A 102,033-nucleotide genomic window follows, 5' to 3' on the forward strand; every position below is an offset into this window, starting at 1 on the left:
TACATGCACCACCGAATTCAAGTTAAAGCCGAATCACATAGCAGGGGTTTTCAGGCCGTTTCGACGGCCTTTTTTTTCGCCCCAGGATTTATAAAGTTCATATGCATTTATAGAATAAACAAATGAAAAAATAAGATTTATAGATATATAAATCACCTGATATGGTCTGTCCCATCTTGGCGCCATCGCCACACAGCGAACCGCCGACACTTGCTCAAGGAATACCTGCATGCTGGTCGTAACACTTGGAGGCAGTCCCAGCCAGCGTTCCCGCTCCGGGGTCTTGCTGGAAAAAACCCGTCAGTGGCTGCAAGACAAAGGCGTGGAAGTGGTGAGTTATCAGATACGGGACTTCCCGGCCGAAGACTTGCTGCATGCGCGCTTCGACAGCCCTAAGGTCATCGACCTGCTGCAACAGGTCGCCAACGCCGACGGCCTGGTCATTGCCACGCCGGTGTACAAAGCCTCGTTCTCCGGCGCGCTGAAAACCGTGCTGGATCTGCTGCCCGAACGCGCCCTGGCCCACAAGATCGTATTGCCCATGGCCACGGGCGGCAGCATCGCGCACATGCTGGCGGTGGACTACGCACTGAAGCCCGTGCTGTCGGCCCTCAAGGCCCAGGAATTGCTCCACGGCATTTTTGCCGAGGACAGCCAGATCGCTTATGCCGAAGGCAGCGCCCAGGCGCAGCTGGTGCCCGTGCTTGAACAGCGTTTGCACGAGGCCCTGGAGACGTTCTATAGCGCCATGGCCCGTCGCCCCAAACCGCTGGACCCCAATGTGTTGAATGAACGTTTGTTGAGTGCTCGCTGGAGCATTTAAGCCTCACCGGATTTTGTAGTACTCACCTTACTCAGCCGCCAACGGCCAAGCAGGTGCAGCCAACCCCCTCATCGCATTTTTGGAGAGAGCGCCATGCGCACTGTCATCTTGCGTCGTGGTCTGGTCGCACTGTTTGTTGCGGCTGTGTCCTTCGGCGCCATGGTTCAAGCCCAAGCCGCCGAAACCCTGCGGATCGGCTATCAGAAGTACGGCACGCTGGTGCTGCTCAAAGCCAAGGGCACTCTGGAAAAACGCCTGGCCGCCCAAGGCGTGCAGGTGCAATGGACTGAATTCCCCGGTGGCCCGCAACTGCTCGAAGGCCTGAACGTCGGCTCCATCGACTTCGGCGTTACCGGCGAAACCCCGCCGGTCTTCGCTCAGGCGGCCGGTGCCGATCTGCTCTACGTGGCTTACGAGCCGCCGGCGCCGACCAGCGAAGCGATCCTGGTGCCGAAAGACTCGCCGATCAAATCCGTGGCCGAGCTCAAGGGCAAGAAAATCGTGCTCAATAAAGGCTCCAACGTGCACTACCTGCTGGTGCGTGCGCTGGAAGATGCCGGCCTGAAATACACCGACGTGCAGACCGTGTTCCTGCCGCCCGCCGATGCCCGCGCCGCGTTCGAGCGTGGCAGCGTCGACGCCTGGGTGATCTGGGACCCGTACCAGGCTGCCGCCGAGAAACAACTGCAGGCACGCACCCTGCGGGACGGCACCGGCATCGCCGACAACCACCAGTTCTACCTGGCCACCAAGCCGTACGCCACGCAGCACCCTGAAGTGATCAAGGCGCTGGTGGAAGAAGTGCGCGCAGTGGGCGAATGGTCCAAGGCCAACCCGCAGGAAGTCACCGAGCAAGTCGCACCGCTGCTTGGCCTGCCGGCTGACATCACCCTGACCTCGGTGAAGCGCCAGGGCTACGGCGCGCTGTTCCTGACCCCGGACGTGGTCGCCGCCCAGCAGAAAATCGCCGACAGCTTCTACCAGCTCAAACTGATCCCCAAACCCTTGAACATCAAGGACGTGATCTGGACGCCACCCGCCGCCGTTGCCACAGCGCCGTAATCCGATTTCTTCAGGAGACAACTCCATGAGCCTCAATATTTTCTGGTTCCTGCCTACCCACGGCGACGGCCATTACCTTGGCACCGCCGAAGGCGCTCGCGCCGTCGATCACGGTTATCTGCAGCAAGTGGCCCAGGCCGCTGACCGGCTGGGTTTTGGCGGTGTGCTGATTCCCACCGGCCGCTCCTGCGAAGACTCGTGGCTGGTGGCCGCCTCACTGATCCCGGTGACCCAGCGCTTGAAATTCCTTGTGGCTCTGCGCCCCGGGATCATTTCCCCGACGGTGGCTGCACGTCAGGCCGCGACTCTGGATCGCCTGTCCGGCGGTCGTGCGCTGTTCAACCTGGTCACCGGCGGTGATCCGGAAGAACTGGCCGGCGACGGCTTGTTCCTCAGCCACGAAGAGCGCTACCAGGCCTCGGTGGAATTCACGCGCATCTGGCGCCGCGTGCTCGAAGGCGAAACCGTGGACTACGACGGCGAGCACATCAGCGTTAAAGGTGCCAAATTGCTCTACCCGCCGATCCAGCAACCGCGTCCGCCGCTGTACTTCGGCGGTTCTTCCGAAGCGGCCCAGGACCTGGCAGCCGAACAGGTTGAAATGGTCCTGACCTGGGGCGAACCACCGGCGGCGGTCGCGGAAAAAATCGAACAGGTGCGCGCCAAGGCCGCGAAGCTCGGGCGCACCGTGCGCTTTGGCATTCGCCTGCATGTGATCGTGCGCGAGACCAACGACGAAGCATGGAAAGCCGCGGACAAACTGATCTCCCATGTGGATGACGAGACCATCGCCCGTGCCCAGGCTTCTCTCGCACGCTTCGACTCCGTGGGTCAGCAGCGCATGGCCGCCTTGCACGGCGGCAACCGCGACAACCTCGAAGTCAGTCCCAACCTGTGGGCCGGCGTTGGCCTGGTACGTGGCGGCGCAGGCACCGCGCTGGTGGGCGATGGCCCGACCGTCGCGGCACGCGTCAATGAATACGCTGCGCTGGGCATCGACACGTTCATCTTCTCCGGTTATCCACACCTGGAAGAGTCGTATCGGGTTGCCGAACTGCTGTTCCCGCACTTGGATATCGAACGTCCCGAGCTGCCGAAAAGCGCCGGTTACGTCAGCCCGTTCGGCGAGATGGTCGCCAACGACATCCTTCCCAAAGCTGCGTCGCAGAGCTGAGGCGTAGTCATGAACTATGAAAAATTAAGCCATCGTGTCGCGCCTTGGGTGCTACCGATTCTGTTGCTGGCGGTGTGGCAGCTGTCGGTATCGGCGGGCTGGTTGTCGACGCGCATTCTGCCGGCGCCGAGCGCTGTGATCGAAGCCGGGGTCAACCTGGTGCGCACCGGTGAAATCTGGAAACACCTGGCCATCAGCGGCTGGCGTGCCGGCCTGGGTTTTGTGATCGGTGGCAGCATCGGTCTGGCCCTGGGCTTTATCACCGGCCTGTCGAAATGGGGCGAGCGCCTGCTGGACAGCTCGGTGCAGATGATCCGCAACGTGCCGCACCTGGCACTGATTCCGCTGGTGATCCTGTGGTTCGGCATTGACGAGACCGCGAAGATTTTCCTGGTCGCCCTCGGCACGCTGTTCCCGATTTACCTGAACACCTATCACGGCATCCGCAACGTCGACCCGGCGCTGGTGGAAATGTCGCGCAGCTACGGCTTGTCCGGCTTCAGCCTGTTCCGTCAGGTGATCCTGCCGGGCGCGCTGCCGTCGATCCTGGTGGGGGTGCGCTTTGCCCTGGGCTTTATGTGGTTGACGCTGATCGTGGCGGAAACCATCTCGGCCAGCTCCGGCATCGGTTACCTGGCGATGAATGCGCGTGAATTTCTGCAAACCGACGTGGTGGTGTTGGCCATCGTCATGTACGCCATCCTCGGCAAGCTGGCCGACCTGGCCGCGCGTGGCCTGGAGCGTGTGTGGCTGCGCTGGCACCCGGCCTATCAAGTGAATAAAGGAGGTGCGGCATGACGGCTCAACAACCTCCGCGCCTGCTCAAGGGCATCCCGCTGGCGGTGCGCAAATTGCGCAAGGCCTTTGGTGCGCGGGAAGTACTTAAAGAGATTGATCTGCACATTCCCGCTGGCCAGTTCGTGGCGGTGGTGGGGCGCAGCGGCTGCGGCAAAAGTACCTTGCTGCGCTTGCTGGCTGGCCTGGACAAAGCCAGCGGCGGTGAGCTGCTGGCGGGCTCCGCGCCACTCGGCGATGCAATTGAAGACACGCGGTTGATGTTCCAGGAAGCGCGCCTGCTGCCGTGGAAAAAAATCATCGACAACGTGGGTCTGGGTCTGAAGGGCAACTGGCGTCCCAAGGCGCTTGAAGCGCTGGAAGCGGTTGGCCTGGCCGAGCGTGCCAACGAGTGGCCGGCGGCCTTGTCCGGTGGCCAGAAGCAGCGTGTGGCGCTGGCCCGCGCGTTGATTCACCAGCCGCGCCTGCTGCTGCTGGATGAGCCGCTGGGTGCGCTGGATGCCCTGACCCGTATCGAGATGCAGCAACTGATCGAAAACCTGTGGCAGAAGCACGGCTTCACCGTGTTGCTGGTGACCCACGACGTCAGCGAAGCCGTGGCGATTGCCGACCGGGTGATTCTGATCGAGGACGGCGAGATCGGTCTCGACCTGATCGTCGACCTGCCGCGCCCACGCGCCCGGGGCTCACATCGCCTGGCGGCGCTGGAAGCCGAAGTGCTCAACCGTGTGCTGTCGTTGCCCGGCACGCCGCCGGAACCCGAACCTGTTTCACCGCTGCCTACGCAATTGCGTTGGGCCCAATAACTCATAGAGGAAAACCATCATGACTATCAAAGCCATCAACGTACGTAACCAGTTCAAAGGCACTATCAAGGAAATCGTCGAAGGCGACGTACTGTCGGAAATCGACGTGCAGACGGCGTCCGGTATCGTGACCTCCGTGATCACTACCCGCTCGGTCAAAGAGCTGGAGTTGGTGATTGGCAGCGAAGTGATTGCTTTTGTTAAGTCCACCGAGGTGTCGATCGCTAAGTTGTGATTGTCGTCGCTCTGGAGGCCGCCTTCGCGAGCAAGCCCGCTCCCACATTTGAATGCATTCCAGCGTTGGAACTCGGTCAAGTGTGGGAGCGGGCTCGCTCGCGAAGAGGCCGGCCCAGTCACCACGAGCCTTACCGCTTGGGTAAATACGCCGGCAAATAAAGCCCGACATACGCATCAAACACCCGCATTCCTTCCTCGGCCATGCGCGGCGTAATCTGCCCGTGCTGATGCACCGAGCGCGCGTAAACGCGGTCGCTCAGTTCCAGCGCCAGGGCAAACACATCCACATCGGTGGGCAACGTCGGCACTTGGAAGTGACGATTGAACACCTCCAGCATCAAATCCCCCAATTCCAGATCATGCTGACGGTCCGCCTGGGTCACTTCGGTCAGCCCGTGCTGGGCCAGGATCAATTGGCGTGCGGCGGCGTCACGGTCGTAGATGCTGAGCATGCGTTGCTCGACGATGCAGGACAGGTCACGCCAGTGCTTGAGTGGCTCGTGCTCGATGGGCGCCTGGATCGCCGCCCGGAACGCCGCGTGCACATCGGCCGTCAGGGCTTCCAGCAACGCCGGCACGCTGGCAAAGAAGTGGTACACCGACGAGGGTGGAATCTGCGCGCGCTCGGCCACGCTGTAGATCGACAGACTGGCCACGCCTTGGGTCGCCAGCAAGGTGCGGGCGGCGTCGAGGATCGCATCGATCCGGGCCTGGCTGCGGGCGCGGGGTTTGCGAGGAGGGGCGGGGCGGGTAGTCATGGAAGTCTCCTACAAGGCAGAGCGCATTGTACGCAGAGCCAGTGGATGATCCATACCTGGGATGAGGTGGGGGCTGGGGATCAGTCTTGTTGTGGCGAGCAGGCTTGCCCTGCGCTGGGCTGCGAAGCAGCCCCAATAGAAACGCCGAGTTCCTTCAGCAAGAACTCGGCGTCCGGTTTTAGGGCCGCTTCGCAGCCCAACGCAGGGCAAGCCTGCTCGCCACAGAAAGCTTGCCCACCGCAACCGCTTACACGGTATGCAAGTACCAGTTGTACTCAAGGTCGGAGATGGAGTGTTCAAACTCCTCCAGCTCACTTTCCTTACAGGCAACGAAGATATCGATGTACTTGGGATCGATGTACTTGGCCATCACCTCGCTGTCGTCCAACTCGCGCAGGGCATCGCGCAGGTTGTTCGGCAGGCTTTGTTCGTTCTGCTCGTAGCTGTTGCCTTCCACGGGTGCGCTCGGTTCGATCTTGTTGGTCAGACCGTGGTGCACGCCTGCCAGGACCGAAGCCATCAGCAGGTAAGGGTTGGCGTCGGCGCCGGCCACGCGGTGTTCGATACGTACGGCATCGGACGAGCCGGTCGGTACGCGGATCGCCACGGTGCGGTTATCCAGGCCCCAGCACGGCGAGTTCGGCACGTAGAACTGTGCGCCGAAACGACGGTAGGAGTTGACGTTGGGGCACAGGAACGCCATTTGGGCGGGTAGGGTCTCGAGCACACCGCCGATCGCGTGACGCAATGCGGCGTTCTGCTCGGGATCCTCGCTGGCAAAGATGTTCTTGCCGTCCTTGTCCAGGATCGAAATGTGTACGTGTAAGCCGTTGCCTGCCTGGCCCGGGTAAGGCTTGGCCATGAAGGTGGTGTCCATCTCATGGTCGTAGGCGATGTTCTTGATCAGGCGCTTGAGCAGAACTGCGTAGTCGCAAGCCTTGATCGGGTCGGCCACGTGGTGCAGGTTCACTTCGAACTGCGCCGGGGCACTTTCCTTGACGATGGCGTCGGCAGGGATGCCTTGCTCTTTGGCCCCTTCCAGAATGTCCTGGAGGCAGTCGACGTATTCGTCGAGGTCGTCGATCAGGTAGACCTGGGTCGAGTGCGGGCGTTTGCCGGAGATCGGCGAGCGAGGTGGTTGGGGGCGGCCGTTCACGTTCTCCTGGTCGATCAGGTAGAACTCAAGCTCGAAGGCGGCGCAGATGGTCAGACCGAGGTCGTCGAATTTGCTGACAACTTGGCGGAGTACTTCGCGAGGATCAGCGAAGAAAGGTTCACCTTCAAGTTCGTGCATGGTCATCAGCAGTTGCGCGGTGGGGCGCTTTTGCCAGGGTTCATTGCACAGGGTGTCGGGGATCGGATAACAGATTCGGTCAGCATCACCGATGTCCAGACCCAGGCCGGTGCTTTCCACCGTCGAGCCGTTGATATCCAGGGCAAATAAAGAGGCAGGCAGGTTAATGCCCTTCTCGTAAACCTTGTGGAGGCTGGTGCGTTCGATGCGCTTGCCGCGCACCACACCATTCATATCCGCAATTAGAAGGTCTACGTACAGAACCTCAGGATGATCCTTAAGGAACGCGTTCGCTTCGTTAAGCTGAACGGCACGCGGGGGTACCGACATGATGCAACACCTTTGTTGTTAAAAATATCAATCATTGATCTTTTCTGGTTTCAGTCAACCCGAACGGCATGCCGAAGTCAAGCGAGGCCTTTTTTGCCCTAAAAAAGCGCCATGAGGCCTTTTTTGGGGCTTTTTGGGGCGGTTTTTTGGGTTTGGAGGGCTTGGGACTAGCAGGCTTGAGCGGGCCGTGTTGTATTTTTTACGGGGGTGTTGTGTAAAAAAATGAACAAGGCTAAGCTCGATTCAAACCCATAACAGCAATAATACCGGGGTGCTTCATGTCTCGCCTGCCGTTAATCGGCGTCACCGCCTGCTCCAAACAGGTCGGTCTGCATGCTTATCACATCAGTGGCGACAAATACGTCCGTGCAGTGGCCACCGCTGCCAAGGGCTTGCCATTGATCATTCCATCCTTGGGCGATCTGCTCGACCCGGCCAATATTTTTGACGGCCTGGATGGCATTCTATTTACCGGCTCTCCTTCCAATATCGAACCCTTTCATTACGACGGTCCGGCCAGCGCGCCCGGGACTGCTCATGATTCTGCACGCGACCAGACCACCTTGCCGTTGCTGCGTGCCGCGATTGCGGCAGGCGTGCCGGTGCTGGGCATCTGCCGTGGGTTCCAGGAAATGAACGTGGCGTTTGGCGGCAGCCTGCACCAGAAGGTTCATGAAGTGCCGGGCATGATGGATCACCGCGAAGACGACACTCAGCCGCTGGACGTTCAGTACGGCCCGGCGCACGCCGTGGCGATCTCCCCGAATGGGGTATTGGCAAGCCTGGGTTTGCCGCAGACGATCCAGGTCAACTCGATTCACAGCCAGGGCGTTGACCGCCTGGCGCCCGGTTTGCAGGTCGAAGCCACCGCGCCTGATGGGTTGATCGAAGCTTTTTCTTACACCGCGGGCAAGGCTTTTGCTTTAGGAGTGCAATGGCACCCCGAATGGCAGGTAAGCTCTAACCCGCACTACCTCGCGATCTTCCAGGCCTTTGGTTCGGCCTGTCGACAGCGGGCGATGCAACGCGACGCGGATGCTGCGTCAACTTACGCCTGACCTTTAATGGATGTCAGGAAACACAGCCCAGAGGCATTTATGAGTAACAACCTCGACCAGCTCACCGATTGGTTGAAAGACCACAAGATCACAGAAGTCGAATGCATGATTGGCGACCTCACCGGCATCACCCGGGGCAAGATCTCGCCGACCAACAAGTTCATCGCCGAAAAAGGCATGCGCCTGCCCGAGAGCGTTCTGTTGCAGACCGTGACCGGCGACTATGTCGAGGACGACATCTATTACGAATTGCTCGACCCGGCCGACATCGACATGATCTGCCGCCCGGACCAGAACGCCGTATTCCTGGTGCCCTGGGCCATCGAGCCCACCGCCCAGGTGATTCACGACACCTACGACAAGCAAGGCAACCCGATCGAGCTGTCGCCGCGCAACGTGCTCAAGAAAGTCCTCAAGTTGTACTCCGACAGAGGCTGGCAGCCCATCGTGGCGCCGGAGATGGAGTTCTACCTGACCAAACGCTGCGAAGACCCGGACTTCCCGCTGCAACCGCCGATCGGCCGTTCCGGGCGCCCGGAGACCGGTCGCCAATCCTTCTCTATAGAAGCGGCCAACGAATTCGACCCATTGTTCGAAGACGTCTACGACTGGTGCGAGCTGCAGGAGCTGGACCTCGACACGCTGATCCACGAGGACGGCACGGCGCAGATGGAAATCAACTTCCGTCACGGCGATGCCCTGTCCCTGGCCGACCAGATCCTGGTGTTCAAGCGCACCATGCGTGAAGCCGCGCTCAAGCACAACGTGGCCGCCACCTTCATGGCCAAGCCGATGACCGGTGAGCCCGGCAGCGCGATGCACTTGCACCAGAGCATCATCGACATCGCCACCGGCAAGAACGTCTTCTCCAATGAAGACGGGACCATGAGCCAGCTGTTCCTTAACCACATTGGCGGCCTGCAAAAATTCATCCCTGAATTGCTGCCGCTGTTTGCGCCCAACGTGAACTCGTTCCGCCGCTTCCTGCCCGACACCTCGGCGCCGGTCAACGTGGAGTGGGGCGAAGAGAACCGCACCGTGGGCTTGCGCGTGCCGGATGCCGGCCCGCAGAACCGTCGCGTCGAAAACCGCCTGCCCGGCGCCGACGCCAACCCGTACCTGGCGATTGCCGCCAGCCTGTTGTGCGGCTACATCGGCATGGTCGAAGGCCATAACCCGAGCGCGCCTGTGGTGGGTCGTGGCTACGAGCGGCGCAACCTGCGCCTGCCGTTGACCATCGAAGACGCCCTGGAACGCATGGAAAACAGCAAGACCATCGAGAAATACCTGGGTCAAAAATTCATCACAGGCTACGTCGCGGTCAAGCGGGCCGAGCATGAAAACTTCAAGCGCGTGATCAGTTCATGGGAGCGGGAATTCCTGCTCTTCGCCGTCTGATGCGCCGGGCGCGCCGCAGGATTGGCGCGCCCTCACCTGAAAAAGTCTAGGAGATTGGTATGTCCAGCAACAACCCGCAAACCCGTGAATGGCAAGCCTTGAGCAACGATCACCACCTGGCGCCGTTCAGTGACTTCAAGCAATTGAAAGTGAAAGGCCCACGGATCATCACCAAAGCCCACGGCGTTTACCTGTGGGACAGCGAAGGCAACAAGATCCTCGACGGCATGGCCGGCCTGTGGTGCGTGGCGATCGGTTACGGTCGCGATGAACTGGCTGACGCCGCCGCCAAGCAAATGAAAGAACTGCCGTACTACAACCTGTTCTTCCAGACCGCTCACCCGCCGGTGCTGGAGCTGGCCAAGGTGATTTCGGACATTGCGCCGGCCGGCATGAACCACGTGTTCTTTACCGGCTCCGGCTCCGAAGGCAACGACACCATGTTGCGCATGGTCCGCCACTACTGGGCGGTCAAAGGCCAGCCGAACAAGAAAACCATCATCAGCCGCAAGAATGGCTACCACGGCTCTACCGTGGCCGGCGCCAGCCTGGGCGGCATGACCTACATGCATGAACAGGGCGACTTGCCGATCCCGGGCATCACCCACATCGCCCAGCCTTACTGGTATGGCGAAGGCGGCGACATGAGCCCGGAAGAGTTCGGGGTGTGGGCCGCCAACCAGTTGGAAGAGAAGATTCTGGAAGTGGGCGTGGACAACGTCGGTGCCTTTATTGCCGAGCCGATCCAGGGCGCCGGTGGCGTGATCGTGCCGCCAGCAACCTACTGGCCGCGCATCAAGGAAATCCTCGCCAAGTACGACATCCTGTTTGTTGCTGACGAAGTGATCTGCGGTTTCGGCCGTACCGGTGAGTGGTTCGGCAGCGACTTCTACGACCTCAAGCCGCACATGATGACCATCGCCAAGGGCCTGACCTCGGGTTACATCCCCATGGGCGGCCTGATCGTGCACGACGACGTGGTCGCCGTGCTCAATGAAGGCGGCGATTTCAACCACGGTTTCACCTATTCCGGTCACCCGGTAGCGGCAGCTGTGGCGCTGGAAAACATCCGCATCCTGCGCGATGAAAAAATCGTTAATCGTGTGCACGAAGAAACGGCACCGTATTTGCAGAAACGACTGAGGGAACTGGCTGATCACCCGTTGGTGGGTGAAGTTCGCGGAGTCGGCATGCTCGGGGCGATTGAGCTGGTGCAGGACAAGGCCACGCGCAAACGTTACGAAGGCCGTGGCGTGGGCATGATCTGCCGCACGTTCTGCTTCGATAACGGCCTGATCATGCGCGCCGTGGGCGACACCATGATCATTTCGCCGTCGCTGGTGATCAGCAAGGCGGAAATCGACGAACTGGTCACCAAGGCTCGCCAGTGCCTGGACCTGACTTTGGCGGCATTGCAGGGCTAAGTGCTAGGCTCAGGGCGCAGCGGCTTCGGGCGCTGCGTCCGGGCAGTTACAAAAACGCAGTAATAAGGGTGCTTTGGTTGAAAGCCGGCCCCTGAACTTGCCAGACTGTCGCCCTGTTTTGTTGCCCTTTGGAAGGGCCGCTGAACGTGTAAAAAATGTGGCCCAAAAAAGAAAAATTGGAGCATCACCAAATGAAGGCATTAGGTTTGAAGAACGCTGGCAAGACCCTCCTCGCCTTGTCCCTGTTGGGCGCAATGGCGGGCGCGGCCCAGGCAGACGATAAAGTGCTGCACGTCTATAACTGGTCCGACTACATTGCACCGGACACCATCGCCAACTTTGAAAAAGAGTCGGGCATTAAAGTGGTGTACGACGTTTTCGACAGCAACGAGACGCTGGAAGCCAAGTTGTTGGCAGGCAAGTCCGGTTACGACATTGTCGTACCGTCGAACAACTTCCTCGCCAAGCAGATCAAGGCCGGTGTCTATCAGGAGCTGGACAAGTCCAAGCTGTCCAACTACGACAACCTGAACAAATCCCTGCTCAAGGCCGTGTCGGTCAGCGACCCGGACAACAAGCACGCCTTCCCGTACATGTGGGGCTCGATCGGTATCGGCTACAACCCGGAGAAGGTCAAGGCTGCACTGGGCATCGACAAGATCGAATCCTGGGACACCATCCTCAAGCCGGAGAACCTCGCCAAGCTGAAAGGCTGCGGCGTGAGCTTCCTGGATTCGCCAACCGAAATGCTGCCGGTGGCGCTGCATTACCTGGGCCTGCCGACCGACACCCAGAAAAAGGCCGACCTCAAGCAAGCCGAGGACCTGTTCCTCAAGCTGCGCCCATCGATTGGCTACTTCCACTCGTCCAAGTACATCTCGGACCTGGCCAACGGCAACATCTGCGTAGCCGTGGGCTACTCGGGTGACATCCAGCAGGCCAAATCCCGCGCGGCTGAAGCCGGTGGCAAGGTCAAGGTGGCCTACGACATTCCGAAAGAAGGCGCCGGCAGTTTCTATGACATGGTCGCCATCCCTAAAGATGCCGAAAACGTCGACGCTGCTTACAAGTTCATGAACTACCTGCTGGAGCCGAAAGTCATGGCTGCCATCACCAACAGCGTACGTTTCCCGAACGGTAACGAGAAAGCGACCCCACTGGTCGACAAAGACATCACCAGCGACCCGGGCATCTACCCGTCCGCCGATGTGCAAGCCAAGCTCTACGCCATTGCTGACTTGCCGGCTGCAACTCAGCGTGAAATGACCCGCAGCTGGACCAAAATCAAATCGGGTAAATAAGCCTTAAACCCTGTGGGAGGGGGCTTGTGTGGGAGCGGGCTTGCTCGCGAAAGCGGTGTATCAGTTGATACACCTGCTGGCTGACACACCGCCTTCGCGAGCAAGCCCGCTCCCACCTAGACCGACTCCCACAAATTAAATGACAGAAAGTTTTGCCGGATCGGTTTATCGAGGGTAAGTTGCGCGCCGGTTTTGTTGCCGGGCAACAACTTTAAGGCCCAACTATTTAAGAGGACCTCCACTTGCCAATTTCTTTATTTCGCAAAGCCGTGCTGGTGGGTGCAGGTATCACGCTGGCTGTCAGCGTGCAGGCCGCGCCGACTGTGCATATTTATAACTGGTCGGACTACATCGGCCCCGACACCCTGGCCAACTTCGAAAAGGCCAGCGGCATCAAACCCGTGTATGACGTGTTTGATTCCAATGAAACCCTGGAAGGCAAGTTGCTCGCCGGGCGTACCGGTTACGACGTGGTCGTGCCGTCGAACCACTTCCTCGGCAAGCAGATCAAGGCCGGGGCGTTCCAGAAGCTCGACAAGTCATTGCTGAGCAATTATGCAAACCTCGACCCGGCGCTGCTCAAGCGTCTGGAAAAGAACGATCCGGGTAACCAGTACGCCGTGCCGTATCTGTGGGGCACCAACGGCATCGGTTACAACGTCGACAAAGTCAAAGAAGTACTGGGCGTCGACCATATCGATTCCTGGGCCGTGCTGTTCGAGCCGGAGAACATGAAGAAGCTGGCCACCTGTGGCGTCTCGTTCATGGACTCGGCCGATGAAATGCTGCCGGCGGTGCTCAACTACATGGGCCTGAACCCCAACAGTACCAACCCGGCCGACTATAAAAAGGCCGAAGAGAAACTGCTGAAAGTGCGTCCTTACGTGACTTACTTCCACTCGTCCAAGTACATCTCGGACCTGGCCAACGGCAACATCTGCGTGGCGGCAGGCTTCTCCGGTGATGTGTTCCAGGCCAAGGCCCGCGCGGCCGAGGCGGGCAAGGGCGTGAAAATCGCCTACGCGATTCCGAAAGAAGGCGGCAACCTGTGGTTTGACGTGCTGGCGATTCCGGCGGACGCGACCAACGTTAAAGAGGCCCACGCCTACATCAACTATTTACTGCAACCTGAGGTGATCGCTCAGGTCAGTGATTACGTCGGCTACGCCAACCCTAACCCCGGGGCGGACAAACTGATGGAGCAATCGATACGCACCGACGCAGCGGTTTACCCACCGCAGGCGGTTCTCGACCGTACATTTGTCAACTTCGAGTTACCCCCGAACGTGCAGCGTTTAATGACCCGTAGCTGGACCAAGGTCAAGACGGGCAAGTAAGGCTTAAAGCTCAAACTATCCAAGGTTTCGCCCGTATTGGGCGAACCTCAAATTTTGTTGGGAGTTTCGTAAATGGCAGTTGCCTCCGGCGCCTATAAGAAAGCCCTCGAGGGCGACCAGACACCGAAAAAGGTGTTGGTCAAAATCGACCGGGTCACGAAGAAGTTCGACGAGACGATTGCCGTGGACGATGTGTCCCTGGAAATCAAGAAAGGCGAGATCTTCGCCTTGCTCGGCGGTTCGGGTTCGGGCAAATCCACCTTGCTGCGCATGCTCGCAGGCTTCGAGCGCCCAACCGAAGGTCGCATTTACCTCGACGGTGTGGACATCACCGACATGCCGCCGTACGAGCGGCCGATCAACATGATGTTCCAGTCCTACGCCTTGTTCCCGCACATGACGGTCGCGCAGAACATCGCGTTCGGCCTGCAGCAGGACAAGATCCCCAAGGCTGAAGTCGACGCCCGCGTGGCCGAGATGCTCAAGCTGGTGCAGATGAGCCAGTACGCCAAGCGCAAGCCGCATCAACTGTCGGGTGGTCAGCGTCAGCGTGTGGCACTGGCCCGCTCGCTGGCCAAGCGCCCGAAACTGCTGCTGCTCGATGAGCCGATGGGCGCCCTCGACAAGAAGCTGCGTTCGCAGATGCAACTGGAGCTGGTGGAGATCATCGAGCGCGTGGGCGTGACCTGCGTGATGGTGACCCACGACCAGGAAGAGGCCATGACCATGGCCGAACGCATTGCGATCATGCACCTGGGCTGGATCGCGCAGATCGGCAGCCCGATCGACATTTACGAAACGCCAACCAGCCGCCTGGTGTGCGAGTTCATCGGCAACGTAAACATCTTCGACACCCAAGTGGTGGACGACGCCGAAGGCCACGCGGTGCTCAAGTGCCCGGACCTGGACCGCGACATCTACGTGGGTTACGGCATCGCGACTGCCGTGGAAGACAAGTCGGTGACCTACGCCATCCGCCCTGAAAAGCTGCTGGTGACCACCCAAATGCCGACCTGCGAACACAACTGGTCCAGCGGCAAGGTGCACGACATCGCCTACCTGGGCGGCCACTCGGTGTTCTACGTCGAGCTGCCGAGCGGCAAGCTGGTGCAGTCCTTCGTCGCCAACGCCGAGCGCCGTGGTCAGCGCCCAACCTGGGGTGACCAGGTGTACGTGTGGTGGGAAGACGACAGCGGCGTGGTGCTTCGCTCATGAATATGAAGAAGTTCAAACGCCAGCTGCAACGAATAACACCCGGTGGCCGGCATGTGGTCATCGGGATCCCTTTCCTCTGGCTGTTCCTGTTTTTCGCGCTGCCGTTCTTCATCGTCTTGAAGATCAGCTTTGCCGAAGCCGACGTAGCGATCCCGCCTTACACCGAGATCTACACCTTCGTTGAACAAAAGCTGCAACTGGTGCTCAACCTGGGCAACTACGCGATGCTCGGCGACGACGAGTTGTACATCGCCGCGTACCTGGGCTCGCTGAAGATGGCGTTTTTCAGCACGATTTTGTGCCTGTTGATCGGCTATCCGATGGCCTACGCCATTGCCAGCGCACGCAAAGAGATGCAGACCGTGCTGGTGCTGCTGATCATGATGCCGACCTGGACCGCGATTCTGATCCGCGTGTATGCGTGGATGGGCATCCTCAGCAACAACGGCTTGCTCAACGGCTTCCTGATGTCCATGGGGCTGATCAACGAACCGCTGCAGATCCTCAACACCAACATCGCGGTGTACATCGGCGTGGTCTATTCGTACCTGCCGTTCATGATCCTGCCGCTGTACGCCAACCTCGTCAAACACGACCAGAGCCTGCTGGAAGCCGCGTCCGACCTGGGCTCGAGCACCTTCAACAGCTTCTGGAAAATCACCGTGCCGCTGTCCAAGAACGGCATCATCGCCGGCTGCATGCTGGTGTTCATTCCGGTGGTGGGCGAGTTCGTGATCCCGGAACTGCTCGGCGGCCCGGAAACCCTGATGATCGGTAAAGTGCTGTGGCAAGAATTCTTCAACAACCGTGACTGGCCGGTGGCGTCTGCCCTGGCGGTGGTGATGCTGGCGATCCTGATCGTGCCGATCATCCTGTTTAACCGCAGCCAAGCCAAAGAGATGGAGGGCAAGATATGAAGCGCTTCAGTTTCTCGAGTTTCATGCTGGTGGCGGGGTTGCTGTTCATCTACCTGCCGATGCTGATCCTGGTGATCTACTCGTTCAACGAATCCAAGCTGGTGACGGTATGGGGCGGTTGGTCGATCAAGTGGTACGTGGGCCTGCTGGACAACACCCAGTTGATGGGCTCGGTGGCACGCTCCCTGGAAATCGCCTGCTATACGGCGGTGGCCGCCGTGGCGCTGGGTACGTTGGCGGCGTTCGTGCTGACGCGCATCAGCCACTTCAAGGGCCGCACGCTGTTTGGCGGCCTGGTGACGGCGCCGCTGGTCATGCCCGAGGTGATCACCGGTCTGTCGCTGTTGCTGCTGTTCGTGGCCATGGCGCAGATGATCGGCTGGCCTCAGGAGCGTGGCATCGTGACTATCTGGATCGCCCACACCACGTTCTGTGCGGCGTATGTGGCGGTGGTGGTGTCGGCGCGCTTGCGTGAGCTGGACCTGTCGATTGAAGAGGCGGCGATGGACCTGGGGGCGCGGCCCTGGAAGGTGTTCTTTCTGATCACCATCCCGATGATCGCGCCCTCGTTGGCGGCGGGCGGCATGATGTCGTTCGCGCTGTCGCTGGATGACCTGGTACTGGCCAGCTTCGTGTCTGGCCCCGGTTCGACCACCTTGCCGATGGAAGTGTTCTCGGCCGTGCGTCTTGGGGTTAAACCCGAGATCAATGCCGTGGCCAGCCTGATTCTGTTGGCGGTGTCGCTGGTGACCTTCCTGGTGTGGTTCTTCAGCCGCCGTGCCGAAGAGCACCGCAAGAAAGCCATTCAGCAAGCGATTGAAGAAGCGGCAGCGGATGGCTGGCAGCAGCCAGACAAGCGCCGGGCGCCTGCACCGGTCTAACTGGCGCAGTGGAGTAAAAAATGTGGGAGCTGGCTTGCCTGCGATAGCGGTGTGTCAGTCGACAGATGAGTCGACTGACAGGGCCTCATCGCAGGCAAGCCAGCTCCCACAGTCGTTTTGCAGTGTTTGTAAAATTGGGTTTCAGGCAACCCACGGCGACTTACGAATCACCTCGACAAAGTTCATCGGCTTGAACCCCGGCTCCTGATCCACCAGCACGTCGGTCTTCACGTTGCCGAACGTGGTCTGCGGGCGATGGCGCAAGCCGTCGGCAAACGCGCAGATAATGCACTCCTTGAACCCTTCACCGCGTGGATGCGCATGCACCACGGCTTCGCGCTGCACGCTGGAAAACGCGGCGTAGTCCATGCCCAATACGTCCATCTCGACACCGGCAGTCACCAGCGCCACGGTCGGGCGCAGGTGCTGCGGCACGCCCGGCGTGGTGTGCAGGGCGATGGACAGCCACACCTGCTCGATATCGTCATCGCTCAGCCCGTACGGCTTGAGAAACGCGGCGGCGGCGTTGGCGCCGTCCACTTCGAAACGCTCGTTGTCGCTGCGATGGCCTTCAACCAGGCCCAGGTCATGGAACAGGGCACCGACGTAAAGCAGCTCCGGGTTGTAGGCCAGCTGCTTGCGCTCACCGCTCAAGGCGCCGAACAGGAATACGCGGCGAGAGTGGTGGTAGAGCAGGTCGGATTCGACGTCGCGGATGTATTCGGTGGTGGCCTTGGCCAAGGCGCTGTCCGGGATCTGGATGCCGGCGATGGTGGTGCTCATGGTCGTTCTCCTCAACAAAGCGCCGGGGGTGGCGCCGATGAGTCCAGTCTGGTCGCGCCTGCGCGAGGGGGCTATCGCGGTGAGGATGCGATGTCGGCCAAAGTGGTGCTACATCGTGCCAAGGCTGTACACGGTCAACTGTGGGAGCTGGCTTGCCTGCGATGCTGGCGACTCGGTCTGTCAGTTAGACTGAGGTGCTGCCATCGCAGGCAAGCCAGCTCCCACAGAGGTTTTGCATTTATTCAGTTAGAAAAGGTGTTTGCAGCATGGGCAAAACCGTCGCCATCCTGATCTTTCCCGGCGTCCAGTCACTGGACGTGACCGGCCCCATGGATGTGTTCTGCGAGGCCAACCGTTTTCTGCCGCCGCAAGACCACTACCAGCTTGAAGTGCTCGGCCTGGGCCACGGCACCCTGGCCGCCTCCAATGGCTTGTCGCTGCAGGCCCACCGGCATTACAGCGAAGCCGTGCAAGGCTACGACTTGCTGCTGGTCGCCGGTGGCCCGCAATTGCCCTTCGAGGATTTCGGCGCGCAGTTTGATGACTGGCTACGCGCCGCCGCCGCCCGGGCGCAGCGTTTCGGCTCGATCTGCAACGGCGCCTTCATGCTGGCGCGAGCCGGATTGCTGGACGGCAAAACCGTCACCACCCACTGGAACGATGCCGCCGACCTGGCGCGCCTGTGCCCCTCGGCCCAAGTCGACGCCGACCGCCTCTACGTGCAGGACGGCAACCTCTACACCTCAGCCGGGGTCACGGCCGGCATCGATTTGTCGCTGTTTCTGCTGGCCCAGGACCACGGTCCGGAAGTCGCGCTGAGCGTGGCCAAACGCCTGGTGGTGTTTACTCAGCGCTCGGGCGGGCAGTCGCAGTTCAGTCCATTCCTGACGCCCCACGCCGAAAGCACTTCGGCGGTGGCGTTGGTGCAGTTGTACGTGCTGGCGAACCTGACCGGTGATTTGACCATCGCCGACCTGGCCAAGGCGGCCAATATGAGCGCGCGCAATTTCTCGCGGGTGTTTGCCCGTGAGGCGCGCATCACCCCGGCCGAGTTCGTCGAGCGGGCACGGGTGGATGCGGCGCGGGTGATGCTCGAAAGCAGCCCTGCGCCGCTGAAGACCGTGGCCTATCAATGCGGGTTTCGCGACGCCCAGCACATGCGCAGCGTGTTCAACCGCCGGCTGGGCGTGACGCCGCAGCAGTTCCGACTTAACTTTGCGGCGCCGGTTTGAGTGTGTCGTAGGCTGGCGCAGGCTTGTGTGGGAGCTGGCTTGCCTGCGATAGCATCACCGCCGTCTATCAGTAACACCGAGCGGCTTGCATCGCAGGCAAGCCAGCGCCCACAAAAACCAGCCCACAGTGATCGGTATTACCGCGCTGGCAACAGCTTCAACGTACCCCGGGTATTCGCCGTCACTTCCTCATCGCTGAAATGCGCCTGTTCGTAGCCGCCTTCGATGTAGGTTTGCGCCTGGTCGTCATAGTGCGAGTCAAACGGCACGCCGCTTTGCCCCAACGGGTTGATGGTCAGGGCGTGAGCCGGGTCGGCGAAGTCGATCAGGCGCCGGGTCGATGGGCCGTACGTCACTGGCCAGGGTGCCGGGCCAATCATGGCGGACTGGTTGTTCGGCACTTCGTGGGTGCCGGGTGCGGGGAACGGGCCGACGTTGAAGATTTTATCCAACGGTTTTTGCTGCCCCAGCGGGTGGCCCTGGGTCAGGGTATGCGCCTTGCCCCATTGCCACTGTGTTGGGTCATCGCCGAAAGTGGCCTTGAGGTGCGCCAGGCTGTTGTCCCAGGCGAGCTTGACGGTGTCCGCACGCGAGCCGTTCCACCATGGCGAGTCCGGCGAGGCGGCCAGGCGTGGCAATGCCGCATCGATCACGCGCGTAGTGAGCAGGGTCTTGAACATGCCGTCGCCGAGTTTCGGGTGAAACGCCGCGTCCGTGAGGTTGAACAGGAACTGGTTGAACAGCGTGGCGCTGGTGGACTCCAGCGGGTAATCACCTTTCCAGGCGGCCAGTTGCTCCACCAGTTGCAACTGCGCCGGGTCTTTGACCACCTCACGCAGCACCGGCAAAAGTGGCGCCAGCAAGCGTGGGCCATAGGCGGTGGTGGTGCCCAGTTGCAAGGCCTGGCTGTTGGTCACGTCCCATTTCACGCTCTTGTCGCTCAACTGCGTGTTCAACTGCTGGCCACGGTCGGCCAGGTTGTAATAACCGGGAATCTCCATACCGGTGGGCGACACTGGCTGGGCATTGGCCGACACCACATAACCGCGCGCCGGGTTTTCCTCCTGCGGGTTGGCGCTGAACGGGTAAAAGCCCAGCTTGTCGGCCTGGGCGGTGCTGCCGTCGAGGATATACCCGGCATTCACGCCAGCCGGGCGCACCGGCAGTTGCGCCGCCGCCCACCAGCCGATATCGCCTTTGGCGTTGGCCCACACGATATTCAGGCCGGGTGCAGAAACCAGCGCCGCCGCCGCGCGCGCCTTGGCCAGCGTGTCGGCGCGGTTGAGTTGGTAGAAGCCTTCGAGGATCGGGTTTTCGGTGTCCAGGAATGCCCACCACATGGCAATCGGCGTCTTGCCGGCATTTTCGCCGAGCACGTCATTGATGATCGGGCCGTGGGGCGACTGGCGCAGGGTGAGGGTCACCGGTGCCTCGCCCTTCACCGCAATCTGCTGCTCGCTGCTGGTCATGTTGACCCATTGGCCGTGATACCAGACTTGATTGGGGTTGTCCGGGTTGACCTTTTCGGCGATCAGGTCGAGGTCATCGTTCTGGAACATGGTCAGGCTCCAGCCGAAATCCAGGTTGTGGCCCAGGAACGCCACCGGCACCAGCGCGTTGTGATAACCGTACAGCTCAAAGCCCGGCGCCGACAGCTGCGCCTCGTACCACACCGACGGCACCGAGAAACGAATATGCGGGTCACCCGCCAGCAAGGGCTTGCCACTTTTGGTGCGGCTGCCACTGATGGCCCAGGCGTTGCTGCCTTCGAACTGTGGCAGGCCATTGTCGGCCAGGGCCTGCTCGCTCAACGAGGCGATTGCGCCGAGGGTTTTCCAGTCGCTGGCGGCAAGGTTGAGCGCGCCTTTGGGCTGCCAGTCCAGGTCGAAGACTTTCAGGTAATCGCTGCCCAACTGGTCGCGTACGTAAGTCAGCAGCGGCTCGGTACGAAACGCGGCGGCAAAGCTGTAGGCCATGTACCCGGCAACGCTGATGGTGTCCTCGGCAGTGAACGGCCGCTTGGCGATGCCCAGCACGTCGAACTCCATCGGACTGGCGTGGCTGTCCTGATACTGGTTGATGCCGTCCAGGTAGGCTTGCAAGGCCTTCCATGCCTTCGAGTCGTGGTCGATGTGCTCCACGTAACTCAATGCGCGTTCGCGAATACGCAGGCTGCGGAACAACTTGTCGGTGTCCAGCAGCTTGGGCCCGAGCACCTCGGCCAGTTCGCCACGGGCCAGGCGCCGCATGATCTCCATCTGGAACAGCCGGTCCTGCGCATGCACGTAACCCAGGGCGCGGTAGAGGTCGGTTTCGTTCTCGGCGCGAATGTGCGGCACCCCCCGGTCGTCGTAGCGCACGGTGACTGTGCTTTGCAGGTTGGCCAGCGTTTCGGTGCCCTGGCGGGTGGGTTGCTTGCTGTAGACATACACGCCAGCGCCGGCCATGAGGGCGGCAATCAGCAGAGCGAGCACGGTCAGGCTGCGTTTCATGGACGGTCCTTGGTCATTCACCTTTCAAGTCAGCGGAGTCTAATAGGTTTTTGACGAGTGCTGAGGGAAATGCTGATGTGCCTTGCCGACAGCCGAGGTTCAAGTGGAGAACACCCCATAGGCAGTATTATCCCACCTGTCATCTTTGAGCTTTTTGTCATGACTTGCGCCACGCAACCACTGTCAGACTCCAGCCGCCCCGAGGCTACCTACGCGTGCTGCCTGGAGGCGCCATCGCTGATCGGGCGCTTTTTGCAGCACCCGCCAGTGGGCTTTGACGTGCACCTGTCCGAACAGGGCCTTCCGTACTTCTTCACCCCCTTCGACCTGCTGACCACCGCCGACGACGCGTTCGTGAAGCGTGTGCGCAGCTGGCCTGGTTATACGCTCTGGAATGCGTGGCTGCGGATCGACAGCTGCTTTGTCGGCACCACGGTCAGCGAATACTCGCCGTTCCCCCAGGCCGTTTCGCCTCAGGCTCTGGCGCAGTGGCTGCAACATGAGTGCGCACCCCAGCGCAGACTCACCGTCATCAAAGACGTGCCCTGCGACTCGCCGCTGCTCAGCGACGCGGACAACCGCTATGCGCAAGCGCTGATCGATGACTGCACCCGACGCGGCTTCATCAGCCTGGAAGGCCAGGCGCTGGCGTATGTACCGATCAACTTCAGCACGGTCGACGAATACCTCGCGCGCTTGTCCCACAGCCGTCGGCGCAATATCCGCCGCAAATTGCGCAGCCGTGAGGCGATGCACGTGGAAATCCTGGAAACCGGCGATGAGCGTTTCGACGATGACGCCTGGCTCGCGCAGTTGTACGCGCTGTACCGGGCCGTCTACGACCAGAGCGAGATCCATTTTGACCTGCTCACGCCGGAGTTCTTCCGTGGCGTGCTCCGGGACGCCAGCAGCAACGGGCGGGTGTTCTGTTACTGGCACTGCGACGAACTGATCGGCTACAACCTGTGCTACGTGGAGGGCGACAAGCTGCTCGACAAGTACATCGGCCTCAACTACCCGCAAGCGCTGGAATTCAACCTGTACTTTGTCAGCTGGTTTGTGAACCTGGAGTACGCGGTGGCCAATGGGCTGAAGTTTTACGTGGCCGGCTGGACCGACCCACAGGTCAAGGCCAGCCTCGGCGCCGACTTCACCTTCACCCGCCACCTGGTCTGGGTGCGTAACCCGCTGTTGCGCAAACTGGGCAATCGGTTCCGCCATCACTTTGAAAGCGATGCTCAGTGGCAACAGGAGCACACTTCATGAGCCAGGATCGACCGCAGCTGATTCTGGATTTCGACGGCGCCGTCAGTGACATTCCCGGCGCACTGACCCTGCCACTGCAGGCCTGGCAGGAAAAAATCCGCTTCGGCTGCCGTTGGGCGCAGTTCCGGGAGCTGGAGACGGCCCTGCACGCACAGATGCCCGGCGACTATGGCTGTGTGTTTACCGGCAGCGGCGACTATCACCACCTCAGCCAGTTGTTGCTGAACCGACTGCCCAGCCAGCAGAAGTTCCAGCTGATCATCTGCGACAACCACCCGGACAACATGCGCTACCCGTTCGGCATTCACTGCGGTTCGTGGGTTTACTGGGCCAGCCGGTTGCCGCAGGTCGAGCACGTGCATGTGCTGGGTATCGGCTCGCAGGATATCGGCCTGGGCCATGCCTGGGAGAATCACTGGTCGCCTCTGCTCAAGCGCAAATTGACCTACTGGAATATCAACGTCGACACGCGCTGGATGAACTGGGTCGGCGCCGGTCGCAGCAATCGCGCGTTCAGTCATCCGGATGAATTGATGCGCGCGTTCCTGGCGCAGTTTGACCGTTCGCTGCCGGTGTACCTGTCGATCGACAAAGACGTGTTGAGCCCCGAGGTGGTCAACACCAATTGGGATCAGGGTGAGTTTCTGGAGCAGCACTTGAACGAGCTGGTCGACGCTTGCGAGGGCCAGATCATCGGCGCGGACATTACCGGCGATGTGTCGGCCTATCACTATGAAAGCAAGTTCAAGCGCTGGCTGAGCGCCTCCGATGGTCAGGAAGCGTTGCCTGAGGCGCAGGTGCAGATCTGGCAACAACAGCAGAACGCGTTGAACAGCCGGTTGGTGGCGCGCATCAATCAAGGCTGGCGACGATAGCCTTCAGCTGGGTCAGTATCTTTTCGAAGTGTGCGTCGGTCAGCCAATGGCTGTTGCTGATCGACAGCGTGCGCGTGGCGAACGCCTGGGCTTGAGTGATATCGCTGCCAGGCTGCAACAGCGCAGCGACGGCCGGATACTCCGGCAATGTGTGGATAAACAGGCGGGTCACGCCCAGCCCCGAGGTCCACAGCTGCGCCATCGCTGCATCACGCGCTGGCGCAGAGGGCATTATCACCATCAGAAACGGCCAGGTGCCTTGCTGTCCGGGCCTGTCCATCACCACCGAGACGCCGGGCAAGGCATTCAAGCGTGCTGCGCGGCGCAAGGCTCGAGTGCGGCCTTGCTGCAGATACGCCGGCAAGCGGGCCAGCGCCGCGGCGCCGACCTTCTGGCGATAGCCGCCAAGGCCGTGCAACGGGATGTCGTGAACCGAAAAGTCGTCGCCCACGGCCGCCACTTCATCACCCTGGTCCAGCGCCGCGCGCAGGGCCTTGCCATACACGTAATACAAACCGCGCGGCTGATAGGCCAGGGCGTAACCCCACAGTTCAGCGGTGCGTTGCAGCTCCCAGCGCAGGCTGAATGGCAGGTCCTGCCGGCATTGCCGGTGCAGCGCCTGATGCAGCACCGGGTCGCGGCTGAACAGCACGCCACCTTCGGCGGTCGTCAGGCCTTTGCCCAGCGCCATGCTGAAAAAGCCCACGTCGCCTTTGAGCCCGACGCTGTGGCCACCGTCGAGCGCGCCCATGGCTTGCGCAGCGTCCTCGATGACCGCCGCGCCGACAGCCCCGGCAATGCGCTTGGCGGTATCGACATCGGCTACACGTCCTGCCAAGTGAGTGACCACCACGGCCAGGGTGTTCTCGTCGCACAACTGCGTCAGTTGCTGTTCATCCAGGTCAATGCTGTCGGGCTGTAGATCGCAAGGCACCACACGCAATGGCGGGCAGTAATAGGCGGCCAGCGCCACCAGCGGGCAGGTGTAGGCGGGCACGATAAGTTGGGTGCGGCCGGGCATGCGTTGCTGCAAGACGCGCAGCGCGATGATCAGCGCCGCCGTGCCGGAGCAGGGCAGTGCTGGCAGTGGGATAGAGAATTGGCGGGCCAGCAATTCGGCCAGGTTGCCCGAGCGTGCGAGTAAATCTTGCCAGCGCAAAGGAAGCCCCGCAGTTGGCGGGATTTCCCAATGGCGGCTCATCACGCCGGGGCCTGCGACGGCTCGACCTCAAGCTGCTTGCTCTCTTTGTCTTCGCTGCGCGCCAGGCAGAGAATGCCCGCAATAATCAACGCGCCGCCAATGATTTTAGGCAGGGTCAGGGTGTCATCGAACAGCCACACGGAGATCAGCGTCACGCTGATCAGCTCCAGGTGGGAGGCGGCAAACGCCGGGCCCACCGGTGCGTATTTAAGCAGCGTCATCCAGGTAAAGAACGCGCCGATATAGCCGACGAAGGCGCCGTAGATCCACGGCGCGCCGAACACGCGAATCAGCCAGGCTGTATCCATCGTCAGGGGCTCGGCATGCACCGAGGCGAATTTGAAGCTGACCTGCGCCAAGGTGTCGAAAATGATCAGCGCGAGAAAACCCAGGATATAGAAACGTTTCATCATTCAAACCCTACGACAGTCACGCCACAGGCGATCAGCATGATGCCGATCAGGCGCCATTTGCTCAGGCGCTCTTTGAACAGAAAACGCCCGGCAATCATGATCACGACAATATTGATCGAACCCAGCATCACACCCACCGACAGCGGCACGAGTGTCAGGAACGCCAGCCACAACACGAATTCGAAGACATAACAGATCACGCCGAGCCAGATCCACGGACGCTTGAGCATGTGCTTCCAGTGAGCCAGCCCGTCATGTTCGGCGCTGGCCGAGGCGGCGGCTTTAAAGGCCAGTTGGCCGGACGTGTCAACGATGACGTTGAGCATCCAGAGGATGATGGTTAACTGGCTCATGTATTCCTATGCTTACAAACTCTGCGAAATCCTACGATACAACAGGCTGTTGATCGGGTGATTGGAGTTTGCCAGTTGAACAGCCTGTGTTCAGTTTGGGGTAGGGCCGCGTTGCATGACGTGCTAGCCGTGACTGACTATGAGGTTTGGGCCCAGTACGGCGTCTTAGGGATTCTGGAGGAGGTAGGCGGGCGCGGTAGAGTACAAGTCCCAGGACTGGGCCTTGTACTCTTGCGCAGTGATAACTGGTAACCCAAGGGGCCGAGTTGTTTTCTTCAGTGTTAATGGGCGTTATTGAAGATTGAATTCCGCCAGAGTGTTTTTTATTTTTTCGCGAAGTTGCAGCTCATCCAGTTCGTACTCATCGCGGTCACTCTCTGGGTTGTAGCAATCAGCCAATGAAAAAATGGTGGATGATGCCTCGTCGACTTTCTCTCCGTCAGTCGTTAGTAGACCCGCATCTCGCTCTCCTTTCCACATCGTCATGTATGAGGCGGCGAAGGTATTTGCATCTATTGCCGAGTTGACAAAATGCTTGGCGAATTCAATTAAGCTTTTGCTCATCTCAAATTTCCTTTCTCAACATAGTTTATAAATTGTTGGGTGCCTGGCTCAATTTTCCATCCAGATAAAAAATTACCATTTTTATCAAGTATTACGACATTATTAGTTTTAGGGTTGAAATATACCGATGAGCCTTCTGCTAGTAGATAAGTCCCTTTTGGGACGGTTTCCTGGTCCTCCAGATGCCTGTTAATGGCGTCCCTGAATTTGGTCAAGGTAGCACTGTTCTTCCTAGTATCATCAATGCCAAAGTCAGACGCGTGTTTTAGATACTTTTTGTCCAGCTGTTTTCGGGTGAAACGGCCTGCGTCGAGCGATTCACTGAATACGAGATATACAGGCGCAATACCCGATCCCGCAGGAAACACATAAATTGCATCTCGTATATCCAGCGGGTCAACCGCTGGCAGCACTTCGGTCGTCGCCGTGATCGGTGTCAACGTAACGCCTGAATAGACAGGCACATCCATTGGTTGGGCGGGGGATGTGGTCGAGCTGTTGCCGGGTGCCGCAATGGGAAACACCAGTGTTCGAGGTGGTGTGTCGGCTGAGGTGAAGGTGTAGGCGTTAAGCGAAGGGTCCAGTGTCAGCGCTCTTACGGGCACCTTTGCTGCAGCTCGATCGCCGACAGGGGGTGCGATCAGGGAATACTGGGTGCGGTCTCCGTAAATACGATACGGCATATCCACAGTCCCGCCAGCGGCGGCGATTTCCGGTAAGTTGCCCGGCAGTTGCGGTGCCAATCCTGCGGCGGGAATGCTCATTGCCGTTGGGTAAAGGTCGCTGTTACCCAGTGCCGGTGAATACAGCAGTAAGCCAATGCCCACTCCCGTTGCCCGGTCCAGTGCGGTCGCGGCAAGCCCTCTCAGGGCCTGGATCGCCGCTTGAATGGCTGTATCCAGCGTTAGCGAAGAGCCAGCAGTCAATGCAATTGAGCCTGCTGTGGTACTGAGTTGCGCACCTACTGGCAGCGCGGAAACCCTGAACGTGTTTGCCGCCCGGAGGGTCTGTGCCTGTGCTAAAAGTTGAGCTTGCTCGGCAGCTTCAGCAGCCTTGGCTTGTTCGACTTGAGCTGTCAGCCACGCGATCTGTTGCGTCAGGTACGTGATTTCATCATTCAGGAGTTTGGCAGCATAGGCGGCGTGTAAGGAGTTTTGCCAATTTTGGAAGTTTTTGTCTGGGTTGGCAAAAATCATGCTGTCGGAGATAGCTATTCTCATGAAGTCGCTGACGCGCCGGCTAAAGAAGTTGGAGCGGTAATAGCTGTTTGCAGTGGCTATCTGCGTTGTTATCGCTGCTGATTTTTCAGCAAGCAGTGTTTCTCTGATTGATCGTTCCTGATTTAACGCCTCGATAGCCGTTAAGGCAGTATTCGCCATCTTTTCCCTGATGGCAGCAAGACTGTTATCTATGGATGTGGCCAGAGCCCCCAGTTTGGTTGAATAGAGGGTTTCTTGATTTCTTACTGCGGCCGCTACGAGCGGTGGAAACTTTTCCAGAATGTAGTTACGGGTTGCGGAGCCGATTCTTCGTGCTTCTCGGCTGCCTGAGAAATCGTCATATCCTCCTCCGTTATTTGGGCCAAATGTTTGCTCTCTATAAGCAGTTATTCTTGTTTCTCCTAGGAAAACAGTATCTCCAGGTTTATATGGCATTGATGCATTCCCTCATTTGACGTGCCAGCACGAGCCATTCCATGCTCGTGTGTATAAAGTTAGTTGTTCGCTCTTTAAGAGATGAGCATCTGCACTGTAGTGCAGCCAAGTTTTGAATGCGTCGAGTAATTGTGTGGAGGCGTTTCTATTAACTTTCGTGCGTAGGCCGAGGCGGGGAAGAGGGTTAGTGGATGAATGACCGGTCGCGTTAAGTCTTAGGGGGCAGATGGCGCCGAACGCCACTCGCAATAGCAGCCCACCGCCAACGTATGGGTGGCATCGACCTCGCGGCCGGCCTCAAGGGCTTGCAGGATCGGCTCGATGAAGCTGTTGCTGGAATTGCACGTGAGCCCTTCGCTGTACGGCCCGAAATACGCAAGTTTGCCGCTTCGGTCCCAGATTCCGACGGCAGGTGTGGCCGGTATCTGCTCGGCACCGGACAGGGCATTGAGGGGTTTCATCTTGCGCAGGTTGTCGGGCAGTTGGCCGTGGCTGCCGGCCTTTTGCAGGGCGTAGAACTCGACGCCTTGGGGCGCGTAGTGCTCGATCAACTCGCCCAGGTGTTGCTGGTTGCCAACGTTGCACGGGCAGGCCGGGTCCCAGAAGTGCACCAGGCGAATCGGGCCTGGGCCGGCAAGTTCGGCGGGCAGGCGCAGTGCGTCGCCGGAAAACACCGCCGTGTGCTCACTGAATGCGCGCAGGTAGCGACCCTGGAACCAGTCATACGCCGCCCACAGCACGCCGGCGCAGATGACCAGGATCAGGCTGGCGAACAAGGCGGAACGGTAGGGCTGTCGCATTCAGATCAATCCTCGAAGGTCGCGTAGCTTGCCATGCTTGTCCTGACAGATGAATATCGCAGCTCGATATTCATCTTCACCGTCAGTCTGGAACCCTTTATGCCTGTGAGCTTTGACCCCGATCATCTGCGCGAAAGCTTGCGGCCACTTGTGGATGCGCAACCGCTCAGCGCCGAGGCGCGGGTCTACCAGCGCTTCTACGGGCTGGACCTGGCCGCGCGCAAAGTACCGGCGGTGAGCCGCCTGTGGCGTTTCGATGTGGATGGCTTCCACGTGGTGGCGCAGGTGTGGTGGCCACCTCAGCCCGTGGCAACCATGTTCGTGTTCCACGGCTTCTACGACCATATGGGTCTGTACCGTCATGTGGTGGACTGGGCGCTGGACCAAGGCTGTGTGGTGATTGCCTGCGATCTGCCCGGCCATGGCCTGTCCAGCGGTGCACGCGCCAGCATCGATGATTTTGCGGTGTACCAAGACGTGGTGCAGGCGCTGTTTGCCCAGGCCACGGCGCTGCAATTGCCCCAGCCCTGGCATCTGTTCGGGCAAAGCACCGGCGGCGCAGTGGTGGTGGACCATGTGCTCCATCACGGCGCCGACAGCCCGGCGCAGGGCAAGACCTTCCTGCTGTCACCCTTGGTGCGCCCGCGTGCGTGGGGTTGGTCGCAGGTCAGCTATTACCTGCTGCGGCCCTTCGTCAAAGGCATTGCGCGGCGGTTCAGCGAGAACACCAACGACCCTGCGTTCAAGCCGTTCCTGGAAGCTGACCCGCTGCAGCCGCGCCACTTGCCGACCGCCTGGGTGGGCGCGCTGGCACGCTGGATCAAGCGCATCGAAGCCGCACCGCGCAGCCCACGGCGGCCGGTGATTGTGCAGGGTGAGGAAGACATGACGGTGGACTGGCAGCACAACTTGCAGGTGCTGCGGGGCAAGTTTGATCAGCCTGAAGTGTTGATGATCCCGCGTGGCAGGCATCATTTGGCGAATGAGATTGCGCCGATTCGCGAGCAATACTTCAGCTTTCTCACGGACCGCCTGAAGTAACACAATCCAAATGTGGGAGCGGGCTTGCCCGCGATAGCGATCTGCCAGTTAGCCTTTGAGGTGCTGTCCCACCGCTACCGCAGGCAAGCCAGCCCCCACAGTTTTTACTGCGACAGGCTTGAGGTGCTCTGGCCTACTGCAAGCCCTGCGCGAATGGCTGCCAACGCCGCCTTGTAATACGCCCGACCTTCCGGCGACTCGGCAAACGTGGCGAATTCTTCCAGTTCCGGGTCAGATAAATCCCGATAGACGTACAGCAACGTGTTGTTCAGGTCATTGCCGATCTGCTGCATCAGCCGCTCACGCTGCCCATTCAACATGCCCTGAGCCTGCCCACCGCCCAACAGGCCCGGAATCATCTGGCTCAAGCTGTCGGCGGCCACACCGGCAATCGCCAGGCTGACTTCCGCACCGGCTTCACGGGCAGGCAGCGCCTGGGCCAAGTGGCCGATGATCAGGCTGCGAGTGGCATCGGCCTCGATGTGCGGCAGACCTTGGGCGTTTTTCGCCAACTGGTCGCGGCGCGTGGCCAGCAACTCGGCGGCGACAATCTTGCGGCCCAGCGGCGATTGGAAAAACGCCAGGGCGGGTTTCGGGTCCGCCAGGTTCTTGCGCAATTGCGCCTCGGCACGCTGGTCCACGGCCTGGGCGGCAAAGCGTTTATTGCTGTTATCGACCAGCGCCTGGTACACCGCCGGCGGCAGGCTGTTGCGGTAGCGTTGCTGAGCGGCACTCAGAGCGTCATTGAAATGCGCACGCTGTTCGGCCCAGCCGGCGACCTTGTACAACTGGTCATGGCCGTCTGCCCAAGCGGGCAAAACGCAGAACATCAGCACGGAAAAAAACAAACGACGCATATGGACTCCTGTCAGTCGGCCACTATTGTCCGTGTCGGGCGTAGGATTTGTCGAGAAATCCTATCGGTCACCTGACTAAAGTGTATTCAGACGCTCGGCGGCTCTGTCGGATTCACAGGCGTATGGATACTATGCGCGCCATGCAAATACCCCTCGATCATCCCCTGCTGCAACGCATTGTCGACGACCTGGCTGAAAAAGGCTGGTCGCAGCAGAACGGCTTCCTGCCCCAGGCTCTGACCCTGGAACTGGCGGCTGAGTGCCGTAAACGTGCGGCTGAGGGGGAATTGGCACCCGCAGCCGTAGGACGCGGGCCGGCCCAGGAGATTCGCGAGGGTATTCGCGGTGACCGTATCCAGTGGTTGGAAGAGGGTGATGCAGCGGTCTGCGAGACCTACATGGGCGTGATGGACAGCCTGCGGTCGGCCATGAACCGCGGGCTGTTCCTGGGCCTGGAAGATTTCGAAAGCCACTTTGCGATGTACCCCCCGGGTGCGTTTTACCTCAAGCACCTGGACCGCTTTCGCGATGATGACCGGCGCATGGTCTCGGCGGTGGTCTACTTGAACGACGCCTGGCTGCCCGAACATGGCGGCCAGCTGCGCATGTACCTCAAGGGCGGCGTCGAATACGACGTGGTGCCCACCGGCGGTAGCCTGGTGGTGTTCCTGTCCGGGGAGGTGCCCCACGAAGTCCTGCCCGCCACGCGCGAACGCCTGTCCCTGACCGGCTGGTTTCGCCGGCGGGGTAACGAGCCGTTTTAAACATGGAAAAGATTCTGATCAGTCGCTGCCTGCTCGGGCACAAAGTGCGCTACGACGGCGGCGCCAGTGGCCCGTTCGATCAATTGGCTGCGTGGCAGGCTGAAGGCCGTGTGGTGGCGATCTGCCCGGAGGTCTCGGGCGGTTTGCCGACGCCCCGGCCCTCTGCCGAAATCCCGGGCGGGCAGGGCATCGATGTGTGGGAGGGCCGTGCCCGGGTGCTGACCGCTGAAGGTGAAGACTTCAGCGCCGCCTTTCTCGATGGCGCCCGCCAAGCCCTGGCGCTGGTGCAACGCCACAATATCCGTGTCGCCATTCTCAAGGCCAATAGCCCGTCCTGCGGCAACGTGCTGACCTATGACGGCACGTTCACTGGGGTTAAGGTCAGCGGCGAGGGCGTGACGGCGGCGTTGCTCAAGCGCCACGGGGTGTTGGTGTTCAGTGAGCTGGAGTTGCCTGAGGCGGCTGCGGCCTTGGCCCACCTCTAAACACTCCCCTGAATCAACATGTGGGAGCGGGCTTGCTCGCGAAGGCGGTGCGTCAGTCACCGTTTCTGGTACTGACACTCCGTCTTCGCGGGCAAGCCCGCTCCCACAATTGATCTAGGGTGTCTTGAGGACCGGTGTGTCGCCTTCAAACCACTTCTGCGTCAGCGCCTTCAAGCGACCATCCGCCTTCACCTGCTGCAACGCCTTGTCCAGGCTGTTTTTGAACGCCGGGTTGCCCTTTTGGAAGGGAATGGCCAGCTCAGGTGTTTCCTTGTAGGGATCGCTGAAATCGAAACGATCCTGCAGCTCGGCAGTCATAGCGATATGGTTGATGGCTACGTCGTACTTGCCGGTTTCAACGCCTGGCAGCATGTCGGCGTCATCGGTGGTGATGAATGAGGGGCGCACATCCATTTCCTTCGCCAGCTGCTCGCCCAGTTCCACTTCAAAGCCGGTGAGCTTGTCGCCTTCCTTGAAGTTGAACGGCGGCGTGTTGGCCTCCAGGGCGATGCGCAGTTCGCCACGATCAAACACATCATCAATCAATTCGGCGTGAGCCAAAGGGCTCAGAAGGGGCAGCAAAAGTACAAGGCCAGGCGAAAAGCGCATGGTCGCTCCTGATGAATTCGTCTACGCGAGGGGCCGTTCAGCATCGCTTTGCTATGGTGTTGAGTGCCTTGGACAGCAATTTGTCGCGAAGTTGTCATAACCCTACAGATTTCATAGAAAAACTGGAGAAGCGAATGAAAGCCTTTTTGTCCCGTGCCACCCTGGCCAGCGTTCTGCTGGGTGCTTCGATGTTGGCTACCGCTGCTGACGGTATCCCACGCAGCGCGCCGCCTGAAGGCGCCAAAGTCTTTATCGTGTCGCCAAAAGACGGCGCCACTGTCGATAAAACCTTCACCGTCAAATTCGGCATGGAAGGCCTGAAACTGGCCCCGGCCACCAGCCAGGACCCAGGCACTGGCCACCACCACCTGCTGATCGACCAGAAAGAGCTGCCTGACGCCAGCGTGCCGATCCCGGCCACCGACACCGTGATCCACTACGGCAAGGCCCAGACCGAAACCGAGCTGACCCTCACCCCTGGCAAGCACACCTTGCAGCTGGTAGCCGGTGACAAACTGCACATGCAGTTCAACCCGACTGTAGCCTCGAAAGTCATCACGGTTAACGTCAAGTAAGATTTGTTCAGATGTGAAAAAGGGAGCCCCGAGGGGCTCCCTTTTTTGTGCTGCGTTGAAACCTTAGAACAACACGCGGCTACGAATCGTGCCGTTGATGTGCTGCAGCTTCTCTTGCGCCAGGTCCGAGTACTCAGCGTCGACGTCGATGACCACGTAGCCGACTTTCTCGTTGGTCTGCAGGAACTGACCGGAGATGTTGATGCCGTTTTCTGCGAAGACCTTGTTGATCTCCATCATCACGCCAGGGATGTTCTGGTGGATGTGCAGCAGACGGTGCTTGCCAGGGTGAGCCGGCAGCGCCACTTCCGGGAAGTTGACCGAGGACACCGAGGTACCGTTGTCGCTGTACTTGACCAGTTTCTCCGACACTTCCAGGCCGATGTTGGCTTGGGCTTCAGCGGTGGAACCGCCGATGTGCGGGGTCAGGATCACGTTGTCCAGGCCACGCAGCGGGCTTTCGAAGATGTCGTCGTTGGAGCGTGGCTCCACCGGGAACACGTCGATCGCGGCGCCGATCAGGTGCTTGTCCTTGATCGCGTCAGCCAGGGCGTCCAGCTCAACCACGGTGCCGCGTGCAGCGTTGATCAGGATGCCGCCTTTCTTGATGGCGCGGATTTCCTTCTCGCCGATCATCCACTGGGTCTCAGCGGTTTCCGGTACGTGCAGGGTGACGATGTCGGACATGCCCAGCAGCTCGGTCAGGCTCGACACTTGAGTGGCGTTGCCCAGCGGCAGCTTGGTCAGGGTGTCGTAGAAGAACACCTGCATGCCCAGGCCTTCGGCCAGAACCGACAACTGTGTGCCGATCGAGCCATAGCCGACGATACCCAGCTTCTTGCCGCGGATTTCGAAGGAGTTGGCCGCGCTTTTGATCCAGCCGCCACGGTGGCAGGAAGCGTTCTTCTCAGGGATGCCGCGCAGCAACAGGATGGCCTCGGCCAATACCAGCTCCGCAACGGAACGGGTGTTGGAGTACGGTGCGTTGAACACCGCGATGCCGCGCTCGCGCGCTGCGTTGAGGTCGACCTGGTTGGTGCCGATGCAGAAACAGCCGACAGCCACGAGTTTCTTGGCGTGGTCGAAGATCTCTTCGGTCAGCTGAGTGCGGGAGCGAATGCCGATAAAGTGCGCGTCGGCGATCTTTTCCTTTAACTGGGCTTCCGGCAGAGAACTGGTGATGTACTCAATGCTGGAGTACCCAGCGGCCTTCAGTACGTCGACAGCCGATGGGTGGACGCCTTCCAGAAGAAGGAACTTGATCTTGCTCTTATCGAGAGAAGTCTTGCTCATCTGCGTAAACCTGTATCCCGGAGAAAAATGGCAGGGAATCGAGCAGCGCAAGCTGACCCGGACGGCAGGAAAGCCGTCACCGCAGAAACGCCCTTGGGCTCTGTCCTGCGGGGGCGGTATGCTAGCATACGTGCCCCGCTAAACACCCATTCCTGCGACGTGAAGCGTTCTCAGGATGACCATGAATTGTTCGAGAGTTCTGTCGATGACCCATCCTGCCCTGATTGATGAGCTGAAGACCCTGGTTGAGCCTGGCAAAGTGCTGACCGATGCAGACTCCCTGGAGGCTTACGGCAAGGATTGGACCAAGCACTTCGCACCCGCACCTAGCGCCATTGTTTTCCCCAAGACTACCGAGCAAGTGCAAGCCATCGTGCGTTGGGCCAACGAACACAAGGTTGCGCTGGTGCCTTCCGGCGGCCGCACTGGCCTGTCGGCTGCGGCGGTGGCGGCGAATGGCGAAGTGGTGGTGTCGTTCGACTACATGAACCAGATTCTCGACGTGAACCTCACCGACCGCACCGCCGTGTGTCAGCCGGGTGTGGTCACCAAGCAATTGCAGAACGTCGCTGAAGAAAAAGGTCTTTATTACCCGGTGGATTTCGCGTCGTCCGGTTCGAGCCAGATTGGCGGCAATATCGGCACCAATGCCGGCGGGATCAAGGTCATTCGCTACGGCATGACCCGTAACTGGGTGGCCGGCATGAAAGTGGTCACCGGCAAGGGTGATGTGCTGGAACTGAACCGCGACCTGATCAAGAACGCCACCGGCTACGACATGCGCCAGCTGTTCATCGGCGCTGAAGGCACTTTGGGCTTTGTGGTCGAAGCCACCATGCGCCTGGACCGTGCGCCGAAAAACCTCACCGCCATGGTGCTCGGTACCACGGATTTCGACTCGATCATGCCGGTGCTGCACGCGTTCCAGAGCAAGCTGGACTTGACCGCCTTCGAATTCTTCTCCGACAAAGCCTTGGCCAAGGTTATGGGCCGTGGCGACGTGCCGGCACCGTTCGAAACCGACTGCCCGTTCTACGCGCTGCTGGAATTCGAAGCCACCACCGAAGAAGTCGCCAACCACGCCCTGGAAACCTTTGAGCATTGCGTCGAGCAAGGCTGGGTACTGGACGGCGTGATGAGCCAGAGCGAAACCCAACTGCACAACCTGTGGAAGCTGCGCGAGTACATCTCCGAGACCATTTCCCACTGGACGCCCTACAAGAACGACATCTCGGTGACTGTCTCCAAAGTGCCGGCGTTTTTGAAAGAAATCGACGCGATCGTCGGCGAACACTATCCCGACTTCGAAATCGTCTGGTTCGGCCATATTGGCGACGGCAACCTGCACCTGAACATCCTCAAGCCGGAAAACCTGAGCAAGGACGAGTTCTTCGCCAAGTGCGCCACCGTCAACAAGTGGGTGTTCGAAACCGTCGAGAAGTACAACGGCTCGATCTCCGCCGAACACGGCGTGGGCATGACCAAGCGTGATTACCTGACATACAGCCGCTCGCCGGTTGAAATCGAATACATGAAGGCAGTCAAAGCGGTGTTCGACCCTAACGGGATCATGAACCCTGGCAAGATCTTCGCTGTTTAATCGCCCCTGTAGGAGTCGTTTCATGAGCTACCAGCACAAGTACGTCGACGGCACCAACATCCACTTTCCCCTGGGCAAAGTGGTGTGCATCGGGCGTAACTACGCCGAACATGCCAAGGAACTGGACAACCCAGTGCCCACCGAACCGTTGCTGTTCATCAAGCCGGGTAGCTGCGTGGTCGCGCTGGAAGGCGGTTTCGCCATCCCGACCGACCGCGGTTCGGTGCACTACGAGGCGGAAATCGCGGTGTTGATCGGCAAGCCCCTGTCGAACAAACCCAGCCGTGAAGAAGTACTCGACGCCATTTCCGGCTTCGCGCCGGCCCTGGATTTGACCTTGCGCGACAAACAGGCCGAGCTGAAAGCCAAAGGCCTGCCCTGGGAAATCGCCAAGTCGTTCGATGGCGCGGCAGTGATTGCCCCGTTCGTGGTCGGCAGCAGCTTTGCGGACGTGACCGATATCGGTATTCGCCTGACCATCAACGGCGAAGTGCGCCAGGACGGCAACAGCTCGCAGATGCTTAACCCGATCATCCCGATGATCCAGCACATGGCTGGCTGCTTCTCGCTGCAGGCCGGTGACGTGATTCTCACCGGCACGCCGGCCGGTGTGGGGCCGCTGAATGTGGGGGATGATCTGGTGCTGGAGTTGACGGGTGTGAGCCGTTTCGAAAGCAGCGTTCGCTAAAGACGGCATGCCTTCAAATGTGGGAGCTGGCTTGCCTGCGATAGCATCACCTCAGTGTCACTGACACACCGAGGTGCCTGCATCGCAGGCAAGCCAGCTCCCACATTGGTATGAGTGGTCTGAAACATCTGGCTTTTGCATTTTTTTCACACACCATCCGGATAATCCACAGCCTCCTGCGCGCGGGCCCGCTGATCCTGTGCTATCACCTAACGCTGACTTTCCGGAAAAGCGCTCAATGGCCGTGACTTTGCCCTCCGCTGCACCCAAGCCCCGTTCCCGTTTTGCCCTGCGCTGGTATTCCTGGCTGTTCCTCGCTGGGGCGATTGTGTATGGCGTTGCCTGGCTCATGCATTGGGATGATCGTGGCGTACTGTGGGTGGCGGAACGCTTTGAAACGCCGGCTGAGCAGCAGGCCAGCGTCTGGCTGCCGGACTACCATGCGGTCATCGACGGCAAGTTGCTGCCCGGCATGGAGAAGGATGAGGCTTCGGATCTTTCCTACAATCCGCAGACCAAAACCCTGTTTTCCGTGATGGGCAAAAACCCGTTCCTGGTTGAGTTGAGCCTGCAAGGCGATGTGCTGCGCAAGATGCCACTCAACGGCTGGAACAACCCGGAAGGCCTGACGATGATGGAGAACGGCTTGATGGCCATTGTCGATGAGCGCATGCACACGCTCACCGTGGTGAAAGTCGATGCCGGCACCCAGCAACTGAATATCGCTGACTTCAGGAGCTACGACCTGGGCCCGTCCAAGGATCAGAACAAAGCCTTCGAAGGCATCACCTGGGACAAGCGCAATCAACAGCTCGTGCTGGGCGAGGAGCGCCCACCGGCGCTGTTCACCTGGAAAAGCGATGGCACCACGCTGACGGGCGACAAGCAAAAACTCGCCAGCACCGAGCTGGACATGCGCAACCTTTCGGCCCTTGCCGTCGATCCGCGTACCGGCCACTTGCTGGCATTGTCAGCCGACTCCCACCTGTTGCTGGAGCTGGATGAAAAGGGCGAGCAAGTCAGCTTCATGACCTTGCTCGGCGGCTTCAACGGCCTCAAGCGCACCATTCCACGTGCCGAAGGCGTGACCATGGACGAGAGCGGCACGTTGTACATGGTCAGTGAGCCGAACCTGTTCTACCGTTTCGAGAAACAGAAATAACCCACGATTACGTCGGACATTTCCCCAATAGCGGCATTCGCCAGACATCCGGCAGCGTTTAAGTTTAAATTCAGACAGGCGTGATATTTATTCGCCACTTTTTGACTTCGAGCTGCCCTGATGCGTCGATTCGCCCGCCCCAAACCCGCGTTTTTTACTGTGCTGCTGATCGCCCTGGTGGCCGCCGGTGTGGTTGCACAGCAATTGCGTCTGTTCGAGCGCGCATGGTTTAACTGGCAGGCCTGGCGCCAGCCCGCCGATGAGCGCTCCATCGGCCTGGCCGATTATCGCGTCAGCCTGGAAGCCAAGGTGATCGAAGGCCTCGACGATGATGTCTCAGCCCTCACCTATGACCCGGTGCGCAAAAGCCTGTTTACCGTCACCAATAAAAACGCCGAGCTGGTTGAACTGTCCCTGGAGGGCAAGATTTTGCGGCGCATTCCACTGGTGGGCTTTGGCGATGCCGAAGCGGTGGAGTTCATCAGCGACAACATCTACGTGATCAGCGATGAGCGTCAGCAGCGGCTGATCAAAGTGCACGTGAACGACGACACCCAGTTCCTCGACGCCGCCGATGCGGAGCAGATGACATTGGGCGTACACATGGGCGGCAACAAGGGGTTCGAGGGCCTGGCTTACGACTCGGTCGGCAAGCGCCTGTTTGTGGCCAAGGAACGAGACCCGATGCTGATTTACGAGGTGCACGGGTTCCCTCATTTCAAGCCGGAAAAAACCTACTCGGTGCACGTCATCAACAACCCCAAGCGCGATGCCGGACTGTTTGTGCGCGATTTGTCGAGCTTGCAATACGATGAGCGCAGCGGCCATCTGCTGGCGCTGTCGGATGAATCGTTTCTGGTGCTGGAGCTGGACATCGACGGTCGCCCGCTAAGCAGCCTTTCTCTGCTCAACGGGCGCCATGGCCTGCAAAAACGTGTGCCTCAGGCCGAGGGCATCGCCATGGACGACCAAGGCAGCTTGTACCTGGTCAGCGAGCCCAACCTGTTTTACGTGTTCAAGAAACCCTGATCAAAACATCCACTGCACACCCAGCGAATAGCCGGTCTGGCTGCCTTCGGCATGCCCCAGGCGGCTGTTTACCTCGGCGTAAACGCCCAGCTGCGGGGTGATCGCCAGCTGGCTGCCGACTTGGGCGCGGCCAAAGCTTTTGTCCACGGCACCCAGTTTGGCGGTGCGCGCCCGGCCGTCGGCGTGGGCGGTCAGTTGCAGGTCGTCGAGACGCCCGTCAGCCAATTCCTTGACCCAGGCGATGTCGCCGTAAGGCAGCAGGCTCAAGCCATAGGGCAGGGCGACTGCACCGCGTACGCGCCAACCGAGGCTGGCTTCCAGAGAGTCGAAGGATTGCTCCTGATACTCAAGCGCCGTGCGCAGGTTCTGTTTCTCGTGGAATTTATCGATGCGCGCGTGACTGTAATCCAGACCGGCAAACGGCCCACTCTTGACCGTGCCGAAGTCGAAGTCGTAGCCGCCCAGGACGCGCGCGCCCAAGGACAGAGCGTCGGTGTTGCCGCTCAGTTGCTGATTGAGCAAGATCGGGCCGCCATTGGCCTGGATCAACAGGTTGCGCTTGGAATCAAAGCGTGTACGACCGACGCTCAGGTCGCCGGCCAGCCAGCTCGGCCCGCCGTCGTTGAGCAAGGCGTAGACCGCCGCCTGCCAGGTGTCGCTGTCGAGTTTGCCGCGGTGTTCGAGGGTGTCGCGCCCGTTGAGGTAGCTCAGGCTGGCGCCGATGTTCAAGCTGGACGTGAGTTGGTAGTCGCCCAGCGCATGCACGCCCAGGCGCCGCGCCTCGGGGTTGAGCGGGCTGTCGAAGCCGCTGTCCGGGCTGTATTCGCCGTCCACGCCAATTTCGCCATCAAAACTGCCCGCCTCGCGGCTGGCGGACTGCAAGGTCAGCCAGCGCCGATCATGCAGCCGCACCATGGTCTGGTGCTGGCGCTGCAAGTTGTCCTGCATGTTGCGCGCAACGGCGCCGCCCGAGGCGGTCGAGGCCATCAGGTCGGCGTTGGTCAACTCCAGTACCAGGCGGCTGAGCAGGCGCGAATAGTCGCGCAGGCGCTGGTCGATGCGCGCCTGGCCGAAGGCATCGGTGAGCACGGCTTTGTTGTCCTCGGCCGGGTCATGCCAGGTGGAGCCACCCGGAATTTTCGGGTTGTTGGTCTGGGTGTAGCCGTCCAGGTCGCCCAGCTCCCAGTTGGTGGCTTCGATATACAGAATCGGGATGTTCAGCGGCTCGAACGGCTCGCCATCGCTGCAACAGCCGGTGCCCTTGGGGTATTGCGGGTCCAGGCCAGGGTTGGTGAGCAGTGGGATGTTCAATTCCTTGGCGATCTGGAATGTGTGCTCGCGCAGCGAGGCCAGAGCGGGGTTGGCCGCGCTGTTCTGGCCAGCGTGGGCGTACATCATGTCGCCGGTGATCAGGCTGTCGAGGTTGATCATCGCCAGCATGTTCGCGCGCTGGCTGGCGCTGAGTGAGTCGACAAACGCCTTGGAGCCGCGCAGGCCTTCTTCTTCCGCGCCGAAGCCGACGATTTGCAGACCGTTTTCCAGTTGTAGGCCGCCGAGGTTCTTCGCCACTTCGGTCAGCACGCTGGCGCCGGAGCCATTGTCGTCCAGGCCTTGCAGGGTCGGGCGGCCGAAGTAGGTGTCAAAATGCGCGCCAATCACCACGTATTGCGCCGTAGTGCCGGCGGCGTAGGCCACCACGTTTTGCGAGGCGCGAGTGCCGTTGTTCCAGGTGAAGTTCTGGCGACTGAGGCTGTAGGCCGAGCCCATCTGGCTTTGCATCCAATCTGCTGCGCCGGCGAAATTGGCGGTGCCGCGATACCGGCCGGGGTAATCGTTGATCAGCTTTTCCAGGGTGGTGTTGGCGTGCTGGCCGTAATCGTAGGCCTGGGTATGTGTCGACAGCAGGCTGCCGACCACGCTGATCGCGAGGGCTAGGGGCTTTATCACAAGGTCGTCCTTGAGGTGATGGGGAAGGTCAAGCCCAGACCCATTGCACAATGCGCGCCTCATTCCTTGAGCGACTGCAAAGTGGCGCATTGTTAAACGCGTGGGTCGCCTGGCTGTAATTTGTAACGGATTTGATACTGAGGAAGGTACGACATGCGGTGAGGTGGCGCACGATTTTGGCGAGGGGATGCAGCGAAAAGTAGCGTTTTTGTTACATAAATATCGAGGTCAGCACATAGCAAATGTGGAAGCGGGCTTGCTCGCGAAGACGGTGTGTCAGGCAACTGATCCAGCGACTGACATACCGCATTCGCGAGCAAGCCCGCTCCCGCACAAACCCGGCTCCCACAGGGGGATACGCGGTTTTTTAAGCTTTGAGGGTTTTCACGCCTTCAGAGGTGCCCAGCAGCAATACGTCCGCCGGACGCGCGGCGAACAACCCATTGGTCACCACGCCGACGATCGCATTGATCTGCGTCTCCAGCTGCACCGGGTTGGTGATCTGCATGTTGAACACATCAATGATGATGTTGCCGTTGTCGGTCAACACGCCTTCGCGGTACACCGGGTCGCCGCCCAGCTTGACCAGCTCGCGGGCCACGTGGCTGCGGGCCATCGGGATCACTTCCACCGGCAGCGGGAATGCGCCGAGTACCGGCACCAGCTTGCTGGCGTCGGCGATGCAGATGAAGGTCTTGGCCACGGCCGCGACGATCTTCTCGCGGGTCAGGGCAGCGCCGCCGCCTTTGATCAGGTTCAGGTGTTCGTCGCTTTCATCGGCACCGTCGACATAGAACTCCAGGTCGCTCACGGTGTTGAGCTCGTACACCGGAATGCCATGGCCCTTGAGGCGCGCGGCGGTGGCTTCGGAGCTGGCCACGGCGCCGTCAAACGCGCCTTTGTGCTGGGCCAGCGCATCGATAAAGCAGTTGGCGGTGGAGCCGGTGCCGACACCGACGATGCTCTTGTCGTCGAGTTTAGGAAGGATTAAATCGACGGCGGCCTGGGCCACTGCCTGTTTGAGTTGATCCTGGGTCATGCGGGCTCCGGAACGGGCGGGGAGTTATCGAGGGCGGCGAGTATAACCCAACAAAACCTCGGGATTCGTGTGGTCGCCCGGCCAAAAGCCGGGTTAGACTCCTTGGCCCTGCCCAACCTGCTCAGTGATTCCCGCCGATGCTTGAACAGTACGTCAAAAAGATCCTCACCTCGCGCGTCTACGACGTTGCCGTAGAAACCCCTTTGCAGACCGCCCGCCAGCTCTCCGAGCGGCTGGGCAACAAGGTCTGGCTCAAGCGTGAAGACTTGCAGCCGGTGTTCTCGTTCAAGATTCGCGGCGCCTACAACAAGTTGACCCAACTGAGCAGCGAGGAACGTGCGCGCGGCGTGGTCACCGCGTCTGCCGGCAACCACGCCCAGGGCCTGGCCCTGGCGGCCAAGGTGCTGGGGGTCAAGGCCACCATCGTGATGCCCAAGACCACCCCGGAAATCAAAGTTGAAGGCGTGCGTTCGCGTGGCGGCAAAGTGGTGCTGCACGGCGATTCCTTCCCGGAAGCCCTGGCCTACTCGCTCAAACTGGTCGACGAAAAAGGCTACGTCTACATTCACCCCTACGATGATCCGCACACCATTGCCGGGCAGGGCACCGTGGCGATGGAGATTCTGCGTCAGCACCCTGGGCCGCTGGACGCGATTTTCGTACCGGTGGGCGGCGGCGGGCTGATCGCCGGTATTGCGGCGTACGTGAAATACCTGCGCCCTGAAATCAAGATCATCGGTGTCGAGCCGGATGACTCCAACTGCCTGCAGGCCGCCATGGCGGCGGGCGAGCGTGTGGTGCTGCCAACCGTCGGCATCTTCGCCGATGGCGTGGCGGTGGCGCAGATCGGCCAGCACACCTTCGACATCTGCAAAGACTATGTGGACGAAGTGATCACCGTCAGCACCGATGAAATCTGCGCGGCGATCAAGGACATCTACGACGACACGCGCTCCATCACCGAGCCTGCTGGCGCGCTTGGCGTGGCGGGTATCAAGAAATACGTGGAAACGCGGGGCATCACCGGGCAAACCCTGGTGGCCATCGACTCCGGCGCCAACGTCAACTTCGACCGCCTGCGCCACGTGGCCGAACGCGCCGAGCTGGGTGAAGGCCGCGAAGCCATCATCGCGGTGACTATTCCCGAGCAACCGGGCAGCTTCAAGGCGTTCTGCGAGGCCGTGGGCAAGCGCCAGATCACCGAATTCAACTACCGCTACCACTCCGGCCGCGAGGCGCACATCTTCGTCGGCGTGCAGACGCACCCGGAAAACGACCCGCGCAGCGCGCTGATTGCCAGCCTCACCAGTCAGGGTTTCCCGGTGCTGGACCTGACCGAGAACGAACTGGCCAAGTTGCACATCCGCCACATGGTCGGCGGGCACGCGGCCAAAGTCAGCGATGAGCTGGTGTTCCGTTTCGAGTTCCCGGAGCGTCCGGGCGCGCTGTTCAACTTTCTTAACAAACTGGGCGGGCGCTGGAACATCTCGATGTTCCACTACCGCAACCACGGCGCGGCCGATGGCCGTGTGGTCGCAGGCCTGCAAGTGCCGGCGGACGAGCGCCATTTGGTGCCGGCGGCCTTGGCGCAAATCGGCTACCCGTACTGGGATGAAAGCGAAAACCCGGCCTACCAGCTGTTCCTCGGTTAAGCGACTACGCTGACTGAGCGGCCTTCAAGGAATCAAGACCATGGAAACGCTGACCACCCTCAAGGTGATCCACATCACCGCCACTGTGTTACTGCTGCTCAGCGGCCTGGGCCTTGCGGTACTGGCCTGGCGCAAACGCAGCGTCGGTCCGACCGCTACCGTGCAACGTCCGTGGGCGTTTGTGTGGTTGCTGATGGGGGTGTGCATGGTCAGCATGCCGTTTACCGGCTGGTGGCTGGTGCATATGACCGGCTGGCCGCTGGGGCAAACCTGGATTCTGGGTTCCAGCATCCTCTACACCGTGGCGGCGCTGGCCTGGTTCTGGCTGGTGGCGCGGCTTAATCGCCTGCGTAAAGGCGAGGGCGGTAGCCTGAATTTCACGTTGGTGCTGGCGGTGGTCAGCCTGGTGGGGTTTGTGGCGATTGCCGGGTTGATGGGTGCCAAGCCGGTTTAAGGCTTTAAACCGCGTCGGCTGCATCGGGGGCAAGCCCCCTCCCACATTTAACCGAGTAGATCCTTTGGAATGCGGTCGAGTGTGGGAGGGGGCTTGCCCCCGATAGGGCCATCAGCTACGCAGGGTAATCACCGGCCAGCCTCGCTTCTGGGCTTCAGTCCGCAAATTCGGGTCCGGATCCACCGCCACCGGGTGGGTCACTTGCTCCAGCAACGGCAAATCGTTCATCGAGTCGCTGTAGAAGTAGCTGTCTTCCAGGCTGTACCCGGTTTCTTCCAGCCAACGATTCAGGCGCGTCACCTTGCCTTCACGGAAGCACGGCACATCGGTGCTGCGCCCGGTGTAGCGGCCATTTTCCATCTCGCATTCAGTGGCGATCAGGGTTTCAACGCCCAGGCGTGCGGCAATCGGCGCGGTGACGAAGCGGTTGGTGGCGGTGATGATCACCAGCTTATCGCCCGCAGCGCGGTGTTTGGCCAGCAGTTCCACGGCCTTGGGCAGCATGATCGGCTCGATGCAATCGCGCATGTAGTCGTTGTGCCACTCGTTCAACTGGGCCATCTCGGTGCGGCCGAGGATTTCCAGGCAGAAGTTCAGGTACTCGGCGTTATCCAGCGTGCCGGCCAGGTAGTCCTGGTAGAACTCGTCGTTGCGGGCCTTGTAGGCCACCGCGTCGAGAATCCCGCGTTCGCAGAGGTAATCGCCCCAGGCGTGATCGCTGTCACCGCCCAAAAGCGTGTTGTCCAAGTCGAATAAAGCCAGGCGCATTGCAGTTACTCGCTGAAAAGTCTGTAAAAAGGCGTCCAGAATACGGTCTTTTCACAAGAGTGCACATAAGGTAAGAAGCCTCGTTGCCGCTGGAACAACCTTTGTGGAACAATGCGGCGACATGCGTTTGCGAGGTTGTTGCCGTGATCGACCCCGATGGTTTCCGTCCTAATGTCGGGATTATTCTTACGAATGATGCCGGACAGGTGCTATGGGCTCGCCGAATCAACCAAGATGCCTGGCAGTTTCCTCAAGGTGGAATCAACCCCGACGAAACCCCTGAAGACGCCTTGTACCGTGAGTTGAACGAAGAAGTCGGCCTTGAGCGCGAAGATGTGCAAATTCTGGCCTGTACCCGTGGCTGGTTGCGCTATCGTTTGCCGCAACGCCTGGTGCGTACCCACAGCCAACCGCTGTGCATCGGCCAGAAGCAGAAATGGTTTCTCCTGCGCCTGATCTCCAACGAGCAGCGGGTGCGGATGGATTTGACCGGTAAACCGGAGTTCGATGGCTGGCGTTGGGTCAGCTATTGGTACCCGTTGGGCCAGGTCGTGACATTCAAGCGCGAGGTTTATCGTCGCGCTCTCAAAGAGCTTGCCCCGCGCCTTTTAGCGCGCGACTGACGACGGAGTTCGACCCCGAGCCATGCTCAATACGCTGCGCAAGATCGTCCAGGAAGTTAACTCCGCCAAGGATCTCAAGGCGGCGTTGGGGATTATTGTGTTGCGCGTCAAGGAAGCCATGGGCAGCCAGGTCTGCTCGGTTTACCTGCTGGACCCCGAGACCAACCGTTTTGTGCTGATGGCCACCGAGGGCCTGAACAAGCGCTCCATCGGCAAGGTCAGCATGGCGCCCAATGAAGGTCTGGTGGGCTTGGTGGGGACGCGTGAAGAACCCCTGAACCTCGAAAACGCGGCCGATCACCCGCGTTACCGCTACTTTGCCGAAACCGGCGAAGAGCGCTACGCCTCGTTCCTCGGCGCACCGATCATTCACCACCGCCGCGTTGTCGGCGTGTTGGTCATCCAGCAAAAAGAACGCCGCCAGTTCGACGAAGGTGAAGAAGCCTTCCTCGTGACCATGAGCGCGCAGCTCGCCGGGGTTATTGCCCACGCCGAGGCGACGGGCTCGATTCGCGGCCTGGGCCGTCAGGGCAAGGGCATCCAGGAAGCCAAGTTCGTCGGCGTGCCGGGTTCGCCGGGTGCTGCCGTCGGTACGGCGGTGGTCATGCTGCCACCGGCCGACCTCGATGTGGTGCCGGACAAGACCGTCCACGACATCGACGCCGAAATCAAACTGTTCAAGACCGCCCTGGAAGGCGTGCGCGCCGACATGCGCAACCTGTCGACCAAGCTGGCCACGCAACTGCGTCCCGAAGAGCGCGCGCTGTTCGACGTGTACCAGATGATGCTCGACGACGCGTCGCTGGGTAATGAAGTCAAAACCGTGATCAAGACCGGCCAGTGGGCCCAGGGCGCGCTGCGCCAAGTGGTCACCGATCACGTCAACCGTTTCGAGTTGATGGACGACGCCTACCTGCGCGAGCGTGCCTCGGATGTGCGTGACCTTGGTCGCCGTCTGTTGGCCTACCTGCAGGAAGACCGCACCACCAACCTGGTCTACCCCGACAACACCATCCTGATCAGTGAAGAGCTGACCGCCACCATGCTTGGCGAAGTGCCGGAAGGCAAACTGGTGGGCCTGGTTTCGGTTCTGGGTTCGGGTAACTCCCACGTCGCGATCCTGGCCCGGGCCATGGGTATTCCGACGGTCATGGGCCTGGTGGACCTGCCGTATTCCAAGGTCGACGGCATCGACATGATCGTCGATGGCCATCGCGGCGAAGTCTTCACTAACCCCAGCGAGCTTTTGCGCAAGCAATACGCCGAGGTGGTGGAAGAAGAGAAACAACTGGCGCTGGGCCTGGATTCACTGCGCGAACTGCCGTGCGTGACCCTCGACGGCCACCGCGTGCCGCTGCTGGTCAACACCGGCCTGCTCGCCGATGTGGCCCGCGCGCAACAGCGCGGCGCCGAAGGGGTAGGGCTGTACCGCACCGAAGTGCCGTTCATGATCAACCAACGGTTCCCGAGCGAGAAGGAGCAGCTGGCGATTTATCGCGAGCAACTGCAAGCCTTCCACCCGTTGCCGGTGACGATGCGCAGCCTGGACATCGGCGGCGATAAGTCACTGTCCTACTTCCCGATCAAGGAGGACAACCCCTTCCTTGGCTGGCGCGGCATTCGAGTAACCCTCGATCACCCTGAAATCTTCCTCGTGCAGACCCGCGCCATGCTCAAGGCCAGCGAAGGCCTGAACAACCTGCGCATTCTGTTGCCGATGATCTCCGGTACCCATGAGCTGGAAGAGGCTCTGCATTTGATTCACCGCGCCTGGGGCGAAGTCCGCGACGAAGGCGCCGACGTGCCGATGCCGCCGATTGGCGTGATGATCGAAATTCCAGCGGCGGTGTACCAGGCTAAAGAGCTGGCGCGGCAGGTGGACTTCCTTTCGGTCGGCTCCAACGACTTGACCCAATACCTGCTGGCCGTGGACCGCAACAACCCGCGGGTGGCCGACCTCTACGACTACCTGCACCCAGCCGTGCTGCAAGCCCTGCAACACGTGGTGCGCGACGCCCATGCCGAAGGCAAGCCGGTGAGCATCTGCGGTGAAATGGCCGGCGACCCGGCCGCAGCGGTGCTGTTGATGGCGATGGGCTTTGACAGCCTGTCGATGAACGCCACCAACTTGCCGAAGGTGAAGTGGATGCTGCGCCAGGTGAACCTGAACATGGCCAAGGAATTGCTGGCCGAGCTGATGACCATCGACAACCCGCAGGTTATCCACAGCTCGCTGCAGTTGGCGCTGAAGAACCTGGGGCTGACGCGGATGATCAACCCGGCTTCTGCAAAAAACCTCTAAACCGAGGGGCCGCCATCGCGGGCAAGCCCGGCTCCCACAGGGGAATGCATTCCACACTGTGGGAGCTGGCTTGCCTGCGATGAGGCCGGCCCAAGCGCCGCTAAATCCTGAGTTCTACCTCGCCCAGCCGACCACCCAGCGGCCCAAAGCTGCGCTCGACCATCTGCCGCGTCCCGTCGGCATTCACAATCAATGCCGTGCTCGCCCGCGTCCCATAACTGGGGCTGGCGATGAACACGCTCGACAGCAGACTTTCGGTCGCCAACCCCACGCCGGTGTCCGGCAAGTCCGCAAACGGCGCGGTCTGCGGGTCGCTCAAGATGTCCAGCAAAGCCTCCGGCTGCGGGTTTTCCAGTAACTCGCTAAACGCCGCCTTGGCCTTGAGCAGCTTCGGCCATGGCGTATCCAGCCCGGCGTTGGACAACCCATAAACCCCGGCCTTCAGTTGTGTCGGTGCAGTCTCATTGGCGTTGTAATGCCACAGTTCGTTCTGCGTGCCCACTAACAGGTTAAATCCGGCATATTCAATCGAACGGCCGTTAACGTCGGCTAAGTAGTCGTCAATTGACAGCGAACCGGCGAGGAATCGCGCCACAAGCTCCCCGCGCGACTTACGTGACGGCGGCTGGTGCGGGTCGCGGATATTGGTCAGGGCCGCAAAACGCCCCTCGGCGTTCACCCCAAGCCAGGTGCCACCTGCTTCCTGGTCGCGGCCGGCGTAAATGTGCGGCGCATCCGGCCATTGGGCCAGCGGCAGGCTGGGGCGGGCGTAGAACTCATCACGGTTGGCCGCGACGATCAGCGGCTGGGCGTGGCCCGGCCGCCAGGCGAAAACTATCAGGCACATCAGGCGATCCCTTTTGTGTTTTCCCTCACTCTACCCACACAACGGCGGGCGTTCCATCGTATCGAAGTTGGGCCGCACGCCTTCCATCCGTTAACATGCGTGGCTATTGGGCGCGTGTGAACTTCTTAATTTGAAATAGCGGCTGTAACGCAGGCTTAATCGCACACCGGCATGGTCCGGTGCGTCATGACTAATGATTTAACGAGGAGTCGCAATGCTGCCTTACCCGCAGATCAACCCGGTGGCCGTGGCTATCGGTCCGCTGCAAATCCATTGGTACGGGTTGATGTACCTGATCGGCATCGGCGGTGCCTGGCTGCTGGCCTCCCGGCGCCTGAACCGTTTCGACCCGACCTGGACCAAGGAGAAGCTCTCCGACATGGTGTTCTGGATGTCGATGGGCGTAATTGTCGGCGGGCGGCTCGGGTATGTGCTGTTTTACGACCTGCCAGCCTATATCGCCAACCCGACGCTGATTTTCGAAGTGTGGAAGGGCGGCATGGCATTCCACGGTGGGTTTGTCGGCGTGATGATCGCCGCGTGGTGGTTTGGCCGCCGCAACGGCAAGTCGTTCTTCCAGCTGATGGACTTCGTCGCGCCGTTCGTGCCGATTGGCCTGGGTGCCGGGCGGATCGGTAACTTCATCAACGCCGAGCTGTGGGGCAAGCCGACCGACGTGCCGTGGGCCATGGTGTTCCCGCCATTCAGCGACCCGGCGCAGTTGCCGCGCCATCCGTCGCAGCTCTACCAGTTCGCCCTGGAAGGTGTGGCACTGTTCCTGATTCTGTACATCTTCTCGCGCAAGCCACGCCCAACCATGGCCGTGTCGGGGATGTTCGCGCTGTTCTACGGGATCTTCCGCTTTATCGTCGAGTTCGTGCGCGTGCCGGATGCACAGCTGGGCTACCTGGCGTGGGGCTGGTTGACCATGGGTCAGATCCTCAGCATGCCGATGATTCTGGCGGGCCTGGGCCTGCTGTGGTGGGCTTACAACCGTCCGCAGGGCATCAAGAACGCCGCGCTTTAAATTCGAATGCCGAGGCTTTTGCGTAGCCTCGGCTTCAACGATACGGGTAAAAACATGAAGCAATATCTCGAACTACTGAACGACGTCGTGACCAATGGTTTGACCAAGGGCGATCGCACCGGCACCGGCACCAAGGCTGTGTTCGCCCGTCAGTATCGGCATAACTTGGCCGACGGCTTCCCGCTGCTGACCACCAAGAAGCTTCATTTCAAGAGCATCGCCAACGAACTGATCTGGATGTTGAGTGGCAACACCAACATCAAGTGGCTCAACGAAAACGGCGTGAAAATCTGGGACGAATGGGCCACCGAAGACGGCGACCTGGGCCCGGTGTACGGCGAGCAGTGGACCGCCTGGCCGACCAAGGACGGCGGCAAGATCAACCAGATCGACTACATGGTCGACACGTTGAAGAACAACCCCAACAGCCGTCGCATCCTGTTCCACGGCTGGAACGTCGAGTACCTGCCGGACGAAACCAAGAGCCCGCAGGAAAACGCGCGCAACGGCAAGCAAGCGCTGCCGCCGTGCCACCTGCTGTACCAGGCGTTTGTGCATGACGGCCATCTGTCGATGCAGTTGTACATCCGCAGCTCCGACGTTTTTCTCGGCCTGCCGTACAACACTGCCGCGCTGGCGTTGCTCACCCACATGCTGGCCCAGCAATGCGACCTGATCCCGCACGAGATCATCGTCACCACTGGCGACACCCACGCGTACAGCAACCACATGGAACAGATCCGCACTCAGCTGGCACGCACGCCGAAAAAGCTGCCGGAACTGGTGATCAAGCGCAAACCTGCGTCGATCTACGACTATAAGTTCGAAGACTTTGAAATCGTCGGCTACGACGCGGACCCAAGCATCAAGGCTGACGTCGCTATTTAAAGACCGCCCTGGTCTTAAAGGATGGGCTTGTATGGGAGGGGGCTTGCCCCCGATAGCAGTGGTTCAGTCACCCGGTTAGTCACTGACAGACTGCCATCGGGGGCAAGCCCCCTCCCACATTAGAACCCTGTTCGCTAGAGTTAATGGCCGTGGCTTCTGCCCACATGCGAAGGCTCAGCCTCGCTGGCCGCCACACTGCCGCTGACCTCCAGCCGCTGCAAAATCGCGCATTGATCCATTCCCGGCCCACCGCCGCAGCGTTGGCGCAGGTCCAGCAATTGCTCCTGTAACGCCAGCAGCCCATCGATCCGCGCTTTCACGTGGTGGATATGCTCATCAATCAACGCATTCACGCTTTCGCATTGGTCCTGAGGACTGTCGCGTAGGCCGAGCAGGCTGCGGATTTCTTCGAGGGTCATGTCCAGGCTGCGGCAGTTGCGGATAAAGATCAGCCGCTCGGTGTGCGCCTGGGTGTACACGCGGTAGTTGGCATCGGTACGCGCCGGGGGCGGCAGCAGGCCTTCCTTCTCGTAATAACGGATGGTTTCCACCTGACAGTCGGTCAGTTTGGCCAATTCACCGATCTTCATCGCAGCAATCTCCAAATGGGTGCTTGACCCTATAGTGGCTACAGGGTCTTTACTTGGCAACAGGCACCTTTACGGACGCGACAGAATGAGCGACTCCATCCACACCCCCAAAAAGCATGATCACAAGCACGATCACGATCACGATCATGACCATGACCATGACCATGACCATGACCATGACCATGACCATGACCATGACCATGACCATGACCATGACCATGACCACGACCACGGCGCCAAACTGACGCCGGTCAAAAAGCACGACCACGCCAGCCACGGCGACACTTGCTGCTCCAGCAAGGCAGCGCCCGCCGTGGTCACATTGAGCGAAGCGCCGACCGCCGGCTCGCGCCTGAGCACCTTTCGCATCGAAGCCATGGACTGCCCCACCGAGCAGACGCTGATCCAGAACAAACTGGGCAAGCTCGCTGGCGTGCAGCAGCTGGAATTCAACCTGATCAACCGTATCCTCGGCGTCACCCATGACCTGCCGAGCACTGCGCCGATCATCGACGCGATCAAATCCATCGGCATGCAGGCCGACCCGATCGAAGAAGGCGCCCCCGCCGCCGCACCGCCGGCCAAGAAACACTGGTGGCCGCTGGCGCTGTCCGGCGTTGGTGCGCTGGGCGCTGAAGTGCTGCATTTCACCGGCGTAGCCCCGACGTGGGTGATTGCACTGGTGGCACTGGTGTCGATCCTCAGCGGCGGCCTCACCACCTACAAAAAAGGCTGGATCGCGCTCAAGAACCTCAATCTGAACATCAACGCGCTGATGAGCATCGCAGTCACCGGCGCGATCCTGATCGGCCAATGGCCGGAAGCGGCGATGGTGATGTTCCTGTTCACCGTCGCCGAGTTGATCGAAGCCAAGTCCCTGGACCGCGCACGCAATGCCATCAGTGGCTTGATGCAGATGACCCCGGAACAAGCCACGGTGCAGCAAGCCGACGGTGGGTGGGTTGAACAAGAAGTAAAAAGCATCGAACTTGGCGCCATCGTGCGGGTTAAGCCCGGCGAGCGCATCGGCCTGGACGGTGAAGTCACCGCTGGCCAATCCACCATCGACCAAGCGCCGATCACCGGCGAAAGCCTGCCGATTGAAAAGGGCGTGGGCGATAAAGTCTTCGCCGGCACCATCAACCAGGCCGGTTCGCTGGAATACAAAGTCACCGCCGCCGCTAACAATTCAACGCTGGCGCGCATCATTCACGCCGTGGAACAGGCCCAAGGCGCTCGGGCGCCCACCCAGCGCTTTGTCGACACCTTCGCCAAGGTTTACACCCCGGCGGTGTTCTTGTTTGCCCTGGGTGTGGCGATTATCCCGCCGCTGTTCATGGCGGGCGTCTGGTTCGACTGGATCTACCGCGCCCTGGTGCTGTTGGTAGTCGCGTGCCCCTGTGCGTTGGTGATCTCCACCCCGGTGACCATCGTCAGCGGCCTGGCCGCGGCAGCGCGTAAAGGCATCCTGATCAAAGGCGGCGTGTACCTGGAGGGCGGTTACAAGCTCGACTACCTGGCCCTCGACAAAACCGGCACGATCACCCACGGCAAGCCGGTGCAAACCGATTACCTGGCGCTGTTTCCCAATCTCGAAGACAGTGCGCCGGCCCTGGCTGCCAGCCTGGCCGGTCGCTCCGACCACCCTGTGTCGCTGGCCATCGCCAATGCGGCTGTGGATAAAAACCTGCAGAGCCACGTTGTGGATAACTTCGAGGCCCTGGCCGGGCGTGGTGTGCGCGGCGATATCAACGGCGAAACCTATCACTTGGGTAACCACCGCCTGGTGGAAGACCTTGGCCTGTGTTCACCCGAGCTTGAAGAAAAGCTCTTCGCGCTGGAGAAACAAGGCAAGTCCGTGGTGTTGCTGCTCGACAAGTCCGGCCCGCTGGCATTGTTCGCCGTGGCCGACACGGTCAAGGACAGCAGCCGCGAAGCCATCCAGCAACTGCACGACCTGGGCATCAAGACCCTGATGCTCACGGGCGACAACACCCACACCGCCCAGGCGATTGCGGCCCAGGTCGGCATCGACCAGGCCCAGGGCGACCTGTTGCCCACCGACAAACTGCAAGCCATCGAAACCCTCTACGGCCAAGGCCACCGCGTGGGCATGGTTGGCGACGGCATCAACGATGCCCCGGCGCTGGCCCGCGCCGAGATCGGTTTTGCCATGGCCGCCGCCGGTACCGACACCGCCATCGAGACCGCCGACGTGGCCTTGATGGACGATGATTTGCGCAAGATCCCGGCTTTCATTCGGCTCTCCCGGCAAACGTCGAGTATCCTCAAGCAGAACATCGCCCTGGCGCTGGTGATCAAGGCGATCTTCCTCGCAGTCACCTTCCTCGGCATGGCGACCATGTGGATGGCGGTGTTCGCCGACATGGGCGTCAGCCTGCTGGTGGTGTTCAATGGCCTGCGCCTGTTGCGCAAATAATTGATGTGAGGGTGGTGTGCTGAGTGCCGAGTTAAAGGCGTTTTTTATGGTCGCCCGCCTGGGCAGCATTACCCAGGCGGCGAAAAAACTCGGGCTGAGCCAGCCCACGGTGACTACCCAGATTCGCAACCTGGAAAGCCAGTACGGCGTTGAGCTGTTCTACCGTGGCGGGCGCCGCCTTACTGTCAGCGACGACGGCGCGCGCCTGCTGCCGATGGTCAAGGCGCTGTTGCAGCAGGAAGCCGACATCGAGTTCTTTCTGCGCAACAACGGCCAGGTCCAGGGCACGTTACGGATTGCCGCAACGGCGCCGTATTACATCCTCGACCTGGTCAAAGCCTTTCGCGAACGCCTGCCGCAAGTGGAGGTGTCGGTGGAAATCGGCAACTCCCAGCAGGTGCTCGAAGCGCTCGACGATTACCGCGTCGATGTCGCCGCGTCGTCCCAACTGCTGGAAGACCCCCGCCTGATTCGCCGCGTGCTGGGCACCGATCCTTTGGTGTTGGCGGTGCACCGCAATCATCCCCTGGCCACGCTCGATCACGTGCCGCTCAATGCGTTGGCCGGGCATACCTTACTGATGCGTGAGGCGGGCTCTACCACGCGGCGGCTGACCGAAGAAATGCTGCAGGGCGCTGGGGTGAGTTACGGGCCGTTGCTGGAGATTGGCAGCCGTGAGTCGATCCGCGAGGCGGTGCTGCGCAACATCGGCATCAGCATCATCGCTCGTCAGGAAGTGCCTCATGACCCGCAGTTGCGCGTGCTGACCATCGAGAACGCGCCGCAGATTGCGGAGTATTTGTACTGCCTCAAGGAACGAAAGTCGGCGCGCCTGCCGGCGGCGTTTCTTGGGTTGGCGCAGGAAATGTCGCCACTCTGAACCTTGCTTGGTGGCCTTTGAATCGCCATCGCAGGCAAGCCAGCTCCTACATTTGAATGCGTTCACACATCAAAATGTGGGAGCGGGCTTGCCCGCGATGGCGTCAGCCCCGACGACACAGTCTCCAAATCCTACACAAATCCACCAATACCACTATCACCGCATTTTGCCTTCCTGCCACACCAGGTACGCATTGCCCACCTAGCATGGCCTTCATCCGTTTGATGAGGTGCCTCCATGAACACAGCCCTGACCCACCCCGGCGCGCCGATGACGGTGCGCGGTATCCACAAACGCTTCGGTGCCTTTACTGCGCTGGACAATGTGTCTCTGGACGTCGCCGCTGGCGAGCTGGTGTGCCTGCTGGGGCCGTCCGGTTGCGGCAAGACCACCTTGCTGCGCTGCATCGCCGGCCTTGAACGCCAGGACAGCGGTGAGCTGCGCCTGGGCAACCGCGACGTTTCCCTACTGCCGCCGCAGGCGCGGGACTACGGCATTTTGTTTCAGTCCTACGCACTGTTTCCCAACCTCACCGTCGAGGCGAATATCGGCTACGGCCTCACTGGCAGCGGCCGCGATGAGGTGCGCAAGCGTGTCGGCCAGATGCTCGAATTGGTCGGCCTGCTGGGCAGCGAAAAGAAATACCCCGGCCAGCTTTCCGGCGGCCAGCAACAACGCGTCGCCCTGGCCCGTGCCCTGGCACCGGCGCCCTCGCTGTTGCTGCTCGACGAGCCCATGTCGGCCCTCGACGCCCGCGTGCGCGAGCATTTATGCACCGAGCTGCGCCAGCTGCAGCGGCGCCTGGGTATCACCACGCTGATGGTCACCCACAATCAGGACGAGGCCATGCTGATGGCCGACCGCATTGCCGTGATGAACAACGGCAAGGTCGAGCAATACGCCACGCCCCAGGAAATCTACGACCGCCCGGCCACGCCGTTTGTGGCGGAGTTTGTCGGCCAGGGTAACTGGCTGCCGTTCAGCCGCAACAGTGCGAGCCATGCCCAGGTCGGCGGGCTGAACATGCGCCTGGCCGACGATGCAGGCGTGGCGAAATCCGGGCGCTTGTTCTGCCGCCCGGAAGCCATCAGCGTCAACCCGCCGGTGCATGAAGAAAACCTGTTCCCGGCCAAGGTTCGCGAAATCACGTTTCTTGGTAACCGCTGCCGCATGCGTTTTGAACTGGAACAATTGCCCGGCCACGCGCTGCTGGCTGAGTTGGCCCCGGAAGCCATGCCGCGCCTGGGTGCCCAGGACATCTGGGTCGCCTTGCCACCGCGCAGCCTGCAGGTGTTTGCCTGAGATGGCGGCTGTGATGACCCTGCCGCGCCAGGTATCGCGCGCCGAAAACGGCGACCGTATTTTTGTGCTCGGCGGCAAACTGCTGTGGCTGGTGCTGCTGGGTGTCGCCGTATTGCTGCCATTGCTGGCAATCTTCTGGCGCGGTTTCAGCAGCGAAGTGGGGCAGGGCGGCGGTCTTGCTGCGGCGCGGGAAATGCTCACCAGCGCTAACTTCCACTGGCTGCTGGGCAATAGCCTGAAAGTCTCTCTCAGCGTGGCGGCCATCGTCGTACCGCTGGCCTATCTGTTTGCCTACGCCCTGCAACGCACGCTGATTCCCGGCAAAGCGATGTGGCGTGGTCTGTCACTGCTGCCGTTGATGGCGCCGTCGATGCTGCCGGGGATTGCGCTGGTGTACCTGTTCGGCAATCAAGGCCTGTTGCGCGGTGTGCTCTCGGACAATATCTACGGCTTCTGGGGCATTGTTCTCGGCGAGGTGATCTACACCTTCCCACACGCTTTGATGATCCTGCTGTCAGCACTTTCGCTGGCGGATGCGCGGCTTTTCGATGCGGCATCAAGCATGGGCGCCAGCCCCGCGCGGGCGTTTCGCAGCATCACCTGGCCGGCCACGCGCCAGGCGGTGTTCGCCGCGTTTTGCCTGGTGTTCACCCTGACCATCACCGACTTCGGTGTGCCCGTTGTGGTCGGCGGCGATTATCAGGTGCTGGCGCTGGAAGCCTACAAGGCGGTGGTCGGCCAGCAACAGTTCGGTCGCGGCGCGTTGATCGGCATGGTGTTGCTGCTGCCGGCGCTGTTCAGCTTTGGCGTCGATGCCTGGCTGCGCCGTCGGCAGGGCGATGCCATGAGCGGCCGCGCCCAGGTGTTCCAGCCGGCACCGTCGCGGCTGCGTGATGGTTGCTACCTGGCCATTGTGGCGCTGATCTGCGCGGTGTTGCTGCTGGTATTCGGCATGGCGGTGTATTCCTCGCTGGTGAAATTCTGGCCGTACAACCTGTCGTTGTCGCTCAACCACTACCAGTTCGAAGACACGGCCGGCGGCGGTTGGCTGGCCTACCGCAACAGCCTGACCATGGCGCTGTGCACGGCGCTGATCGGCAGCGTGTTGATCTTCACCGGCGCCTACCTGATGGAAAAGACCAAAAGCCAGAAGGGCCTGAACCTGGCCCTGCGCATGCTCAGCTTTGTGCCGATGGCCGTGCCGGGCCTGGTGTTGGGCCTGGGCTACGTGTTCTTTTTCAACCTGGGCGGCAACCCGCTGCATGTGTTCTACGGGACGATGACCCTGCTGGTGGTGTGCACCATTGCGCACTATTTGACCACCGCGCAGATGACCGCGACCACGGCGCTGCGCCAGCTCGACAGCGAATTCGAAGCCGCCGCGCTGTCCCTCAAGGCGCCGCTGTACCGCCACTACCTGCGTGTCACCGTGCCGATCTGCCTGCCGGCGCTGCTGGACATCGTGCGCTACCTGTTTGTGTCGGCGATGACCACCGTGTCGGCCGCAATTTTCCTTTACAGCCCCGACACCATCCTCGCCGCCGTCGCCGTATTGAACATGGACGACGCCGGCAACGTGGGCGGTGCGGCGGCCATGTCGACCTTGATTCTGTTCACCTCGGCCGGCGTCTCGCTGCTGCTGGCGTGGGCCTCACGTGGCGCACTGCGTCGCTCTCAAGCCTGGCGCCAGACCGCGCCCGGCCAATAACCATCCTTGAAGGAGGTGCTCCATGTTCAAGCCCCTGGCGCTGGTCGCTGCCGTACTCACCGCATTCAGCCTGAATGCCTTCGCCAAGACCGAGCTGACCGTGTACACGGCCCTCGAAGCCGAGCAGTTGAAGACCTACAAGCAGGCCTTCGAAAAGGCCAATCCCGACGTCGAGATCAAATGGGTGCGCGACTCCACCGGCATCATCACCGCCAAGCTTCTGGCCGAGAAAGACCGCCCGCAAGCCGACGTAGTCTGGGGGCTGGCGGCCTCTAGCCTGGCGATTCTCGATCAGCAAGGCATGCTGGATAACTATGCGCCGAAAGGCCTGGACAAAATCGGCAAAAACTACCGCGACGCTGCCAACCCGCCGGCGTGGGTCGGCATGGACGTGTGGGCCGCAACCATCTGCTTTAACACCATCGAAGCCCAGAAACAGGGCCTGACCAAGCCGGTGAGCTGGCAAGACCTGACCAAGCCTGAGTACAAGGGCAAGATCGTGATGCCCAACCCGGCCTCCTCCGGCACCGGCTTTTTGGATGTCAGTGCCTGGCTGCAAACCTTCGGCGAGAAGCAAGGCTGGCAGTACATGGACGACCTGCACCAGAACATCGGCCAGTACGTTCACTCCGGTTCCAAGCCGTGCAAGCTGGCGGCCTCGGGTGAATTCCCGATTGGTATTTCCTTCGAGTACCCCGCCGTTCAACTGAAACGCCAGGGCGCGCCGCTGGACATCATTCTGCCCAAAGAAGGCCTGGGCTGGGACATTGAAGCGACTGCCGTGATCAAGGGCACTGCCCACGCCGATGCGGCTAAAAAGCTCGCTGACTTCTCCGCCAGTGCAGCGGCGATGGACCTGTACAAAGACAACTTTGCTGTACTTGCCCAGCCCGGTATCGCCAAGCCGCAGACCGAATTGCCGGCCGATTATGAGCAGCGCCTGATCAAGAACGACTTTGCGTGGGCCTCGAAAAACCGCGACAGCATCCTGACTGAATGGCGCAAGCGCTATGACGGCAAGTCGGAGAAGGTGGCCGGTCAGTAAGGTTTTCGTTAGGGCTTATGGCCTCATCGCAGGCAAGCCAGCTCCCACATTTGACGGTGTTCACAAATCAAAATGTGGGAGCTGGCTTGCCGGCGATAGCGGCTTCGAATTCAGGATATTTCTTCATGACACAACGCAGCGACCTGCTCATCATCGGCGCCGGCATCCTCGGCCTGTCCCACGCCTACGCCGCCGCCAAACGCGGCCTCAAGGTCAAGGTATTCGAGCGCAGCGCCACGCCGCTCGGCGCCTCTGTGCGCAACTTTGGCCAGGCGCTGGTCACCGGCCAACCGCCGGGGCCGATGCTCGACCTGGCCCTGCAAAGCCGTGATATCTGGGGGCATTGGGCGCAGGTCGCCGGCCTGCAGCTCAAGCGCAAGGGCTCATACCTGTTTGCGCGTACAGAGGCGGAAGAACAGCTGTTGGAAGCTTTTTGCGCCGGTCGTGCACAGGCTTACGGCTACAACGTCGAACTGCTGCAAGGCGCGGCGATGAAAGATCTATATGGTGGCCAGTTCCGCCATCACCGCGCCGCGCTGCATGGCAAGGACGATCAGCAGTTGTATTCGCGCGAAGCGATTCCGGCGCTGATCAACTACCTTCGCAGCGAATTGAAGGTGGAGTTTCATTTCTCCACGCTGGTGCGCGACGTTGAGCCCGGCCACGTGCACACCACGGCGGGGAGCTTTCGTGGCGAGCAGGTCATTGTGTGCTCCGGCCACGACTACCAAACCCTGCTGGCGGAATCGATCGCTGAACTCAACCCGAGTGTCTGTCGCCTGCAAATGCTGCGCGCACGCCCAGCCGTCAACCTGAACCTGCAACACGCGTTGCTCACAGGCCTCAGTTGTGTGCATTACGGCGCCTTCGCCGATTTGCCGGAAGCGGCGCCCGTGCAGGCGCAAATCCTGCGCGATGCACCGCATTTGCATGAACACGGCATTCACTTGCTGATCAGCCCGACGCCTTATGGCGAACTGATCATCGGTGATTCCCATGACTACGGCCGCGATGCCTCGCCGTTCAATACCGAGCAGGTCGATGACTGGATGATCGAACTGGCGCAGCAGACCCTGGGTTGCAAGGTTCAGGTGGTGGAGCGCTGGCAGGGCGTGTACGGCGCGCGTGGGCCGGTGCCGTTTTCGTTCCTGCGCGTAGCACCGGGCGTGAGCGCGGCGTTGATGCACACCGGTGTGGGCATGAGCGTCGGGCCGGCGATGGCCGAACGAAACATCAGCACGGTGTGGGGTGAGGCGTGATGAACCCGGAACAGGCGATTGCCGAACTCTTCGGCTTGTACGAGCAGCATGGCACGGCAGACTACATCGGCGAGCCGGTGTCGCAGATCGAACACATGTCCCAGGCCGCACAGCTGGCTATGGCTGAGGGCTTTGACGATGAAGTGGTGCTGGCGGCGTTTTTCCACGACATCGGGCACCTCTGCGGCCAGGGCGGCGAGAACATGGGCGGTTACGGCGTGGCCAGCCACGAGCGGCTAGGCGCGGATTATTTGCGCCGCGCAGGGTTCAGCGAACGCATGGCCAGGCTGGTGGAGTATCACGTGCAGGCCAAGCGCTACCTGACCTTCAGCCAGCCGGCCTATTACGCCCGCTTAAGCGAAGCCAGCCGCCGAACCCTGAGTTACCAGGGCGGCGTGATGAGCGCCGAAGAAGCCCAGGCGTTCGAGCAGGACCCGCTTTGTTCGGTGAGCCTGCGCATGCGCCACTGGGATGAGCAGGCCAAGGACATGCACGTGCCGGTGCTGGACCTTGAAGTGTTGAAGGCCAAGGCCCGGCGACTGCTTGCGGCTTAGCGTTCATCCAGGCGCAGGGCCAGCGCCTCGACCTGTTCCTGGCGCTCGGTCTGGCTGAGTTTGGCGTGAGGGTTGAGGGACGACCATTGCGGGTGCGCGCGGGCTTTATGCAGCGCGTCCGGCAGCTTGCCCTCGCGCCAGGTTTTGTCCTGAGGCGTGTCGACCTTGATGCTGTGCATCGCCGCATGGCCACGCAGGTTCAGGGCCTTGAGCAACTGGCGCTGGCGCAAGGCGAGCAGGCGCAGCACGCTGTCGTCGACGGTCAGCTCGCGATGGCCCTTGATCTTGCCCAGCAGACGGCTGCCGTAGCTGCGCGCGGTTTGCAGCGCACCGCCGGCAATCGCACCGGCAATCGCGGCGGCGCCCAGGGTCAGGCCGCCAACCAGCAAATCCACGCCGGCCCCGGCGGCCGCGCCTGCGGCGATCCCGCCGCCGACGCGCACGCCAAGTTGTTTGAGGGTTTCGGGGTTGAACAGGTCATCGCCCCAACGGCCGTCGAGCAGCGGCAAGTCGCTGGCGGTGGCGTCCTGCGGGCGAAAGCCGAAAAGTTTGAGCAGGGCTTCCACGCATTTTTGTTCGCGCTGGCGCACGGCCTTGCGTAAATCGCCGATGGCTTGCTGTTCATCCTCGGTGACCACGCTGCGCCGGCACGCGGCGCAGTCGATCAACAACTCGGCGATCAACCGCGCGGCGCTCTGCTGGCGGGCCTGGCGCTGGGCTTGCTGATCGAGGATCAGCCGTTCCAGCTGCGGCCGCGCATTCTCCAGCAGCAGGGCCAGGCTTTCATACAGGCGGCGCTCCCCGTCTTCCGGCGGCGCGACGCTGTCGAACCGCACCAGCGCATGCAGGCCCAGGCGGGCCAGGGCTTCGCGCCAGTCGGGTTCGCGGTGGTCGCTGCTGCTGACGAAGTTGAGCACCGGCAGCAGTGGCTTGCCGCAACTGGCCAGCACTTGCAGCTCGTCGCGGTACTTGGCCAGCACCGGCTCGCGAGCGTCGATCACATACAGGCCGGCGTCGCAGGCCAGCAGTTGGCGCAAAACCTTGGCCTCCTGTTCGAAACGCTGGCGCGCTTCGCTGCCTTCCAGGAAACGCGCCAGGCGTGCCGGGCCGTCCAAGCGCTCGCCGGGGCGATCCAGGCGCTCCAGGTAGTCGAGCAGGGCGATTGCGTCTTCCAGGCCGGGCGTGTCGTACAGCTCCAGCAAGGCTTCGCCGTCGACCGACAACCGCGCGCCTTCCACATGCCGCGTGGTGCTGGGGCGATGAGAGACTTCGCCGAAGCCGACGTCACGGGTCAGCGTGCGCAAAAGCGACGTCTTGCCGACGTTGGTGTGGCCGACCACGGCCAGTTTCAGCGGTTTAGTCATGACCGGTCTCCAGCCATGTGAGCGGCGCGCAGTCGGCGAAGGGCAGTTCGAGTTGGTGCAACGCGGCGTGCCAATCGCCAAGGCGCTCGGCGTCCAGCGCCTGGCCGGGCGGTGCCTGCAGCAGCCACACGCGGGTGGCCGTGGCGCTGCGTGCCAGTTCGGCGATCAGCGCCAGGCTGCCACGGTCAGGCGAGCGACGAGGGTCGCAGGCGATGGCCAGGCGTGCGGGTGGGAAGCGCGTGAGCTGTTCCAGCAGTTTGTTGCGCGATTCGCGGCTGTCCAGAATGCCGGCGTTTTTGATGCTGGCCGGTAATTTGGGCGGCCACGGGTGCTGATCGTCGAGTTCGATGGCCACCAGCAGGGCGCCGTCGCTCTGCAGTTCGCTGACGCCACCGCTGACCTGGTGCAGCTGTTCAGGCGCTGCATCGTTGACACCGAGCCGTTCGCTGCTTGGCATCAGGCGTTCGCGCAACGGGCTGTAGCCGGGCAGGTTGAGGTCCAGGCGCAAGGCGGCGCGCCCGCGTTTCCAGCGCCACAGGCACAGCAGCGCGAGGATCAACCGCGGCAGCAGGCCGTAGACCAGCAGCACGCCCACCAGCCAGGCGGCCCAGGCTTGGCGTGCGCTTTCGATATTCAGGGCGGAGTCGCCGCTGGCGCGGATCATGTCGACGGTCGGCACGTTAAAGCCCAGCAGCGCGGGCAGGCTGCCGAGGGCTTGGGTGACGGCGACAAAGGTGTCGGCGCCCAGGATGGTGGTTTCCCACACAAAACCGTAGCGCCGGGTGGCCAGCAGTGTCAGCAAAATCACCATGGCACTGAGCAATGCCAGCAACCACAGGCTGTTGACCAGCACACCCACTGCCCAGCGATTGAGTTTGTGGCGTTGCAGCAACAGCAGCAGTGCCGGCGCCAGTTGAGCCGCCTTGGCATCACGCGCGAATTTTTCGCTGAGCCACAGCCACAGGCGGCCGAGGCTGGCGCTGTGCTCGCCGGCAAACGCCAGGCCCAAGGCCCAGCTCAGCAGCAGAATCAGGTTCAAGCCGAGCAGACTGCCCAGCGCCCAGAACACATTCACCGGGGTCAGGCCGTTACCCAGCGCGGCAAACGCCAGGCCGGCGCCACTGATCACCGCGACCACGGCCAACAGCACCAGCGCCAAACGGGCGCCTTGCAGCCAGCGGGTCAGGGCGGCGGTCAGTCCGTCGCGTTCGGCCAAGTGCAGGGCGCGCGCCTGGATGCGCGTCGGCAAGTCGCCACCGGCCGTGCGGGCCAAGCGGTTGGCTTCCAAGTCTTCGAGTGGGCCGGCGTGTTCTTCACGCAGGCGCACGGTTTCTGTCAGCCAAAGGGTGTGCAGGGGAGTCAGAGCAGTCACGCGCCGTCCTGTTGAGCAAGTGAGGTTGGAGCATAACCGCTGACTCGCAGCTCTGGTATTCTCGTCGCCATGAAAAAAACTCTCCCTTTAAGCCTGATCGCAGCCCTCGGTGAAAACCGCGTGATCGGCGTCGACAACAGCATGCCCTGGCATTTGCCGGGGGATTTCAAATATTTCAAGGCCACCACGCTCGGCAAGCCGATCATCATGGGGCGCAAGACCTGGGATTCGCTGGGCCGACCGCTGCCGGGGCGCTTGAATATCGTGGTCAGCCGTCAGACCGATCTGACGCTTGAAGGTGCGGAAGTTTTTCCGTCGCTGGCTGCGGCGGTGGAACGGGCCGAGGCCTGGGCGCTGGAGCAAAGCGTGGATGAGCTGATGCTGATCGGCGGTGCGCAGTTGTATGCGCAAGGGTTGGAGCAGGCGGATCGCCTGTATCTGACGCGGGTTGCGTTGAGCCCGGACGGGGACGCGTGGTTTCCCGAGTTTGATCTGAACCAGTGGAAGCTGGTGTCGAATGTCGAGAACCCGGCCGAGGGCGATAAGCCCGCGTACAACTTCGAAGTCTGGGAAAAAGCCTAAAAGCATCGGGGGCAAGCCCCCTCCCACAGTTGACCGAGTGAACGCGATCAAGTGTGGGAGGGGGCTTGCCCCCGATAGCGGTCTATCAGGCCTGCGCTAACTCAGCATGCTCATCGGCATTGAGCAACGCTTTATCCGTCTGCCCCATGATCTGGCTGGTAATCGCGCCCGCCGTCATCGAACCGTTCACGTTCAGCGCCGTACGGCCCATGTCGATCAGCGGCTCCACGGAAATCAGCAGCGCCACCAGTGACACCGGCAAGCCCATCGCCGGCAGTACGATCAGCGCGGCAAAGGTCGCGCCGCCGCCAACACCGGCCACACCGGCCGAACTCAAGGTCACGATCGCGACCAGCGTCGCGATCCACAGCGGGTCGAGCGGGTTGATGCCCACGGTCGGTGCAACCATCACCGCGAGCATGGCCGGGTAGAGACCGGCGCAACCGTTCTGGCCGATGGTCGCGCCAAACGAGGCGGCGAAACCGGCAATCGATTGCGGGATACCCAGGCGGCGGGTCTGCGCTTCAATGCTCAGCGGGATGGCGGCTGCGCTGGAGCGGCTGGTGAAGGCAAAGGTCAGCACTGGCCACACCTTGCGGAAGAAGCGCAGCGGGTTGACCCCGGCCAGCGACAGCAGCAGGCCGTGCACCACAAACATCAGGCCCAGCGCCAGGTACGACACCACCACAAAACTGCCGAGCTTGATGATGTCTTGCAGGTTGGAGCCGGCGACCACTTTGGTCATCAGCGCCAGCACGCCGTAGGGCGTCAGCTTCATCACCAGGCGCACCAGGCGCATCACCCAGGCTTGCAGGGTGTCGATGGCGTTGAGCACTTTCTGGCCTTTTTCCACGTCGTCCTTGAGCAGTTGCAGTGCGGCAACCCCGAGAAACGCAGCAAAAATCACCACGCTGATGATCGACGTCGGCTTGGCCCGGGCCAGGTCGGCAAACGGATTGGCTGGCACGAACGACAGCAGCAGCTGCGGAATATTCAGGTCGGCGACCTTGCCTGCGTAATCACTCTGGATCACTTGCAGGCGCGCCATTTCCTGGGTGCCGGCCACCAGGCCTTCTGCGGTGAGGCCGAACAGGTTGGTCAGGCCGATACCGATCAGCGCCGCAATTGCCGTGGTGAACAGCAGCGTGCCGATGGTCAGGAAGCTGATCTTGCCCAGGGACGAGGCGTTATGCAGACGTGCCACCGCGCTGAGGATCGAGGCGAATACCAGCGGGATCACGATCATTTGCAGCAACTGCACGTAACCATTGCCGACCAGATCAAACCAGCTGATCGAGGCTTTGAGCACCGGGTTGCCGTCGCCATAAATCGTGTGCAACGCCGCGCCGAACAGCACGCCGAGCACCAGCGCGAACAGAACCTTCTTGGCGAGGCTCCAGTGTGTGCGGCGGGTTTGTGCCAGGCCCAAAAGCAGGGCCACGAACACCAGTACGTTGAGAATCAGGGGCAGATTCATTGAAGCTCCGTTGAGAAGGCAGCCAATCGCGTGAGCCTGCGATTGCGAACCGGAAAGCCTAACAGCTTGAAATATATTGATTTAATACCGATATGGAATGGTGACTGTCGTTTTTGGAATAAGCCTTTGACGCTCAGGCACACGCCCTTGGCGCAATCACGACGCAAGCGGTCGTGCTCGGGCGATAACTGTCACACAGATTTGTTAGCGTCGATGTCTTTCACTCAGGGAGAAATCGCTTATGAAGTTCGCGCCAACACTACTGGCCGCCGCCTTCTGCTTGGGCCTCGCCAGCCAGGCATTTGCCGCCACCGAGTTGAAGCACTGGCCGGCGCCTGCCGCCGAGCAGTTGAACAAGATGATCGCCGCCAACGCCAACAAGGGTAACTTCGCGGTGTTCGACATGGACAACACCAGTTACCGCTACGACCTCGAAGAGTCCCTGCTGCCGTACCTTGAGAACAAAGGCCTGATCACCCGCGACACCATGGACCCGTCCCTCAAGCTGATTCCGTTCAAAGACACCGCCGACCACAAGGAAAGCCTGTTCAGCTACTACTACCGACTCTGCGAAGTGGACGACATGGTCTGCTACCCGTGGGTTGCGCAGATTTTCTCCGGCTTCACCCTCAAGGAACTCAAGGGCTACGTCGACGAGATGATGGCGTCGGGCAAGCCGGTGCCGGTCACCTATTACGACGGTGACGTGGTCAAGACCATGGACGTGCAGCCGCCGAAAGTCTTCACCGGCCAGGCTGAGCTGTTCAACAAGCTGATGGAAAACGGCATCGAGGTGTATGTGATGACTGCCGCGTCCGAGGAGTTGGTGCGCATGGTCGCCGCCGATCCGAAGTACGGCTACAACGTCAAACCCGAGAACGTCATCGGCGTGAGCACCTTGCTCAAGGATCGCAAGACCGGCGAGCTGACCACCGCGCGTAAGCAGATCGCCGCCGGCAAATACGACGAAAAAGCCAACCTCGGCCTGGAACTGACCCCGTACCTGTGGACCCCGGCGACCTGGATGGCCGGCAAGCACGCGGCGATCCTCACCTACATCGATGAGTGGAAAAAACCGGTGATCGTCGGTGGCGACACCCCCACCAGCGACGGCTACATGTTGTTTCACGATGTGGACGTGGCCAAGGGTGGCGTCCACCTGTGGATCAACCGCAAGGATAAATACATGACCCAACTCAACGGCATGATGGCCAAACACGCGGCGGCCCAGGCCAAGGAAGGGCTGCCGGTGACGGCGGACAAGAACTGGGTGATCGTCAAGCCGGACGAGATTCAGTAAGACCGAGTCGCCTGCTTTCGCGAGCAAGCCCGCTCCCACATTCGACCGCATACTTAAGTTCGAACCCGGTCACCTGTGGGAGCGGGCTTGCCCGCGAAGGCGGCGTTTCAGGCCCTACATGAGTCGGCTGGCCCACCGCGATCGCAGGCAAGCCAGCTCCCACATTCGACCGCATGCTCATGTTGGAACTCGGTCACCTGTGGGAGCGGGCTTGCCCGCGAAAGCGGTGTGTCAGGCAGTACAAGAGTCGGCTGGCCCACCGCTATCGCAGGCAAGCCAGCTCCCACATTCGACCGCATGCTTGAGTTGGAACCCGATCAACTGTGGGAGCGGGCTTGCTCGCGAAGGCGGTGTGTCAGGCAGTACATGAGTCGTCGGGCCCATCGCTATCGCAGGCAAGCCAGCTCCCACATTCGACCGCATGCTTAAGTTGGAACCCGATCAACTGTGGGAGCGGGCTTGCCCGCGAAAGCGGTGTGTCAGGCAGTACATGACTCGGCTGGCCCACCGCTATCGCAGGCAAGCCAGCTCCCACATTTGACCGCATGCTCATGTTGGAACCCGATCAACTGTGGGAGCGGGCTTGCTCGCGAAGGCGGTGTATCAGGCAGTGCGTGAGTCGGCTGGCCCACCGCTATCGCAGGCAAGCCAGCTCCCACATTCGACCGCATGCTCATGTTGGAACTCGGCTTACTGCTGAAGGGTTTATCCAGACAAAAAAATGCCCCGCACGTGGCGGGGCATTTTTATGCGCGAGGCTTACAGGCCGTCGAGCATCGCTTTGTTACGCACAGCGCCTTTGTCGGCGCTGGTGGCCAGCAAGGCGTAAGCCTTCAACGCAGTGGTGACCTTGCGCGGACGCTTCTCGACCGGTTTCCAGCCTTTCTTGTCCTGCTCAACCCGGCGGGCGGCCAGTTCTTCGTCGCTGATCAACAGGTTGATCGAGCGGTTCGGAATGTCGATCAGCACTTTGTCGCCGTCCTGCACCAGGCCAATCGCGCCGCCGGCAGCGGCTTCTGGCGAAGCGTGGCCGATGGACAGGCCCGAGGTGCCGCCGGAGAAACGGCCGTCGGTGAGCAGGGCGCAGGCTTTGCCCAGGCCTTTGGATTTCAGGTACGACGTCGGGTAGAGCATCTCTTGCATGCCCGGGCCGCCTTTCGGGCCTTCGTAGCGGATGATCACGATGTCGCCGGCTTTGACTTCGTCGGCGAGGATGCCGCGCACGGCGCTGTCCTGGCTTTCGAAGATCTTGGCGTTGCCTTCGAACACGTGGATCGACTCATCCACACCGGCGGTTTTCACCACGCAGCCATCCAGCGCGATGTTGCCGTACAGCACGGCCAGGCCGCCTTCTTGCGAGTAGGCGTGCTCGACACTGCGGATGCAGCCGTTTTCACGGTCGTCATCGAGGGTGTCCCAGCGGGTGGACTGGCTGAACGCCGTTTGCGTCGGGATGCCGGCCGGGCCTGCCTTGAAGAAGTGATGCACGGCTTCGTCGGTGGTCTGGGTGATGTCCCACTTGGCGATGCCTTCGGCCATGCTCGTGCTGTGCACGGTCGGCAGGTCGGTGTGCAGCAGGCCGCCACGGGCCAGCGAGCCGAGGATCGAGAAGATCCCGCCGGCGCGGTGCACGTCTTCCATGTGGTACTTCTGGATGTTCGGCGCGACCTTGCACAGCTGCGGCACGTGGCGGGACAGACGGTCGATGTCGCGCAGGTCGAAATCGATCTCGGCTTCCTGAGCGGCGGCCAGCAAGTGCAGGATGGTGTTGGTGGAACCGCCCATGGCGATGTCCAGGGTCATGGCGTTCTCGAACGCCTTGAAGTTGGCGATATTGCGCGGCAACACCGACTCATCGTTGTCGGTGTAGTAACGCTTGCACAGCTCGACGATGGTGCGGCCAGCCTGCAGGAACAGCTGCTCGCGGTCGCTGTGGGTGGCCAGCGTGGAACCGTTGCCCGGCAAGGCCAGGCCCAGGGCTTCCACCAGGCAGTTCATCGAGTTGGCGGTGAACATGCCGGAGCACGAACCGCAGGTCGGGCAGGCGCTGCGCTCGTATTCCGCGACTTTCTCGTCAGACGCGCTGGAATCGGCGGCGATGACCATGGCGTCCACCAGGTCGAGGCCGTGGGAGGCGAGTTTGGTCTTGCCGGCTTCCATCGGCCCGCCGGAGACGAAGATCACCGGGATGTTCAGGCGCAGGGAGGCCATCAGCATGCCGGGGGTGATCTTGTCGCAGTTGGAGATGCACACGATGGCGTCGGCGCAGTGGGCGTTGACCATGTATTCCACGGAGTCGGCGATGATCTCGCGGCTCGGCAGCGAATACAGCATGCCGTCATGGCCCATGGCGATGCCGTCATCCACGGCGATGGTGTTGAATTCTTTGGCCACGCCGCCGGCGCGTTCGATCTCGCGGGCGACCAGTTGGCCCAGGTCCTTGAGGTGGACGTGGCCGGGTACGAACTGGGTGAACGAGTTGGCAATCGCGATGATCGGCTTTTTGAAGTCGTCATCTTTCATCCCCGTGGCACGCCACAGTGCGCGCGCGCCGGCCATGTTGCGGCCGTGGGTGGATGTTTTCGAGCGGTAATCAGGCATGGAGCACTCCGGGCGGCTAATCAAGTACTAAAGGGAAGTGAGCTTCTATTGACGTCTGGAACACTCAGAAAATGGCCGTGTGTCCAAACGTTGCCACTCGCGTCGCGGGATCGCCGCGTGCTTGGGCCTCGAGCTCATAAACCCGCCGGGGGATGACTGGCGATGAATAGGGTCGATTCTACACCGCTGGCGGCCGGAGGGAATGGCCGCCAGCGTGTAGATAGCGCTTACGAGACGTGTGGGTGTGCAAGTTTCATGGTCCGCGGCCGACCCGCGCGTTCGTCATCACGCCCCAAACGCTGAGCACGATGAAGCTGATGGCGATGGTCATCAGCAGGTTGGCCCCGGCTTGGGCGAGGGCGGCGCTGCTGACGGCAGCGGTGATGAACATGATGCTGTTGCCGGCCGAGGCGGCGGTGCCGGCGCTGCTGGAGAACAGCAACATGGCGGCGGAAATCGCGGCGGGGCGAACCAGAGTTACGGCCAGGGCGCTGATCAGCATCGGGATCAGCAGGGTGATGGTGGTGATGGCTCCAAGACCGACGATCAGCATCAGAAGCACGCCTGCGATAAGCAGCAATCCAAGGCCGATGTTGATTTGCCGGGACAGCGAGATGCGTTTTTGAAGATACGACGCCGCCAAGCCACCGAGCAGATAGGCCACGCCATACACCATGAGTACCAGGGCGTACTGGTATTCGGAGAGTTTCAACGAGTCCATGAAAATCAACGGTGTCACGCTGATCAAGGCGAAGTAGCAGGCGAACACCAACGCGGCGATCCACCAGTAACGCAGGAAGTCGCGATTGGTCGCGACATCTTTCAGCGTGCCGATGATCGACACCGGCGTGCGGTGCGGGCTGGCGGACTTGGAGGGCAGTATGCAGAACGCATGGATCAACATCCCCAACGCCATCAGTGCGAATCCATAGAAACTACCTTGCCAATCGAAGGTGGTTTGCAACCAGGAGCCGATCAGCGGTGACAAGGCGACGAACGAGCCGCTCAGGGTCATGTAGTAGAGGCGCACACGGGCTCGATCCTGTTCTTCGAACAGGTCTTCCACTAACGCGTGGCCCAGTACGAAGAAGCCGCAACCCATGGCCTGGACCGAGCGAAACAGCAGGAAGCTCAGGTAGTCCGTCGATAATGCGCAACCTATCGCACCCAGGATCGACAGCGTGATGCAACCGAGCAGGACTTCCTTGCGGCCCCATTTATCCGACAGCGGGCCGGCAACCAATTGGGACACTGAAAACACCAGCGTGAACAGACTGATCGACAGTGCGATTTCTGCGGTAGGTGTGTCGAACCTGGCAGCCAGTGCGGGAAACGAGGGCAGCAGAATGTTGATAGGGAAAAAGCTGATCAGGGAAATGCAGGTGATGAGGATGAAGCGGGAGAGGTAGGGCCCAGACATTGTTTTTGTTTTCCGGAGTAATTCCAGAAACCGATACTAGTCTGCGAAATGTGGAATTCAATCAAAACCGTTGAAGGACGGTTCCCGAATTGTTGTGGTTTGCGGTGATAGGAAAGTTGCCCTGACACACCACAAACCAAAATGTGGGAGCGGGCTTGCTCGCGAATACGTAGTGTCAGTCAACTCATTCATCGACTGACTTGCCGCTTTCGCGAGCAAGCCCGCTCCCACATTTAGCCCGCGTTCAATCAGCTATTGGGCAACAACCGGCACGTGATGCTCTTGATGTAGCGCGTTTCGGCAATCGCCGGATGCACCGGGTGATCCGGGCCCTGGCCGCCGCGTTCGAGCATCTGGATATTGCGGTCCAGGTGACGGGCGCTGGTCAGCAGGATGTTTTGCAGGTCGTCTTCCGGCAAGTGCATCGAGCAGGATGCGCTGACCAGGATGCCGTCCTTGCTGAGCAGGCGCATGGCTTGCTCGTTCAGGCGGCGGTAGGCGCCTTCGCCGTTTTTCATGTCTTTTTTGCGTTTGATGAAAGCCGGTGGGTCGGCCACGATCACGTCGAAGCGTTCTTCGCTGGCTTTCAGCTCTTTGAGGGCTTCGAACACATCGCCTTCGATGCAGGTCATCTTCTCGGCAACGCCGTTCAGCGCAGCGTTGCGCTCCACGCCGTCGAGGGCGAAGGCGGAGGCGTCGACGCAGAACACTTCACTGGCGCCGAAGGCTGCGGCCTGCACGCCCCAGCCACCGATGTAGCTGTAAAGGTCCAGCACGCGTTTGCCTTTGGCATACGGCGCCAGGCGGGCGCGGTTCATGCGGTGGTCGTAGAACCAGCCGGTCTTCTGGCCCTGGATTACCGGGGCTTCGAATTTCACGCCGTTCTCTTCCAGCGCCACCCACTCCGGCACCAGGCCGAACACGGTTTCAACGTAGCGGTTGAGGCCTTCGGCGTCGCGCGCGGCGGAGTCGTTCTTGAACAGGATGCCGCTTGGCTTGAGCACTTGGGTCAGGGCGGCGATCACGTCTTCTTTGTGGGCTTCCATGGTCGCCGAAGCGATCTGGACGACCAGGATGTCGCCGAAACGGTCAACCACCAGGCCCGGCAGCAGGTCGGAGTCGCCGTACACCAGGCGGTAGAACGGCTTGTCGAACAGGCGGTCACGCAGCGACAGCGCGACGTTGATGCGGTGCACCAGTAGCGACTTGTCCAATGGCAACTTGATGTCGCGCGACAGCAGACGGGCACAGATCAGGTTGTTCGGGCTCATGGCCACGATGCCCAGGGTCTTGCCGCCGGCCGCTTCCAGGATAGCCTGGTCGCCTGCCTGGAAGCCGTGAAGTGGGGTGGCGGCCACGTCGATTTCGTTGCTGTAGACCCACAGGTGGCCGTTGCGCAAACGACGATCGGCGTTGGCTTTGAGACGCAGGCTTGGCAGGGACATGACGTCGCTCCGGAAAAAAGAGCGGGAGTATACCGTGTTGTGCGTGAATTCGCGGCGCCGCCGGACATGTGGGAGCGGGCTTGCTGGCGAAAGCGGTGGATCAGCCACTGTATTCGGTGACTGACACCGAGCGTTCGCGAGCAAGCCCGCTCCCACATTTGATCCGGTTTCAGTTCGGCATTTGGGTGTCGGTCAAGTCTTCATAAGGGTTAGAATCGCCGCCTAGCCCAGAGTGTGTACTTATGTCCCAAGAGCTTTCCGCCGAACAGATCCAACAGGCCCTGCAAGGCATCAGCGTGCCGCCTCAACCGCAAATCATGGTGGATTTGCAGATGGAGCAGTACATGCCCGACCCGGACCTGGAAGTGATCGCGCGGTTGATCTCCCAGGACCCGGGCCTGTCCGGCGCATTGCTGAAGATCGTCAACTCGCCGTATTACGGCCTGAGCAACAAGATTGCCTCGATCCAGCGCGCGGTGAACCTGCTGGGCAGCCGTTCGATCATCAACTTGATCAACGCACAGTCGATCAAAGGCGAGATGAGCGACGACACCATTGTCACCCTCAACCGCTTCTGGGACACCGCCCAGGATGTGGCCATGACCTGCCTGACCCTGGCCAAGCGCACCGGCTCGCAGGCGGTGGACGAGGCTTATGCCCTGGGGCTGTTCCACGATTGCGGCGTGCCGTTGATGCTCAAGCGGTTCCCCAATTACATGACGGTGCTGGAGCAGGCCTACGCCAATGCCGGGCCCGATTGCCGCGTGGTCGACACCGAGAACAACGCGTTCAACACCAACCATGCCGTGGTCGGCTACTACACCGCCAAATCCTGGCGCCTGCCGGAGCATGTGACCGACGCGATCGCCAACCACCACAACGCGTTGGCGATTTTCAGCGATGAGTCGTCGCGCACGCCGCAACTTAAAAACCTGCTGGCCATCCTGAAAATGGCTGAGCACATCTGTTCGTCCTGTCGCGTGCTGGGTAACCAGGCCGTGGACCATGAGTGGAATGCCATCGGCCATCTGGTGCTGGATTACGTGGGCCTTTCGGACTACGACTTCGAAAGCATGAAGTTGTCGATCCGCGAACTGGGCGCGCACTGACCCTTTTTTCACGAGGTACACATGCCCGAGTTACCAGAAGTCGAAACCACCCGGCGCGGGATTGCGCCGCACCTGGAAGGCCAGCGCGTCAGCCGTGTGGTGGTGCGTGAGCGGCGCCTGCGCTGGCCGATCCCGGAAGACCTGGATGTGCGCCTGTCCGGGCAGCGCATCGTGCTGGTGGAGCGGCGGGCCAAGTACCTGTTGATCAATGCTGAGGTTGGTACCTTGATCAGCCACTTGGGCATGTCGGGCAACCTGCGGCTGGTGGAAGCCGGTTCCCCCGCGCTCAAGCATGAGCATGTGGACATCGAGCTGGAGTCGGGAATGGCGCTGCGCTACACCGACCCACGGCGCTTCGGCGCGATGCTCTGGAGCCAGGACCCGCACAATCACGAATTGCTGATTCGCCTGGGGCCGGAGCCGTTGACTGACCTGTTTGACGGCGAGCGGCTGTTCCAGCTGTCTCGCGGCAAGTCCGTGGCGGTGAAGCCGTTCATCATGGACAACGCGGTGGTGGTGGGCGTGGGCAATATCTATGCGACCGAAGCGCTGTTTGCCGCCGGGATCGACCCGCGCAGGGCCGCCGGTGGCATTTCACGCGGGCGTTACTTGAAGCTGGCAATTGAGATCAAGCGTGTGCTGGCCGCCGCCATCGAGCGTGGCGGCACCACATTGCGGGACTTTATCGGCGGTGACGGGCAGCCGGGGTATTTTCAGCAGGAGCTGTTCGTCTACGGCCGGGGCGGCGAGGCGTGCAAGGTCTGCGGCAGCGAGTTGCGCAATGTGGTGTTGGGGCAGCGGGCGAGTGTGTTTTGCCCTAAGTGCCAGAGCTGAGTGTTGTGTGAGGGCTGATGCCGCCATCGCAGGCAAGCCTGCTCCCACACTTGACCGTATTCACACGTTTAAATGTGGGAGCTGGCTTGCCTGCGATGAGGTCCGGATGGGCGCCACAGAGTCTCAGGCCTTACCGGTAATCTTCCGGTACTTCTCCATCAACTGCTCTTCAGTCTCAGGGTGTGCTTCATCCAGCGGAATGCAATCCACCGGGCACACTTGCTGGCACTGAGGCTCGTCGTAGTGGCCGACGCATTGGGTGCACAGGTTGGGGTCGATCACGTAGATCTCTTCACCCTGGGAAATCGCAGCGTTCGGGCACTCAGGTTCGCAGACGTCGCAGTTGATGCAATCGTCGGTGATGATCAGGGACATGGAAACTCCTGCCAGGGCTGTCAGCCAGGGCATCTGAAAACGAATGCGCGCAATTGTGCCGCATTGGCGCCCGCAGTGCGAGCTGTGGCGATCGCTGGGCTTGTTGTGTTGAGCGCCTTGCCTGTTGTGGCGAGCTCCGTGCTTGTTGTGGCGAGCGGGCTTGCCCCGCGTTGGGCTGCGAAGCGGCCCTGAAAACAGGCGGCCGTGTTTTGGCTGAAACTACGCGGTGGCTTTATTGGGGCTGCTTCGCAGCCCAACGCGGGGCAAGCCCGCTCGCCACAGTAAGCCCGCTCAGCACAGACAAACCGGGCTCAGCATTGGCAAGTCAGGCTTTGCACAGACAAACCCGCGCTTCAGAAATTATTTCTTGAAGCGCAGTGTCAGCGCATCCGCCACAGCCGGGTGTACGAACTTGGTGATATCTCCGCCCAAAGCGGCGATTTCACGGACCAACGTCGAGGAAATGAACGAGTAACGCTCCGACGGCGTGAGGAACAGACTTTCCACGTCCGGCGCCAATTGGCGGTTCATGTTGGCCAGCTGGAATTCGTATTCGAAGTCCGACACCGCACGCAGGCCACGCAGGAACACATTGGCGTTCTGCTCCTTGGCGAAGTGTGCCAGCAGCGTCGAAAAACCCACCACTTCCACGTTAGGCAGGTGTTTGGTGACCTCACGCGCCAGCTCCACGCGCTGTTCCAGGGGAAACAGCGGGTTTTTCTTGGGGCTGGCAGCGACCGCGATGATCACATGGTCGAACAGGCGAGAGGCGCGTTCGACCAGATCGCCATGGCCTTTGGTAATCGGGTCGAAGGTACCTGGGTACAACACTCGGTTCATCGCGTCGTCCTGGCGGAGTCCGTTGGGGAACCGGATGGTATCGCAGCCATCCCGGTCGGCCAAGTCAACTTATGCAGAAGAAAGCACTATAGACACCGCGAATAACCTGTTTTTTCACGCTGTTTTCAGACGTTCGGCCAACGCTGTCGCCAGTTGCGCGGTTAATCCATACACCGACAATTGCGGGTTAGCCCCAATGCTGGTGGGGAATAACGAGCCATCGTGGATCGACAGATTGCGCAACTGGTGATGGCGACCGAGGCTGTCAGCCACGGCATTTTTCGGGTCTTCGCCCATGGCGCAACCGCCCATCACGTGGGCGCTGCCCAGGGTGGTTCGATGCAGTTCCAGGCTCAGGCCGTCGATCAGGCTGCGTGCTTCGGCCAGGGTGCTGACGTAACGCGCGTCGTGATGCAACGGCTTGACCGACTTGGCGCCCGCCGCGAACTGGATCTCGGCCATGCTGTGGAAGGCTCGGCGCAGGCCGTCCCAGGCGTAGGGCGATACTGCGTAATCGAGAACCGGCGTACCGTCACCGCGTAATTCCACCGTGCCGCCAGGGCTGTCGGGATGAAAGCCATCACGTAAAAGGGCAAGCATGGCGTGGGTATGGGGCAACTGGCTCATATCCAGCGCGTTGCCGGTGCCGTAACCGCCGAATAGTGTGCTGGCCAACCCAGGGTGCAAGGGCGGTGCCTCCAGCTTGTAGGACATTTTGCCGGTGGTGCCGTCCAGCCACTGGAAGTGATCGGAATAAATTGACTGCGGCGCGCCGTAGAACGGGTTGATCACCTCGTCAAACTGCCCGGCAGAGAAATTCACCAGATGCAGGAACGTGCGCTTGCCCACGCGCGAGTGCGGGTCGGGCGCGTCCGAACGCATCAGCAGCGCCGGGCTGTTGATGCCGCCGCCCGACAGCACGTAATGCCTGGCCTTGACGGTTATCTTGCGACCGGTGGGCGCGACGCAACGCTCGTCCATGGCCACGCATTCCAGGCTGCTGATGGTGTCGCCGCTGTACTTGAGCCGTTCTGCGCGGGCGAGATACAGCAGTTCGCCGCCCTTTTCCAGGGTGGACGGAATGGTAGTCACCAGCATCGACTGCTTGGCGTTGACCGGGCAACCCATGCCGCAATACCCCAGGTTGAAACAGCCGCGCACGTTGCGTGGGATCACGTGCCAGCTGTAACCGAGCTTTTCGCAGCCTTTGCGGATCACATCATTGTTGGCATTCGGTGGCATGGCCCACGGGGCGATGCCCAGGCGCTGTTCCATCTTCTCGAACCACGGCGCCATCTCGGCGCTGCTGTGGCCTTTTACCGCGTACTCACTGGCCCAGTGGGTGAGGGTGGCGTCCGGCGTTCGGAAGCTGGAGGTCCAGTTGATCAATGTGGTGCCGCCCACCGCCCGGCCCTGCAGGATGGTTATCGCGCCGTCTTTGCTCATGCGGCCAATGCCTTCCTGGTACAGGCTGGCGTAGGCCTCGTCTTCGAGCAGCTTGAAGTCGCTGCTGGTCTTGAGCGGGCCCTCTTCGATCAGCAGCACCTTGTAGCCGGCGGCGCTGAGGATTTCGGCAGTGGTGCCACCGCCGGCACCGCTGCCGATGATCACCACATCGGCTTCCAGCGTCAGGTCGCTGTCGAGTGCGGCGCCATTGTGGGTTTTCCAGCCGCGGGCCAGGCCGTCGCGGAACAGATCGGGTACGGGCATAGGTGTGCACTCTTATTTTTTTTGTACGAAGTTGCGACCAGTGTGGGAGCTGGCTTGCCTGCGCTAGCGGTTTGCCTGCCGATCAATTCATCGCTGATACACCGCCATCGCAGGCAAGCCAGCTCCCACATTTTCTAATCAGGTTGTCAGGCCTAAATCTTCGGCGGGCCGGGGTAGCCGCAATGGGCCCAGGATTGCGGGCGGAAGTACCAGGCCATGATCACCAGCTTGAGCAACGAGCCCTGACCCATGCGCAGCAGGTTCAGGTAGCTGTTTTCCCAGCGGTGCAGGAAGTTGCGGATCTGTTCACTGCTGGCATTTTCCCAACTGCCCCAGATCCCCGTCAGCGGGCCACGGGTGATGCCCATGCCCAGCACGTCGAACAGTTGCTGGGTAAGCTTGAACATCTCCGGCGACAGGTGCTGCAGGCTGTAGTCGAGTTTTTTCAGGGTGTCTTCAATCCCGGCGACCACGTCCTGGGCGCTGGCCACGCCCTCGAGCAGCACCGGGATCACTGCGCGCAAGAACGGCAAGTCACTGCTGCGCAGCATTGCAAAGCCGCTGGCCGGGGTGCTGCTGGAGCACCCGCTGAGGCTGGCGCCCAGCCCGGCAGTGGCCAGGAACGCGCTGGCACACAGGCCGATTTTCAAGACGCCGCGCCGCGACAGCGCAGGTGTTTCAGTCAGGCTAGGGTTCATTATTATTGTTGTCCCGAGAGTGGCGGAATCAGCGTACAAACAACTTCTGAATCAACTTCTGGATCGACTTGCCATAGGGCGGGTAGATCAATTTCGCCGCGTTCAGGCGCTGTTTCACCAGTACGCCCTTGGCCTTGCTGAATGTGAGGAACCCTTCGTGGCCGTGGTAGTGGCCCATGCCGGAAGGTCCGATGCCGCCGAAGGGCATGTCATCCTGAGCCACATGCAGCAGGGTGTCGTTCAGGCACACGCCGCCGGAGTGGGTTTCATGCAGCACGCGGTTCTGCTCGCCCTTGTTGTAGCCGAAGTAATACAGGGCCAACGGACGAGGGCGCTGGTTGACGTAGGCAAAGGCCTGATCAATGCCGCGATACGGCACGATCGGCAGCACCGGGCCGAAGATTTCGTCCTGCATCACAGTCATTTCATCGCTGACATTCAGCAACAGGCTGTGGGACATGCGCCGTGCCTGGCCTTGGTCGTACAAGGCGATCAGGGTGGCGCCTTTGTCGGTGGCGTCTTTGACGTAGGCATTCAGCCTGGCCTGCTGCCGATCATTAATGATGGCGGTGTAGTCCGGGTTGTCGGTCAGGGTCGGGTAAAACCCGCGAACTGCCTTGCTGTAGGCCTCGACGAACCCCTCGATGCGATCTTCGGGCACCAGCACGTAGTCCGGCGCCACGCAGGTTTGCCCGGCATTCAGGCATTTGCCGAAGGCAATGCGCTCGGCGGCGTCCTTGAGTGGCACATCGGAGGAAACTATTGCCGGCGACTTGCCGCCCAGCTCCAGCGTCACCGGGGTCAGGTGTTCAGCCGCCGCACGCATCACGTGTTTGCCGATGCTGGTGGCGCCGGTGAACAGCAGGTGATCGAAGCGCAATTTGGAAAACGCCATGCCCACTTCGGCTTCGCCCAGCACCACGCACACCAGGTCTTCGGGGAAGATTTTCGCCAGCAGCGCCTTGAGCAGTTCACCCGTAGCGGGCGTGGATTCGCTGAGCTTGAGCATCACCCGGTTACCGGCCGCCAACGCGCCGACCAACGGGCCGATGGCCAAATACAACGGGTAGTTCCACGGCACGATCACGCCGACCACGCCCAGTGGTTGATAGATGACCTTGGCGGATGCCGGTTGGAAGGCGATGCCTACAGCGCGGCGGGAAGGTTTCATCCAGCCTTTGAGGTGTTTGCTGGCGTAGTGAATGCCATGCAGGCTCGGCATCAACTCGGCGAACAGGGTTTCGTCTGCGCTGCGGTGGCTGAAGTCCTGGCTGATCGCGTCGATCAGGGCCTGGCGTTCGTCGCTGAGCACATCGCGCAATGCCTTGAGCCATTGTTGGCGCTGCGCCGCCGGTGGCATCGGGTTGGCGGCATAGGCGCGACGCTGTGCGTCGAAAAGGTCCTGGAGTTGATCCAGCGCCTGGGAATCTTGCAGGTAGGCAACGTTGGCAGACATGGCGCAGTTCCCGATTGTTATAGGTCTGCCTGGATTTTTAGAGTCATTGCTCTAAATTGTCAAATATCATTGCAGCAACATGCGGATTTATCCAGACAAGGATAGGCCGTAAGATGCCCCATCACGTGTTTAGAAGCTGATCCCCTATGGCACCACGAGTAAAGACCAGCGAGCGAATTGTGCAAACCAGCCTGGAGCTTTTTAACCAGCAGGGCGAGCGCAGTGTCAGCACCAACCACATTGCCGCCCACATGGAAATTTCCCCGGGCAACCTGTACTACCACTTCCCCAACAAGCAGGCGATCATCGCCGTGCTGTTTCGCGAATACGAAGCCCTCGTGGACAGTTTCCTGCGCCCGCCCCAGGGCCGCGCCGTCACCGTCGAAGACAAGCGTTTTTACCTGCAGGCCGTGCTGGCGGGCATGTGGCGCTATCGCTTCCTGCACCGCGACCTGGAACACCTGCTGGAAAGCGACCCGGAACTGGCCACCGGCTACCGGCGCTTTTCCCAGCGTTGCCTGATCCAGGGCGGCGCTATCTATCAAGGGTTTGTCGATGCCGGCATCCTCAATATGGACCCGGTGCAAACCGAGGCGCTGACCCTCAATGCCTGGATCATCCTCACCTCGTGGGTGCGATTTCTGTGCACCACCAATGAAAATTCCGCCCACTTGAGCGCCGAGGCGATCAAGCGTGGGGTGTACCAGGTGCTGGTGCTGGAGGCGGGGTTTGTCACGCCCCAGGCCAAAGAGGCGGTAGACGCCTTGTTCAAAGAGTTTTACGTGCCGTTGAACCAGGCACTGGAAGAAGTGAAGTAGGACCTTTCCCGAATCTGTTCACAGGAGTCCGTCATGCCGCTTGCCCAACTGATCAGCCCCCAGCAACTCGCCGAGCGCCAGAAGGCGGCCGGGCTGGTGATCCTGGATTGCCGCTTTGCCCTGGAAGACCCGGACTACGGGCTTTGCAGCTATGCCGAAGGGCATATCGAAGGTGCGCAATATGCCGACCTGGAGCGCCACCTCAGCGGTGCGGTGACAAAGGGCGTGACCGGGCGTCATCCGTTGCCGGCGGCGGATACCTTGGCCGCGCAACTGCGGGCCTGGGGCATCAATGCCGACACGGACATCGTGCTGTATGACGACGGCCCCGGCGCCTATGCCGCCCGCGCGTGGTGGTTGCTGGCCTGGCTGGGCAAGCGCGATGGCGTGTTTATTCTGGACGCAGGCCTCAAGGCCTGGCACGCGGCCGGCTTCCCGCTGAGCCTGGACGCGCCCGTGGTTGAGCCGGGGACGTTTGCCGGTTCGCCGGACAATCACTTGGTGCTGGACGCCGAACACCTGCAAAAACGCCTCGGCGAACCGGGCATGACCTTGATCGATGCCCGCGCCCAAGCGCGTTTTCGCGGCGACGTGGAGCCTATCGACCCGATTGCCGGGCACATTCCGGGCGCCCAATGTGCGGCGTTCAGCGAAAACCTGGGCAGTGACGGTCGCTTCCTGCCAGCTGAGCAGCTCAAGCAGCGTTTCGCTGCGCAGTTGAAGGGCCGTTCGCCGGAAGAGTTGGTGGCGTATTGCGGTTCTGGCGTGACGGCGTGCCACAACCTGTTTGCGCTGAGCTTGGCGGGTTACCCGCTGGGCAAGCTGTATGCGGGGTCGTGGAGCGAGTGGATTACCGATCCGGCGCGGCAAATCGCAACCGGCGACTAAGCCGCCAGCCCTGCAAACCCAATCAAAATGTGGGAGCGGGCTTGCTCGCGAATGCAGAGTGTCAGTCGATAGATTTGTGACTGATACACCGCCTTCGCGAGCAAGCCCGCTCCCACATTTTTTAACCGCGTTGTGTCAGTAGCCATTGCGGGATTCGGCGTTCGAGGTAGTAGCTCGGGCGTCTGAGAGAACCATCGACAAACCCCACATGCCCACCCTTGGCCAGCAGCTCAAACTCTGTGCAGTCCGACAGTTCGCTGGCCTCCGGCAGGCTGTGGGCGAACACAAACGGGTCATCGGCCGCCTGGATAATCAGCGTCGGCGTGCGAATATCGCCCAGGTAATAGCGACTCGACGCGCGGCGGTAATAGTCCTCGGCGCTGAGAAAACCATGCAGCGGAGCGGTCACTCGCCCGTCGAAATCCCAGAACGTACGCATCTTCTCTAGAGAACCCAGTGACTCCAGGGTTTTCAGCCCGTCAGCTTGGCCATCCTTTAAAAAGCGCCGTTGCTTGACGCGGATATACGCCAGCATCTCGCGCATAAAGTGCTTCTGATACACCCGCGAAAACCCCAGCCCGATGCGATCCGCACACTGATCCAGGCGAAACGGCACCGACACCGCGGCCGCGCCATGCAGCCCCGAGGCTTCGCCGGTTTCGCCCAAGTGCTTGAGCAGCACATTGCCGCCCAGCGAATAACCCACGGCATACAGCGGCGCCAACGGTCGCTTGGCGCGCAGATGCGCAATCGCTGCTGCCAGGTCTTCGCTGGCGCCCGAGTGGTAACTGCGCGCCAGCAGGTTGGGCTCACCCGAGCACCCGCGCCAGTTCAACGCGGCGCTTGCCCAGCCCTGGGCGGCGAGGGCTTTTTGCAAGCCGGCCACGTAGGGCGAATTGGACGAGCCGGTCAGCCCGTGCAGCACCAGCACCAATGGCGCTTGCGCGTCATGGGGGCCATGCCAGTCAAGATCGAGGAAGTCGCCGTCGTCCAGCCACAAGCGTTCGCGTTGGCGTTCGATATGCGTGGTGGGACGCCACAACGGCCCCCACAGCGTTTGCAGGTGGGGGTTGCCGAGGCCGAAAGCGGGTTTGAACAGGTCGACGGAAGGGGTCATGGACATCTCTGTGGCGAGCAGACTTGTTGTGGCAAGCGAGGCTTCACGTGGCGAGCAGGCTTGCCCTGCGTTGGGCTGCGCAGCAGCCCTGGCTCAGTCACCGCGATCCGACAGATTGAATGCGGTGACTGTTTTGGGGCCGCTGCGCAGCCCAACGCGGGGCAAGCCCGCTCGCCACATATCAGGCGGCGCTTTCTACCAGGCGGTGCCACAGCGCGTAATACACCCGGCCGGACTTCTGCTCGCGGTGCAGGCGCCAGGCGCCCGGCAGGCCGAGGGTAGACGGCGCGGTTTCACTTTCAGTGTAGATCCACGCATCCGCCGCCAGCCACTGACGCTCTTCCAGCAGCGCACACACGGTCGGCAACAGGTTCTGATTGAACGGCGGGTCGAGAAACACCACGTCATATTCAGTCGCCGCCTGGGTTTCCAGGTAGCGCAGCGCGTCGGCGGTCTGGACCTGGCCGGTGGTGCAGCGCAGGGTGCCCAGGTGTTCCTTGAGGCTGGACACCGCCACATTGCTGGCGTCCAGCGCCTGGCCCTGGGCCGCGCCACGGGACAGCGCCTCCAGGAACAGCGCGCCGCTGCCGGCGAACGGGTCCAGCACCTTGGCGCCGCCGATGTACGGCGCAAGCCAGTTGAACAGGGTTTCACGCACGCGATCCGGCGTCGGGCGCAGGCCTACGACGTCAGGGAAGCTCAGCTTGCGGCTGCCCCATTCACCGCCAATGATGCGCAGTTGGCCCACACCGTTATGCACGTTGTGGACGGGTTTTTTCGGGCGAGATGAACTGGCCATTAATGCTCCGGAACCCCGAGCGGCTGCTCGGCAGGTTTATCAGTGGGGGGCGGTAGTGGCTTTTGCGCAATCGTCGGGCCGGCGGTCACGATGACCATCTTGTCGGCGCTCAAGTGTTTATTCATTGCAGCCTTGACCTGCTCTACGGTCAGGGCCTGGGATTGTTTCATGAAATCCTCAAGATAGCTCAGCGGCAGGTTGTAGAAACCCATGGCGCCCAGCTGTCCGACGATATCGGCGTTGCTCGCGGTGGACAGCGGGAAGCTGCCGGCCAGCTCACGCTTGGCGTCGTCCAGTTCCTTTTGCGTCGGGCCGGTCTTGAGGTAGTCGGCCAGCACGTCTTCAACCAGGCGTAATGTGCCGCCGCTCATTTCGGCGCGGGTCTGCAGGTTGATCATGAATGGGCCGCGCACCTGCATCGGCGAGAAGCCGGAGTACACACCGTAGGTCAGGCCGCGCTTTTCACGCACTTCGCTCATCAAGCGGGTGCCGAAACCACCGCCGCCGAGGATCTGGTTGCCCAGCGACAAGGCCGCGTAGTCCGGATCGGCGCGGTCGATGCCCAATTGCGCGAACAGCAGGTGGGTCTGCTTGGACGGGAATTCGATATGGCTCAAGCCGGCTTGCGGTTCGCTCGGCTGGGCGATCTTCGCCAGGGCCGGGCCTTTAGGCAGCGACGCGGAGACCTTGGCCGTCATGGCTTCGGCCTCGGCGCGCGTCAGGTCGCCGACCACGGCAATCACCGCGTTGCCTGCGGCATACGCTTTGGCGTGGAACGCCTGCAATTGCGCGAGGTTAATCTTCGCAATGCTGTCGGGCGTGCCTTCGCTTGGGTGGGCGTAGGGATGGTCACCGTACAGGCGCTTGAACAGCTCAAGGCTGGCCAGCTTGGCCGGGTTCTGCTTCTGGTATTCCAAGCCTGCGAGGATCTGGTTTTTGATCCGCGCCAAGGAATCGGCAGGAAAAGTCGGCTTGCCGATCACATCGTCGAACAGCGCCAGGGCCGCGTCGCGCTTGTCGCTGTCGCTCAGGCTGCGCAGCGAAACCAGCGCCATGTCGCGGTAAGCACCATTGCCGAAGTCGGCGCCCAGGCCTTCAAAGCCGCTGGCGATCTGGCTGACATCCTTGCCCGGTACACCTTCGTTGAGCATCGCATTGGTCAGCAGTGCCAGGCCGGGCGTGTCGCCGTCCTGGCTGCTGCCGGCGGCGAACAGGATGCGCATGTCGAACATCGGCAATTCGTGGGCTTCGACGAACAGCACCTTGGCGCCTTCAGCGGTGGTCCAGGTTTGCACGTCGAGCTTGCGGTTGGTCGGCGCCTTGCCATCCAGTTCCGCCAGCGATTGCAGTTTGTTCGCCGATTCAGCTTTATCCAGGGCCTGGCTGGCGACGGATTCGCTTGGGCGCAGGAAGTACACGGCACTGGCGGCGATCAGGGTGACGACGACCAGGCCAGGAAAAATCAGGCGGCTGCTTTTACGATCACTCATGAGCGGTCTCCTCAGGCAAAACATGGGCGACGCTCAAACGCTCGCGGGTGAAATAAGTCCGTGCGGCTTTCTGGATATCTTCCGGCGTCACGCTTTGCAGGTCGGCCAGTTCGGTGTCCATCAGTTTCCAGGACAGGCCGACGGTTTCCAGGGAGCCGATAGCCGTTGCCTGGCTGGTGATGGAGTCACGCTGGTAAACCACGCCGGCAATCACTTGGGCGCGGATACGCTCCAGTTCTTCGCTGGTCGGCGGCTTGGCTTTCAACTCGTCCAGCAGGCGCCACAGGCCGGCTTCGGCTTGGGCAATGGTCTTTTTCTTCTGCTGGTTCGGCGTGGCCGTCAGGGTGAACAGGCTGTCACCCCGGGTGTAGGCGTCGTAGCTGGTCGAGGCGGCGGACACCAACTCTTCACCACGCTCCAGTTGCTCCGAGATACGCGCGCTGTAGCCGCCGTCGAGCAGGGCCGAGAGCAGGCGCAGGGCTTGTACCGAGCGTTTGTCTTCAGCGGTGGCCAGGCCCGGCACGTTGAAACCAAGGATCACGCTCGGCAGTTGGGTCTGCACGTGCATCGTCAGCAGGCGTTCGCCGGGTTCGGCGAGTTCCAGCGGGATTTTCGCGGGTGGCACGTCACGCTTGGGGATAGGGCCGAAATAACGCTGGGCAAGGTTCTTGACCTCATCCGGGGTCACATCACCGACCACTACCAGCGTGGCGTTGTTCGGCACATACCAGGATTGGTACCAGTGACGCAGCTCTTCGACTTTCATGCGTTCCAGGTCCGCCATCCAGCCGATGGTCGGCGTGTGGTAGCCGCTGGCCGGGTAGGCCATGGCCTTGAAGCGCTCGTAGGCCTTGGACATCGGGTTATCGTCGGTGCGCAGGCGGCGTTCTTCCTTGATCACCTCGATCTCGCGGCTGAACTCGTCGGCCGGCAGGCGCAGGCTGGCCATGCGGTCGGCTTCCAGCTCGAAGGCAACACCCAGGCGATCACGGGCCAGCACTTGGTAGTAGGCGGTGTAGTCGTCGCTGGTGAAGGCGTTTTCTTCGGCGCCCAGGTCGCGCAGGATCAGCGAGGCTTCGCCGGGGCCGACCTTGGCACTGCCCTTGAACATCATGTGTTCCAGGGCGTGGGACAACCCGGTCTGGCCGGGTGTTTCATAGCTCGAACCAACCTTGTACCAAACCTGTGAAACCACCACCGGCGCGCGATGATCTTCGCGCACGACCACTTTGAGGCCGTTATCCAGAGTGAATTCGTGGGTGGGTTGTGGGTCGGCAGCCAAGGCTGAAAGGGGCAGACAAACTGTGCTGAGCAGCAGGCCTGCAGCGCGGCGGGCTAGAGCATTCATTCGTTTTTAAACCTGTTGGGCTGCCCGCTTGGTCTTAGCGTCGGCGGGCGAGGAGGTGCTAGGATACTGATCCGATTTAGGGACGGCCACTGCGGCGGCCATCTTGTCCCGGATCCAGTCGTAGAAATGTTGGAATAGAGGGTGGTTTTCCCCGATGATCTTCCACTTTTCGCCGATTTTATCGCTTCAGTCCTTTATTGAAACGATTTGTTGAGGCCTTTATTTACGCCTTGCAGAATGTTGCGCATGAACAAGCGAGCGTTAAAGCAGTCTGTTCTGCATCGAATTTATTTACCGAGGCGCCCTGGCGCATCGCTACTTTGAGATAGCCGTCCTCCATGTTTGGTTCCAACGACGACAAGAAGAGCCCAGCTGCGGCTGGCGAGAAAAAAGGCCTGTTCGGATGGCTGCGCAAAAAGCCGCAGGAAACCGTCGTCGAACAGCCACAGGTTCAGCCTGAGCCGATTTCCGAACCTATAGTTGACGCCGAACCGGTCGCTGAAATCCCGGCTCCGGTGGTGTTGCCGATGGCCGAGCCGGTGTTGCAGCCGGTGGTTGAGGAGGTGCCGGAACCTGAGCCTGAACACAAGCCGTGGCTTGAGCTGCCGGTTGCCGAGGAGCCTGTGGCACTGGTCGAGGATGTGCAGGCTGAGCACGTGACGCCGCCGATTCCGGTCGTGGTCGAGCCGGTGGCCGTTGTGGTCGAGGCGCCAGCCGTCATCCAAACGCCTGCGCCGGCAGTGGTTGAGCCAGCGCCAGCTCCTGTCGTCGTTGCCGCGCCTGCCGTGATCGAGCCACCCGTTGCACCGGAGCCGGTCGCCCCTGCCGCTGAAACCAGCAAAACCGGCTTCTTTGCCCGCCTCAAGCAGGGTCTGAGCAAGACCAGCGCCAGCATCGGCGAAGGCATGGCCAGCCTGTTCCTGGGCAAGAAGGTCATTGATGACGAGTTGCTGGAAGATATCGAAACCCGCCTGTTGACCGCCGACGTGGGCGTCGAAGCCACTGCGGTGATCATCCAGAGCCTGACCCAGAAAGTTGCGCGCAAACAGCTGACCGACGCAGACGCGCTCTACAAATCGCTGCAGGCTGAGCTGGCTGCGATGCTCAAACCCGTGGAAGCGCCGCTGGTGATCACGCCGAACAAACCGTTCGTGATTCTGGTGGTCGGTGTCAACGGCGCCGGCAAAACCACCACCATCGGCAAGTTGGCCAAGAAGCTGCAGTCGGAAGGCAAGAAAGTCATGCTCGCCGCCGGCGACACCTTCCGCGCCGCCGCCGTGGAGCAGCTGCAGGTTTGGGGTGAGCGCAACAAGATTCCGGTTATCGCCCAGCACACCGGCGCCGACTCCGCGTCCGTCATCTTCGATGCCGTGCAAGCTGCCAAGGCCCGTAACATCGACGTATTGATTGCCGATACCGCTGGTCGTCTGCACACCAAAGACAACTTGATGGAAGAGTTGAAAAAGGTCCGCCGCGTCATCAGCAAGCTCGATGCCGATGCGCCGCACGAAGTGTTGCTGGTGCTTGACGCCGGCACCGGCCAGAACGCCATCAGCCAGGCCAAACAATTCAACCAGACGGTGCAACTCACGGGCCTGGCATTGACTAAGCTCGACGGCACGGCCAAGGGCGGCGTGATCTTCGCCCTGGCCAAACAGTTCGGGTTGCCGATTCGTTACATCGGCGTCGGTGAAGGCATCGACGACCTGCGCACCTTTGAAGCCGAACCCTTTGTACAGGCACTTTTCGCCGAGCGGGAGCGTTCATGATTCGATTCGAACAGGTCGGTAAACGCTACGCCAACGGGCATGTGGGCTTGCATGAGCTGAGCTTTCGAGTGCGTCGCGGCGAATTCTTGTTTGTAACCGGTCATTCGGGCGCGGGCAAAAGTACGCTGCTGCGACTGCTGCTGGCCATGGAGCGCCCGACCACCGGCAAGTTGCTGCTGGCGGGCCAGGATCTGGCCACCATCAGCAATGCACAGATTCCGTTCCTGCGCCGTCAGATTGGCGTGGTGTTCCAGAATCACCAGTTGCTGTTTGATCGCACCGTGTTCAACAACATTGCGCTGCCGTTGCAGATTCTCGGGCTGTCCAAGGCCGAGATCGTCAAGCGGGTGGACTCGGCCCTTGAGCGCGTGGCGCTGTCGGACAAGACCGACCTGTATCCGGGCGACCTGTCCACCGGCCAGCAACAGCGCGTCGGCATCGCCCGCGCGATTGTTCACCGCCCGGCCTTGCTGCTGGCGGACGAACCTACCGGTAACCTCGACCCGCGCCTGGCGGCCGAGATCATGGGCGTATTCGAAGATATCAATCGCCTGGGCACCAGCGTGCTGATCGCCAGTCACGACCTGGCGCTGATCGCGCGCATGCGCCACCGCATGCTGACCCTGCAACGCGGCCGTCTGATCGGCGATGGGGAGGCCGGCGTATGAGTGCAACACGCAGCCCTAAAGTGTCCGAGCGTGTGGCGCCTAAAGCCGCCGACCCGCAGCCGCAGAAGAAAAAACGCGACGAAGACGATGGCCCGGATTTCAGCACGCTGCTGCGCGCCTGGATCGAAAGCCATCGCGCCAGCCTGCTCGACAGCCTGCGCCGCCTGGGCAAGCAGCCCATCGGCAGCTTTTTCACCTGCCTGGTGATGGCCGTGGCACTGAGCCTGCCGATGGGTTTGTCGCTGCTGCTTAATAATGTCGAGCGCCTGGGTGGTTCCTGGCAGCGTGCGGCGCAGATTTCGCTGTACCTGAACCTCGACGCCAGCGCGAAAGACGGCGAGAACTTGCGCGACGACATCAAGAACCTGCCGGGTGTGGCGGACGCCGAGTACATCAGCCGCGACCAGGCGCTTGAGGAGTTCCAGCAGCAATCCGGCCTGGGTGAGGCGCTTAAAGAGTTGCCGCAAAACCCGCTGCCGGGCGTGGTGCTGGTAACGCCTAATGAAGTCGACAAGCCGGCGCTGGAGGCGCTGCGACAAAAACTCGCAGAGATGCCGAAGGTACAACAGGCGCAACTTGATCTAGTCTGGGTAGAGCGCCTTGCCGCGATTCTCAAGCTGGGCGACCGCTTTGTGTTCGGCCTGACGGTGCTGTTGGTGTCTGCATTACTTTTGGTGATAGGTAATACCATTCGTCTTCATATTGAAAACCGTCGCACCGAGATAGAAGTGATTAAACTGGTCGGCGGCACGGACAGCTATGTGCGTCGTCCTTTTCTGTACATGGGCGCGCTTTATGGCTTTGGTGCCGGGATTTTGTCCTGGGGTGTGCTGGCTTTTGGCCTTGACTGGCTGAACGACGCGGTAGTCGGGCTTGCCGGCTTGTACGGCAGCGATTTTGCCCTGGCCGGCGTGCCGGTCGCCGATGGCCTGTCACTCTTGCTTGGCGCGGTATTGTTGGGGTATATCGGTGCGTGGATTGCGGTCGCTCGTCACTTACGTGAGCTGGCGCCGAAGTAGTTAATGTCAGATTAATGTGGTTTCGTTTGTATTGACCGTATCAGTGGTTTAGGGAACTTGTCCTACGGTTCCCGGTCAATTTTCGCAGTGCTGAACTGCACGAGTTATGTGAGTCGGAGGTTTTTTCGTATGACCACTTCTTTGCAACCTGCTTATGCTCTGGTCCCGGGTGCGAACCTGGAGGCCTATGTGCACACGGTCAACAGCATTCCTTTGCTGACGCCCGAGCAGGAGCGTGAACTGGCCGAGAGTCTCTACTATGAGCAGGATTTGGGGGCGGCTCGGCAGATGGTGCTCGCCCACCTGCGTTTTGTCGTACATATCGCCCGTAGCTATAGCGGCTACGGTCTGGCCCAGGCTGACCTGATCCAGGAAGGCAACGTTGGTCTGATGAAGGCTGTAAAACGCTTTAACCCGGAAATGGGTGTGCGTCTGGTGTCGTTTGCTGTGCACTGGATCAAGGCGGAAATTCACGAGTTCATCCTGCGCAACTGGCGCATCGTGAAAGTCGCGACCACCAAGGCCCAGCGCAAGCTGTTCTTCAACCTGCGCAGCCAGAAGAAACGCCTGGCGTGGCTGAACAACGAGGAAGTCCACCGTGTGGCCGAAAGCCTCGGTGTGGAGCCGCGTGAAGTGCGCGAGATGGAAAGCCGCCTGACCGGCCATGACATGGCGTTCGACCCGGCCGCCGAAGCGGACGACGACAGCGCCTTCCAGTCGCCGGCCAACTACCTGGAAGACCACCGGTACGACCCGGCGCGTCAACTGGAAGATGCCGACTGGAGCGACAACTCCAACCACAACCTGCACGAAGCGCTGGAAGTGTTGGACGACCGTAGCCGTGACATCCTCTACCAGCGCTGGCTGGCAGAAGAAAAAGCCACGCTGCACGACCTGGCGCAGAAGTACAACGTGTCGGCCGAGCGGATTCGTCAGCTTGAGAAAAGCGCGATGAACAAGCTGAAACTGTCCATCGCCGCCTAAACGCTGCGAACAGGCAAAAAAATGCCCCGATCGAAAGATCGGGGCATTTTTGTTTGGAGTCGAAAATCCGATATCCAGTGTGGTTCTCTGTGGGAGCTGGCTTGCCTGCGATGAGGCCCTGTCAGCCAGCCTCTCTGCAAACTGACATTTCGCTATCGCAGGCAAGCCAGCTCCCACAGGGGTTGTGTTGTGTCAGTCAGCCCAGGGTGCCTTGCGCGAATTGTTCAGTTCGACCAGATAACTATCGCCACCCAACTGGCTCATCTGCTGGCGAATCCACGCCGCCCGTCGCGCCACATAGGCGGTTGGATGACTGGCGCTCCACACCCGAGGGTTGGGCAACACCGCCGCCAAGTAACTGGCCTGCTGGCGGGAAAGCCCCTTGGCGCTCACGCCAAAGTGATGCCGGGCCGCCGCTTCGGCGCCAAACACACCTTCATCCCATTCGACGCTGTTGAGGTACACCTCAAGAATTCGCTGCTTGGGCCACAGCACCTCAGTCAGCGCGGTAAACCAGGCCTCCAGGCCTTTGCGCAAATAGCTGCGGCCGGTCCACAGAAACAGGTTTTTCGACACCTGCTGGCTCAGCGTGCTGGCGCCGCGAATCGAGCCGCCGCGTTCGTTGTGCAGCAGCGCCGCTTGAATCGCGTCAAAGTCGAAGCCCCAATGCTGCGGGAAACGTTGGTCTTCACCGGCCATCACCGCCACTTTAAGGTCGTCGGAGATCTCGTCCCACGCCACCCACGTGCGTTGCAGGTCAATCGGCTCGCCGTCGACCCAGGACTCGACTTTGCGCTCCACCATCAATGCGGTGAACGGTGGCGGCACGACACGAAACAGCAACACCAGCAGCACACTGCCGATGGCAAACCATTTCACGACTTTGAGAAAACGCTTGAAGAGGAGACGCAGCATAGAGATGGCTTGGCCGAACCCGTTGAGCGGGCCATTATACAGACCCGGCCCCTTGAGTCTGACTGGAGTTCCTCATGCTGCGTAGCTTTCTGATGCTGGCTGCCTTTTTCGGCTTCACCGGCGTTGCCCTCGGTGCTTTTGCGGCTCATGCCCTGAAAAACCGCTTGAGCGCCGAGTACCTGGCGATTTTCCATACCGGCGTGACGTACCAACTGGTGCACGCCCTGGCGCTGTTCGGCGTGGCGCTGCTGGCCGCGCACATTCCTGGCCGGCTGGTCAGCTGGGCGGGCATCTCGTTTACCGTCGGTATCCTGCTGTTTTCCGGCAGCTTGTATGCGCTGACCCTGACCGGCATCAGCAAACTCGGCATCATTACGCCGTTTGGCGGGCTGGCATTCCTGTTGGGCTGGTTCTTTCTTGGCCTCACCGCATGGCGCCTGCAGGTCATCTGACCGAGGGGCTTGGGCCGACAACGCCAATCGGGCTAGAATGCTGGCCCCTAAAAACGATGGCGGCCCGTGGCATGCGCATTCAGTTGAATGGCGAATCCTTTGAACTGCCCGACGGTGAAACCGTTGCGGCCCTGCTGACCCGTCTGGACTTGACCGGGCGTCGCGTCGCAGTGGAGCTCAACCTGGATATCGTCCCGCGTAGCCTGCACGCCGAGACCGCGCTCACCGAAGGTGATCAGGTCGAAGTGGTCCATGCCATCGGCGGCGGCTAGTCGCCCGGCGCGCCAGCGCGCCAACCCGCATTCTGCAGAACCTCATCCCACCTCGAGGATTTCCCATGAGCATCGTTCGTAGCGACAAGCCCTTCGTTCTGGCCGGTCGTACCTACCAGTCCCGTCTGCTGGTCGGCACCGGCAAGTACCGCGACATGGAAGAAACCCGCCTGGCCATCGAAGCCTCGGGCGCCGAGATCGTTACCTTCGCCGTGCGCCGCACCAACCTCGGCCAGATCGAGGGCGAGCCGAACCTGCTCGAAGTGCTGTCGCCGGACCGCTACACCTTCTTGCCGAACACCGCCGGGTGCTACGACGCGATTGAAGCGGTGCGCACGTGCCGCCTGGCTCGCGAGCTGCTCGACGGCCACAACCTGGTGAAGCTGGAAGTACTGGCCGACCAGAAGACCCTGTTCCCCAACGTGATCGAAACCCTGAAAGCCGCCGAAACGCTGGTCAAGGAAGGCTTCGACGTGATGGTTTACACCAGCGACGACCCGATCATTGCCCGCCAGCTGGCAGAAATCGGCTGCATTGCGGTGATGCCGCTGGCCGGTCTGATCGGTTCCGGCCTGGGTATCTGCAACCCGTACAACCTGCAGATCATCCTCGAAGAAGCCAAGATTCCGGTGCTGGTGGACGCGGGCGTAGGCACGGCCTCCGACGCCACCATTGCCATGGAGCTGGGTTGCGATGCGGTGCTGATGAACTCGGCCATCGCGCATGCCCAGCAGCCGATCATGATGGCGCAAGCCATGAACCATGCGATCGTCGCGGGCCGCCTGGCCTACCTCGCCGGCCGTATGCCGAAAAAACTCTATGCCAGCGCCTCTTCGCCGCTGGATGGTCTGATCAAGTAAGAGCTATTGATGACTGAATCAAACGAAACGCCGAACACCGTGGAAGAGGGCGACGAGTCCAAGCACCGCCGTATCAAGAGCTTTGTGATGCGCGCGGGCCGTATGACCGAAGGCCAACAAAAGGGCCTGGAGCAGGGCACGCCGCTGTTCGTCTTGCCATTGGCCGACGCGCCAGTGGACTACGACCAGGTGTTTGGCCGTTCGGCCCCGCGTTCCCTGGAAATCGGTTTCGGCATGGGTCACTCCTTGCTGGAAATGGCCGCGGCCTCGCCGGAGCAGGACTTCATCGGTGTGGAAGTACACCGTCCGGGTGTCGGCGCGTTGCTCAACGGCGTGCTGACCCAAGGCCTGACCAACCTGCGGGTCTACGACTGCGACGCGATTGAAGTGCTCAACCGCTGCATCGCCGACAACAGCCTCGATCGCCTGATGCTGTTCTTCCCGGACCCGTGGCACAAAGCCCGTCACCACAAGCGTCGCATCGTCCAGGCTTCGTTCGCGGAGCTGGTGCGCAGCAAGCTTAAAGTCGGCGGCATCCTGCACATGGCGACCGACTGGGAACCGTACGCCGAGTACATGCTGGAAGTGATGAACGTCGCCCCTGGCTATCGCAACCTGGCCGAAGACGGCAAATGCGTGCCACGCCCGGCTGAGCGTCCGATCACCAAGTTCGAGCGCCGCGGCGAGCGGTTGGGGCATGGGGTTTGGGATTTGAAGTTCGAGAAGCTGGCTTAATTAGCTGCACATCTGAAATGCAATCCAATGTGGGAGCTGGCTTGCCTGCGATAGCATCACCTGGGTATCACTGATACACCGAGGTGTGTGCATCGCAGGCAAGCCAGCTCCCACATTTGGTTTTGTGTTGGCTTCGGGTTCAGCGACGGTCTGCCACAACCCCAATCAACACCAGCACCACCACCAGCACCGGCGCCAGGCTGTAGTTATTGAACTGGCTCAACCCCCGCACAATCCATGGCGTGGCGTAGATCAACGCCGCACCGCTGCCGATCATGCACACCAGCGCCATCAAGGGAACGCGCAATGCGCCCGCGATGCTGCCCAGGCGGGCCTCGACCCAGCCTTTGATATCGGCGCCGAACAACACCAGCAAGCAGCCGACAAGAGCCAGAGAGATTTCCGACAGGTTACTACGGCTCCAGCGGGATACGGTGGCGAGCAGGTCGAGTACCAAATCCATTCGAATTCCTTAGAGCGTCAGCTCAAAAACTTCTGCAGCAGGTCATTGAGAAAGAGTTGCCCGCGGTCGGTCGCCGCCAGGCGTGACGGTTCGACCTGCATTAAGCCACTTTGTTCTGCCTCACGGCGGCCCTCGTCAAGGCTCGCCAGATCAAGGCCGGTGCGTTCGGCGTAGAGCCTGGCGTCGACGCCTTCGGTGAGCCGCAGCGCGTTCATGAGGAACTCGAATGGAAGCTCTTCATGGGTCAGTTCTTTCGCCCCGGCCTGAAAGCTTTTGGCCGGGTTGAGGTAGTCCTTGGGTGCTCGCGTCTTCCAGGTGCGCACGATGCGCCCGTCCGGGTGGCTGAGCTTGCCGTGGGCGCCGGCGCCGATGCCGATAAAATCGCCAAAGCTCCAGTAATTCAGATTGTGCCGCGCCGGGCGGCCCGGTTGGGCATACGCCGAGACTTCATATTGCGCGTAACCGTGTTCGGCCAGCAGCGCCTGACCGGCCTCCTGAATGTCCCACAGCGTGTCGTCTTCCGGCAGCACGGGCGGCTGGTTCCAGAACACGGTGTTGGGTTCCAGGGTCAGCTGGTACCACGACAAGTGCGTCGGCTTGAGGGCGATGGCCTGGCGCAAGTCGCTCAGGGCGTCGTCCAGGGATTGATCGGGCAAGCCATGCATCAGGTCCAGGTTGAAGTTATCAAACCCGGCCTGGCGCGCCATGCCGGCGGCGCGCACGGCTTCGTCACCGTTGTGAATGCGGCCCAGGGCTTCGAGCTTCTCCTGCTGGAAACTCTGGATGCCGATGGACAAGCGATTGATGCCCAGCGCGCGGTAGGCCACGAACTTCTCTTGCTCGAAGGTCCCGGGGTTGGCTTCCAGGGTGATTTCGATGTCGCCGGCAAACGGGATGCGTGCTTCCACGCCCTTGAGCAAACGGCCCAGTGCAGCGGCGCTGAACAGGCTGGGCGTGCCGCCACCGAAGAAGATCGAGCTGAGTTCACGGCCGTAAACCGCGTGCAGGTCTTGATCAAGGTCAGCCAGCAACGCGTCTACATACTCTTCTTCCGGCAGCACCTTGCTGGCGGTGTGGGAGTTGAAGTCGCAATACGGGCATTTGCGCACACACCACGGAATGTGGATGTACAGCGCCAAGGGCGGCAGGTGCGGCAGGGCCGCCCGAGGCGTTTGCGCGCCGCCGTGGATCAGCGGCTGCGCGGAGGTGTTCTGGGTCATTTCAGGCTCAGGCGTTGGCGCAGCAAATCCATTGCGCGGGCGCGGTGGCTGATCTGGTTCTTGTCGGCCGGGCTCAGTTCGGCGCTGGAAACATTACGCTCCGGCACCCAGAACAGCGGATCGTAGCCAAACCCGTGCTCGCCACTGGCCGCATGCAGGATGCGCCCGTGCCACAGGCCTTCGCAGAGGATCGGCAGCGGGTCATCGGCATGCCGCACCAGCGCCAGCACACAGACGAACTGCGCGCCGCGCATCGCGTCCGGCATGTCCTTGAGGGCGTCCAGCAACTTGGCGTTGTTGGCCGCGTCGCCCTTGCCGTCGGCATACCGCGCTGAGTAAATGCCAGGTGCTCCGCCCAGGAAGTCCACCGCCAGGCCCGAATCATCCGCCAACGCCGGCAAACCGGAGATACGCGCGGCGTTGCGGGCCTTGAGGATCGCGTTTTCGACAAATGACAGGCCGGTTTCTTCCGGCTCGACCTGGCTGAACTCGCCGATCGAGCGCAGTTGCACGGAATCACCGAGCATCGCCTGGAGCTCTTTGAGTTTGCCGGCGTTATGGCTGGCCAGTACGAGTTGTGTGAGGTTCATCAGTCGGCCGGAAACAGTTCTTGGTTGAATTGGAAGCCGTGGGCTTTGCCGCCGGTTTCAACATTGATGGTGAAAATCTTGGTTTCCTGCTGTGGCACTGCGTACTGGGCAACGTACAGCGTGGAGCCGTTCTGGATGATTTTCTTGAACGTGAGCATCTCGCTCTTGCCGCCCAGGTCTTTGATCGTGCCGGTGACGGTTGCGTCGATCGGTTCGACGCCCTTGTTCACAAACACATTGATCATGCCCAGCTCTTTGCTGCGTACGATCCCGGCTTCCTGAGCCATTTCCGGCGTCAGGAAACTCGTGGTCAGGGTGTTGTAATGCACCGTGATATCGCCGAATTCTTTCTGGCGATTACCATCGATGGCATCCGCCGCCATGGCGCTGACGCCCAGGCACGCGGTGAGTAGAAATACAGCCAAACGACTCATGTTCGTCCTCCTTGAAAATGGTTAGACGGCAATTTGATGGTCTGTGAGGCCAGGACTGCTGACGCGGTAGATCCCGATTTCGCCCAACAGATTGGGCCATAGCTTACTCGCCCAGCCGTGGCGATGCTGTTGATCGACGGCAAGGCGGTTGATGACTTTGGCCTCACGCTCTCCGCACAAGGCTTCGAAGTCTTCGAAGGTGCAGAAGTGGATGTTCGGGGTGTTGTACCACGTGTACGGCAGGAAGTCCGACACCGGCATGCGGCCCTTGGTGGCCAGGTACCAGCGGCAGCGCCAGTGGCCGAAGTTGGGAAAGGTGATGATGCACTGGCGGCCCACACGCAGCATTTCGTCGAGAATGCGGTCCGGGTAGTGCACGGCTTGCAGAGCCTGGGTCATCACCACGATGTCGAAGCTGTTGCTGGCAAAGTTGCCCAGGCCCTTGTCCAGGTCCTGCTCGATCACGTTGATGCCCTTGGCCACGCACTGGGCAATGTTGTCCGGGTCATTTTCCAGGCCGTAGCCGGTGACTTGCTTGTTGTCGCGCAGCCAGCTCAGCAGTTCGCCATCACCGCAACCGAGGTCGAGCACGCGGCTGCCGGCGGGGATCCAGTCTTGGATGATTTCCAGGTCGGCTCTCATGGCGTTCTCACAGAGTTATGCGGTTCATGTAATTGCTGAAAGCCTGCAGGTAGCGCGGGATCGGGATCAGGAAGGCGTCATGGCCTTGCGGAGCATCGATCTCCAGGTAGCAGACATCTTTCTTGGCGGCCATCAGCGCGTCCACCAGCTCACGGGAGCGGGCCGGCGAGAAGCGCCAGTCGGTGGTGAACGACATCACGCAGAACTTGGCGGTGGCGCCCTCAAAGGTTTTCGCCAGGTCGTCGTTGAAGTTGGCGGCCGGGTCGAAGTAGTCCAGCGCCTTGGTCATCAGCAGGTAAGTGTTGGCGTCGAAACGCCCGGAAAACTCTTCGCCCTGATAGCGCAGGTAACTTTCGACCTGGAACTCAACGCTGTGGAAGTCGTAGTTGAGCTTTTCGCTCTTGAGGCCACGACCGAATTTCTCGCCCATGGAGTCATCGGACAGGTAAGTGATGTGCCCGACCATCCGCGCCAGCATCAAGCCACGCTTGGGGATCACGCCCGCTTCCTGGAACGAACCGCCGTGGAACTCGGGGTCGGTGAGGATGGCCTGACGGGCCACTTCGTTGAAGGCGATGTTCTGCGCCGACAGTTTCGGCGCCGAAGCGATGGCCAGGCAATGGCGCACGCGGTCCGGGTAGGTGATGGTCCATTGCAGCGCTTGCATGCCGCCCAGGCTGCCGCCGATCACCGCGGCCCATTGGCCGATGCCCAGCAGGTCCGCCAGACGCGCCTGGCTGTGCACCCAGTCTTCCACGGTCAGCACCGGGAAATCCGCGCCGAACGGTTTGCCGGTTTCCGGGTTGAGGCTGCTCGGGCCGGTGGAACCGTTGCAGCCGCCGAGGTTGTTCAGGCTCACCACAAAGAATTTGTTGGTGTCGATGGGCTTGCCGGGGCCGATGCAGCTGTCCCACCAGCCGGGCTTGCGCTCGTCGGCACTGTGGAAACCGGCGGCGTGATGATGGCCGGACAGGGCGTGGCAGATCAGCACGGCGTTGCTCGCCGTGGCGTTCAGTTGGCCGTAGGTTTCGTAGATCAGGTCATAGGCCGGCAGCGAACGGCCGCAGGCCAGGGCCAGCGGTTCGCTGAAGTGCGCCACTTGGGGCACGACCAGTCCAACAGAATCGGGGGGGAAGGCAGCTGGCATCGACCCTGCTCTCGTTTAAATGAGGCGTAAGTCTAAAGACCGCTGCACTTAGCGGCAAGCAAAGGCCTGCACGGAGTCAATTCAGTACGCGGATACAAAATGTGGGAGCGGGCTTGCTTGCGAATACGGTGTGTCAGTCAGCGAAAATATCGACTGATCGACTGCATTCGCGAGCAAGCCCGCTCCCACACTTATCCGCGTTTCAAATCAGCCCGAACAGCTCCTTGGGCATGAACGCGTAGTAGGCCAGGCGCGGGATCACCCAGCTTTGCAGCAGCTGGATCGCGATAAACGCGAAGATCGGCGAGATATCCAGGCCGCCCAGGTTCGGGATCAACCGACGGAACGGCGCCAGCACCGGCTCGGTGATCTGGGCTACCAGCTCCGCGCCAGGGCTACGGCTGCCGGGTGCGACCCACGAGAGGATCACGCTGATGATCATCGACCAGAAGATGATCTTCAAAAACAGCGAGAAGATACCGATCAGGCCCCATGGCAACAGCAGCGGGGTGAAGGCCTGATAGCCGTTGAGCATCAGGATCACCATAAACAGCAAAATCTGCAGCAGCAGCGCCAGCACCAGCGACGACATGTCCAGGCCGAACAGGCTTGGGATCACGCGGCGCAGCGGTTTGAGCAGCGGTTGGGTGGCTTTCACCACGAACTGGCAGAGCGGGTTGTAGAAGTTCGCCCGCACCAGTTGCAGGATAAAGCGCATCAGCACGATCAGCAGGTACAGGCTGCCCAAGGTCTGGATGATGAAAATGGCAGCGTCATTGATTCCGAGCATGTTTGTTTCCTATCGGGTCCAGTTGCAGGGGACGACTATTTGCCCAGTTGCTCGGCCATCTCGGCCGAACGATGTGCCGCGGCACCCAGGGCTTTTTCCACCAGGGCTTCAAAGCCGCCGGCCTGGAACGATTCAATGGCCGCTTGCGTGGTGCCACCCGGCGACGTTACGCGGCGGCGCAGTTCGGCGGCGTCCACGTCGCTGTCGACGGCCATGTTCGCGGCGCCCAGGGCGGTTTGCTCAGCCAGTTGCTCAGCCACTTCGTGGGGCAGGCCCAGCTTCACGCCGGCGGCGGTCATGGCTTCGATCAACAGAAAGAAGTACGCCGGGCCGCTGCCGGACACGGCGGTGACCGCGTCCAGTTGCTGCTCTTGCTCCAGCCACACGGCGATGCCGACGGCGGACAACAGTTCTTGCGCCTGATCGCGTTGCTCGGCCGTCACTTCGGCGGTGGCGTACAGGCCGCTCACGCCCTTGCGCAGCAGCGCCGGGGTGTTGGGCATGCAGCGCACAATTGGCTGTTCACCGAGCCAGTTGTTCATGCTGGCGCAGGTGATGCCCGCGGCGATGGAGACCACCAGTTGGTGTGGCTGCAGGCTCGGGCGCAGGCTTTCGCACACGGCCTTCATGGCCTGCGGTTTCACCGCCAGCACGATCACGTCGACACCCTGGATGGCCTCGGCGTTGTCAGCAAAGGTTTCAATGCCATGCTCGCTGCTGACGCGGGCGCGGGTGTCGGCGCCCGGGTCGCTGGCGCTTATCTGCTGGGCTTGCAGGCCCTTGGCCCGCAGGCCGCCGATCAGGCTGGCCGCCATGTTACCGGCGCCGATAAAGGCAATACGCGTGTTGCTCATGACAGGTCCTTATTCAGAGGAAAGTCAGCCATTTCACGGCTGGCCGTAGTCGCGGGCGCCAAACAGGGCGGTACCGATCCGCACCCAGGTGGCGCCTTGGGCGATGGCCGACTCGAGGTCGTGGCTCATGCCCATGGAAAGTGTGTCCAGCGGCAGATTCAGGCTGGCTTGCAGGTCTCTCACCGCTGCGAATGCCGCATCTTGCGCGGCGCGATCTTCAGTCGGCTCGGGAATCGCCATCAGGCCGCGCAGTTTCAGGCGCGGCAAGGCGCTGATCGCATGGGCCAGGGCCGGCAAGTCGGCGGGCGTACAGCCGGATTTGCTGGCTTCGCCACTGACGTTGACCTGAATGCAGATGTTCAGCGGCGGCAGGTCGGCCGGGCGTTGTTCGGACAGGCGTTGAGCGATTTTCAAGCGGTCCACGGAATGTACCCAAGCGAAGTTCTCGGCGATCGCACGAGTCTTGTTCGATTGAATGGGGCCAATGAAGTGCCAACTCAAGGGCAGGTCGGTTAATTGCGCCTGTTTGCCCAAGGCTTCCTGCAGGTAGTTCTCGCCAAAATCGTGCATCCCGGCGGCGTAGGCTTCGCGCACGGCTTGCGCGGGTTTGGTCTTGCTCACGGCCAGCAGGTGGATGCTGTTTTCGTCACGTTGCACGGCGTGGGCCGCGGCACGGATCCGCTCGCTAACCAGGCCAATGTTGTCTGCTATCGTCGACATTCAAGATGCACCCGTGGATATGGAGTCCGCGGCATTCTACTGGAAATGGAAAGCCCTATGGATATCACTGAATTGCTGACGGCCAGCGTGCGCCGTGGCGCCTCCGACCTGCATTTGTCGGCCGGCCTGGCACCGATGCTGCGTGTTGATGGCGAGGTCTGGCCGCTGGAGGGCCCGGTGCTCACGCCCCCGCAAGTTGCGGAGTTATTGAGCCCTTTGCTCAACCGCTACCAACAAAAGGATTTCGAAACATCTCTTGAAACCGATTTTGCCTTCGAACTGCCGAGCGTGGCGCGGTTCCGGGTGAATGTATTTCAACAGGATCGCGGCATGGGGGCGGTGTTTCGCACCATTCCCGCCGAGGTGCAGAGCCTTGAACGCCTCGGGCTGGGGGCGGTGTTCCAGCGTATCGCGCAACTGCCGCGCGGCCTGGTGCTGGTCACCGGGCCGACCGGGTCGGGCAAATCCACCACGCTGGCGGCGATGATCGACTACCTCAACGGGCATCGGCGCCAGCACATCCTCACCCTCGAAGACCCCATCGAATTTATCCACAGGCCGAAAATGGCCTTGATCAACCAGCGTCAGGTGCATCGCGATACCCACAGCTTTTCGGCGGCGCTGCGTTCGGCGCTGCGTGAAGACCCGGATGTGATTCTGGTGGGCGAATTGCGCGACCTTGAGACCATCCGCCTGGCGCTGACGGCCGCTGAGACCGGGCACCTGGTATTTGGCACCTTGCACACCACCTCGGCCGCAAAGAGCGTGGACCGGCTGGTGGACGTGTTCCCGGCAGCGGAAAAGCCCATGGTGCGCTCGATGCTCTCGGAGTCGTTGCAGGCGGTGGTGTCGCAAGTGCTGGTCAAGAAGATCGGTGGTGGGCGGGTGGCGGCTCACGAGATCATGCTGGGTACACCGGCTATTCGTAACCTGATCCGTGAAGACAAAGTGGCGCAGATGGTCTCGGCGATCCAGACAGGTGGCGCGCTGGGGATGAAAACGTTGGACATGAGCTTGAAGGCGTTGGTCAGCGAGGGGCTGATCAGCCGGGAAGATGCGCGGGGGCAGGCGAGGGTGCCTGGGGACATCTGAGGTCTTGCGGGCAATGAAAATCAAATGTGGGAGCGGGCTTGCTCGCGAATGCGCAGTGTCAGTCACCCTCTTAGTTGACTGATCTAACGCATTCGCGAGCAAGCCCGCTCCCACACTGGTTACCGCATATCAGACTGAAATCAGCGCTGCACAACCCGCAGGTTGTTGTTCTGTTCTTTCGGCAGAACCCGTTTGGCAATCACGTAGTTCTTGTCCCAGAACGGCTTTTTCAACGTGTCGATGCTGACCGACTTGCCACGACGCGGTGCGTGGATAAAGCGGTCGTTGCCCAGGTAGATGGCAACGTGATTGACCTGGCGGCTCTTCAACTTGAAGAACAACAGGTCGCCCGGTTTCAGGTCTTTACGATCAACCTTCAGCCCGTGACCGGCGGCCATGGCGTTGGAGGTGCGTGGCAAATCCACCGCTTTGACGTCATTAAACGCATATTTCACCAGACCACTGCAGTCGAACCCTTTACTTGGGCTGCTGCCGCCCCAACGATAAGGAGTACCGAGCACATTAACCGCGCGGCTGAGGACGTTGCTGCTTTGTTTGGTGTTAACTGCCATCAGGCCGGGCGTTACTTTACCGTGGTGGGCCTTGCTCAGTTGAGTCGGGCGGTTGACGGTCAGTTTTACCGATTTGGCGGTGCCTGGTGTGCTGTGAACTTTAGGGGTGAAACCGTTAACGTTAGGAAGACGTTGCTCACGATTGGTGGCGTGGGCGGCCAGTGGCATTAATAGGCAGATGGTTAGCCATGTCTTGAAAAATGGTCGCATTAGGCGTGGCTCTTTTAGGTTTGCGCGCAACTTTATAACAGCTTTTTGTGTCGTTCTTAGGCCGTTTGTCGACTGAACCCTGGGGTCAAATTCAGGAAAAGCGCGACGAATTGCCGCTATCGTCCTGCAGAGGTCAGGTGGCATAAGGCTTTGCGGGAGGGAAGATACCATTTGCCGTGTGTCGGGCGCCCGTAAAAAAGTCACAAAGAAAATGAAAAAATTTATCTATCGAGGCAAAAGAGGTACTCCATGAACACCTATCAACAGGATGTGATGCAGCAGGACACCCACAGCAAGGTGATCGGTTACCTGCTGTGGATTTTCGGTTTTACCGGGGCGCACCGCTTCTATTACGGCAAGCCTGTGACCGGGACGATCTGGTTTTTCACCTTTGGTCTTTTCGGGATCGGCTGGCTGATCGACTTGTTCCTGATCCCTGCCATGGACCGTGAAGCAGACCTGCGTTTCACCGCCGGGCCGATCGAATACAACGTGGCCTGGATACTGTTGGCGTTCCTGGGCGTGTTCGGGCTGCACCGCATGTATCAGGGCAAATGGATCACCGGCCTGATCTACCTGCTGACTGGCGGTTTGTTCCTGGTGGGCGTGCTGTATGACTTCTGGACGCTGAATACGCAGGTTTCGATCCGCAATGCCGAGCGCAATAGCGGACGCTGAGCGCGCATATAAGTCAATGTGAGCACGGTCAA

At 60.9% G+C, this 102,033-nt stretch carries 98 protein-coding genes; 54 read left to right on the forward strand and 44 right to left on the reverse strand.

Features of this window, described 5'->3' with window-relative positions; all coding sequences use genetic code 11:
• The first annotated feature begins 229 nt into the window (after positions 1-229).
• From ssuE to NTD89_RS04645, 6 genes are all read left to right on the forward strand, one after another.
• Positions 230-823 (forward strand): NADPH-dependent FMN reductase, encoded by a 594-nt coding sequence (gene ssuE / locus NTD89_RS04620; protein ID WP_106575754.1) that lies wholly within the window; start codon positions 230-232, stop codon positions 821-823.
• A gap of 93 nt (positions 824-916) precedes the next feature.
• Positions 917-1,885 carry a sulfonate ABC transporter substrate-binding protein gene (locus NTD89_RS04625; protein ID WP_119737339.1) on the forward strand — a complete coding sequence of 323 codons (969 nt, stop codon included), beginning with the start codon at positions 917-919 and terminating at the stop codon, positions 1,883-1,885.
• Positions 1,886-1,910: 25 nt separating this feature from the next.
• Positions 1,911-3,059 carry an FMNH2-dependent alkanesulfonate monooxygenase gene (gene ssuD / locus NTD89_RS04630; RefSeq protein ID WP_145157907.1) on the forward strand — a complete coding sequence of 383 codons (1,149 nt, stop codon included), beginning with the start codon at positions 1,911-1,913 and terminating at the stop codon, positions 3,057-3,059.
• 9 nt (positions 3,060-3,068) lie between these two features.
• A complete protein-coding gene (gene ssuC, locus NTD89_RS04635) occupies positions 3,069-3,857 on the forward strand; it encodes an aliphatic sulfonate ABC transporter permease SsuC (protein WP_145157904.1) in 789 nt (262 codons plus the stop codon).
• On the forward strand, positions 3,854-4,660 hold the full coding sequence (ssuB, locus tag NTD89_RS04640; protein ID WP_106575750.1) for an aliphatic sulfonates ABC transporter ATP-binding protein: 807 nt from the start codon (positions 3,854-3,856) through the stop codon (positions 4,658-4,660). Before ssuC ends, ssuB begins: the two co-directional genes overlap by 4 nt.
• A 19-nt stretch (positions 4,661-4,679) precedes the next feature.
• Positions 4,680-4,895: a molybdopterin-binding protein gene (locus NTD89_RS04645; protein ID WP_003213899.1), complete on the forward strand. Its 216-nt coding sequence runs from the start codon at positions 4,680-4,682 to the stop codon at positions 4,893-4,895.
• A gap of 130 nt (positions 4,896-5,025) precedes the next feature.
• Here NTD89_RS04645 and NTD89_RS04650 read toward each other — a convergent pair whose 3' ends face one another.
• Entirely contained in the window at positions 5,026-5,655 is a 630-nt protein-coding gene (locus NTD89_RS04650; RefSeq protein ID WP_262206591.1) for a TetR/AcrR family transcriptional regulator, read from the reverse strand.
• Positions 5,656-5,902: 247 nt separating this feature from the next.
• Positions 5,903-7,279, reverse strand: coding sequence for a glutamine synthetase family protein (locus NTD89_RS04655; RefSeq protein ID WP_145157896.1), 1,377 nt, complete (start codon positions 7,277-7,279; stop codon positions 5,903-5,905).
• 278 nt (positions 7,280-7,557) lie between these two features.
• On the opposite strand from NTD89_RS04655, the gene NTD89_RS04660 reads away from it, so the two are divergent.
• The 8 genes from NTD89_RS04660 (at position 7,558) to NTD89_RS04695 (ending at position 16,810) form a co-directional block, all read left to right on the forward strand.
• A complete protein-coding gene (locus tag NTD89_RS04660; protein ID WP_145157893.1) occupies positions 7,558-8,337 on the forward strand; it encodes a gamma-glutamyl-gamma-aminobutyrate hydrolase family protein in 780 nt (259 codons plus the stop codon).
• 39 nt (positions 8,338-8,376) lie between these two features.
• Complete coding sequence (locus tag NTD89_RS04665; protein ID WP_017139534.1) at positions 8,377-9,735, forward strand: glutamine synthetase family protein; 1,359 nt, start codon at positions 8,377-8,379, stop codon at positions 9,733-9,735.
• A gap of 59 nt (positions 9,736-9,794) precedes the next feature.
• The gene (locus NTD89_RS04670) at positions 9,795-11,159 is read left to right on the forward strand and encodes an aspartate aminotransferase family protein (RefSeq protein ID WP_262206592.1); all 1,365 of its coding nucleotides are present in this window, start codon (positions 9,795-9,797) and stop codon (positions 11,157-11,159) included.
• Positions 11,160-11,365: 206 nt separating this feature from the next.
• Positions 11,366-12,460, forward strand: a complete 1,095-nt coding sequence (locus NTD89_RS04675) for a polyamine ABC transporter substrate-binding protein (RefSeq protein WP_106576071.1) — start codon at positions 11,366-11,368, stop codon at positions 12,458-12,460.
• A gap of 242 nt (positions 12,461-12,702) precedes the next feature.
• Positions 12,703-13,797 (forward strand): polyamine ABC transporter substrate-binding protein, encoded by a 1,095-nt coding sequence (locus NTD89_RS04680; RefSeq protein WP_262206593.1) that lies wholly within the window; start codon positions 12,703-12,705, stop codon positions 13,795-13,797.
• A 72-nt stretch (positions 13,798-13,869) separates the two neighbouring features.
• Complete coding sequence (locus tag NTD89_RS04685) at positions 13,870-15,012, forward strand: ABC transporter ATP-binding protein (protein WP_065893882.1); 1,143 nt, start codon at positions 13,870-13,872, stop codon at positions 15,010-15,012.
• A complete protein-coding gene (locus tag NTD89_RS04690) occupies positions 15,009-15,929 on the forward strand; it encodes an ABC transporter permease subunit (RefSeq protein ID WP_145157884.1) in 921 nt (306 codons plus the stop codon). The genes NTD89_RS04685 and NTD89_RS04690 overlap by 4 nt, the downstream gene beginning before the upstream one ends.
• The gene (locus NTD89_RS04695; protein ID WP_106575745.1) at positions 15,926-16,810 is read left to right on the forward strand and encodes an ABC transporter permease subunit; all 885 of its coding nucleotides are present in this window, start codon (positions 15,926-15,928) and stop codon (positions 16,808-16,810) included. Before NTD89_RS04690 ends, NTD89_RS04695 begins: the two co-directional genes overlap by 4 nt.
• A gap of 141 nt (positions 16,811-16,951) precedes the next feature.
• Here the strand turns inward: NTD89_RS04695 and NTD89_RS04700 are convergent, their stop codons facing one another.
• A complete protein-coding gene (locus NTD89_RS04700) occupies positions 16,952-17,593 on the reverse strand; it encodes an HD domain-containing protein (protein WP_262206594.1) in 642 nt (213 codons plus the stop codon).
• A 266-nt stretch (positions 17,594-17,859) separates the two neighbouring features.
• On the opposite strand from NTD89_RS04700, the gene NTD89_RS04705 reads away from it, so the two are divergent.
• Positions 17,860-18,825: a GlxA family transcriptional regulator gene (locus NTD89_RS04705; protein WP_242199772.1), complete on the forward strand. Its 966-nt coding sequence runs from the start codon at positions 17,860-17,862 to the stop codon at positions 18,823-18,825.
• Between the two features lie 137 nt (positions 18,826-18,962).
• On the opposite strand, the gene NTD89_RS04710 is transcribed toward NTD89_RS04705, so the two are convergent.
• Entirely contained in the window at positions 18,963-21,317 is a 2,355-nt protein-coding gene (locus tag NTD89_RS04710; protein WP_262206595.1) for a penicillin acylase family protein, read from the reverse strand.
• Between the two features lie 159 nt (positions 21,318-21,476).
• Between NTD89_RS04710 and NTD89_RS04715 the strand changes: the two genes are divergently transcribed.
• Positions 21,477-22,583: a GNAT family N-acetyltransferase gene (locus tag NTD89_RS04715; RefSeq protein ID WP_262206596.1), complete on the forward strand. Its 1,107-nt coding sequence runs from the start codon at positions 21,477-21,479 to the stop codon at positions 22,581-22,583.
• Positions 22,580-23,458 (forward strand): hypothetical protein, encoded by an 879-nt coding sequence (locus NTD89_RS04720; protein ID WP_262206597.1) that lies wholly within the window; start codon positions 22,580-22,582, stop codon positions 23,456-23,458. Before NTD89_RS04715 ends, NTD89_RS04720 begins: the two co-directional genes overlap by 4 nt.
• Here NTD89_RS04720 and NTD89_RS04725 read toward each other — a convergent pair.
• The 6 genes from NTD89_RS04725 to NTD89_RS04750 all read right to left on the reverse strand — a co-directional run bounded on the left by NTD89_RS04725 (position 23,436) and on the right by NTD89_RS04750 (position 28,444).
• Complete coding sequence (locus NTD89_RS04725; RefSeq protein WP_315975603.1) at positions 23,436-24,659, reverse strand: DegT/DnrJ/EryC1/StrS family aminotransferase; 1,224 nt, start codon at positions 24,657-24,659, stop codon at positions 23,436-23,438. The two genes, NTD89_RS04720 and NTD89_RS04725, sit on opposite strands and share 23 nt — an antisense overlap.
• Positions 24,659-25,069: a DMT family transporter gene (locus tag NTD89_RS04730; RefSeq protein ID WP_262206599.1), complete on the reverse strand. Its 411-nt coding sequence runs from the start codon at positions 25,067-25,069 to the stop codon at positions 24,659-24,661. The genes NTD89_RS04725 and NTD89_RS04730 overlap by 1 nt, the downstream gene beginning before the upstream one ends.
• Positions 25,069-25,425 (reverse strand): EamA family transporter, encoded by a 357-nt coding sequence (locus tag NTD89_RS04735; RefSeq protein WP_145157859.1) that lies wholly within the window; start codon positions 25,423-25,425, stop codon positions 25,069-25,071. The genes NTD89_RS04730 and NTD89_RS04735 overlap by 1 nt, the downstream gene beginning before the upstream one ends.
• 291 nt (positions 25,426-25,716) lie before the next feature.
• Complete coding sequence (locus NTD89_RS04740) at positions 25,717-25,989, reverse strand: colicin immunity domain-containing protein (RefSeq protein WP_262206600.1); 273 nt, start codon at positions 25,987-25,989, stop codon at positions 25,717-25,719.
• Positions 25,986-27,644, reverse strand: coding sequence for an S-type pyocin domain-containing protein (locus NTD89_RS04745; protein WP_262206601.1), 1,659 nt, complete (start codon positions 27,642-27,644; stop codon positions 25,986-25,988). The genes NTD89_RS04740 and NTD89_RS04745 overlap by 4 nt, the downstream gene beginning before the upstream one ends.
• Before the next feature lie 215 nt (positions 27,645-27,859).
• Positions 27,860-28,444 carry a DUF6436 domain-containing protein gene (locus NTD89_RS04750; RefSeq protein ID WP_262206602.1) on the reverse strand — a complete coding sequence of 195 codons (585 nt, stop codon included), beginning with the start codon at positions 28,442-28,444 and terminating at the stop codon, positions 27,860-27,862.
• A gap of 99 nt (positions 28,445-28,543) precedes the next feature.
• On the opposite strand from NTD89_RS04750, the gene NTD89_RS04755 reads away from it, so the two are divergent.
• The gene (locus NTD89_RS04755) at positions 28,544-29,485 is read left to right on the forward strand and encodes an alpha/beta hydrolase (protein ID WP_262206627.1); all 942 of its coding nucleotides are present in this window, start codon (positions 28,544-28,546) and stop codon (positions 29,483-29,485) included.
• Between the two features lie 104 nt (positions 29,486-29,589).
• Here NTD89_RS04755 and NTD89_RS04760 read toward each other — a convergent pair whose 3' ends face one another.
• Positions 29,590-30,342 carry a DUF2059 domain-containing protein gene (locus NTD89_RS04760; protein WP_106575734.1) on the reverse strand — a complete coding sequence of 251 codons (753 nt, stop codon included), beginning with the start codon at positions 30,340-30,342 and terminating at the stop codon, positions 29,590-29,592.
• A 131-nt stretch (positions 30,343-30,473) separates the two neighbouring features.
• Between NTD89_RS04760 and NTD89_RS04765 the strand changes: the two genes are divergently transcribed.
• Positions 30,474-31,106: a 2OG-Fe(II) oxygenase gene (locus NTD89_RS04765; RefSeq protein ID WP_145158572.1), complete on the forward strand. Its 633-nt coding sequence runs from the start codon at positions 30,474-30,476 to the stop codon at positions 31,104-31,106.
• 2 nt (positions 31,107-31,108) lie between these two features.
• Positions 31,109-31,591: a DUF523 domain-containing protein gene (locus NTD89_RS04770; RefSeq protein WP_262206603.1), complete on the forward strand. Its 483-nt coding sequence runs from the start codon at positions 31,109-31,111 to the stop codon at positions 31,589-31,591.
• 114 nt (positions 31,592-31,705) lie between these two features.
• Here the strand turns inward: NTD89_RS04770 and NTD89_RS04775 are convergent, their stop codons facing one another.
• Positions 31,706-32,200, reverse strand: coding sequence for a transporter substrate-binding domain-containing protein (locus tag NTD89_RS04775; RefSeq protein ID WP_262206604.1), 495 nt, complete (start codon positions 32,198-32,200; stop codon positions 31,706-31,708).
• A 134-nt stretch (positions 32,201-32,334) separates the two neighbouring features.
• Here NTD89_RS04775 and NTD89_RS04780 point away from each other — a divergent pair, with 134 nt between their 5' ends.
• The gene (locus NTD89_RS04780; RefSeq protein WP_106575730.1) at positions 32,335-32,775 is read left to right on the forward strand and encodes a DUF4399 domain-containing protein; all 441 of its coding nucleotides are present in this window, start codon (positions 32,335-32,337) and stop codon (positions 32,773-32,775) included.
• A gap of 63 nt (positions 32,776-32,838) precedes the next feature.
• Here the strand turns inward: NTD89_RS04780 and serA are convergent, their stop codons facing one another.
• Positions 32,839-34,068 carry a phosphoglycerate dehydrogenase gene (serA, locus tag NTD89_RS04785; RefSeq protein WP_010167810.1) on the reverse strand — a complete coding sequence of 410 codons (1,230 nt, stop codon included), beginning with the start codon at positions 34,066-34,068 and terminating at the stop codon, positions 32,839-32,841.
• 205 nt (positions 34,069-34,273) lie between these two features.
• Between serA and NTD89_RS04790 the strand changes: the two genes are divergently transcribed.
• The 4 genes from NTD89_RS04790 (at position 34,274) to NTD89_RS04805 (ending at position 38,547) form a co-directional block, all read left to right on the forward strand.
• Positions 34,274-35,668 carry an FAD-binding oxidoreductase gene (locus tag NTD89_RS04790; protein ID WP_242199789.1) on the forward strand — a complete coding sequence of 465 codons (1,395 nt, stop codon included), beginning with the start codon at positions 34,274-34,276 and terminating at the stop codon, positions 35,666-35,668.
• A gap of 22 nt (positions 35,669-35,690) precedes the next feature.
• The gene (locus NTD89_RS04795; RefSeq protein WP_262206605.1) at positions 35,691-36,356 is read left to right on the forward strand and encodes a fumarylacetoacetate hydrolase family protein; all 666 of its coding nucleotides are present in this window, start codon (positions 35,691-35,693) and stop codon (positions 36,354-36,356) included.
• 238 nt (positions 36,357-36,594) lie between these two features.
• The gene (locus tag NTD89_RS04800; protein WP_145157834.1) at positions 36,595-37,518 is read left to right on the forward strand and encodes an SdiA-regulated domain-containing protein; all 924 of its coding nucleotides are present in this window, start codon (positions 36,595-36,597) and stop codon (positions 37,516-37,518) included.
• 120 nt (positions 37,519-37,638) lie between these two features.
• Positions 37,639-38,547 carry an SdiA-regulated domain-containing protein gene (locus NTD89_RS04805; RefSeq protein ID WP_242199793.1) on the forward strand — a complete coding sequence of 303 codons (909 nt, stop codon included), beginning with the start codon at positions 37,639-37,641 and terminating at the stop codon, positions 38,545-38,547.
• On the opposite strand, the gene NTD89_RS04810 is transcribed toward NTD89_RS04805, so the two are convergent.
• Positions 38,548-40,494, reverse strand: a complete 1,947-nt coding sequence (locus tag NTD89_RS04810) for an autotransporter domain-containing protein (protein WP_262206606.1) — start codon at positions 40,492-40,494, stop codon at positions 38,548-38,550.
• 367 nt (positions 40,495-40,861) lie between these two features.
• On the reverse strand, positions 40,862-41,533 hold the full coding sequence (gene rpiA / locus NTD89_RS04815) for a ribose-5-phosphate isomerase RpiA (protein WP_138813421.1): 672 nt from the start codon (positions 41,531-41,533) through the stop codon (positions 40,862-40,864).
• A 137-nt stretch (positions 41,534-41,670) separates the two neighbouring features.
• On the opposite strand from rpiA, the gene ilvA reads away from it, so the two are divergent.
• On the forward strand, positions 41,671-43,185 hold the full coding sequence (gene ilvA / locus NTD89_RS04820) for a threonine ammonia-lyase, biosynthetic (protein ID WP_145157825.1): 1,515 nt from the start codon (positions 41,671-41,673) through the stop codon (positions 43,183-43,185).
• 40 nt (positions 43,186-43,225) lie between these two features.
• The gene (locus tag NTD89_RS04825) at positions 43,226-43,639 is read left to right on the forward strand and encodes a DUF2269 family protein (protein WP_242199795.1); all 414 of its coding nucleotides are present in this window, start codon (positions 43,226-43,228) and stop codon (positions 43,637-43,639) included.
• Between the two features lie 111 nt (positions 43,640-43,750).
• On the opposite strand, the gene NTD89_RS04830 is transcribed toward NTD89_RS04825, so the two are convergent.
• Complete coding sequence (locus tag NTD89_RS04830) at positions 43,751-44,407, reverse strand: HAD family hydrolase (protein WP_262206607.1); 657 nt, start codon at positions 44,405-44,407, stop codon at positions 43,751-43,753.
• 143 nt (positions 44,408-44,550) lie between these two features.
• On the opposite strand from NTD89_RS04830, the gene NTD89_RS04835 reads away from it, so the two are divergent.
• Positions 44,551-45,030 (forward strand): RNA pyrophosphohydrolase, encoded by a 480-nt coding sequence (locus tag NTD89_RS04835; protein ID WP_003176750.1) that lies wholly within the window; start codon positions 44,551-44,553, stop codon positions 45,028-45,030.
• Between the two features lie 22 nt (positions 45,031-45,052).
• Entirely contained in the window at positions 45,053-47,332 is a 2,280-nt protein-coding gene (ptsP, locus tag NTD89_RS04840) for a phosphoenolpyruvate--protein phosphotransferase (RefSeq protein WP_262206608.1), read from the forward strand.
• Between the two features lie 100 nt (positions 47,333-47,432).
• On the opposite strand, the gene NTD89_RS04845 is transcribed toward ptsP, so the two are convergent.
• The gene (locus NTD89_RS04845; protein WP_262206609.1) at positions 47,433-48,179 is read right to left on the reverse strand and encodes an NRDE family protein; all 747 of its coding nucleotides are present in this window, start codon (positions 48,177-48,179) and stop codon (positions 47,433-47,435) included.
• 214 nt (positions 48,180-48,393) lie between these two features.
• On the opposite strand from NTD89_RS04845, the gene lgt reads away from it, so the two are divergent.
• Positions 48,394-49,206, forward strand: coding sequence for a prolipoprotein diacylglyceryl transferase (gene lgt / locus NTD89_RS04850; RefSeq protein WP_056857664.1), 813 nt, complete (start codon positions 48,394-48,396; stop codon positions 49,204-49,206).
• 54 nt (positions 49,207-49,260) lie between these two features.
• Positions 49,261-50,094 (forward strand): thymidylate synthase, encoded by an 834-nt coding sequence (locus NTD89_RS04855; RefSeq protein WP_106575719.1) that lies wholly within the window; start codon positions 49,261-49,263, stop codon positions 50,092-50,094.
• 140 nt (positions 50,095-50,234) lie between these two features.
• Here the strand turns inward: NTD89_RS04855 and cadR are convergent, their stop codons facing one another.
• Complete coding sequence (cadR, locus tag NTD89_RS04860; RefSeq protein ID WP_145157813.1) at positions 50,235-50,684, reverse strand: Cd(II)/Pb(II)-responsive transcriptional regulator; 450 nt, start codon at positions 50,682-50,684, stop codon at positions 50,235-50,237.
• Positions 50,685-50,769: 85 nt separating this feature from the next.
• Here cadR and NTD89_RS04865 point away from each other — a divergent pair, with 85 nt between their 5' ends.
• From NTD89_RS04865 to NTD89_RS04895, 7 genes are all read left to right on the forward strand, one after another.
• Positions 50,770-53,124, forward strand: coding sequence for a heavy metal translocating P-type ATPase (locus NTD89_RS04865; RefSeq protein WP_262206610.1), 2,355 nt, complete (start codon positions 50,770-50,772; stop codon positions 53,122-53,124).
• Positions 53,125-53,140: 16 nt separating this feature from the next.
• Positions 53,141-54,004: a LysR family transcriptional regulator gene (locus NTD89_RS04870; protein WP_262206611.1), complete on the forward strand. Its 864-nt coding sequence runs from the start codon at positions 53,141-53,143 to the stop codon at positions 54,002-54,004.
• 237 nt (positions 54,005-54,241) lie between these two features.
• Positions 54,242-55,306 (forward strand): putative 2-aminoethylphosphonate ABC transporter ATP-binding protein, encoded by a 1,065-nt coding sequence (locus NTD89_RS04875; RefSeq protein ID WP_242199798.1) that lies wholly within the window; start codon positions 54,242-54,244, stop codon positions 55,304-55,306.
• Position 55,307: 1 nt separating this feature from the next.
• Positions 55,308-57,014 carry a putative 2-aminoethylphosphonate ABC transporter permease subunit gene (locus tag NTD89_RS04880; protein ID WP_262206612.1) on the forward strand — a complete coding sequence of 569 codons (1,707 nt, stop codon included), beginning with the start codon at positions 55,308-55,310 and terminating at the stop codon, positions 57,012-57,014.
• A 22-nt stretch (positions 57,015-57,036) separates the two neighbouring features.
• Positions 57,037-58,059: a putative 2-aminoethylphosphonate ABC transporter substrate-binding protein gene (locus NTD89_RS04885; RefSeq protein WP_145157799.1), complete on the forward strand. Its 1,023-nt coding sequence runs from the start codon at positions 57,037-57,039 to the stop codon at positions 58,057-58,059.
• 125 nt (positions 58,060-58,184) lie between these two features.
• Positions 58,185-59,318 (forward strand): TIGR03364 family FAD-dependent oxidoreductase, encoded by a 1,134-nt coding sequence (locus NTD89_RS04890; RefSeq protein ID WP_262206613.1) that lies wholly within the window; start codon positions 58,185-58,187, stop codon positions 59,316-59,318.
• Complete coding sequence (locus NTD89_RS04895; RefSeq protein ID WP_262206614.1) at positions 59,318-59,872, forward strand: phosphonate degradation HD-domain oxygenase; 555 nt, start codon at positions 59,318-59,320, stop codon at positions 59,870-59,872. Before NTD89_RS04890 ends, NTD89_RS04895 begins: the two co-directional genes overlap by 1 nt.
• Here NTD89_RS04895 and NTD89_RS04900 read toward each other — a convergent pair.
• Positions 59,869-61,236: a GTPase/DUF3482 domain-containing protein gene (locus NTD89_RS04900; protein ID WP_262206615.1), complete on the reverse strand. Its 1,368-nt coding sequence runs from the start codon at positions 61,234-61,236 to the stop codon at positions 59,869-59,871. The genes NTD89_RS04895 and NTD89_RS04900 overlap by 4 nt on opposite strands.
• Positions 61,229-62,608 carry a DUF2868 domain-containing protein gene (locus tag NTD89_RS04905; protein ID WP_262206616.1) on the reverse strand — a complete coding sequence of 460 codons (1,380 nt, stop codon included), beginning with the start codon at positions 62,606-62,608 and terminating at the stop codon, positions 61,229-61,231. The genes NTD89_RS04900 and NTD89_RS04905 overlap by 8 nt, the downstream gene beginning before the upstream one ends.
• 69 nt (positions 62,609-62,677) lie before the next feature.
• Here NTD89_RS04905 and NTD89_RS04910 point away from each other — a divergent pair, with 69 nt between their 5' ends.
• Complete coding sequence (locus NTD89_RS04910; protein WP_262206617.1) at positions 62,678-63,190, forward strand: dihydrofolate reductase; 513 nt, start codon at positions 62,678-62,680, stop codon at positions 63,188-63,190.
• A gap of 85 nt (positions 63,191-63,275) precedes the next feature.
• Here NTD89_RS04910 and NTD89_RS04915 read toward each other — a convergent pair whose 3' ends face one another.
• Positions 63,276-64,667 carry an L-cystine transporter gene (locus NTD89_RS04915; RefSeq protein ID WP_145157785.1) on the reverse strand — a complete coding sequence of 464 codons (1,392 nt, stop codon included), beginning with the start codon at positions 64,665-64,667 and terminating at the stop codon, positions 63,276-63,278.
• A gap of 241 nt (positions 64,668-64,908) precedes the next feature.
• Here NTD89_RS04915 and NTD89_RS04920 point away from each other — a divergent pair, with 241 nt between their 5' ends.
• Entirely contained in the window at positions 64,909-65,967 is a 1,059-nt protein-coding gene (locus tag NTD89_RS04920; RefSeq protein WP_145157782.1) for a haloacid dehalogenase-like hydrolase, read from the forward strand.
• Between the two features lie 759 nt (positions 65,968-66,726).
• Here NTD89_RS04920 and ilvD read toward each other — a convergent pair.
• The 3 genes from ilvD to NTD89_RS04935 form a co-directional block, all read right to left on the reverse strand.
• Complete coding sequence (gene ilvD, locus NTD89_RS04925) at positions 66,727-68,568, reverse strand: dihydroxy-acid dehydratase (protein ID WP_124418674.1); 1,842 nt, start codon at positions 68,566-68,568, stop codon at positions 66,727-66,729.
• A gap of 253 nt (positions 68,569-68,821) precedes the next feature.
• Positions 68,822-69,988 (reverse strand): MFS transporter, encoded by a 1,167-nt coding sequence (locus tag NTD89_RS04930; RefSeq protein ID WP_262206618.1) that lies wholly within the window; start codon positions 69,986-69,988, stop codon positions 68,822-68,824.
• Between the two features lie 248 nt (positions 69,989-70,236).
• Positions 70,237-71,433 carry a class I SAM-dependent rRNA methyltransferase gene (locus NTD89_RS04935; RefSeq protein WP_003213799.1) on the reverse strand — a complete coding sequence of 399 codons (1,197 nt, stop codon included), beginning with the start codon at positions 71,431-71,433 and terminating at the stop codon, positions 70,237-70,239.
• 296 nt (positions 71,434-71,729) lie between these two features.
• Here NTD89_RS04935 and NTD89_RS04940 point away from each other — a divergent pair, with 296 nt between their 5' ends.
• Positions 71,730-72,542, forward strand: coding sequence for an HDOD domain-containing protein (locus NTD89_RS04940; protein WP_262206628.1), 813 nt, complete (start codon positions 71,730-71,732; stop codon positions 72,540-72,542).
• Positions 72,543-72,563: 21 nt separating this feature from the next.
• Positions 72,564-73,376 carry a bifunctional DNA-formamidopyrimidine glycosylase/DNA-(apurinic or apyrimidinic site) lyase gene (gene mutM / locus NTD89_RS04945; RefSeq protein WP_145157771.1) on the forward strand — a complete coding sequence of 271 codons (813 nt, stop codon included), beginning with the start codon at positions 72,564-72,566 and terminating at the stop codon, positions 73,374-73,376.
• Between the two features lie 123 nt (positions 73,377-73,499).
• Here the strand turns inward: mutM and NTD89_RS04950 are convergent, their stop codons facing one another.
• From NTD89_RS04950 to NTD89_RS04970, 5 genes are all read right to left on the reverse strand, one after another.
• Positions 73,500-73,751, reverse strand: a complete 252-nt coding sequence (locus tag NTD89_RS04950; protein ID WP_003195146.1) for a YfhL family 4Fe-4S dicluster ferredoxin — start codon at positions 73,749-73,751, stop codon at positions 73,500-73,502.
• A gap of 360 nt (positions 73,752-74,111) precedes the next feature.
• Complete coding sequence (gene coaD, locus NTD89_RS04955; protein WP_003176711.1) at positions 74,112-74,591, reverse strand: pantetheine-phosphate adenylyltransferase; 480 nt, start codon at positions 74,589-74,591, stop codon at positions 74,112-74,114.
• 114 nt (positions 74,592-74,705) lie between these two features.
• Positions 74,706-76,301, reverse strand: coding sequence for a GMC family oxidoreductase (locus NTD89_RS04960; protein ID WP_262206619.1), 1,596 nt, complete (start codon positions 76,299-76,301; stop codon positions 74,706-74,708).
• 152 nt (positions 76,302-76,453) lie between these two features.
• Positions 76,454-76,999: a twin-arginine translocation pathway signal protein gene (locus NTD89_RS04965; protein WP_145157765.1), complete on the reverse strand. Its 546-nt coding sequence runs from the start codon at positions 76,997-76,999 to the stop codon at positions 76,454-76,456.
• 28 nt (positions 77,000-77,027) lie between these two features.
• Complete coding sequence (locus NTD89_RS04970) at positions 77,028-78,455, reverse strand: coniferyl aldehyde dehydrogenase (RefSeq protein ID WP_262206620.1); 1,428 nt, start codon at positions 78,453-78,455, stop codon at positions 77,028-77,030.
• A 146-nt stretch (positions 78,456-78,601) separates the two neighbouring features.
• On the opposite strand from NTD89_RS04970, the gene NTD89_RS04975 reads away from it, so the two are divergent.
• Complete coding sequence (locus NTD89_RS04975; RefSeq protein ID WP_025859550.1) at positions 78,602-79,273, forward strand: TetR/AcrR family transcriptional regulator; 672 nt, start codon at positions 78,602-78,604, stop codon at positions 79,271-79,273.
• Between the two features lie 33 nt (positions 79,274-79,306).
• Positions 79,307-80,161 (forward strand): sulfurtransferase, encoded by an 855-nt coding sequence (locus NTD89_RS04980; RefSeq protein ID WP_262206621.1) that lies wholly within the window; start codon positions 79,307-79,309, stop codon positions 80,159-80,161.
• A 121-nt stretch (positions 80,162-80,282) separates the two neighbouring features.
• Here the strand turns inward: NTD89_RS04980 and NTD89_RS04985 are convergent, their stop codons facing one another.
• The 4 genes from NTD89_RS04985 to NTD89_RS05000 all read right to left on the reverse strand — a co-directional run bounded on the left by NTD89_RS04985 (position 80,283) and on the right by NTD89_RS05000 (position 84,915).
• A complete protein-coding gene (locus tag NTD89_RS04985) occupies positions 80,283-81,278 on the reverse strand; it encodes a hydrolase (RefSeq protein WP_262206622.1) in 996 nt (331 codons plus the stop codon).
• Between the two features lie 181 nt (positions 81,279-81,459).
• Positions 81,460-82,077, reverse strand: coding sequence for a 16S rRNA (guanine(966)-N(2))-methyltransferase RsmD (rsmD, locus tag NTD89_RS04990; RefSeq protein ID WP_145157754.1), 618 nt, complete (start codon positions 82,075-82,077; stop codon positions 81,460-81,462).
• Positions 82,077-83,567, reverse strand: a complete 1,491-nt coding sequence (locus NTD89_RS04995) for a M16 family metallopeptidase (protein WP_262206623.1) — start codon at positions 83,565-83,567, stop codon at positions 82,077-82,079. The genes rsmD and NTD89_RS04995 overlap by 1 nt, the downstream gene beginning before the upstream one ends.
• Positions 83,560-84,915 carry a M16 family metallopeptidase gene (locus NTD89_RS05000; protein WP_242199817.1) on the reverse strand — a complete coding sequence of 452 codons (1,356 nt, stop codon included), beginning with the start codon at positions 84,913-84,915 and terminating at the stop codon, positions 83,560-83,562. Before NTD89_RS05000 ends, NTD89_RS04995 begins: the two co-directional genes overlap by 8 nt.
• Positions 84,916-85,253: 338 nt before the next feature.
• On the opposite strand from NTD89_RS05000, the gene ftsY reads away from it, so the two are divergent.
• The 4 genes from ftsY (at position 85,254) to rpoH (ending at position 89,355) form a co-directional block, all read left to right on the forward strand.
• Positions 85,254-86,684, forward strand: coding sequence for a signal recognition particle-docking protein FtsY (ftsY, locus tag NTD89_RS05005; RefSeq protein ID WP_262206624.1), 1,431 nt, complete (start codon positions 85,254-85,256; stop codon positions 86,682-86,684).
• Positions 86,681-87,352 carry a cell division ATP-binding protein FtsE gene (ftsE, locus tag NTD89_RS05010; protein WP_003213784.1) on the forward strand — a complete coding sequence of 224 codons (672 nt, stop codon included), beginning with the start codon at positions 86,681-86,683 and terminating at the stop codon, positions 87,350-87,352. Before ftsY ends, ftsE begins: the two co-directional genes overlap by 4 nt.
• The gene (gene ftsX, locus NTD89_RS05015) at positions 87,349-88,371 is read left to right on the forward strand and encodes a permease-like cell division protein FtsX (protein ID WP_145157743.1); all 1,023 of its coding nucleotides are present in this window, start codon (positions 87,349-87,351) and stop codon (positions 88,369-88,371) included. The genes ftsE and ftsX overlap by 4 nt, the downstream gene beginning before the upstream one ends.
• A 129-nt stretch (positions 88,372-88,500) precedes the next feature.
• A complete protein-coding gene (rpoH, locus tag NTD89_RS05020) occupies positions 88,501-89,355 on the forward strand; it encodes an RNA polymerase sigma factor RpoH (protein ID WP_003176698.1) in 855 nt (284 codons plus the stop codon).
• A gap of 192 nt (positions 89,356-89,547) precedes the next feature.
• On the opposite strand, the gene mtgA is transcribed toward rpoH, so the two are convergent.
• On the reverse strand, positions 89,548-90,270 hold the full coding sequence (mtgA, locus tag NTD89_RS05025; RefSeq protein WP_145157741.1) for a monofunctional biosynthetic peptidoglycan transglycosylase: 723 nt from the start codon (positions 90,268-90,270) through the stop codon (positions 89,548-89,550).
• Between the two features lie 74 nt (positions 90,271-90,344).
• Here mtgA and NTD89_RS05030 point away from each other — a divergent pair, with 74 nt between their 5' ends.
• From NTD89_RS05030 to trmB, 4 genes are all read left to right on the forward strand, one after another.
• The gene (locus NTD89_RS05030) at positions 90,345-90,722 is read left to right on the forward strand and encodes a DUF423 domain-containing protein (RefSeq protein WP_106575688.1); all 378 of its coding nucleotides are present in this window, start codon (positions 90,345-90,347) and stop codon (positions 90,720-90,722) included.
• A 71-nt stretch (positions 90,723-90,793) separates the two neighbouring features.
• Positions 90,794-90,994: a sulfur carrier protein ThiS gene (thiS, locus tag NTD89_RS05035; protein ID WP_015886354.1), complete on the forward strand. Its 201-nt coding sequence runs from the start codon at positions 90,794-90,796 to the stop codon at positions 90,992-90,994.
• A gap of 65 nt (positions 90,995-91,059) precedes the next feature.
• On the forward strand, positions 91,060-91,854 hold the full coding sequence (locus NTD89_RS05040) for a thiazole synthase (protein WP_017530960.1): 795 nt from the start codon (positions 91,060-91,062) through the stop codon (positions 91,852-91,854).
• Between the two features lie 9 nt (positions 91,855-91,863).
• Positions 91,864-92,589 (forward strand): tRNA (guanosine(46)-N7)-methyltransferase TrmB, encoded by a 726-nt coding sequence (gene trmB, locus NTD89_RS05045; RefSeq protein WP_060753471.1) that lies wholly within the window; start codon positions 91,864-91,866, stop codon positions 92,587-92,589.
• A 139-nt stretch (positions 92,590-92,728) separates the two neighbouring features.
• On the opposite strand, the gene NTD89_RS05050 is transcribed toward trmB, so the two are convergent.
• The 9 genes from NTD89_RS05050 to NTD89_RS05090 all read right to left on the reverse strand — a co-directional run bounded on the left by NTD89_RS05050 (position 92,729) and on the right by NTD89_RS05090 (position 99,449).
• Positions 92,729-93,052, reverse strand: coding sequence for a DUF3392 domain-containing protein (locus NTD89_RS05050; protein WP_016972961.1), 324 nt, complete (start codon positions 93,050-93,052; stop codon positions 92,729-92,731).
• A 17-nt stretch (positions 93,053-93,069) separates the two neighbouring features.
• Positions 93,070-94,272: a radical SAM family heme chaperone HemW gene (gene hemW, locus NTD89_RS05055; protein WP_262206625.1), complete on the reverse strand. Its 1,203-nt coding sequence runs from the start codon at positions 94,270-94,272 to the stop codon at positions 93,070-93,072.
• Entirely contained in the window at positions 94,269-94,865 is a 597-nt protein-coding gene (rdgB, locus tag NTD89_RS05060; RefSeq protein WP_262206629.1) for an RdgB/HAM1 family non-canonical purine NTP pyrophosphatase, read from the reverse strand. Before rdgB ends, hemW begins: the two co-directional genes overlap by 4 nt.
• The gene (locus NTD89_RS05065; RefSeq protein WP_106575685.1) at positions 94,862-95,296 is read right to left on the reverse strand and encodes a DUF4426 domain-containing protein; all 435 of its coding nucleotides are present in this window, start codon (positions 95,294-95,296) and stop codon (positions 94,862-94,864) included. Before NTD89_RS05065 ends, rdgB begins: the two co-directional genes overlap by 4 nt.
• A 21-nt stretch (positions 95,297-95,317) precedes the next feature.
• Positions 95,318-95,938: a methionine biosynthesis protein MetW gene (gene metW, locus NTD89_RS05070; RefSeq protein WP_003213768.1), complete on the reverse strand. Its 621-nt coding sequence runs from the start codon at positions 95,936-95,938 to the stop codon at positions 95,318-95,320.
• A 7-nt stretch (positions 95,939-95,945) separates the two neighbouring features.
• A complete protein-coding gene (locus NTD89_RS05075) occupies positions 95,946-97,085 on the reverse strand; it encodes a homoserine O-acetyltransferase (protein WP_145157735.1) in 1,140 nt (379 codons plus the stop codon).
• A gap of 202 nt (positions 97,086-97,287) precedes the next feature.
• The gene (locus NTD89_RS05080; RefSeq protein ID WP_145157732.1) at positions 97,288-97,875 is read right to left on the reverse strand and encodes a YggT family protein; all 588 of its coding nucleotides are present in this window, start codon (positions 97,873-97,875) and stop codon (positions 97,288-97,290) included.
• Between the two features lie 35 nt (positions 97,876-97,910).
• On the reverse strand, positions 97,911-98,729 hold the full coding sequence (proC, locus tag NTD89_RS05085) for a pyrroline-5-carboxylate reductase (protein WP_145157730.1): 819 nt from the start codon (positions 98,727-98,729) through the stop codon (positions 97,911-97,913).
• 33 nt (positions 98,730-98,762) lie between these two features.
• Positions 98,763-99,449, reverse strand: a complete 687-nt coding sequence (locus NTD89_RS05090; protein WP_119737447.1) for a YggS family pyridoxal phosphate-dependent enzyme — start codon at positions 99,447-99,449, stop codon at positions 98,763-98,765.
• Between the two features lie 57 nt (positions 99,450-99,506).
• Here NTD89_RS05090 and NTD89_RS05095 point away from each other — a divergent pair, with 57 nt between their 5' ends.
• Entirely contained in the window at positions 99,507-100,541 is a 1,035-nt protein-coding gene (locus tag NTD89_RS05095) for a type IV pilus twitching motility protein PilT (RefSeq protein WP_242199822.1), read from the forward strand.
• 140 nt (positions 100,542-100,681) lie between these two features.
• On the opposite strand, the gene NTD89_RS05100 is transcribed toward NTD89_RS05095, so the two are convergent.
• Positions 100,682-101,323, reverse strand: a complete 642-nt coding sequence (locus NTD89_RS05100) for a C40 family peptidase (protein WP_145158570.1) — start codon at positions 101,321-101,323, stop codon at positions 100,682-100,684.
• Between the two features lie 249 nt (positions 101,324-101,572).
• Here NTD89_RS05100 and NTD89_RS05105 point away from each other — a divergent pair, with 249 nt between their 5' ends.
• Positions 101,573-102,001 (forward strand): NINE protein, encoded by a 429-nt coding sequence (locus NTD89_RS05105; protein ID WP_262206626.1) that lies wholly within the window; start codon positions 101,573-101,575, stop codon positions 101,999-102,001.
• Positions 102,002-102,033: the final 32 nt, after the last annotated feature.

This window comes from Pseudomonas sp. 14P_5.3_Bac1 (assembly GCF_025466135.1).
Lineage (GTDB): Bacteria > Pseudomonadota > Gammaproteobacteria > Pseudomonadales > Pseudomonadaceae > Aquipseudomonas.

Coding starts and splice junctions, on each gene's coding strand:
- ssuE (WP_106575754.1), top strand. CDS start 230: ATGCTGGTCGTAACACTTGGAGGCAGTCCCAGCCAGCGTTCCCGCTCC.
- NTD89_RS04625 (WP_119737339.1), top strand. CDS start 917: ATGCGCACTGTCATCTTGCGTCGTGGTCTGGTCGCACTGTTTGTTGCG.
- ssuD (WP_145157907.1), top strand. CDS start 1,911: ATGAGCCTCAATATTTTCTGGTTCCTGCCTACCCACGGCGACGGCCAT.
- ssuC (WP_145157904.1), top strand. CDS start 3,069: ATGAACTATGAAAAATTAAGCCATCGTGTCGCGCCTTGGGTGCTACCG.
- ssuB (WP_106575750.1), top strand. CDS start 3,854: ATGACGGCTCAACAACCTCCGCGCCTGCTCAAGGGCATCCCGCTGGCG.
- NTD89_RS04645 (WP_003213899.1), top strand. CDS start 4,680: ATGACTATCAAAGCCATCAACGTACGTAACCAGTTCAAAGGCACTATC.
- NTD89_RS04650 (WP_262206591.1), bottom strand. CDS start 5,655: ATGACTACCCGCCCCGCCCCTCCTCGCAAACCCCGCGCCCGCAGCCAG.
- NTD89_RS04655 (WP_145157896.1), bottom strand. CDS start 7,279: ATGTCGGTACCCCCGCGTGCCGTTCAGCTTAACGAAGCGAACGCGTTC.
- NTD89_RS04660 (WP_145157893.1), top strand. CDS start 7,558: ATGTCTCGCCTGCCGTTAATCGGCGTCACCGCCTGCTCCAAACAGGTC.
- NTD89_RS04665 (WP_017139534.1), top strand. CDS start 8,377: ATGAGTAACAACCTCGACCAGCTCACCGATTGGTTGAAAGACCACAAG.
- NTD89_RS04670 (WP_262206592.1), top strand. CDS start 9,795: ATGTCCAGCAACAACCCGCAAACCCGTGAATGGCAAGCCTTGAGCAAC.
- NTD89_RS04685 (WP_065893882.1), top strand. CDS start 13,870: ATGGCAGTTGCCTCCGGCGCCTATAAGAAAGCCCTCGAGGGCGACCAG.
- NTD89_RS04690 (WP_145157884.1), top strand. CDS start 15,009: ATGAATATGAAGAAGTTCAAACGCCAGCTGCAACGAATAACACCCGGT.
- NTD89_RS04695 (WP_106575745.1), top strand. CDS start 15,926: ATGAAGCGCTTCAGTTTCTCGAGTTTCATGCTGGTGGCGGGGTTGCTG.
- NTD89_RS04700 (WP_262206594.1), bottom strand. CDS start 17,593: ATGAGCACCACCATCGCCGGCATCCAGATCCCGGACAGCGCCTTGGCC.
- NTD89_RS04705 (WP_242199772.1), top strand. CDS start 17,860: ATGGGCAAAACCGTCGCCATCCTGATCTTTCCCGGCGTCCAGTCACTG.
- NTD89_RS04710 (WP_262206595.1), bottom strand. CDS start 21,317: ATGAAACGCAGCCTGACCGTGCTCGCTCTGCTGATTGCCGCCCTCATG.
- NTD89_RS04715 (WP_262206596.1), top strand. CDS start 21,477: ATGACTTGCGCCACGCAACCACTGTCAGACTCCAGCCGCCCCGAGGCT.
- NTD89_RS04720 (WP_262206597.1), top strand. CDS start 22,580: ATGAGCCAGGATCGACCGCAGCTGATTCTGGATTTCGACGGCGCCGTC.
- NTD89_RS04725 (WP_315975603.1), bottom strand. CDS start 24,659: ATGAGCCGCCATTGGGAAATCCCGCCAACTGCGGGGCTTCCTTTGCGC.
- NTD89_RS04730 (WP_262206599.1), bottom strand. CDS start 25,069: ATGAAACGTTTCTATATCCTGGGTTTTCTCGCGCTGATCATTTTCGAC.
- NTD89_RS04735 (WP_145157859.1), bottom strand. CDS start 25,425: ATGAGCCAGTTAACCATCATCCTCTGGATGCTCAACGTCATCGTTGAC.
- NTD89_RS04740 (WP_262206600.1), bottom strand. CDS start 25,989: ATGAGCAAAAGCTTAATTGAATTCGCCAAGCATTTTGTCAACTCGGCA.
- NTD89_RS04745 (WP_262206601.1), bottom strand. CDS start 27,644: ATGCCATATAAACCTGGAGATACTGTTTTCCTAGGAGAAACAAGAATA.
- NTD89_RS04750 (WP_262206602.1), bottom strand. CDS start 28,444: ATGCGACAGCCCTACCGTTCCGCCTTGTTCGCCAGCCTGATCCTGGTC.
- NTD89_RS04755 (WP_262206627.1), top strand. CDS start 28,544: ATGCCTGTGAGCTTTGACCCCGATCATCTGCGCGAAAGCTTGCGGCCA.
- NTD89_RS04760 (WP_106575734.1), bottom strand. CDS start 30,342: ATGCGTCGTTTGTTTTTTTCCGTGCTGATGTTCTGCGTTTTGCCCGCT.
- NTD89_RS04765 (WP_145158572.1), top strand. CDS start 30,474: ATGCGCGCCATGCAAATACCCCTCGATCATCCCCTGCTGCAACGCATT.
- NTD89_RS04770 (WP_262206603.1), top strand. CDS start 31,109: ATGGAAAAGATTCTGATCAGTCGCTGCCTGCTCGGGCACAAAGTGCGC.
- NTD89_RS04775 (WP_262206604.1), bottom strand. CDS start 32,200: ATGCGCTTTTCGCCTGGCCTTGTACTTTTGCTGCCCCTTCTGAGCCCT.
- NTD89_RS04780 (WP_106575730.1), top strand. CDS start 32,335: ATGAAAGCCTTTTTGTCCCGTGCCACCCTGGCCAGCGTTCTGCTGGGT.
- serA (WP_010167810.1), bottom strand. CDS start 34,068: ATGAGCAAGACTTCTCTCGATAAGAGCAAGATCAAGTTCCTTCTTCTG.
- NTD89_RS04790 (WP_242199789.1), top strand. CDS start 34,274: ATGACCCATCCTGCCCTGATTGATGAGCTGAAGACCCTGGTTGAGCCT.
- NTD89_RS04795 (WP_262206605.1), top strand. CDS start 35,691: ATGAGCTACCAGCACAAGTACGTCGACGGCACCAACATCCACTTTCCC.
- NTD89_RS04800 (WP_145157834.1), top strand. CDS start 36,595: ATGGCCGTGACTTTGCCCTCCGCTGCACCCAAGCCCCGTTCCCGTTTT.
- NTD89_RS04805 (WP_242199793.1), top strand. CDS start 37,639: ATGCGTCGATTCGCCCGCCCCAAACCCGCGTTTTTTACTGTGCTGCTG.
- rpiA (WP_138813421.1), bottom strand. CDS start 41,533: ATGACCCAGGATCAACTCAAACAGGCAGTGGCCCAGGCCGCCGTCGAT.
- ilvA (WP_145157825.1), top strand. CDS start 41,671: ATGCTTGAACAGTACGTCAAAAAGATCCTCACCTCGCGCGTCTACGAC.
- NTD89_RS04825 (WP_242199795.1), top strand. CDS start 43,226: ATGGAAACGCTGACCACCCTCAAGGTGATCCACATCACCGCCACTGTG.
- NTD89_RS04830 (WP_262206607.1), bottom strand. CDS start 44,407: ATGCGCCTGGCTTTATTCGACTTGGACAACACGCTTTTGGGCGGTGAC.
- ptsP (WP_262206608.1), top strand. CDS start 45,053: ATGCTCAATACGCTGCGCAAGATCGTCCAGGAAGTTAACTCCGCCAAG.
- NTD89_RS04845 (WP_262206609.1), bottom strand. CDS start 48,179: ATGTGCCTGATAGTTTTCGCCTGGCGGCCGGGCCACGCCCAGCCGCTG.
- lgt (WP_056857664.1), top strand. CDS start 48,394: ATGCTGCCTTACCCGCAGATCAACCCGGTGGCCGTGGCTATCGGTCCG.
- NTD89_RS04855 (WP_106575719.1), top strand. CDS start 49,261: ATGAAGCAATATCTCGAACTACTGAACGACGTCGTGACCAATGGTTTG.
- cadR (WP_145157813.1), bottom strand. CDS start 50,684: ATGAAGATCGGTGAATTGGCCAAACTGACCGACTGTCAGGTGGAAACC.
- NTD89_RS04865 (WP_262206610.1), top strand. CDS start 50,770: ATGAGCGACTCCATCCACACCCCCAAAAAGCATGATCACAAGCACGAT.
- NTD89_RS04875 (WP_242199798.1), top strand. CDS start 54,242: ATGAACACAGCCCTGACCCACCCCGGCGCGCCGATGACGGTGCGCGGT.
- NTD89_RS04880 (WP_262206612.1), top strand. CDS start 55,308: ATGGCGGCTGTGATGACCCTGCCGCGCCAGGTATCGCGCGCCGAAAAC.
- NTD89_RS04885 (WP_145157799.1), top strand. CDS start 57,037: ATGTTCAAGCCCCTGGCGCTGGTCGCTGCCGTACTCACCGCATTCAGC.
- NTD89_RS04890 (WP_262206613.1), top strand. CDS start 58,185: ATGACACAACGCAGCGACCTGCTCATCATCGGCGCCGGCATCCTCGGC.
- NTD89_RS04895 (WP_262206614.1), top strand. CDS start 59,318: ATGAACCCGGAACAGGCGATTGCCGAACTCTTCGGCTTGTACGAGCAG.
- NTD89_RS04900 (WP_262206615.1), bottom strand. CDS start 61,236: ATGACTAAACCGCTGAAACTGGCCGTGGTCGGCCACACCAACGTCGGC.
- NTD89_RS04910 (WP_262206617.1), top strand. CDS start 62,678: ATGAAAAAAACTCTCCCTTTAAGCCTGATCGCAGCCCTCGGTGAAAAC.
- NTD89_RS04915 (WP_145157785.1), bottom strand. CDS start 64,667: ATGAATCTGCCCCTGATTCTCAACGTACTGGTGTTCGTGGCCCTGCTT.
- NTD89_RS04920 (WP_145157782.1), top strand. CDS start 64,909: ATGAAGTTCGCGCCAACACTACTGGCCGCCGCCTTCTGCTTGGGCCTC.
- ilvD (WP_124418674.1), bottom strand. CDS start 68,568: ATGCCTGATTACCGCTCGAAAACATCCACCCACGGCCGCAACATGGCC.
- NTD89_RS04930 (WP_262206618.1), bottom strand. CDS start 69,988: ATGTCTGGGCCCTACCTCTCCCGCTTCATCCTCATCACCTGCATTTCC.
- NTD89_RS04935 (WP_003213799.1), bottom strand. CDS start 71,433: ATGTCCCTGCCAAGCCTGCGTCTCAAAGCCAACGCCGATCGTCGTTTG.
- mutM (WP_145157771.1), top strand. CDS start 72,564: ATGCCCGAGTTACCAGAAGTCGAAACCACCCGGCGCGGGATTGCGCCG.
- NTD89_RS04950 (WP_003195146.1), bottom strand. CDS start 73,751: ATGTCCCTGATCATCACCGACGATTGCATCAACTGCGACGTCTGCGAA.
- coaD (WP_003176711.1), bottom strand. CDS start 74,591: ATGAACCGAGTGTTGTACCCAGGTACCTTCGACCCGATTACCAAAGGC.
- NTD89_RS04960 (WP_262206619.1), bottom strand. CDS start 76,301: ATGCCCGTACCCGATCTGTTCCGCGACGGCCTGGCCCGCGGCTGGAAA.
- NTD89_RS04965 (WP_145157765.1), bottom strand. CDS start 76,999: ATGAACCCTAGCCTGACTGAAACACCTGCGCTGTCGCGGCGCGGCGTC.
- NTD89_RS04970 (WP_262206620.1), bottom strand. CDS start 78,455: ATGTCTGCCAACGTTGCCTACCTGCAAGATTCCCAGGCGCTGGATCAA.
- NTD89_RS04975 (WP_025859550.1), top strand. CDS start 78,602: ATGGCACCACGAGTAAAGACCAGCGAGCGAATTGTGCAAACCAGCCTG.
- NTD89_RS04980 (WP_262206621.1), top strand. CDS start 79,307: ATGCCGCTTGCCCAACTGATCAGCCCCCAGCAACTCGCCGAGCGCCAG.
- NTD89_RS04985 (WP_262206622.1), bottom strand. CDS start 81,278: ATGACCCCTTCCGTCGACCTGTTCAAACCCGCTTTCGGCCTCGGCAAC.
- rsmD (WP_145157754.1), bottom strand. CDS start 82,077: ATGGCCAGTTCATCTCGCCCGAAAAAACCCGTCCACAACGTGCATAAC.
- NTD89_RS04995 (WP_262206623.1), bottom strand. CDS start 83,567: ATGAGTGATCGTAAAAGCAGCCGCCTGATTTTTCCTGGCCTGGTCGTC.
- NTD89_RS05000 (WP_242199817.1), bottom strand. CDS start 84,915: ATGAATGCTCTAGCCCGCCGCGCTGCAGGCCTGCTGCTCAGCACAGTT.
- ftsY (WP_262206624.1), top strand. CDS start 85,254: ATGTTTGGTTCCAACGACGACAAGAAGAGCCCAGCTGCGGCTGGCGAG.
- ftsE (WP_003213784.1), top strand. CDS start 86,681: ATGATTCGATTCGAACAGGTCGGTAAACGCTACGCCAACGGGCATGTG.
- ftsX (WP_145157743.1), top strand. CDS start 87,349: ATGAGTGCAACACGCAGCCCTAAAGTGTCCGAGCGTGTGGCGCCTAAA.
- rpoH (WP_003176698.1), top strand. CDS start 88,501: ATGACCACTTCTTTGCAACCTGCTTATGCTCTGGTCCCGGGTGCGAAC.
- mtgA (WP_145157741.1), bottom strand. CDS start 90,270: ATGCTGCGTCTCCTCTTCAAGCGTTTTCTCAAAGTCGTGAAATGGTTT.
- NTD89_RS05030 (WP_106575688.1), top strand. CDS start 90,345: ATGCTGCGTAGCTTTCTGATGCTGGCTGCCTTTTTCGGCTTCACCGGC.
- thiS (WP_015886354.1), top strand. CDS start 90,794: ATGCGCATTCAGTTGAATGGCGAATCCTTTGAACTGCCCGACGGTGAA.
- NTD89_RS05040 (WP_017530960.1), top strand. CDS start 91,060: ATGAGCATCGTTCGTAGCGACAAGCCCTTCGTTCTGGCCGGTCGTACC.
- trmB (WP_060753471.1), top strand. CDS start 91,864: ATGACTGAATCAAACGAAACGCCGAACACCGTGGAAGAGGGCGACGAG.
- NTD89_RS05050 (WP_016972961.1), bottom strand. CDS start 93,052: ATGGATTTGGTACTCGACCTGCTCGCCACCGTATCCCGCTGGAGCCGT.
- hemW (WP_262206625.1), bottom strand. CDS start 94,272: ATGACCCAGAACACCTCCGCGCAGCCGCTGATCCACGGCGGCGCGCAA.
- NTD89_RS05065 (WP_106575685.1), bottom strand. CDS start 95,296: ATGAGTCGTTTGGCTGTATTTCTACTCACCGCGTGCCTGGGCGTCAGC.
- metW (WP_003213768.1), bottom strand. CDS start 95,938: ATGAGAGCCGACCTGGAAATCATCCAAGACTGGATCCCCGCCGGCAGC.
- NTD89_RS05075 (WP_145157735.1), bottom strand. CDS start 97,085: ATGCCAGCTGCCTTCCCCCCCGATTCTGTTGGACTGGTCGTGCCCCAA.
- NTD89_RS05080 (WP_145157732.1), bottom strand. CDS start 97,875: ATGCTCGGAATCAATGACGCTGCCATTTTCATCATCCAGACCTTGGGC.
- proC (WP_145157730.1), bottom strand. CDS start 98,729: ATGAGCAACACGCGTATTGCCTTTATCGGCGCCGGTAACATGGCGGCC.
- NTD89_RS05090 (WP_119737447.1), bottom strand. CDS start 99,449: ATGTCGACGATAGCAGACAACATTGGCCTGGTTAGCGAGCGGATCCGT.
- NTD89_RS05095 (WP_242199822.1), top strand. CDS start 99,507: ATGGATATCACTGAATTGCTGACGGCCAGCGTGCGCCGTGGCGCCTCC.
- NTD89_RS05100 (WP_145158570.1), bottom strand. CDS start 101,323: ATGCGACCATTTTTCAAGACATGGCTAACCATCTGCCTATTAATGCCA.
- NTD89_RS05105 (WP_262206626.1), top strand. CDS start 101,573: ATGAACACCTATCAACAGGATGTGATGCAGCAGGACACCCACAGCAAG.